This window comes from Pandoraea sp. NPDC087047, assembly GCF_044745225.1.
GTDB lineage: Bacteria > Pseudomonadota > Gammaproteobacteria > Burkholderiales > Burkholderiaceae > Pandoraea.
Genome location: NZ_JBIUZU010000012.1, coordinates 1 through 115,343 on the forward strand (window position 1 = coordinate 1; position 115,343 = coordinate 115,343).

Here is a 115,343-nt window from a genome sequence, read left to right on the forward strand (position 1 = left end):
GGAGCTTATTCCCACAACGACGCCGGATAGATTTAGGCAAGCCAAACACTGCACCAAACATCAGTCTTGCAAAAATGGGGGTGACCATAGATTTTCATGGGGGACGCATTCCGCTACACGCAATTGTCGGGACTGTCGACTCGCGAATCGCGCATGCCGGGCATATGTCGCGCATTTGCAACTCGAAATGCGTTGCCGCCCTCGCGATCCCTCTGCGCTCGGGGTCGGCAAAACCCTTGCCCCACGGGACTGGTCACGGGGCGCGGCTCGTCATATCCTAGCGGAGCATGTCATGTAATACGTCCGGCGATCGGGAACTGCCCGGACTGGCGAGGGAACCGGCGCCCAGTTAGAATAGCGCCCATTTTGTGCAGCGCAATAAAGCGATTACCCAAACCTTATGACGCAAAACATACGACACGGGCAGCGCCCTCAGGCCATGCCCGCGCTCATGGTGGCGGCCATCGGCGTGGTCTTCGGCGATATCGGCACCAGCCCGCTCTATGCGCTCAAGGAATGTTTCGATCCGCAGCACGGCATTCCGTTTAACCAGCAAGCCGTGTTCGGCATCATCTCGCTGCTGTTCTGGGCGCTGGTGATCGTCGTCTCTCTCAAGTACGTGTTGTTCGTGATGCGTGCCGACAACCGCGGCGAAGGCGGCGTGCTGGCGCTCATGGCGCTCAGCCTGCGTAGCGTGCGTGCGGGCAGCAAATGGGCCTCCGTGCTCATGATGCTCGGCATGTTCGGTGCCTGTATGTTCTACGGAGACGCGGTCATCACACCTGCCATCTCCGTGATGTCGGCAGTGGAGGGGCTGGAGATCGCAGCGCCGTCGCTCTCGCGGTTCGTGCTGCCGATTACCATCGTTATTCTCATCATCCTGTTCTCGATGCAGAAGTCGGGCACGGCCAAGGTCGGACGCCTGTTCGGCCCGGTGATGGTCGTCTGGTTCGTGATCCTCGGTGTGCTCGGTGTGTACAACATCGTGGTCGCGCCCGAGATCATCAAGGCGATCAACCCTTACTACGGCATTCACTTCATCCATACGCACGCGTTGCAAGCGTATATCGTGCTCGGCTCCGTATTCCTGGTGCTGACCGGTGCCGAAGCGCTGTATGCCGACATGGGGCACTTCGGGATTCGTCCGATTCGCTTCGCGTGGTCGTTCCTCGTCTTCCCGGCACTGACGCTGAACTACTTCGGTCAGGGTGCGCTGCTGCTGTCGAACCCGAAGGCCATCGAGAACCCGTTCTTCCTGCTGGCACCCGACTGGGCGCTGTTGCCGCTCGTGATCGTGGCGACGGCGGCGACGGTGATTGCGTCGCAGGCCGTGATCTCGGGGGCGTTCTCGCTCACCAGTCAGGCCATTCAGCTCGGCTACGTGCCGCGCATGAAGATCCTGCATACGTCGGATCGTGAGATCGGCCAGATTTACATGCCGGTGATCAACTGGTCGCTGCTGCTGGTCATCATCTGGATCGTGCTGGCGTTCAAGTCGTCGAGCAATCTGGCGGCGGCATACGGGATTGCCGTGACGACGACGATGGTCATCACGACGATTCTCGCCTGCGTGGTCATGGTCAAGGTCTGGAACTGGAACAAGTTCCTCGTCGCGCTGATCATCACGGGCTTCCTTGTGGTGGACTTCGCGTTCTTCGGCGCGAACCTGATCAAGGTCGAAGAGGGCGGCTGGCTGCCGCTGGCGCTCGGGGCATTCCTGTTCTTCATGCTGATGACCTGGCACAAGGGACGTCAGTTGCTGCGCGAGCGCACGGCGGCCGACGGTATCCCGCTCGGGCCGTTCCTGCAGGGCTTGCTGGCCCATCCGCCGCATCGTGTGGCGGGCACCGCGATCTATCTGACCGGTGGCAACACGCTGGTGCCCGTGAGCTTGTTGCACAACCTCAAGCACAACCGCATCCTGCATGAGCGTACGATTTTCCTGACCTTCCGTACGCTGGACGTGCCCTATGGGGAAGACGCCAGCCGTATCGAGGTCAAGGATCACACCGGCGGGCTGTACAGCGTGGTGGCGACGTTCGGCTTCAACGAGACGCCCGACGTGAAGGAAGTCCTGCATCTGCTCGAAGAGAAGACGGACATGCACTTCGAGCTGATGGATACGTCGTTCTTCCTGGCGCGCGAGACGGTCGTGCCGACCAAGCTGCCGGGGATGTCGATCTGGCGCGAACGTCTGTTCGCCTGGATGCATCAGAACGCTGCCAAACCGACCGACTTCTTCAGCATTCCCGCGAACCGCGTGGTTGAGCTGGGAACGAAGATCGAGATTTGAGGGGCGTCGTCCGATTTGTCCGATTCTTCCGATATGCGGTCGATGCACGCCGCGCGTCGGGAGGAAAAAAGCCGGTGGAGTGAAAAGCGCCACCGGCTTTTTTGCGTCTGGCGTCCGGTGCCGGCTGACGGATGCCGCTGGCCGGACAAAAGAAAAGGCCCGCGATCCGAAGATGGCGGGCCTGTCGCGGTGTGTGGCAGAGACTGCCGCAGCACCGCGCTCAAGACATGACGCTCAGCGCTTGAGCTTGGCGAATGCCGCGGCCATGGCGTTGACCGTTTCCGGCTCGCGCTGACGTCCGCCGCCACCGCTCCGCTGACCGCCGCCGTTGCCGCTACGGCCACCGCCGGCACCGCCGCCGCTGCTCGGACGGTCGCTGGCACCCGCCACCGGCAGGTCGTCGTTCAGACGCATGGTGAGCGAAATGCGCTGACGGCGCGGGTCGACTTCCAGCACCTTGACCTTGACGATATCGCCAGCCTTCACGACTTCGTGCGGGTCCTTGATGAACTTCGTCGACATGGCCGAGACGTGCACCAGACCGTCCTGATGGACGCCGATGTCGATGAACGCGCCGAACGCCGCCACGTTCGTTACCACGCCTTCGAGTTGCATGCCCGGCTTCAGGTCGGTCAGCTTCTCGACACCGTCCTGGAACGTGGCCGTCTTGAATTCGGGGCGCGGATCGCGGCCCGGCTTCTCGAGTTCGGTCAGGATGTCCTTGACCGTGGGCAGACCGAAGCGCTCGTCGACGAACTCCGTTGCCGAGACGCTGCGCACGACCGAGCCGTTGCCCATCACGTCGCTGATCGTCTTCTTGATCTTCGCGAGAATGCGCTCGACCACGGGGTACGCTTCTGGGTGGACCGACGAGCGATCCAGCGGGTTGTCGCCGCCGTTCACGCGAAGGAAGCCTGCGGCCTGTTCGAACGTCTTGTCGCCCAGACGCGGCACCTTCTTGAGCGCTTCGCGGTTGGTGAACGGGCCGTTGCTGTCGCGGAAGTCCACGATGTTTTTCGCGAGCGTGCTGTTCAGACCCGACACGCGGGCGAGCAGCGGTGCCGAAGCGGTGTTGACGTCAACCCCCACGGCGTTCACACAATCCTCGACAACGGCGTCGAGCATGCGCGCCAGTTCCCGCTGGTTCACGTCGTGCTGATACTGGCCGACGCCGATGGCCTTCGGCTCGATCTTGACGAGTTCGGCCAGCGGGTCTTGCAGACGGCGAGCGATCGAGACGGCGCCGCGCAGCGAGACGTCGAGCTCCGGGAATTCCTTGGCGGCGAACTCGGAGGCCGAGTACACCGACGCGCCGGCTTCCGACACCACGATCTTCTGGAGCTTCAGTTCGGGATGGCGCTTGATGAGCTCCAGCGCGAGTTTGTCCGTCTCACGCGAAGCCGTACCGTTGCCGATGCTCACGAGCTGTGCGCCGGTTGCCGCGGCGATCTTCGACAGGCGCGAGAGCGAGCCGTCCCAGTCGCGACGCGGCTCGTGCGGGTAGATGGTGTCGGTGCCGAGCAGCTTGCCGGTGGGATCGACCACGGCAACCTTCACGCCGGTGCGCAGGCCCGGGTCCAGACCGATCACGCCCTTCGGGCCGGCCGGCGCGGCGAGCAGCAGCGCCTTGAGGTTGCGCGCGAACACGCGAATGGCTTCGCTCTCGGCGCTTTCGCGCATTTGCGTGAGCAGTTCCGATTCGAGGTGCGGCTGCACCTTCACGCGCCAGCTCCAGCGGCACACGTCGCCCAGCCACTTATCGGCGGCGCGGTTCTGCTGACGGATGCCGAAGTGCCCGGCGATCACGCCTTCGCACGGATGCGGGATCTGCGCGTCGAGCTCTTCGCCAAGGCCCAGCTTGACCATCAGAATGCCGAGGTTACGGCCACGGAACAGGGCGAGCGCACGATGCGACGGCACCGCAGCGATCGGCTCGGCGTAGTCGTAGTAATCGCGGAATTTCTCGCCTTCCTCGCTTTCCTTGCCTTCGACGACCTTCGACGACACGACGCCCTGATTCCACAGGTAGTCGCGCAGCTTGCCGAGCAGTTCGGCCGTCTCGCCGAATTGTTCCGACAGGATGTCGCGGGCGCCGTCGAGCGCGGCCTTGATGTCGGCCACGCCTTTTTCGGCGTCGACGAACTTGGCAGCTTCGGTTTGCGGGTCGAGCGTCGGATCGGCGAGCAGTGCCTGCGCGAGCGGCTCGAGGCCGGCTTCGCGGGCGATTTGCGCGCGGGTGCGGCGCTTTTGCTTGTACGGGAGGTACAGATCTTCAAGCGTCTGCTTCGTTTCGGCCGCCTCGATGGCGGTGCGCAACTCGTCGGTCAGCTTGCCTTGCTCGTCGATGCTCGTGAGAATCGCCGCGCGGCGATCTTCGAGCTCGCGCAGATACAGCAGGCGCTCTTCCAGGTTACGCAGTTGCGTGTCGTCGAGGTTATCGGTCACTTCCTTGCGGTAGCGAGCGATGAAGGGCACGGTGGCGCCTTCGTCCAGCAGTTGCACGGCGGCGGCCACCTGACGCGGCTGCACGTTGAGTTCGTCGGCGATGCGTTGAACGATCTTAAGGGCTACGTTTTGCGTCATGAGTGTTGCGAATTACCCAAGTGCCAGAAGCGGGGCATTTTGCCATAAACCGCGGGCGCGTCCGGGCAGGCAATGCTAAAATTTGGCATCACTCTGCTCAACCTCATGATTTCCTTCGAAAAATTGTTTTCTCGTCTGAATCTGCGCCGGCTTTCGCGTCGGGTTTCACGACGCCACGAACGCGCATCGATCTCCGCCATGGGAATGTTCGCCGTCGTGGCTGCGGCGGCTGTCGTGCCGGGCGCGTCGTTCGCGCAGGGGCTCTCGGCGGTCGAGGCCGCCGGGCGCACGACCGAAGAACTGCGCGTGCCGCATGTGCCGTTCGACGCCACCGCCGATCGCACGCCCTCATCGGCGAGCAAGGCCAGCGCAGCGGCGGCTGCCGCCGAGGACGACAAGCCCGTTCCCTACGACGATCACCTCGATCTGCACCCGGCCGCCGACGATTTCTCGGGCCGCCGTGCCGTGCTAGACCGTCAGCGCGCATGGATCGATTACCGTTTCGAAGAGGCGAAGTACGAGTGCGCGTCGAAGTTCTTCGTGAACTATTGCATCGACAAGGCGCGCGACGAACAGCGTGAAGCGCTCAAAGCCGTTCGCAGCCAGCGTCTCGTGCTCGAAGATCAGGAACGCAAGGCCCGTGCACAGGAGCGCGACGATCGTCTGGCCGAGAAGCGTGCGCAAACGGCCGCCGAAGCGCCGCAACGCGCTGCCGAACGTGCCCAGAACGTCTCCGATTACGAAGCCAAGCAGGCCGAGTATCAGCAACGGGTGACGGAGCGTACCGGGCAGGCGCCGGAGCGTGCGGCCAATGTCGGCACGTACAATGCCAAGCAGGCCGCTCAGCAGCAAAAGCTCGACGAAGCGAAGGCAACGGCGGCGCAGAAGGCTGCCGAGCGCGAAGAGAACGTGCGCAAGTACAACCAGAAGCAGCAGGAAGCCATCGAGCGCCAGCAGAAGTCGGACGCGCGTCGTAACGAATCGCAGTCCGGCCAGTCGGGCAGCTCGCCGGCGCAGAAGGCGTTGCAGGGGCAGTAGGCGACACCCTGGGCCGACGGCGCGGCGGCGATGCCTGCGGCCCGCTGGCTGCCTCGGTCCGTCACCAAGCCGTTGTTCGCCCGTTGCGCTGGCCCGCCCTCGGGGCGTGGCTGCCGCGAAGGTCGGCGCCGGAACCGGAATCACTTGAGAGTCGCAGGAGCGTTGCCACGATGCAGCAAGATCTTCACTCCGTTGGACGTCGCATCATCGAGTTGCAGATCGAACACCGCGATCTCGACTACCTGATCGATAAATTGCTGACGGAGCCCGCGTACGACGAACTTCAGGTCACCCGGCTCAAGAAGCGCCGTCTGAAAATCAAGGACACGATCACCTTGCTGCAAGTGCAGCAAACGCCGGACCAACCCGCTTGAGCGGGAAACTTGCGCGACATCGGCGACCTACGCTCGAACGTTCGCGCCGTGATTTTTTCCATTGCGGCGTCGCGAATCCCCATGACGAGATTCGCGGCGCCTTCGAATTTCCAAGCCGTTTTGACTGATTCCGCCGCATCCAGCGACCCCACCGATATCTCCCCAAGCACCGAAAGTTCGGACGCGTTGACGTTCCATGGGCTCAAGCCGCTCGCTGCCAAGCGCGAGCGCGAGTTGCAGGAGATCTTCGGCGACAGCGGCCTGCTCGCACGCGCGATCGACGGCTACCGCTCACGTGAGCCCCAGACCGAGATGGCCCGCGCCGTGGCTGCCGCCATGGACACGCACGACACGCTGATCGCGGAGGCGGGCACGGGCACGGGCAAGACCTACGCGTATCTCGTACCCGCCATGTTGTGGGGTGGCAAGACGATCATCTCGACTGGCACCAAGCATTTGCAGGATCAGATCTTCGCGCGCGACATTCCCACGGTGCGCCGGGCGCTCGCCGTACCGGTGACGGTGGCGATGCTCAAGGGCCGCTCGAACTATCTATGTCACTACTATCTGGAGCGTGCGCAGCAGGAAGGGCGCTTCGCTTCGCGTCATGAGGCCGCGCAACTGCGCGAGATCACGACGTTCGCGCAAATCACGCATAGCGGCGACAAGGCTGAACTGGCGTCGGTGCCCGAGAACGCGCCGATCTGGGCGCAGGTGACGTCGACCCGCGACAACTGTCTCGGTCAGGAATGTCCGCGCTACAAAGACTGCTTTGTGATGCTCGCGCGCAAGGAAGCACAGCAGGCCGATCTCGTGGTCGTCAATCACCATCTGTTCTTTGCCGACGTGATGCTGCGCGACACGGGCATGGCGGAACTGCTGCCCAGTGCGAACACGGTCATCTTCGACGAAGCCCATCAGTTGCCGGAGACGGCCACGCTCTTCTTTGGCGAGACCGTTTCCACCAGCCAGCTCCTGGAGCTGGCGCGCGATTGCGTTGCGGAAGGGCTGATCCACGCGCGCGACGCTGCCGATTGGGTCAAACTCGGCGCGAATCTCGAACGAGCGGCACGCGACGTGCGTCTCACGTTCGGGCAGGAAAACACGCGAATGTCGGTCACGCAATTGCCCGACGATCACGAACTATTCGGTGCGCTCGATAGCGTGGACCTCGCGCTGCAAGACTTGATCGAAACCCTCCAGCACCAGTCCGAACGTGCCGAGGCGCTCGGTGCCTGTCTGCGCCGCGCGCTGGAGCTGCATCAGCAACTGGAGCGCTGGCAGACGGGCGCGACACCGCCCACGCCGGGCGAGCCGCCGCTGCCGTTGCTGGACCCGGATGCGCCGCGCGTGACCGATGGCAAACGCGAAAAGGCGGCCAAGGCGCGCGAGGCGGAAGCCGCCCGGCTGGCGGCGGAAGCGAAGTCGGCAAATGCGGCGGAGGATGCGTCGGGCGGCAACGGTAAATCGGAAAAGACTTATACGCCTGCCGAGACGGTTCGCTGGATCGAAGTGTTCTCGCAGACGGTGCAGTTGCATCAGACGCCGCTGTCGATTGCGCCGATTTTCGCGAAGCAGCGCGCCGGTGCGCCGCGTGCCTGGATCTTCACGTCGGCGACGTTGTCGGTGAAGGGCAACTTCATGCACTACGCGGCGCAGCTTGGGTTGGATGCTGGCAAGTCGCTCACGTTGGCCAGTCCGTTCGATTATCCGAATCAGAGTTTGTTGTATGTGCCGCGCGGGCTGCCACAGCCCTCGGCGCCGAATTTTACCGACGCCGTACTCGACGCCGCGTTGCCCGTGCTGGAAGTGAGCGGCGGCCGGGCCTTCGTGTTGTGTACGACGTTGCGTGCGGTCAATCGCGCGGCCGAGCGATTGCGCGAAGAGTTCGAGCGGCGCGGCTGGCCCTATCCGCTGCTCGTGCAGGGCGAGGCGAGCCGGACCGAATTGCTCGACCGTTTCCGTGCGCTGGGCAACGCCGTGCTGATCGGCAGTCAGAGTTTTTGGGAAGGGGTGGACGTGCGTGGTGAAGCGCTCTCGCTCGTCATCATCGACAAACTGCCTTTTGCGCCGCCGGACGACCCGGTGCTCGCGGCGCGCCTCGATGCGCTCACGAAGAAGGGGCTCAGTCCGTTTGCCGTACATCAACTGCCGCAGGCGGTGATTACGCTCAAGCAGGGCGCGGGGCGCCTGATTCGCTCCGAGGCGGATCGCGGGGTGCTGATGATTTGCGATCCGCGTCTCGTCGACAAGCCATACGGTCGTCGGATCTGGCAAAGCCTGCCGCCGTTCAAGCGCACTCGCGAATTGCCCATTGTGCGCGGCTTCTTCGACGAGATGGCCGCCGACGCGCAGGGGTGAGGCATGATTGGCGCGCTCGTGGTGCGCCGCTCGCTTAAGTCGTAAAAAAGCCAGACGCTTTTGCGTCTGGCTTTTTTCATGGCGTGTCGCTCGTGGCTTGTGACGTTGCGCGCCGGCATGGCACCTCGCCGCCCGCCGGTCGCCGACGCGACCTCAGTCAGGCATCGCGGGTGCTCATGACCCCCACTCCTTGTGAGGGACCGTCATGCCGACATTGCGGTCATGCCGGCTTCGATGTGAACGTCAGGGAGACGGAAACAAAAAACCCTCGCATGGAGCGAGGGCTTTTCGATCGAATCAACCGCGCTGGTTTAACGCCAGATCTGCCACCACGACTTCTTGTCGCCGCTGGTGTCGGTGCGATGACCGACGGTCAGGTAGCCGCTGTTCGGGTAGGTCTTTTCCATCACGCGGCGCGCATCGTCACGCAGTTCGGTCATGCCGAGTTTGTCGTACGACTTGATCATGATGCCGAGTGCGTCTTCCAGCGCCGGTGCCTGATCGTAGTCTTGCAGCGCGGTCTGGGCACGGTTCACGGCGGCGAGGTACGCGCCGCGGCGGTAGTAGTACTCGGCGGCATGGACTTCGTGCGCGGCCATGGCGTTCACGGCGTAGCGCATGCGCAAAGCCCCGTCGTTCGCGTACTTGCTGTTCGGATAGTGCTCGACCAGGTACTTGAAGCTGTCGTATGCCGCGCGCAATGCCTTCGGATCACGCTCGCTCAGATCCTGACCCGAGAACCGGCCGAACAGGCCCAGGTCGTCGTTGAAATTGATCAGGCCCTTGAGGTAATAGGCGTAATCGATCGACGGGCTGTCCGGATGCAGCCGGATAAAGCGATCGACGGCGGTGAGCGCCTGAGCCGGCTCGTTATCCTTGTAATACGCGTAAGCCGTGTTGATCTGGGCTTGTTGTGCGTGCGGGCCGAACGGATCGCGCCCTTCGAGCAACTCATAGTACTTGGCGGCCTTTGTATAGTCGCCGCTGTCGAAGCTGTCCTTGGCTTCCGAGTATAATTTGTTCGTCGACCAACCGGCCGTTTCGTCGACCTTCTCCGGCAAAATGCCACAGGCGGCCAGGCTGCCGACCACGACGGCGGCCAGCGTCAGATGTTTTACAAGTTTCAGGGCTTGCATGCTCGTTGGCTTCACTTCTCGATGACCCGTTCAATAGTGCCGGATTATAGCGTAACCGCCTCATTTGCCACGGAAAATGCAGAGGAATCGTCCGATGACGACCTCGACTCGCTTCCGGAGGCTTTCTCAAGCACCGCCAATAGCGCCCTCACAGGGGCTTTTTCCGCTGATGCAGTCGCGAGCAGCGGCGCATTCGCCAGTGCGCCGCTCAGCGCCACGCTGCCCGATGCTCTCGCGGGTGAGCGTCTCGACAAGGCGCTTGCCCAATGTTTTCCCGAATATTCCCGTAGCCGTTTGCAAGCGTGGGTCGAAGACGGCCGCGTGACGCTCGACGCTCACGTCGCCAAAGTCCGCCAGAAAGTCGCGGGCGGCGAAGCTGTCCTCATTACGCCTGCGGCACTGCCCGAACAACTCGCTTTTGCACCGGAGCCGGTGCCGCTCGACGTCGTCTACGAAGACGCGACGCTCGCCGTCTTCAACAAGCCTGCGGGCCTCGTCGTTCATCCGGCTGCGGGCAACTGGTCGGGCACGCTGCTCAACGGTCTGCTGCATCGCTACGGACAAGCGGGCGCCGATCTGCCGCGCGCGGGCATCGTCCACCGGCTCGACAAGGAGACGTCCGGCCTGATGGTGGTGGCGCGCACGCTGGTCGCGCAAACGGATCTGGTGCGCCAGTTGCAGGCACGCACCGTCAAACGTTATTACGCTGCGCTGGTGTGGGGACGTCCGCCGCAGCGCACGGTCGTCGACGCGCCGATCGGCCGCGATCCGCGTGAGCGCACGCGCATGGCAGTCGTACAGGGGCAGGGTGGCAAACCGGCGCGCACCCGTGTGGTGACGGTCGCCAGCGCAGAATGGGAAGGTTCCCCGATTTCGCTGGTGCTTTGCTCGCTGGATACGGGGCGTACGCACCAGATTCGCGTCCATCTCTCGCATCTCGGCCATTCGCTGCTGGGGGATCCGCTATATAAACCCCGTCACAAACGTCCGGCATTGCCGGGCGATTTCTCTCGGCAGGCCTTGCATGCCTGGCGCCTGGGGCTGATTCATCCCGAGGACGACAGCGCCATGCACTGGCAGGCGCCGTTGCCCGACGACATGCGCGAACTCATGGCCGCACTTGGCCTCGAATTCGACTTCTCAACGCTCCCCGATTCGCTCGATGACTTCTTCCCTGCCTGAGCAAGACACGATTCCCGCGGACTGGATCGTCCCCGACTGGCCCGCCCCGGCGAATGTGCGTGCCGTGTTTACGACCCGTGCGGGGGGTGTCAGCGAAGGGCCGCAAGCCACCTTCAACCTGGGTTACCAGGCAGACGACGATCCCGCCGCCGTGCGCACCAATCGGGCGAGGTTGCTGGCGCGAACGGGGGTGCCGTCGGCGTGGGTGGCGCAGGTGCATGGCCCTCGCGTGGTCGACGCGCAGGCGGCTCTCGATGCGTCGAATGCGGGCGATCCGTTGCAGGCCGACGCCAGTGCCACGAACGTGGCGGGGCTGGCGAGCATCGTGATGGTGGCGGACTGCCTGCCGGTGCTGCTATGCGACGTGCAAGGACGCGCCGTCGCCGCCGCGCATGCGGGCTGGCGCGGACTTTGCGCCGGTATTATCGAGCAGACGGTACGGGCGTTGCGCTCACGTTTGCCGCCGGGAGATGCTGGCGCGCAAGTCGTCGCGTGGCTGGGTCCGTGCATTGGCCCGACGGCGTTCGAAGTGGGACCGGAGGTGCGCGAGGCGTTTCTCGACGCTGCGACGCCGCACGAGCGTGAAGCGACGCAAGCCGCTTTCGTCTCCCATGGCGATCCGGACGCGGGAAAATCGCTGGCGGATCTGTGTGCTCTTGCCCGTTTGCGACTCGCGCGCGAGGGCGTGACGAGCGTCTCCGGTGGGCAGTGGTGTACGGTCAGCGACCCGGCGCGCTTCTATTCCTATCGCCGCGAGCGCACGACGGGCCGCATGGCGGCGCTGGTCTGGCGTCTCTGATTTTTCCGACGTCGGGTAACCCGCGCGCAAGACGGCCGTAATACGGCGGTCTTCTCACGCGGCGTTCAACGGGAGTGGGGACGCAGAGCGCTCATTGTGCGTCATGACGTTGCGGCGTGCGCGTACGCCGCGCGCGGCTTCCCGCGATGTACAGGATGAGCAGCGCGGGCCCGAGGCCACCGAAGAGAAAGATCGCGATGCCCAGCCAGACGGACGGTGCGGTGATGGCAACCATGCCAATGACGTAAAGCCAGCCGAGAATGACGATGAGCATCGGGACAAACGCGCATTCAAAAATAGGTGGGTCGACGGGACAATGCAGTCGGGACGTTCGCGGCAAGCATTGACACGCCTGCGCGCGCACGCAAGAATGCTTCACAGGCGGGGCGCATCGCGCATCAGCGAAGCACGCCGCCGCGTTTCGGGCGCCGGCCCGTGAACGCAACGGACGTGACACTCAGGCTACCATGAATCGCGCCAGTGCCAACTTCGATCCGGCCTCGTTTGCCGCCTCGTTTGCCCAGCAGTTTCCCTCCGCTTCGCTCTCCGCTCAGGACATGTCGCAGTGGTTCAAGGCCGCCCAACAAATGTTCGGCGCTTTGGAGGGAGCTGCCGGCCCGTCATCCTTCGCTGCGAATGGTGCAGCGGCCGCGGCGAATCCGTTCGCGGGGCTTTTCGATGTTTTCAGCAAGGCGGGCACGCTGCCGCAACCGACGTCGTTGCACGTCGATCCGGTGCGACTGAACGAACTTCAGTCGGAATACGCTCGTGAATTTTCCGAACTTGTCGCCAGTTTCAATCAACCCGGCCTGGACACGGCGCCCGCCCTGGGCGACCGTCGCTTCGCGGGCGACGGCTGGCGCAATCCGTTCTACGCACTGCCCGCCGCCCTGTATCTGCTCAACGGCCGCCTTCTGATGCGCATGGCCGAACTGGTCGATGCCGACGTCAAGACGCGCGAGCGCATTCGTTTCGCCGTCGAGCAATGGGTGGCGGCGAGTTCGCCCGCGAACTTCATTGCGACCAATCCCGACGCGCAACAGCGCCTCGTGCAGACGCATGGCGACAGCCTGCTCGCGGGCATTCAGCATCTGCTCGTCGATATGGGCAAGGGCAAGGTGTCTCAGACCGATGAGGCGGCTTTCGAAGTCGGGCGCAATGTCGCGACGACCGAAGGCGCAGTAGTCTTCGAGAACGACCTGATCCAGCTTATTCAGTACAAAGCGCTCACGCCGACCGTGCACCAGCGCCCGCTGCTGGTCGTGCCACCGTGCATCAACAAGTACTACATCCTCGATCTCCAGCCCGAAAACTCGCTGGTGCGCTATGCCGTGGAGCAGGGGCACACCGTGTTCGTCGTGTCCTGGCGCAATCCCGATGCCTCGCTGGCGCACAAAACGTGGGACGACTACGTGGGCGAAGGCCCGATTGCGGCCATCGACGTGGTGCGCGAGATCAGCGCTCAGCCGCAGATCAATGCGCTCGGCTTCTGCGTGGGCGGCACCTTGCTCGCGGCCGCGCTGGCCGTGCTCGCTGCGAAGGGGCAAAAGGGCCGCAAGTCGCCGGTCGCAAGTGTGACATTGCTCACCACGCTGCTGGATTTTTCCGATACCGGCGTGCTTGACGTCTTCGTCGACGAGCCGCACGTGCAGTTCCGCGAGCAGACGATTGGCGGCGGACTCGGTCAGCCGCCGGGCCTGATGCGCGGTGTGGAGTTGGCCAATACCTTCTCCTTCTTGCGTCCGAACGATCTGGTCTGGAACTATGTGGTCGACAGTTATCTGAAGGGCAATGCGCCGCAGCCGTTCGATCTGTTGTATTGGAACGGCGACGGCACCAATCTGCCGGGCCCGATGTTCTGCTGGTATCTGCGTCATCTTTATTTGCAGAACGAACTGAAGCAGCCCGGTGTCGTGCAGACGTGCGGCGTGCCCGTGGATCTGGGGACGATCGACGCGCCAGCGTACGTGTTCGGATCGCGCGAGGATCACATCGTGCCGTGGACGTCGGCATTTCGCTCGCTGCCGCTGCTTGGCGGAGAGCGCCGCTTCGTGCTGGGCGCGTCGGGGCATATTGCGGGGGTGGTCAACCCGCCGGCGAAGAAAAAGCGCAGCTACTGGCGCAACGACGATGTGGGTGTCGATGCGAACGACTGGTTTGCCGGGGCGACGGAGCACCCGGGGAGCTGGTGGAGCGACTGGAGCGAGTGGCTCGCGGGCTACGCCGGAAAACGCGTCAAGGCGCAAAATGCGTATGGTAATGTTGCTTATGCACCGATCGAACCGGCGCCCGGCCGTTACGTGAAGGCCAAGGCCTGAATGTAACGCGCGATGTTGAGCGTATGACGGGGCATCCCCCCGGTTCGACCTTATTGAAAAAAGAGGAATGAGACATGACGGATATCGTGATTGTGTCGGCTGCCCGTACGGCAGTCGGTAAGTTTGGCGGCTCGCTGGCCAAGGTGGCGGCCCCGGATCTGGGGGCGATCGTGATCGACGAAGTCCTCAAACGTGCGAAGCTCAAGGGCGAAGACATCAGCGAAGTCATCATGGGTCAGGTGCTCACCGCCGGCTCGGGTCAGAACGTGGCGCGTCAGGCATCGATCAAGGCGGGGCTGCCTGCGATGGTGCCGGCCATGACCATCAACAAAGTCTGCGGCTCGGGCCTGAAGGCCGTGATGCTTGCCGCCAACGCGATCACCGCGGGCGATGCCGACATCGTCGTGGCCGGCGGTCAGGAGAACATGAGTGCATCGCCGCACGTGCTGCCGGGTTCGCGTGACGGTTTCCGCATGGGCGACGCCAAGCTCATCGACACGATGATCGTCGACGGCCTGTGGGACGTATACAACCAGTACCACATGGGAATTACGGCCGAGAACGTCGCCAAGGAATACGGCATCACGCGCGAAATGCAGGACGCGTTCGCCGCTGCGTCGCAGAACAAGGCCGAAGCCGCGCAAAAGGCGGGCCGTTTCGACGCCGAAATCGTGCCGGTCTCGATTCCGCAGCGCAAGGGCGATCCGCTCGTGTTCAACACCGACGAATTCGTGCGCCATGGCGTGACGGCCGAGTCGCTCGCGAGTCTGAAGCCCGCGTTCTCGAAGGACGGCACCGTGACTGCGGCGAACGCGTCGGGCATCAACGACGGCGCGGCTGCCGTGGTGGTGATGTCGGCCAAGCGCGCGGAGCAACTGGGTCTCACGCCGCTCGCACGCATTGTGGCGTACGCGAACGCGGGCGTTGATCCGTCGGTGATGGGGATTGGCCCGGTGCCGGCGTCGCAACGCTGTCTCGCGCGCGCTGGCTGGAAGGCGAGCGATCTGGATCTGATGGAAATCAACGAAGCGTTCGCCGCGCAGGCGCTGGCGGTGAACAAGCAGATGGGCTGGGACACCTCGAAGATCAACGTGAACGGCGGCGCTATCGCCATCGGTCACCCGATCGGGGCGTCGGGCTGCCGTATTCTCGTCACGCTGTTGCATGAAATGGCGCGTCGCGATGCCCGTCGCGGTCTGGCTTCGCTGTGTATCGGCGGTGGCATGGGCGTGGCGCTGGCGGTCGAGCGCGTCTGACGCTTTCGCGCGTTAGTCACAAGAACCGCATAAGAATGGGTGCCGCCCGTGTTTGCAACGCGCACGGGCTCGCACTGAAGTAGTCAGGAGACGAAAGGGTTGCGCGGGAACGCGCGGCCTGCGCGTCGGTCAATTGGCAGTCGCAACAGGCGGCAGATAGCCGTTATTTTGGGGGAAGCGTTCCATGACTCAACGCATTGCATATGTGACAGGCGGGATGGGCGGTATCGGTACGTCCATTTGCCAGCGGCTGTACAAAGACGGCTTCCGGGTCGTGGCAGGGTGCGGGCCGAATTCGCCGCGCCGCGTAAAGTGGCTGGAAGATCAGAAGGCGTTGGGTTTCGATTTCATTGCGTCCGAGGGTAACGTCGGCGATTGGGAATCGACCAAGGCGGCCTTCGACAAGGTCAAGGCCGAAGTCGGCGAAATCGACGTGCTGGTGAACAACGCGGGTATCACCCGCGATGTGGTCTTCCGCAAGATGACCCGCGAAGACTGGGATGCCGTGATCGACACCAACCTCACGAGCCTGTTCAACGTCACGAAGCAAGTGATCGAGGGGATGTGCGAGCGTGGCTTCGGCCGCATCATCAACATCTCGTCGGTCAACGGGCAGAAGGGGCAGTTCGGTCAGACGAACTACTCGACGGCCAAGGCCGGGATTCACGGCTTCACGATGTCGCTGGCGCAGGAAGTCGCGACCAAGGGCGTGACGGTCAATACCGTGTCGCCGGGCTATATCGGAACGGACATGGTGCGCTCGATCCGTCAGGACGTGCTCGACAAGATCGTTGCGACGATTCCGGTCAAGCGTTTGGGCGAGCCGGGCGAGATCGGTTCCATCGTGGCATGGCTGGCGTCGGAAGACTCGGGTTTCTCGACGGGGGCGGACTTCTCGCTCAACGGCGGCCTGCATATGGGCTAAGCGGCGACGGAGCGGGTGCTGGCGCGGGCCGAAGTAAGCACAACGCTTCGTCGAGGGTTAGGGCTTTGCCGCATAGCAGCAAACGCCCTAGAATCGATAATATGTGACTAACCCCGACCGCCGGTCGGGGTAGTCCTTCAAAAAACGCAGGAAACCCACCGCATGACCGCGAGCAAGAAGACTGACGAACGCCTGATCAAAAAGTATCCGAACCGGCGTCTGTACGATACTCAGACCAGTACGTACATCACCCTTGCCGATGTGAAGCAATTGGTGCTCGAGACCGAGGAGTTCAAGGTTGTCGACGCCAAGACGGGCGAGGACCTGACTCGCAGCATTTTGCTGCAGATCATTCTGGAAGAGGAAACCGGCGGTGTGCCGATGTTCTCGAGCGCGATGCTCTCCCAGATCATCCGTTTCTACGGCCATGCGCTGCAAGGGATGATGGGCACGTATCTCGAGAAGAACATTCAGACTTTCATCGAAATTCAGAACAAGCTGGCCGATCAGTCGAAGGGCATCTACGAAGGTGCGGCCTTCAACCCGGACGTCTGGGCGCAATTCATGAACATGCAGGCGCCGATGATGCAGGGCATGATGACCAACTACATCGAGCAGTCGAAGAACCTGTTCGTGCAGATGCAGGAGCAAATGCAGAGCCAGGCGAAGAACATGTTCAGCACGTTCCCGTTCCCGGGTGGTCCGGGCGCACCGGGGGCGCCGGGTACGCCCGGAGCACCGGGCAAGGATCCGAACAAGAAGCCCTGAGCCGACGCTTCTGCAGCTTTTGCGGCATCTCCGACGATGGGATGCGGTGTGGCGTGGGGCGCACACCGCAGACGATTTGCCGCGATCTGTCCCGCCTGGCAACGCATTGGCGCGATAGTTGGAACGCGCCGCAGACGATCAGGGTAAAATACGCGGCTCTTCGCCGCAGGCTAGGTCTTGCGGCGGTTTCGGCGGCAGGCGGTGTCTGCGTTTCCGGACGATGCGATGGCATTGCCGGTCGCGCGCACGATGAGGCTCAGGCTTCGGCACTGCCGGTCGATCGTTACACGTATCTACTAGATCAGGATTTCGCCCCATGTCCCGCCCATTGCCCGCCGGCACCCCCAAGGTCGGCTTCGTTTCGCTCGGCTGCCCCAAGGCTTTGGTCGACTCCGAGCAGATCCTGACGCAGCTTCGCGCTGAAGGCTATGCCATCTCCGGTACCTATGACGGTGCCGACCTCGTCGTGGTCAATACCTGCGGTTTCATCGACGACGCCGTGCAGGAAAGCCTCGATGCCATTGGCGAAGCGCTCGCCGAGAACGGCAAGGTGATCGTCACCGGCTGCCTGGGTGCGAAGAAAGATGCCGCCGGTCAGGACATCGTGAGCGCCGTGCACCCCAAGGTGCTGGCCGTCACCGGCCCCCACGCCGTGGGCGAAGTGATGAGCGCGGTGCACACGCATCTGCCCAAGCCGCACGACCCGTTCATGGATCTCGTGCCGCCGGCCGGTATCAAGCTCACGCCGCGTCATTATGCGTATCTGAAAATCTCCGAAGGCTGCAACCACCGTTGCACGTTTTGCATCATCCCGTCGATGCGCGGCGATCTCGACTCGCGCCCGGTGGCCGAAGTGATGCTCGAAGCCGAGAACCTGTTCAAGGCCGGCGTGAAGGAGTTGCTGGTGATCTCGCAGGACACCAGCGCCTATGGCGTCGACGTGAAATACCGCACCGGTTTCTGGGCTGGACGTCCGCTCAAGACCCGCATGACGGAACTGGTTACGGCGCTGGGCGAGTTGGCCAAGCAGTACGGCGCATGGGTGCGTCTGCACTACGTCTACCCGTATCCGCATGTCGACGAGATCATTCCGCTGATGGCCGAGGGCCACATCCTGCCGTATCTCGACGTGCCGCTGCAGCACGCCCACCCCGACGTGCTCAAGCGCATGAAGCGCCCGGCCTCGGGCGAAAAGAATCTCGAGCGCATTCAGGCATGGCGCAGGATGTGCCCGGATCTGACGATCCGCAGCACGTTCATCGCCGGTTTCCCTGGCGAGACTGAAGCCGAATTCGAATACATGCTGGACTTCCTGCGCGAAGCCGAACTGGACCGCGTGGGCTGTTTCGCCTACTCGCCCGTCGAAGGCGCACGCGCCAACGAACTGCCGGGCGCGCTGCCTGACGAAGTTCGCGAAGAGCGTCGTGCGCGCTTCATGGAAGTGGCAGAAGAGATCTCGGCCGAGCGCCAGCAGCGCAAGATCGGCAAGACGATTCAGGTCATCGTCGATGAAATCAATCAGGACGGCGGCATTGCCCGCTCGGCCGCCGACGCACCGGAAATCGACGGCCTCGTGTACATCGAACCGACGGCGAAGGCCGCCAAGCATCTGAAGATCGGCGAGTTCGTGAACGTTGAAATCACCGGCGCCGACGGCCACGATCTGTGGGGCGAGGTGGTCTGATGACGCAAGCGCAGCAAGCACAACCCACGTCGCAGATCCTGGCCATGGGCGAGGCCATGGTCGAATTCAATCAGTCGCCCGACGACGCGCGCCGCTATCTGCAAGGTTTCGGCGGCGATACGTCCAATTTCGCCATTGCCGCGCGCCGTCAGGGCGCGAGCACGGGCTTCGTGAGCGCGGTGGGCGACGATCTGTTTGGCCGCATGCTGCTCGATCTGTGGCGCGATGAGAACGTCGATACGCGCTGCGTTCGCGTCGACACGCAGGCGCCAACCGGGGTCTACTTCGTGTCGCATGACGAGAACGGCCACCATTTCGACTATCTGCGTGCGGGCTCTGCTGCGAGCCGTTATCAACCGCAGGATCTGCCGCGCGAGGCGCTGGCCGGTGCGCAGTTCCTGCATCTGTCGGGCATTAGCCTGGCGATTAGCGTGAGCGCCTGCGACGCCGCTTTCGACGCCATGTCGACCGTCCGCGCGGCGGGCGGCAAAGTGTCGTTCGACACCAACCTGCGTTTGAAGCTGTGGCCGCTGGCGCGTGCGCGCGCCACGATGCGCGAGGCGTTCAGCCTGACCGACGTATGCCTGCCGAGCTGGGACGACGTGACGGCCGTCACCGGTCTGGAAGATCGCGACGCCATTCTCGACGAGCTGCTCTCCCACGGTGTGAAAGTCGTGGCCCTGAAGTTGGGCCGCGAGGGCTGCTACGTGGCCACGCCGCAGGAACGTCGCATCGTCGCGCCGTATCCGGTGCAGGCAATCGACGCCACGGGGGCAGGCGACTGCTTCGGCGGGGCGTTCGTGGCACGTCTGGCGCTGGGGGACGACCCCTTCACGGCGGCGCGCTACGCCAATGTATGCGCGGCGTTGTCGACGACCGGTTACGGTGCCGTTGCGCCGGTGCCGTTCGCGGCACAGGTGCTCGAGCAACTGGCGAACTGATCGAAGTTTCCCTCCACTGAGCCCGCCATCGCGGTAACCCCTACGGCGCTATACTCGTTGCAAACCTATATCCACCCGGAGAAGAGACATGCAACGAGAGGTCGTGATCGTCAGCGGTGTGCGCACCGCGATTGGTGATTTTGGCGGCAGCCTGAAGGATTTCGCGCCAACGCAGCTCGGCGCCATCGTCGCCCGCGAAGCCATGGCTCGCGCGAAGGTCGGCGGTGAAGACGTCGGACACGTCGTGTTCGGCAACGTCATCCATACCGAACCTAAGGACATGTATCTCGCACGCGTGGCGTCCATCGACGCCGGCGTGAGCCAGCACTCGCCCGCGATGACCGTGAACCGTCTGTGCGGCTCGGGCCTTCAGGCGGTGATCTCCGCCGCGCAGGCGATCCTGCTGGGCGATGCCGACGTGGCGATGGCCGGCGGCGCGGAGAGCATGAGCCGCGCGCCGTACGTGATGCCGGGTGCTCGCTGGGGCACGCGCATGGGCGAATCGCGGCTGGTCGACATGATGCTCGGCGCGCTGCACGACCCGTTCGCGAACATCCACATGGGCGTGACGGCGGAGAACATCGCGAAGCAGTGGGGGATCACGCGCGAAGATCAGGATCGTCTCGCTGTCGAATCGCATCAGCGCGCTGCGCGCGCGATGGCGGCCGGTTACTTCACCGATCAGATCGTGCCGATCACGCTGAAGACGAAAAAGGGCGACGTAGCCTTCACGACCGACGAGCATGTGCGCGAGGGTGTGACGATGGAGGACATGGCGAAGCTGCGTCCGGTCTTCGAGAAGGACGGCACCGTCACCGCCGGGAACGCGTCCGGTCTGAACGACGCCGCTGCGGCGCTCATTCTGATGGAGCGTGCCGAGGCCGAGCGTCGCGGGGCCAAGCCGCTGGCACGGCTGGTGAGCTATGCGCACGCCGGCGTCGATCCGAACTACATGGGCATCGGGCCGGTCCCGGCGTCGCGCAAGGCGTTGGAGCGTGCCGGCCTGAAGGTCGACGATATCGATGTGGTCGAAGCCAACGAGGCGTTTGCCGCGCAGGCGTGCGCCGTCACGCGCGATCTCGGTTTCGACCCGGCCAAGGTGAATCCGAACGGTTCGGGCATTTCGCTGGGGCACCCGATCGGCGCGACGGGCGCGCTCATTACGGTCAAGGCGTTGCACGAGTTGCAGCGCGTTGGCGGGCGTTACGCGCTCGTGACCATGTGCATCGGCGGCGGTCAGGGCATTGCCGCCGTGTTCGAGCGCGTGTAAGTTTCTCCCGGGGGCCGGCGTTCTTGCCGGCCCGAGCCTTTCCGGAGCTGTAATGACGCAAGACAACCGCAAGCCCCTCGATACGCCGGAAGCCAATGGCTGGCACTGGCAAACCAATATTCTGCACACCGACACACAGTTGCCCGCCGGTTTCGCTGCCATGCCGGTGCCGGTGGCACGTGCGTCGACGGTTGTCTTCCCCGATCTGGCCGCCATGCGCGCGCTGGACTGGAAGAACGACAGTCAGTGGCGCTACGGCCTGCACGCCACGCCCACGTCGATGGAATTGATGCGACGTCTGGCGGCGCTCGAAGGCGGCAAACATTGCCTGCTGTTTCCGTCGGGTCTTGCGGCCATCTCCAACGTGTACTTCGGCCTGATCCGTAGCGGCGACGACGTGCTGATTCCGGACAACGCCTACGGCCCGAATCGCGAGCATGGCGACTGGCTTGCCGAGTCGTGGGGCGTTACGGTGCGTTACTACGATCCGATGATCGGCGAGGGCATCGCCGAGCTGATTCGACCCAATACGAAGGTGATCTGGCTCGAAGCGCCGGGCTCGGTGACGATGGAAGTGCCGGACATTCCGGCCATTGCCCGCGTGGCCCGCGAGCGCGGTGTGCTCACCGCCATCGACAACACGTATTCCGCAGGCCTCGCATTCCGTCCGTTCGATCACGGCGTGGACATCTCCGTGCAGGCGCTCACCAAGTACCAGTCGGGCGGCAGCGACATCCTGATGGGGGCGGTCGTGACCATCGACGATCACGTGCACCATCGTCTCAAGCAGGCTCGTATGCGCATGGGCGTGGGGGTGTCTGCCGACGATTGCAGTCTCGTGCTGCGCAGTTTGCCGAATATGCAGTTGCGTTTCGAGGCGCACGACCGCGCGGCGATGACGCTCGCGACCTGGCTGGGCACACGTCATGAAATTGCCGCGGTGTTGCATCCGGCATTCGAGGATTGCCCGGGGTACCAGCATTTCCGTCGTGACTTCACGGGCGCAGGCGGATTGTTTTCGGTGGTGTTCGACGAGCGCTACTCGCAGGCGCAGGTCGATGCCTTCATCGAAGCGCTGCGACTGTTCAAGATCGGTTTCAGCTGGGGCGGCGCGCACAGTCTGGTCGTGCCGTACCGCGTGCCGTCGATGCGCACGGCAACGCCGTGGCCGCACAAGGGCGCGCTCGTGCGCTTCTACGTGGGGCTGGAAGACGTACGTGACTTGCAGGCCGATATCGAGGCGAGCCTGAAGGCGCACCTGGGCGGTTGAGCCAGTGTGGCGGGGCGGCAAGCGTCGAACGCATGCCGCACCGCCCTCAATCGGCACTCTGGAGGCGCTCAGTCCTTGCGGAACAACGACAACAGGCCGTCGAGCCCGACGTAATTGAACGCGACGGACGCCTTCTCGCGCACCACCGGCTTGGCGCGGAACGCCACCGACAATCCGGCGATGGCCATCATCTGCAAGTCGTTCGATCCGTCGCCCATGACGATCGCCTGATCGGGCCGGGCGCCGAACTGTGCGGCGACCTCAGTCACCGTGCGCGCCTTGACTTCGGCATTGACGATTTCGCCCAGCACGCGGCCGGTCAGTTTGCCGTCGACGATTTCCAGCGTGTTCGCCCGCGTGACGTCCAGATTCAGACGCGACTTCAGTCGTTCGGTAAAGAACGTGAAACCACCGGACACCAAGAGCGTGCGAATGCCCAGCGCCTGCACACCGCGCAGCATGCTTTGCGCCCCCGGCGACAATTGCAGACGTTCGTCGAACACCTTCTCCAGCGCACTGGCGTCGAGCCCTTTGAGCAGGGCTACGCGACGCGTCAGGCTCTCGTTGAAGTCCTTGATCTCGCCCCGCATGGCGGCTTCCGTAATGGCCGAGACTTCCGCCTTCAGTCCGCAGTAATCGGCAATTTCGTCGATGCACTCGATGGTGATGAGCGTCGAGTCCATATCCATGGCCACGAGCTTGAAATCCGTGAGATGGCGCGCGCTGTCCACGAGAACGGCATCGACCTGATGCTGCTGCGAGAACGCGTCCATGGCGGCGCGCAGGGCAGGGGTGTCGACGACATCTCGCACCCGGGCCACACCCGGCGCAAATTCCGGCTCAGCGCCGCGAATCAGCGCACGAATTGCGGACTGACGTGCAGGCGGAAAAAGCGCAGGCGGGGTGTGTTGCTGCGTGGATGCCGAATCGGACGAGGCGGGAGCGACGGCTCCCAGAATGACGAGATCGTGTGCCATCTGAAGAATGAGTGTTAGCCACTGCGCGCGGGGACGGAGGTCGCGCGAAACCGGCATTTTACAGGGTTGCGGACCCGGCCGCGGGGATTCCCGGCAGATCGTGGTCCAAGTGCGGGTAGCGGCGCCCGGGTGGTTTGGAGGTTGGCGCGACGTGGCGCCCGCATGTGCTATCGATGTACGTATCGCGTGCGCTATCGGGTGGTGCGTGGCGAAGCGCCACGCCGCTGTGCGATTGGACGTGCCTATCGGCTGGCATGGCGCGCTATCGGTGCACGTATCGTGCTGCGCCATGGTAGCTGCGCTGGCGGGCGGAGGCTGCGACGTCCCACGCCGCTATGCGGCCGGGCGTACCTATCCTGATGTGTCGAGTCCTGCTATCGGAGATGCGATTCGCGGCGTGCGCGGCTGGGCGGGAGGGCGTCGAATTTTTGCCAGACGCGTCTCAGATGACGGCTCGACCCAAACCCCGTGCGCTCGGCGATGTGCTCCAGATCGAGTTGACTGTTGCCAAGCATTTCACGGGCGAGCGCGATGCGCAGGCGATGCAGATAGTCGATGGGCGCGACCCCGGCATGCTCGCGAAAGAGCCGGGTGACGTGGCGCTCGCTCGCGCAGGCGATGTCCGCCATGGCGGCGAGCGTCCAGTCATGTGTTGGGTCGGCGGCGATGGCGTCCTGCACGCGATGCAGTGCCGGATGCAGATGGTTGCGGCCTTCGAGCCACGGCGACAATTGCGGGTCTGCGCCTGCGCGCCGCGCATAGACGACCATCTGACGCGCCACGGCCGCCGCGCACAGCGGATCGGTGGCGTTGGCGATGAGCGTGAGCATGAGGTCGAGCCCGGTCGTCACGCCGGCGCTCGTCCAGATATTGCCGTCGTGCACATACAGCCGGTTGTCGGCCACGCGGGCGCTCGGGGCGAGGGCGCGCAAGGCGTCGCAACTGCCGTGGTGCGTGGTGCATGCGCGGGCGTCGAGCAAGCCGGCCCGGGCCGCGAGCAATGCGCCGGTGCAGATGCAGGCGAGTTGGTGCGTCGGACGTACTACGCGTTTGAGCCACGCGACGGCGCGGGATTCGGTGGTCTCGTCGGATTCGGCGGATTCGGCGGATTCAAGCGCCCCCGCGGATCTGGTGGACTCGGCCGGCTTAGCTGATTTACCAGACTTCGCGGACCCGGCAGACCTAGCGAACTCGGCGAACTCGGCAACTTGCGATGTCATCCCGCCCGACGAGTCGTCAACCGGCATGTGCAGCGGCAGCGGCTTCTCGACGGTTCCCGTCACGACCAGCCAGGCATCGTTGGGGATGTCGTCCGGCAGCACCTCAAGCGGTGAGAGACGCAGGCCAATCGAGGTGACTACAGAGGGTTGCGTGCCGACGTAACGCAACACGAAGCGGACGTCGTTCTGCTGATGATTGGCCATGCGCAAAGCTTCCGCTGGCGCTGCCACGTCGAGCAGCAGCGTGTTGGGCATGACCAGCAGGTAGACGGGTTGCAGTCGTGGCATCGCAAGGGGCCGGAAATGGCTTAGGACAGATTCGGACAGCGCTGGGATGACCCCCGGCACTGCGCCGACACAACAGCGACATTACACCGCCGCGAGCGCCTCCTCAACGGTGACGATGCGTGCGAACCGGTCGACGAGCACGGTTTCCGTGCGTTCTTTGAGCTCGGCGACGGACAGCTCACGCTTGGTGCGCGGATGCGTCATCGGGAAGGTGAGCGTGGCTTGCGTGACGAAGTCGACGGCATAACCCGCGTCCGACGCGGCGCGGGCCGTCGTCTCGCAGCACTGCTCCGTGCGAATACCGGAAACGATCAGGCGCGTAGTGCCATGCTGCACCAGCCATGCCCCGAGCGTGGAGCCAGCCAGTGCGCTGTGCTTCGTCTTATCCAACGTAAACGTGGGGTCGATGCGCAGTTCTTCGAGCGTGCGCACGAAGCCGGACTCGCGAGCGAACGCGCCCGCCGAAACATGGAACACTTGCACAACTGGCACGCCGCGTGCCACGGCACCGTCGATGAGGGCTTGCTGACGCTCGAAATACACGGCGAGATCGTCGTCACGCCAGAACGGACGCTGACGAAACGATTCCTGCGCATCGATGACGAGCAGGGCGGTGCGGGACGTTGGGGAAGCGGGGCTTTGCGGCATATGCGACTCCATGAGGTCGGGTGACGATGATGTCATCTTACGAGCCGACGACGCTCACCAACAGACCTCCCGCAGACCGGAACCGGACGGATCCGGACATTGATTGATGGTATTTGAACCCGCATATGCGCAGACGATGTGCTACTTATTCGTCGTAGCGGAAATTCCGACAAGTACGTTGGGCGCGATAAAAGCAACGTAGTCTTGTCCGCGGTTCAGGACAATCTGTTGAAGATATCCCTTGAACTGAGACGACTTATCGCTGCTTTTCTTTCCCAGCTCCGAATCGACTTCAAAGCCGAAGTATGCGGGGATGACCTCCTTGTCCTTGACGACCCACCGGATGACTTCAGTGACGGATTTAACCCCGTCATACTTCCTGTGGAGATTTGATATGTCATTTGCATACCGCTCCTGATAGCTTTGCATCGACCCTTTCAGCGATGCCGCGCTCTCGCCAGAATTTGCCTTGTCAAATTCCGCCTGATAGCGTGCAACTTCAGATGCAACATATGCCCTGGACGCGTCCGACACCAGCTTGGCTTTCAAGGCCGACGGGCCGTCCATGTTCGCCATTTGTGCCTGGCTCTTCTCGTCGATTTGCTGAAGTTCCGCTTTCTTCTCTTCGAGGAGCTTCGCATAACGAGCCGCATCGCCGGCTACCCCGTCAATGGCTTTCCCGAGGTTTTCATTGCTCGCTTTAAGATAGCCGTTGATTTCCTCAATCTGTGTGTCGCGGACCTTGTTCAACTGGGGAACTGCATCGCTTAGTTCGCAGCGATACTCGACCGCCGATCGATTGCTGTCATCCGTGAACGTCTTCCAGGTGATACTTTTACAGGCGGCCCGCTTGGACAGGGCGGAACCATAGGTGTGCGTCTGATCGGCCGGGTAAGTGGCAGCTTTCACCAGACCAATTTCCGAATCCTCGCACCCCGTCAGCATGGTGCAGAGCAGTGCAGATGCGATGCAATATCGTAATTTCAAATCCATTTTTTCTTTCTCATAATAATAACGGCCCATGTCCCTCTCATGGGAAGCTCACCCCATTTCCGACCGGTCTTGACGTGGGCATTGCTACGGCCTGACCTTCGACGAGAGACTGCTGGAAAGATAACGGCAGTCATCCATAAATGTTTAATTGCATCCGAGTCGAAAAGGCCCGCCTCACCCACCCGATGCAATCGGCGCAGTAACCGCTAGAATTGCGGTTTTAGCCCGGAATACATCCATGTCCTTTGCCTCGCTTGGCCTGATCGATCCCTTGCTGCGCAATGTGCAGGATCTCGAATACCAGACACCTACGCCGGTGCAGGCTAAGGCGATTCCTGTTGTGCTCAGTGGCAAGGACGTCATGGCGGCGGCCCAGACCGGCACTGGCAAAACGGCGGGTTTTGCGCTGCCGCTGTTGCAACGGCTGGTGCAACACGGCCCGGCAGTGTCCAGCAACCGCGCGCGCGTTCTGGTGCTGGTGCCCACGCGTGAGTTGGCCGAACAAGTGCTGCAAAGCTTTATCGATTACGGTAAGGGCCTCGACTTGCGATTTCTCGCGGCCTACGGCGGTGTGAGTATCAATCCGCAGATGATGAAGTTGCGCAAAGGCGTGGATGTGCTCGTCGCCACGCCCGGCCGTTTGCTCGATCTCAACCGTCAGAATGCAGTGCAGTTTGACCAGGTCCAGACGCTGGTGCTGGATGAAGCCGACCGCATGCTGGATCTGGGCTTCGCCCGCGAACTCAACGCCGTCTTTGCTGCCTTGCCCGCTCAGCGTCAGACGCTGCTGTTCTCTGCCACGTTTACCGACGATATCCGCGCCATGGCACAGAGCATTCTGCGCAACCCGGTCGATATCAGCGTCAGCCCGCCCAATGCCACGGCCAGCAAGATCAAGCAGTGGGTGGTAACGGTGGATAAAAAGAACAAGCCCGACCTTTTCATGCACCTCGTGGCCGAAAACCATTGGGAGCATGCGCTGGTGTTCGTCAAAACCCGCAATGGTGTGGATTACCTGGCGGCCATGCTGGATGAGGCGGGCTATTCGGTCGACACCATCCACGGCGACAAACCGCAACCCGCGCGTCTGCGAGCGCTGGAGCGCTTCAAGGCGGGCGAAGTCCATATGCTGGTCGCCACCGATGTGGCCTCGCGCGGGCTGGATATCGACGACCTGCCGCTGGTGATCAACGTGGATCTGCCGATCGTGGCGCAAGACTATGTGCACCGTATTGGCCGCACCGGCCGTGCGGGCGCAAGCGGCGTAGCGGTCTCCCTCGTGTGTGCCGACGAAGCGCCCCAACTGGCCGCGATTGAAGCACTGATCCGGCAAACGCTGCCTCGTGAAGAAACGCCGGGTTTCGAAGCCGAACACCGCGTGCCGCAAACCAGCGCGACGGGGCAGATCATCAAGAAACCCAAAAAGCCGAAGAAGCCCAAAGTGCCGCAATCTGTGCCGGGCGCCATCCCGATGCCCAGCAAAAAAGCACGCTCGCAAAGTGGCGAAAACAAACCCAGGCCGGCGGCGCGGCGTACTGTGGCTGCGGGGAAAGGCACAAGCGTGTCCAGCGGTAACCCATTCGGCGCGCAAAAGCCACGCACGAAACCCGCGGGTGGCCGCGGCAAACGCTAACCGTGATCTGTGGGGATGAGTAACACGAGCCTCGGAACCCGCTGGAGATTTTTTAGCGCATCAACCGTACGGCTACCACCCACGCTTCGCCGTAGGAGCAAGCGCTTCGACGCGCAAGCAGGCAACCGCATCTGCCCGCTAGAAAGAATCGGAGGCGGGCCTATGAACCGGTCGCCTTGGCGGTGGCGACCGGCATTCACGACATGTGGCAGTGACATCGGTCGCGCGTTGATTGATGTGACGCCACAGTCGCCTGGACGATGGCGTCCCACGCCCGTCAGATCGCAACGCGCGTCCCCGCTCCCACGCCCTGCGCGCGTTCATACAATGCAGTGGCAAGCGCAACATCCTGCGCCCCCATTCCGAGCGATTTGAACAGCGTGACGGACTCGGCGTCGGTGCGCCCCGGATGTCGGCCAATCACCAACTCGCCGAGTTCCGCGAGCAGATCGTCCGGGCCGATTCGGCCTTCGGCGGCCGCAGCCAGATAGTCGCCGGACTCGTGGATCGTCGATTCGCGACGGTCGACGAACACCTGCGCGCGCGCCATGAGCAGCGTGTCGGCCTCACGGTGACGCGGCGTGCTGCTGCCGACCAGATTGACGTGGGTGCCCGGCGCGAGCCAGTCCCCATGCAGCACCGGGTCCGTCGTGTTGGTGACGGTGACGGCGATGTCCGCGTCGCGCACGGCCGCCTCGACACTCTCTGCCGCTTCGAGCCGGAAGCCGTAGTTCGGCTGCTCCTTGTCGACGAACGCCTGTGCTGTGGCCAGCGAGCGGCTGGCTACCCGTACGTGTTTTAGCGCGCGCACCGCCGCGAGCGCTGCGAGATGCCAGTGCGCCTGATGGCCCGCACCGATCAGGGCGAGCCGGGTGGCGTCGTGACGCGCCAGCAACTGCGTCGCGAGTCCGGTGACGGCGGCGGTGCGAATGCCGGTGATCTCCGCGGCGTTCATGACGGCGAGCAGCTCGCCCGTCTCGCCGCTCATCAACAGAACGCAGCCCTGATGCGGATCCTTGCCGAGCACGCTGTTACCCGGAAAGAAGGTGCCGACCTTCGCGCCATAGACCGGCATGCCGCCTGCCGCACCACTCAGGAATGCAGGCATCATCCCCAGCAGACCTTTCGCGCCGAGCGCCTCGGGCGGGCGAATGATCTGGCGCAACGGCAGATGGATCTGTTCGCGGGCAAGTGCGCCGAACATCTCGGACATCACGGGAATGGCGTCGGCGACAGGCATGAGGGCGGCGATTTGCGCGGCGTCGAGCAGCAGGACGGGAGGGGCGGCGGTGGTAGCGGACATGCCAATTCCTTGCGAGCCTTACCGGGGATGGAGCACCGGATACCGGGTACGGGTACGAGATACCGATTGCCGGAGGGTGGGCCAAGCGAAGACGCGACCCTCGTCGGGCCGCGTCGGTGAGTTACGTCATGAGGATACGCCCGCGCTGGCTTCAGGCCGCGCTGGCTTCGGCCGCGAGCGCCGCTTCGATATGACGATTGAAAGTGGCCGTGTCGGTGTTCGTTCCGCAAAGCAGCACGCCCACGCGCTTGCCCGCGAGCTTTTCGCGCAGCGGGCCCATGAGCGCTGCGGTCGCGGCGGCGCATGCGGGCTCCACGGCCAACTTCAGTTGGCGGAACAGCGTGAGCATGCCGGCGCGCATCTGGTCGTCGGTCACGGTGACCAGTTCGTCGACATGACGGCGGCACAGCGTGTAGCTGTACAGCTCCGTATGCGGCGCCATCAGGCTGTCGGCGATCCCCGTCATCGGTCCCATCTTGACGGGGCCGTTCGTGGCGAAGCTCTGCGCCATGGCGTCCGCGCCAGCGGGCTCCACCCCGTAGACCTTCACGTGCGGGGCGAACAGTTTGAACGCCGTGGCAACCCCGGCGATCAGTCCGCCGCCGCCGACGGGCACGATCACGGCGTCGAGATCCGGGGCCTGTTGCGCCCACTCGTAACCGAGCGTGGCCGTGCCCAGCACCGTGCGATAGCCGTTGAACGGATGCACGAAGTAGCGGCCTTCCTCCTGCTCCACGCGCTTCACGACGTCGAACGCTTCATGAACGTTTTCCGCCAGAATCAGGTCCGCGCCATATTCGCGGCACAGCGCGGAGCGCGCTGGGCTGGCGGTCTTGAGCATCACCGTCTTGGCGCCGACGCCCATCGCTTGCGCAGCGTACGCCACGGCCACGGCATGATTGCCTGCCGACACGCAAGTTACACCCGCATTGCGCTGCGCCTCGTCGAGCGAGAGCAGGTTCGAGAACGCGCCGCGCGCCTTGAACGTGCCGGATGCCTGCAACAGTTCGTACTTGAACGTGACCTGAGTGTTGCCGAGCGTCGGAAAATCGTTGCGCGTAAACACCGGCGTCTCGCGCACGTACGGCAAGAGTGTCTTATGCAGCGCGGCGATGGCTTCGCGGGTCGGAACGGGCTGGCCGTCGATGGTCTCGGCGTGCTGGGCGGGGGTTGATTGCGTCACTTTTATAGTGTCTCCGTATGGGTCAGCGCAGGCCGAGCTTGCGGCTGCGCAGCAGCGCGGTAATGCTGATGAGCGCGGCGAAAATCAGGTAGAAACTCGGGGCGAGCTTGTTGCCTGTCGCGCCGATGAGCCACGTAATGATAAACGGTGCGAAGCCGCCGAACACGGTGGCCGCGATGTTATAGCCGAGCGAGAGGCCGGTGGTACGCACCTGCACCGGGAACAGTTCCGTGAGCAGGGCGGGCAGGGCGCCGAAGTACGTCGTCATCAGCAGGCCGAGCACGATCTGGAACACCATCAGGGAGCCGAACGTCGGGTTCGCGTCGAGGAAGCGGAACATCGGGTAGACGAGCACCAGCAGCGCCACGGCGGCGGCCAGCATCGGTTTGATACGGCCGTGGGTGTCCGACCAGTGACCCACGATCGGTGCAACGATCAGTTGCACCACCCCCGTGAGCAGCACCGCCGAGAAGGCGGCAGAGGACGGCAGGCCCAGTTGCTTGACGGCGTACGTCGGCATGTAGAGCACCAGATAGGTCGCCACGGTCGCCATCACGACGACGCCGATAGCGAGCAACAGCCGCTCCTTCTGGCTCGCGAACGTGTCGCGCAGCGGGCTTTGCGTCGGCTCGATGTCGAGGAACTCGGGCGTCTCGTCCAGACGGCGGCGAATGTAATACGCCACCGGCCCAATCAGCAACCCGAAGAAGAACGGCACGCGCCAGCCCCACGACGCCATGGCTTCCGGCGACAGATTGCCGGTGAGCAGCGCGCCGAAGCCCGCCGCGAGCAGCGTGGTGAGGCCTTGCGAGGCCACCTGCCAGCTCGAGAAGAAACCACGGCGCTGCGGCGCATGCTCGGCGAGAAACGCCGTCGCACTGCCGAATTCGCCGCCTGCCGAGAAGCCCTGCACCATGCGGGCGATGACGATGCCCACCGGGGCGAGCACGCCGATGGTGGCGTACGTCGGCATGATCGCGATGAGCAGCGTGCCGACCATCATCAGCAGAATCGAGAGCGTGAGGGCCGATTTGCGTCCGGCGCGGTCGGCGTAGGCGCCGATCACGATGGCGCCCAGCGGACGCATGAAGAACGACACGCCGAAGGTGCCGAGCGTGAGCAGTAGCGAGACCGTATCGTTGCCGGTCGGGAAGAATAGTTTCGCGATGGTCACGGCGAAAAAGCCGTACACCACGAGATCGAACCATTCGAGTGCGTTACCGATCGAGGCCGATACGATCACACGCCACGCGTGCGGGGACGTGGGGGTGGTCGGTGCCGTCGTGTTGGGGGCTGCGCTTGCGCTCATGAGCGAGATCTCCAAAACCTGTCTGGTGTGCGTACTTGTTATAGAAATCAACGGGCCGCATCCGGCAAGCGGAATACGGCCCGGTAGGACGTCGGTCAGATCGGATGTTCACCCGGCCTGAAGCGATTCAGGCCGCGATCCATCGTCAGGCGCCGACGGTGTTGCTGCGAATCAGCTTGCGCAGGAACGACTCGCATTGCGCGATCTGTTCGAGCGACACGAACTCGTTGGGCTTGTGTGCCTGTTCGATATTGCCCGGACCGCACACGATCGACGGCACGCCCGCCAGTTGGAACTGACCGGCCTCGGTGCCGTAGGCGACCTTGCGCTTGTCGGTGTCCTTGGTCAGCGCACGCACGAGCTGGGTGATGGCGTCCTGCTCGGAGGCGTCCAGCGCCGGCGCGGCGGCGATCTTCTTGAACTCGATGCCGGCATTCGGATGTTCTTTCTGCATCTTCGGCACCAGTTCGTTCGCTGCATATTGCTCAATGCGCGCGAAGATCGCCTCGGCATCCACGCCCGGCAGGTTGCGATATTCGAAGACGAATTCGCACAGCGCCGGGATCGTGTTCAGGGCGATGCCCCCCGAGATCGTGCCCGTCTGCGCCGTGGTGAACGGCACATCGAAGAGCTCGTCGAACGGACCGTTCTGCTTGAAGTGATCGGCCAGATCGCGGATGTAGCAGATCAGGCGCGCAGCGTATTCGATGGCGTTCGAACCCTTCGGCGTGAGCGACGAGTGCGCTGCATGACCGCGCACGCAGCACTGGTAGGCGTTGATGCCCTTGTGCGCCACGATCACCCGCATGCTCGTGGGCTCGCCGACGATGCAGCCGTCCGGGCGAATGCCGCGATCGCGCAACTCGGCGAGCATCACCGGCGCGCCCACGCAGCCGATTTCTTCGTCGTACGAGAACGCGAAGTGGAACGGCGTCTTGAGCTTGGCGTCGCGCATTTCCGGCAGCATCGTCATGACCGAGCCGATAAAGCCCTTCATGTCGCACGTGCCACGGCCGTACAGGTTGCCGTCGCGCACGACCGGCTTGAACGGATCGGTGTCCCACGCCTGGCCGTCGACCGGTACGACATCGGTGTGGCCCGAGAGGACGATACCGCCCTGCGTGTTGCCGTCGGCGGCAGGCAGCGTCACGAACAGGTTGGCCTTGCGCTTGGTGGCGTCGTACGAGAGCCACGGCTCCACGCCGGCGTGCTTGAGGCTGTCGCGAACCGTCTCGATCAGGCCGAGATTCGATTCACGGCTGGTGGTGTCGATGCTGACCAGCTTCGTGATCCAGTCGAGCGATGCCGGCTGGGCCTCTTGAGCGGCCTGCGGGGCGATAGCTTGGGGGGAAGCGTTTGTCATTCGAATCTCCGGGAATCTTCCAGTCATACGTGTAATACGTCTCTTACGTATTGTTACTGGGAAATGTTACTCAAAAATAATTTAGAGGTAAAAGGTTGTGTGAACAACCATTCTTGCCTCGCGGGAAAAGGCACGCCGGGCGGGGGGTTGCCCGGACGTGCCTGAAAGGAGCGCGACGGAAATTGCTGCGGTGCACACGGTTTCGGGCGTCATTTGGCAGGTCCGACAGGCTCGGCGTGTGGCCAATGTTTCGGCGCGCCCGGGTGCACATCGTCGACATGATCAGGCGGCCTTCGCACCGGGCGAGCCGAGTGCACGCAGCGTTTCCTTGATGGCTCGCACGCGGTCGGTCAGTTCCGCGTGTTTGACTTCGACGCGCAATTTGTCCTGTCCGGCGAGCTTGATATGGCGATGCTTCTGCACCAGTTCGATGACGCGCATCGGGTCGACCGACGGCGTCGGCTCGAATTGCAGCGCGATGGCGTCTTCGCTCGCATCGATCTTGATGATGCCCAGCGGCTTGGCCAGCAGACGCAGACGGTGTGTCTCGATGAGCGCTTGCGCCTGCTGTGGCAGCTTGCCGAAGCGGTCGACGAGTTCTTCCTGAATCGTGTCGATGGCGTCCGGGTGCATGCCGTTGGCCAGACGCTTGTACAGCGAGAGACGCTCCTGCACGTCGCCGCAGAAGTCGCTCGGCAGGATGGCCGGGACGTGCAGGTTGATCTCGGTGGTCGCGGCCAGCGGCGCGGTAAGATCCGGCTCGCGTCCGGCTTTCAGCGCGCTCACGGCATCGGCGAGCATGTCGGTGTAGAGCTGGAAGCCGATCTCGTGGATCTCGCCCGACTGCTTGTCGCCGAGCACTTCGCCCGCACCGCGAATCTCCAGATCGTGCATCGCGAGATAGAAACCGGCGCCCAGTTCTTCCATCTGTTGAATCGCTTCCAGACGCCGCTGTGCCTGTTTGGTGAGCGCCTTCGGATCGTGCACGAGCAGATACGCGTAGGCCTGATGGTGCGAGCGGCCCACGCGGCCGCGCAACTGGTGCAACTGCGCCAGTCCAAACTTGTCGGCGCGATGCATCAGAATGGTGTTGGCGGTCGGCACGTCGATGCCGGTCTCGATAATGGTCGTACACAGCAGTACGTTGGCGCGCTGCGTCACGAAGTCCCGCATCACGCGCTCCAGATCGCGCTCGTGCATCTGACCGTGGGCGACGACGATGCGCGCTTCCGGCACGAGCGCTTCGAGTTGCGCCTTGCGATTCTCGATCGTCTCCACTTCGTTGTGCAGGTAGTACACCTGTCCGCCGCGCTTGAGTTCGCGCAGCATGGCTTCGCGCACGACACCGTCTTCCTCGCGCCGCACGAAGGTCTTGATTGCCAGACGCTTTTGCGGCGCAGTGGCGATCACCGAGAAGTCGCGCAAGCCTTCGAGCGCCATGCCCAAGGTGCGCGGAATCGGTGTGGCGGTCAGCGTGAGCATGTCCACTTCGGCGCGCAGCGCCTTGAGCGCCTCCTTCTGACGTACACCGAAGCGATGTTCTTCATCGATGATCACCAGGCCCAGCCGGTCGAACCGGATGTCGTTCGAGAGCAGCTTGTGCGTGCCGATCACGATGTCGACCTGACCTTCGTTGATCGCCTTGACGCTGGCGTTCACTTCCTTGGTGGTCTTGAAGCGCGAGAGTTCGGCAATGCGCACCGGCCAGTCGGCAAAGCGATCGGAGAAGGTCTGCGCGTGCTGTTCGGCGAGCAGCGTAGTGGGGGCGAGGATGGCGACCTGCTTGCCGTCGAGCACGGCGATGAACGCTGCGCGCAGCGCTACTTCGGTCTTGCCGAAGCCGACGTCGCCGCACACCAGACGGTCCATCGGGCGGCCGCTCGTCATGTCGCTCATCACGGCCGCGATGGCAGCCGCCTGATCCGGCGTTTCCTCGAAACCGAAGCTGTCGGCAAACTTTTCGTAGTCGCGCGGCGAGAGCTCGAAGGCATAGCCCGAGCGCGCGGCGCGGCGTGCATAGAGATTGAGCAGTTCGGCGGCCGTGTCGCGAATCTGCTGCGCGGCCTTGCGTTTGGCCTTCTCCCACTGGCCGGAGCCCAGCGAGTGCAACGGTGCGGTATCGGGATCGGCGCCGCTGTAGCGCGAGATCAGGTGCAACTGCGAGACCGGCACGTAAAGCTTGCTGTCGCCCGAGTATTCGAGATGCAGGAACTCGGTCTCGCCTTCGCCCAGATCCATGCTGACAAGGCCCTGGTAACGACCGATGCCGTGCTGGCTGTGCACGACGGGGTCGCCCACTTTCAACTCGGCCAGATCGCGCACCATCGAGTCGACCGACGTCGCCTGCTCCTGACGGCGCTTGCCCGCGCGACGCGCCAGGCCTTCGTACAACTCGTTCTCGGTGACGAATGCGAGGTCTTCCGTCGGCAACAGGAAGCCGGCGGCGAGCGGCGCGACACTGATGCAGAAGCGGTGATCGGAGGTCAGGAAATCTTCAAGCGACTCGACGCTCGTCGGGCGCAGATCGTTGTCGTGCAGCAGTTGCAGCAGCGTCTCGCGGCGGCCGGCGGAGTCGGCGCACAGCAGCAGACGGGCAGGCGTGCGGGCGAGGTAGGCACGCAGGGCGGCGAGCGGGTCGTCGGCGCGGCGGTTGATCGCCAGCGACGGCAGCGGGATCGCCCAACTGCCGTCGCCTGGCGTGGGCAGCGTCAGGCGCGCGAAGGGCTTCGCGAACGTGAAGAAGTCCTGATCGAGCAGGAACAGTTGCTCGGGCGGCAGCACCGGGCGCTCGCGATCGTGCGAGAGGAAGTTGTAGCGCTGACGCGTGTCGTTCCAGAAGCGGCTGATGGCCGCGTCCAGATCGCCGACGAACACAAGTTGCGCGTCGGCCGGCAGATAGTGAAAGAGCGTGGCTGTTTCGTCGAAGAACAGCGGCAGGTAGTACTCGATGCCCGCCGACGGCACGCCGCTGCCAATGTCCTTGTAGATCGGGCTGCGGCTCGGGTCGCCTTCGAACACCTCGCGCCAGCGGCCACGAAACGCCGTGCGTGCGGGCTCGTCGAACGGGAATTCGCGGCCGGGCAGCAGGCGGACTTCCTTCACCGGATACAGGCTGCGTTGCGTGTCGGGGTCGAACGCGCGAATGCTGTCGATGGTGTCGTCGAACAGATCCAGACGATAGGGCAGCACCGAGCCCATCGGATAAAGATCGATCAGGCCGCCGCGCACGCAATACTCGCCGGGACGCATCACCTGACTCACGTGCTCATAGCCCGCGAGCGTGAGTTGCGACTTCAGACGCGCCTCGTCGAGCCGTTCACCCTGCGTGAAGAAGAACGTGTAGGCCGCCATGAAGCTCGCGGGGGCCATGCGGTACAGCGCCGTGGTCGCGGGCACGAGCACGATGTCGCAGCGTTTTTCGCCGAGATCGTGAAGCGTGGCGAGACGCTCGGAGACCAGATCCTGGTGCGGCGAGAACGTGTCGTACGGCAGCGTTTCCCAGTCGGGGAGCAGCCGCACGCGGGCTTCGGGCGCGAACCACTTCAGTTCCTGCTGAAGACGCAGGGCATCGGTGGCCTGCGCGCACACCACGGCAAGCAGTGGCAGGCGAGCGCGATTCTCTTCGAAATAGCGAGCGATGAGCAGGGCGTCGCTTGAGGCATGCGAGCCGGCGAAAGCGTAACGCTGTCCCGCTTTCACGAGCGGCACAGGCACGGTACTACGGGATAGGGCGTTGGCGGAGGACATAAGAAAACGTTGCAGAAATGGGAAAGCACGGGGCTCCGTTCGCATGGGGCCCCGTGACAGTCAGCGTCTATTATAAAATCCCTGCTTTCTCCTTACCTGCGTTTTATCGTGAGCGACCGACTTTTTGCCGTGATCCCGTGTGCCGGGGCGGGTGTACGCGCCGGGGCCGACGTGCCCAAGCAATACCGAAGCGTCGGCGGACGTCCCATGCTGCACTACGCGCTCGCCGCGTTCGACGCGTGTTCCGAATTCGCGCAAACCGTGCTGGTGCTGGCGCCGGACGACAATCATTTCGACGGGCGGCGCTTCGGCACGCTGCGCTTTGCGGTACGCCGCTGCGGCGGCGCGTCGCGGCATGCGTCGGTGCTCGGCGGCCTCCAGGCGCTCACCGAGTTCGGGGCGCAGGACAGCGATTGGGTGCTCGTGCACGACGCTGCGCGTCCCGGCATTACCCCCGAATTGATCCGCACGCTGGTCAGCGCACTGCGCGACGACCCCGTGGGCGGCATTCTGGCGTTGCCCGTCGCCGATACGCTCAAGCGCGAGCAGGCGCCGGTGCACAAGGGGGAGCTGGCGGCCGTCCGGGCGACCGAGTCGCGTGACGGCCTGTGGCAGGCGCAGACACCGCAGATGTTCCGCCTCGGCATGCTGCGCCACGCCCTCGAAGACGCGCTCGCCGCCGGTGCCGAAGTGACCGACGAAGCCAGCGCCATCGAGCGGATCGGCCACGCGCCCAAGCTCGTGCGCGGCAGCCTGCGCAACTTCAAAGTGACGTATCCCGAGGATTTCGCACTCGCCGAGGCGTTTCTCGGTACGGGCAAGCCGGCCTGAGCCCACCCGAGCCTTGCCGGATGGAACCGGCGCATCGTATTCCCGCATTTGGCGACACTTTATGACTGAACAAGCTATGACTCCTGCTTCCCCCGTTTCCCTCGCAGCGTTGTCCCGCCTGCGCATCGGACAGGGCTATGACGTCCATGCCCTCGTACCGGGACGCCCGCTCGTGATGGGCGGCGTGACGATCCCGTTCGAGCGAGGCCTTCTCGGCCACTCGGACGCCGACGTGCTGCTGCACGCGATCACCGACGCCGTGCTCGGCGCGGCAGCGCTTGGCGACATCGGCCGTCATTTCCCGGATACGGACCCGACGTTCAAAGGGGCGAACAGCGTTGTTCTGCTCCAGGAAGCCATGCGACGCGTGCGCGAGCACGGCTACGAGATCGTAAACGTCGATTGCACGGTGATCGCGCAAGCGCCGAAGCTCGCGCCGCATATCGCCGCGATGACGCAGTCGATTGCCGACGCGTTGGGCGTCACCGTCGGTCAGGTGAACGTGAAGGCGAAGACGAACGAAAAGCTGGGCTACCTCGGCCGTCAGGAAGGCATCGAGGCGCAGGCGGCGGCGTTGCTTATCGGACGCTGAGCGTCTGGAGCATGTTGCATGCCTTGAGCGCGTTGATGGCCTGAGCCTGATCCGACGCGTTCGACGTTTGACGTCGGGCTTGTCAAAGCAAAAACGGCGCTACCGGTTGCATCCGGTAGCGCCGTTTTGTTTTGTGACGGCTTGCGCCGCCGGCCGCTTGCGGGAACTCGCGAGGGCTGGTGAACCTTACGCGGCTTCGGCGGCGATCACCTGGGCGGCAGCGTTGATGACAGCGGCGATACGGCCGACGTCACGCAACTGCGCGGTGCTCATGCCGTGTTCGGCGGCAAGCAGGTGCGCGTGCGACTTCACGCAGAAGTGGCACTTGCCGACAATGGACGCGGCCAGCGCGTACATCTCGAAGCGACGCTGGTCGACACCGCCACGCGTGGCGTAGCCGTTCATGCGAAGCTGGGCCTTTTCGTTCTTGAGATCGGTGTTGTCGGCCATCTCCAGATACGGGTACCACGTATTGTTCATGCCCATGAGCGCGGCGGCGGTCAACGCGCCTTCAAGCTCTTCCGGGGCCAGAACGCCGGCTTCGCGAATCGCCTTGACGAGCGGCTGGCTCTTGGCCGCGAAGGCGGCGGCGAGGGCTACACCCACGGCATCGTTGCCCTCCAGCGAGGAGCGGGCGATCGTGCCGTCGAGGTTCAGGCGGATGTCCTTGGCGTAGTCAGGGATCTGCGCCTTAATCGCGGTGATGAATTCCATAAATTTCTCCTATTGCTTTGGGCTGAAAAAGCCCGCTTGCGCGGGCTTCGAGACGACGCTTACAGCGTTGCACCGCCAACTGCGCGGTTGCACGGGCAGAGTTCGTCCGTTTGCAGACCGTCCAGAATACGCAGAACTTCTTCCGGGTTACGGCCGACGTTCAGGTTGTTCACTGAAACGTGCTGGATGACGTTGTCCGGGTCAACGATGAACGTTGCACGCAGGGCCACGCCAGCCGCCTTGTCACGCACGCCCAGTTGGTCGATCAGAGCACCGGTCGTGTCGCCGAACGAGTAGTGGTTCAGCTTGTTCAGATCCTTGTGCTCACGGCGCCATGCGAGCTTCACGAACTCGTTGTCGCCCGAGCCGCCCAGCAGCACGGCGTCGCGATCTGCGAAGTCGTTGGCCAGCTTGCCGAACTCAACGATTTCGGTCGGGCACACGAAGGTGAAGTCCTTCGGGTAGAAGTAAATGATCTTCCACTTGCCCGGGAACGAGGCTTCGGTGATCGTTTCGAAAGCCGACACGCCGTTTTCTTCGTGGTTATTGAAACCAGGCTTGGCAGCTTCGACCGAGAACGCTTCGAGTTTGTCGCCGACAGTCTTCATCGATTGACTCCTAAATTAGTGCGGTTTATGTCGTGACGTCACAGGGACATCGCGACTAGCAACTGACCGGGATCACGCGATCCCGGTCAACCAAAGCATTATACGCTATCGATGCAATGATAGCAATAGCTTATTTAAATGTCGGGGATAGTTAAAACAAATCCCGTCGATAGGATTTTGCGCGGCAGCGCGAGGACAAGCCTTGAGCATAGCCAAATTTCCGTGCCTTTACATCAAACATCTATTTGGCAAGCGGAAATGACACGATGATTTCAAGGCCGCTGCCCGGACGCACATTCCGCAACGACACGTGCCCTTTGTATCGCGTGGTGATGCGCTGAACGATCGCCATGCCCAGACCCGTGCCATCCGCCTTCGTGCGCGCGGTGTCCACACGATAGAAGGGACGGAAGACGAGGTGTAATTGTTCCTCGGGAATGCCTGGACCGGTGTCGCGCAGGCGCATCTCCACGCGCTCACCGAGCACACGCGTGACAATGTGGACGTTCGCGAGGTCGGTCGTGGCGTCGCGGCCGTACTTGCGCGCGTTCTCGATGAGGTTCGTGAGCAGACGTTTGAGATCCGTGCGCTCGGCGAGCACTGGCGTGTTCTCGGCGAGTTCGACGCTCAGGTTCAGGTCTTCGCGCCCATCGAACGACGCCACCGTATCGCGCACGACGTCCGACATATCGATCGACTGCGTTGTCCGCGAGGCCGGGCGGGCGTAATCGAGGAAGCGGCCAATGATCTCGTCCATCTGTTCGATGTCGCTGATCATGTCGCGCTTGACCGATTCGTCCGACGGGCTCATTTCCGTCTCCAGTCGCAGCCGGGCGAGCGGTGTGCGCAGATCGTGCGAGATGCCTGCGAGCATCAGCGCCCGGTCGGCTTCGAGGCGATCGAGTTCATCGACCATCTGATTGAAACTGCGGTTGGCTTCGGCGGCCTCGCCCATGCCGCGTTCGGGCAACGGCTCGGGACGTTGTCCTTCCCCGATGGCGCGCGCAGCATGCGCGAGCCGCGCGAACGGTCGGTTCACGAGGGCGGTGATGAAGGCGGCGCCAATGAGCGAGAGGGCGAGCGCGAACGTTCCCCAACTGAAGAGTTGAAGGCCGGTGGCCGTGTCGATGCGGTCTTGTTCGATGGCGACCCAGTAGTCGTCTTCGTCGATCTTGAAGCTGATCCACATGGCCGGAATCTCGTTGACCGAGGCGGAGATGACCGTGTCGGTGCCCAGACGCCGCTGCACGTCGCGCACGATCAGATCTTGCACGACACCGCCGGGCTGCTTCTCGATCTTGTCGGCAGGCTCGCGCGGATACACGCGAATGCCTTCGTTGCTCTCCAGATCCTGAAGCAGCGCGCGGCGCAGGTCGGGCTCCGAGTAGAGCAGGGCCGTGCGGGTGAGCTTGACGATCGACACGAGCTGCTGGGCGACGCGTTGCGCGCGTGGCTCGCGCTCGATCACGCGAAAGCTCTGATACCAGGCGGCGAGACTGACACCGATGAGCAGGGCGATGAGAAAGAAGGTACGCCAGAACAGGCCGCCGAACAGCCCGCGTACCATCCGTATCGGATGCATGGGGTGCTCCGTCTAAAGCGTGATTTGTGCGTGCCGGAGGGTCCGAAGCGCGCAATGACGGGGGCTCATGCGAGCCATGGCGAACGGCATGGGAAACGACTTGAAACGATACGGCGTGAAACAAGGCACAACGCCGGTGCGCGAGCGCGTCGCGACCGGCGTCGTCTTATGGCTTGCGACGTGATGGCGGGCAATCACGCGCCGCCGTCCGGGATGAACACGTAGCCGAGGCCCCACACTGTCTGAATGAAGCGTGGGCTGCCCGGGTCCGGTTCGATGAGCTTGCGCAGACGCGAGATCTGCACGTCGAGGCTCCGGTCGAAGACTTCATATTCGCGACCGCGAGCGAGCTCCATGAGCTTTTCGCGCGAGAGCGGCTGGCGCGGGTGGCGGGCGAAGACCTTGAGCACGGAGAACTCGCCCGTCGTGAGGGCGATTTCCTGACCGTTCTTGGTGAGCGTGCGCGTGGCGAGGTTCAGGGAGAAGTCGCCGAACTCGAACGTCTCCATGGTTTCGCTGGGCGCACCGGGGAGTTCGGGCGGCGCCTGACGGCGCAGCACGGCGTGAATGCGGGCGACGAGTTCGCGCGGATTGAAGGGCTTGGGCAGATAGTCGTCTGCGCCCATCTCGAGGCCGACGATTCGGTCGACATCCTCGCCTTTGGCCGTTAACATGATGATCGGCGTGCGATCATTGACGCCGCGCAGACGGAGACAAATAGAAAGACCGTCTTCACCGGGGATCATCAGGTCTAGCACGAGCAGATCGAAGCGCTCGCGCACCCAGAGCTTGTTCATGGCTGTGGAATTTTCGGCCACAAAGACATTGAAACCCTGTTCCCCGAGGTAACGACGCAGCAGGTCGCGCAGGCGCGGATCGTCGTCGACAACCAGAATTTTGGGAGAGTTTTTGTTTTCCATGCCACGTATCTTAGCCCGAAATGTTGCGAACTGAGGAGGCCGCCAAAGCGGGTTACAAAGGGTTACACAATTTACCCTACGGCTTGTGCGCTGACCATAGGCAGTGGGTACACTTGCACCCCTGCCAGGGCAAAAACAGCCGCATGGCATGAAGGACAAACGCACAAGATGAGATGGGCTGCTGAGTTTACGCTTCTGTTCGGGGGAATCATGCTCTGGGGTCACCTGGGTGTGACCTATGCCCGTCCCGTAGCGCATTTCAGTACGCAATACCATGGCGCGAGCGCCCCCAGAGTTCAGCGTGCCGCACCCGCGCCGTCGCCGCGCAATCCGCCGAAGAACGCGCCGCCCGCGAACGATCCCAACGCCGATCGCCGCAACGACGACCTCCCGCATACGCCGCCCGGGCGACGTCCCAACGGCCATATGTCGCCGGAAGACCGGCGCCTGCTACGTCAACATATTCAAGACGCCGTGCGTGAGCTATATAGTCACTGACACGACACACGCTTCCTTACCGTTCGATCTGTCACGGAAACGTCGCCAAACGCTTCTCCCCAAAACGCCAGTGATGTCACTTTGACGCGAGCGTCTCATGAAGCCGAACCGAACCCCGCCAGCCTCTGCCGACGCTGGCTTTTTTTGCGCCCGCGGAAGGCGTCAGGCGTCGAGTCTTTCGACGTTGACGAGCTTGGCAGGGCTGGCATCGCCCGCGTCGTTGCATAGCGCCGGGTGTCCGAGGCGTTTGCCCCGGCTACTCGCGGCGGTCTGGCTTGCCTTGCCGCTTGCTGCCCCCGCGGCATATGCTACAAGTTCGCACCACGCGCCCGCACAGCATGCCGCACGCCCGAAGGCGGCGCGCTCGTCCTCGTCGGCCGTCGACCAGACCACGCGCGAGCTGACGGCCGACGACGCGCGCTATCTCCTCACCCGCACCGGTTACGCGCCCGACGCGCGCGAGCTTGCGCCGTTTGTCGGGCTGACGCGCGCGCAGGCCGTCGACCGGTTGCTGGCGCAAACCCGTCGCACGGCCGTGACGCCGCCGCCCGCCTGGGCCGCCGACCCGCCGCTCTACGGTGCGCCCGTCAAGAACATGACCGACGACCAGCGGCGCGAGCTCAACGCGCGACGCAATCGTATGGCGGCGTCGCTCGGCGCGTGGTGGGCGCAGGAGATGGCGAGCACGCCGTCGCCGCTCACCGAGCGCATGACGATGTTCTGGCATAACCACTTCGTGTCGAGCGACGACAAGGTGCGCGAGCCGGGCGTGCTTTACCGGCAGAACGTGCTGTTGAGGGCGAATGCGCTGGGCAACTTCGGGGTGATGCTCCATGAGGTGTCGAAGGACCCGGCGATGCTCATCTATCTCGATGGGGCGGGCAGCCGCAAGGGGCGTCCGAACGAGAACTTCGCGCGCGAGGTGATGGAGTTGTTCACGTTGGGCGAAGGGCATTACACCGAGCAGGACGTGCGTGAAGCGGCGCGCGCCTATACAGGCTGGAGCATCGATCGTCCGACGATGACTTACGTCTGGCGTCCCAACGTGCACGACACCGGCATGAAAACCGTGTTGCACCAGACAGGCGACTTCGACGGCGACCAGATGCTCGACATTTTGCTGGCGCGTCCCGAGACGGCAACCTTCGTCACCAGCAAGTTGTGGCGCGAATTCGTTTCCCCGACGCCTGACCCGGTGCAGGTCGAGCGCATTGCGGGGGCGTTCCGCGCGAGCGGCTACGACATCCGCGTGGCGCTGCGCGCCATGTTGCTCACGCCGGCGTTCTGGGATTCCCGCACGCGCGGCACGCTGGTCAAGTCGCCGTCTGAATTCGTGACGGACACCGTGCGCGAGTTCGACATTGGCTACGACGATCCGCAGATGCTGGCGCAGCAGATGCGTGTGTTGGGGCAGGACCTGTTCCGTCCGCCCAATGTGAAGGGCTGGCCGGGCGGCGATGCGTGGATCGACAGCACCACGCTGCTCGCGCGCAAGCAGTTCGTCGAGCGCATGTTCCGGGCGACGGAGAATGCGAACGCGGGCGGACCGTCGACGATGGCGCCTTCGATGTCGGCGCGGGCGGGCGTGCAGCGCACGGCGCTGCGCCCCGCCCAGCCGATGCCGCGAACGGTGGCCGGGGTGCGCTTCGATCTGTCTCGCTGGCTGCAACCTTACGCCTTGGGGCCGGTCGACATTCCTGACGTGGCGTCGCGCGAGGCGTTGCAGCGGGCGGTATTGCCATTCGCGCCTGCGGCGGCGCAAACGGCTGGCGTGAACAGTGCCGCTTTCTTGCAGGCGTTGCTGATGGACCCCGCGTATCAACTGAAGTGAGTGCGTGGTCGGGCGATGGTGAGCGGATGGTGAGCGGTACGGGATGTAGGGTCTTTGTCTTTGGCGATGCCCGCGCGTGAGCGCGAGGCGGCCTTGAGAGGTGTGAGATGCGTCGGCGCGATTTTCTGACATTCGCTGGTGGTCTTGGGGCGGCATGGCTGACCCCGGCGCCGGTATGGGCGGCTGCACGAGATTTGTCCGGGATATTGCCGGGCGCGGGCGGCAATTACGGCAATCTGCTGATTCTCATCGAACTCAAAGGGGGCAATGACGGGCTGAACACCGTCATTCCCTATGCGGATCCGATGTATGCCGGGTTGCGTCCGAATATTGGCGTGAAGCGCGAGCAGGTCGTGCAACTGGACGAGCACAGCGGTCTGCATTCGGAGATGCGGGCATTGCTGCCGATGTGGCAGGCGAAGGAGCTGGCGATCGTGCAGGGGGTGGGGTATCCGCAGCCGAATCTGTCGCACTTCCGGTCGATCGAGATATGGAATACGGCGTCGCGCTCGGACGAGTATCTGCGCGACGGTTGGTTATCGCGCGCGTTTGCGCAGCAGTCGGTGCCGGCTGGTTTCGATGCCGATGGCGTGATCGTCGGCAGTGCGGAGTTGGGGCCGTTGGGCGGCGGTGCGCGTGCGGTGACGCTGACCAATCCGGCGCAATTCCTGCGCGATGCCAATCTGGCATCGGCCAATGCGGTGCAGGTGAGCAATCCTGCGTTGGCGCATGTGCTGCGCGTGGAGAACGACATCGTGAAGGCGGCGGACGGACTGCGTCCGCGTCAGGGACAGTATGTTTTGCGCACGCCGATGCCGCAGGGCGCATTCGGCAACGTGGTGAAGACGGCATTGCAGGTGGTTGCAGCGGCTGATTCACCGACGGGTGTGCCACAGCCGGGACGCGGTGTGGCGGTGCTGCGTCTGACACTGAACGGATTCGACACGCACCAGAATCAGCCGGGGCAGCAGGCGAATCTGCTGCGTCAGTTGTCGCAGGGGATGATGGCGTTGCGCGCGGGGCTGACCGAGCTGAACCGTTGGCAGTCGACGATGATCGTGACGTATGCGGAGTTCGGGCGGCGTCCGCGCGAGAATCAGAGCAACGGGACGGATCACGGCACGGTAGCGCCGCACTTCATTGCTGGCGGACGCGTGCGCGGGGGGCTTTACGGCGAAGTGCCGAGACTGGATCGACTCGACGGCAACGGCAACTTACCGTTCGCCGTCGATTTCCGGGATGTCTACGCCACGGTGTTGCAGCGCTGGTGGGGCCTGAATCCGCAGCCGGTCCTGGGCGGCGGGTTCAAGCCGTTGGATGTGCTGCGGGTGTGAGGGGGATGCGTTGGCACATCCCCCGGTGAGCGCAGCGCGATCTAGCGCGCGCGCCAGGCTCGCCAGAATTTTCGCAGTGGCGTGAGATCGATGCGTTGATGCAGCACCTGATAGTCGCTGGCGGCGACTTCGTCCATCAGTGCCAATTGCAGGGCCGCGAGGGCGAGCAGCGGACGTTGCTTGCGACGGTCTTTTTTCGGGAGGGCGGCCGCCGCGTCGGCAATGGCCTGACGCGCCCGCGCATGCTGGAACTTCATCAATTCGACGTAGGCGGGCGAGTACTTGCCGTTTTGCATATCGGCGGCGGTGACGCCGAAGTGCTGGAGTTCGTCGATGGGGAAATAGACGTACCCGGCGCGCGCGTCGACACCGGCGTCGGTGACACGTCGGCCGAGCGTGATGGCGTGACCGAGGGCGCGGGCGAGGGCGGGCGTTTGCGGGTCGTCGAAACCGTAGACGTGTGATGCGAGTTCGGCGGGCGCGCCACCTGCGGCGTCGCAATAATGTGTGAGGCCGGCGAAGTCGAGATAGCGCATCTGGGAGAGATCCATCTCGGCGCCGTGAAGAACGGCTTCAAATGCGGCGCGCGACAACCCACTGTTTTGGACGACGGGCGCGAGCGCGCGCGTGACGGGGTGCGCTGGGTTGCCGGAGAAGAGTCGCGCGAGTTCCTGACGCCACCAGTCGAGCTTTGCATGCGCGACGCCGGGGTCATGAACGGCCGCATGAATATCGGCGATTTCCTGACAGAAGGCGTGGACGGCATAGGCGGCGTGGCGTTTGGACGGCGGTAACTGGAGCAGGGCGTAGTAGAGCGCGGAGCCGGGCGGGCCTGCCTTCTGGCGGCAATATTCGTTGGCCTGCGTGGGGCTGGTGAAGCCGGAGGTATCGTCGGCGGTCTCGTGGGGTTGCATGCGAATGGGGTATCGGTTTGGTCAGGTGCCCGGGGTTCGGTGCGCGTGCGCGCAGCGGGGCAGATGCCATGAATTGGTGCGAATTCTAGCATTGGGAGGTGAGAGGACGGGCGTGACGGGGCGGCTTCGGCGTGAGATTGCCGGCGGGAATCGGTTCGTGTAGAATGCTCGCCTGCTTTGACGCATGCAGCGGGGCGGCGACAAGTCGCCCCTTTTCATGTCCGACCGGACGCATGCCGTCGACCCGATGCCGGGATGTCGCACCTTACAAGGTACCGACACCCACGGGCTGCGAGGATGGCGAAATTGGTAGACGCACCAGGTTTAGGTCCTGACGCCCGCAAGGGTGTAGGGGTTCGAGTCCCCTTCCTCGCACCAACTCCCCGTTTTGGCATCGGTTTCGTAGGTCTCACTTCTTCCCGCAATATCTCGCAAACGCTCGCCGAATAAGGCGGGGCGGGGTTTTTGCGTCAATTCCGATTGTTCGTCGTCGGCGAAAAATCTCACCTCGTCGCGCCTAAAATCTCGGCGGCTTCCCCGATTTTTCCCCGCGATTTCCCCGCGTAATGGCATCGATTCAGACGCTGAAAGCTTCTACTTCTGATCGTCACTAACGTTCTCGTTAGCCCATGCATCCGATCCCGCACACCATCCGTATTAGAGAGTGCTTCCACATTGAGAAGCGTCCTAAATTGGGTGTGAACATGAACATGAAGATGAGACGATCGGGCGGGATTCTCGCGGTGGTGGCGTGCATTGCAATTCTGCCGGGCATTGCTGTGACATCGGTGTTTGCTGCGATGGATGGGGGCGAGAAAACGGTGATGGTGGGCGGGGCGGCGATGTATCCATCCAAAACCATCGTTCAGAACGCTGTGAATTCGAAGGATCACACGACGCTTGTTGCGGCGGTCAAAGCGGGTGGTTTGGTTGACACCCTTAACAGTGCGGGGCCGTTCACCGTATTCGCACCGACGAACGAAGCGTTTGCCGCGTTGCCGTCGGGGACGGTGGATACGTTGCTCCAGCCGGAGAACAAGGGGACGCTGGTTAAAGTGCTTACCTATCACGTTGTTCCGGGGCGGCTAACGGCGCAGGATCTCATGAAGGCCGTGAGCGATGGCGGCGGAAAAGCGGTCATAAAGACGGTGGAAGGTGATTCGCTCACCGTCATGCAGCAAGGGAATCAGCTTGTCGTCCGGGACGATAAGGGCGGTGTGGCCCGCGTGACCATTGGCGACGTGATGCAATCCAACGGCGTCATTCATGTCGTGGACAAGGTTCTGATGCCTTAACGAACATGGGGGCTCGGATCACCCGACGCCCCCATGTTGCTCCAACCTTCTTCGTAGCTACCGCCGCGACTGCTCCCGCCACTCGTCTGCATCCAGGCACGTTCCAGCAGCGCGAGGCATCCGCCGCCGCGACGCGATGTCTGCGATCGCGCGCAGATAGATAGCTCGTCGGATGGGGCAAATCGCTATCCATCGCCGATCGTGCCCCTCAGCGCCACCGCGGCACGAGTAAGACACCCCCCGCCAAACATCCCCCTTAGGGAAGTCCAACCCCGCCAGTCTGCGCGGAAAAATCCACGCATCAAAGTCAAATAAAACCATTTAGGTAAATTACCAACCAAAATGGTTCTTCATCCGCAACATGCGACGCGCAGCGCACACCCGTCGGCCTCAATCATCATTGGAGAATCAATATTGTGAGAGCAATCATTCCGCTTTCCGCGCTGTTGCTGTTGTCGGCTTGTGTCAGTGACCAACTGAACAGTGGCTTCGATCGTATGCGGAATCAGCCGCTTTCTGTGGCGATGGACAGGCTTGGCGTGCCGAGCAGCGAGCGCATCATTGCCGGTCGTCATATCTACACCTGGACGCATACCGAACTTATCTCCACCTTTCAGCCGTCGACCAGTTTCACGACAGCGAAAGCGTTCGCCAAATCCAGCGATTCCAAGTACACCGCCAACACGTTCGGCGGAACGACTGTGCAGACGAGCGCGACCTGCAAGATCGAGGCCGAGGTTGATGGTCAAGGAAGCGTTCGAAATCTTTCGTACGACGGCCCCGTCGCCGCGTGCGGCAAGTATGCGCAGGCTATGAACCGTTGACCGTTACATCGGTCCGGCGCATAGCTTCCCGCGTCTACGTTTGGTCATCTTCCGAGTTTTCTGATTCGTCGAAACCGACATGGCGACAATTCGGAAAGCTGCTGAAGTCCCGTTTGCCGGGCGATCCCGGCGACCAGACTACGTCACATCCGTTTTACGGATCCCACACTTCGATAAGCTACGCACTTCGGCAGAACCGATGAGCCCTAGACTCGGTTCCTGCATGGCGAAGTCACTGTCATGTGTGTCGTTGAGAGGAAGTGTTGGCCCCGGTGCTGCGTGGTACCGGGGCTTTTTTTGCGTTACGTTGCGGCGCGACGCTTAGGGTCGGGCCGACGAGCACCGAGAGATGTCATGAGCCGCCAGCACGCGGACGCCGCACTTTGACGTATCGACCCAAACGTAATGTGCGCACCTTCTTTGGGGCATCGTCCGAGTTTTTCGTCCTGCCACGTTCGCCGGTGTTAGCGGTTTGGTGTGAGGTCGAACGGTGGAACGGCCTGTGCTCCGGTCAATTCGGCCAATCGCCCCTCCAACTTCACCACTCCCCCCGCGTGCATCCCTTGATCGCGTACGTCAGCCGTGAGTGAAGCCGCTTATTAAACTCGTTTCCTGCATGGCTCCTCCTTCCATGGCCATGCAAGTAGGTCTTAGCCCCGGTGACTGCGCCGCCGGGGCATTTTTTATACGCTCACGGCAAGTCCATCCCCCTTCGAGCGGCCATTTGCGCGGGCGAATGCGCCGGATAGGCATTCACTGAACGTCTTCAAGACTGAAGTGAAGCGCCCCGGCTACTCCCACTCGAACGCCTTCTTCTTCCACTCGTACGCGAACCCTAGTACCAGCACGGCGAGAAACGCGATCATGGCGATGAGACTCGCCATGCCGGTCTCCCGAAGGGAAACCGCCCACGGGATGGTGAACGCCAGTTCGATATCGAAAATAATGAAGAAAATCGCCACGCGGTAAAAGCGCACGTCGAACTTGCGTCTCGCGTCGCCGAACGCGTTGAAGCCACATTCGTACGGGGATCCTTTGGCGTCGTCCGGTCGATCAGGACGTATGGGTTTTGCAACGACGAGCAAGCCACCGCCGATAAACACGGCGACAATGAGAAAAAGGAGTGCCGGATAGTATTCGGAAACGTCCATCATGCGACCAGATTCGGAGGAAAGGTAGGTCGGCGGCGCTTGCGTGAACGCGCAATCGCCCCGCCGGTTCGGAAGCAATAGAAAGGACTCCTGATTACGATGAGAGTTTCATCAGAATCAGCCCACTGACGATCAGCGCAGCGGCAGACAGGCGGGCAATGCTGACGATTTCGCCGAGCACGACGATACCGACGACAAATGCGCCGACCGCGCCGATGCCGGTCCAGATGGTGTAGGCGGTGCCAAGCGGGAGGGATTTCATGGAAACCGATAGCAAACCAAAGCTAACGGCCATCGTCACGATCGTGACTACAGACGGGATCAGTTTCGTGAAGCCTGCAGATTGCTTCATCGTAAACGCCCAAAGCACTTCCAGAACACCTGCGAGCATCAGATAGATCCAAGCCATACGGCTCTCCATAAAAAAGAGCCGGGCCGTCCCGGAACGTATCGTCAACAGGTGAGGTCGTCCTCACGCCGACACTATAACGAAGTGTGCGCCGATGCGAAAGGGCCGCGCTGAAACCTCCCTGTCGCGCCATGTGCCCAACACGCCAAAACACGCCTTTGCGCGTCCCGACGAGTTCACCGGATTCTGCGCAATATCTCCACGATTTATCCTCGATTCATGCGTAGGATCGTGCGAGATAGGGGTTCAGGATGGCCATCGGCATGTTGCCGATGCGCCGTGAGTTGTCGGAGCAGGCATGGAGCATCCCGGTAGTCAGGATATGCGCGAGGCCGTTGAACGGCTGGCCGCAGCAATGGATAAATCCCGTAAAGAGCTCGAAGGACTGGCAAGACGAGATGTGGCGTTGCGTGCGAGATATCGCACCTCGGTGGTGCGTGCAGCAGAACACGCGATACCGGATCTGCGCCGCCGAACGCTGGACCAGCTCCGCGTCGACCACGGCCGCTTCGTCGATGCCGCCGTGCTCGATATCTTCGCGAGGAACAGCGCCCTGGGGCGCGTGCTCAAGACCCGCTGGTACACCGACTCGCTGATGGCACTGCGCGAGAGCTTTGGCGACTACATTGGCCGCTCCGGCACGGCGCCGTTTGCATCGGCACGCACGGAAATCTCCGCCATCGAAACATTGATGGTGCGCGCGAGGGAACAGGAGGTCGATGCCGCTGGCGTCCTCGCAGGATTGCGATGCGCACTCGTGAACGAGATCCCCGTGCCGGACGAGATCGTGACAGACATCCGGCTCGTCTGTCGTCCACGTGCCAGAAAGGTCGGCACGATTTCCCTAAAAGATCGTCATCCTAATGAAAATGATGCCGTGTCGCCTGACGAGCGCGGCGTTTCGGCTGAACTTTCCAGCATTCCACAGAGCGTGCGGCAGTTTGCCTGGTCGATGGCCGTCGCCTGACGGCAGGCTCACATCCGGTCGCAAACGGCGGCAATACAAACCAATACAAATCTCCCGGCACTCGACAAACTCCCAATGCAATTGGGCGATATCTTCGCTGTCGCGGGTGTGACCGAGCCGCGCATTTTGGCGACATGAGCGCACCCGTTAGCAGGTTCGCCTTTATGACTTCGCATTGTTTGGAGAGATCGTGTTGTCGCCTAAATTTCCGTTGCCTGGCGCGCGCAAGCGTGCGCTCAATCTCGCATTCGTCGCTTGTGCCGGTGCCCCCGTCATGGCTTTCGCTCAAGGGGCAGATCACGCCGGCATGATGTCGATGGGCCCCGCGGTTAATGCGGTCGCGAAAACTGTCGGCGATGCTTGCCAGATCGACGTGCAGGGCCGACCCGGCAAGCAGTTCTCGCCCAAGCACATCAGGGTGCCGTCGGGCTGCAAGACGCTGACCGTCCAGTTGATTCACACCGGCAAGAAGCCCAAGGCCGCTGCCGGACACAACTGGGTGCTGGTTCACTCAAGCGACATCGACGCGACCATTACCGACGGCCTCGCCGCCGGGCCGGATAACGACTGGGTCAGGCCGGGCGACACCCGTGTGATAGCGAAGACGGCCATGATCGGCGGTGGCGAGCACACGTCGGTCACGTTTGACGTGTCCCGGCTCCCGCGCGGCACCGACTACACCTATTACTGCTCGTTCCCATCGCATGCCAGCATGATGCGCGGCACGCTGACATTGGACTGACGTCGGCCACGGTCGAATAGCCTCGATTGATTGCATTCGAGCGCGATGCGCCTGCGCGCGGACCTCAACCGCCGCGCGTCAGGCTCTGCAGCGCTTCCCCCAAACGCGTCAGCGCCTTGTGACGCGCATGGGCCACTTCCAGGTGCATCTGTCCCCAATGCGTTTGCTGGACGCTCGACATCGTCGCCACGTCCTGTGCATGCGGCGTCGCTTGCGACGCCTCGTGTGGCGGCACACCCGCACCGGCACGGGCGGCCGGTGTGTCTTCGGCGAGCGCGCTCTGTGGTGCGTCGCGAACCGCTTCGAAATGTCCGCCGTGATCGATGATGAGGACGGTCTTCGCCGAGGGTGAACCGGCGTCGATACGGTCACGAACCAGATGCCCGCCGACCATCGACAAGACCTCGACGTTGAGCTTCTGCTCGATGGACGGATCGCTGTTGATCAGTTCGACGAATTGCCTCGCCGCGGCACCGCCCGCGCTCAAACGCTCGCCGTGCTTCAGGCGCAATTCGGGCGTCGACACGAGGATGTCCCGGAAATGATCGGCGAGCGCGCCAAGCTGCGAGCGATCCAATCCGTCGATATGCTCAAGCACCGACAACAGGAAACAGTTGTTGACGCCCTGGGGCGTGCGCCCGTCGTTGGGCACGACCTGCATGCCATACTCGGCCATCGCTTCCTGAAGCGCTCCGGTATGCGAGAGCGTCGTCATGACCTCTTCCAGAAACTGAAGCCTGCCCGCGTCACCCATCGCCAGATAGGGGGCCTTGAACTCGTGCGCCAGCGCGTCGAAATCGAATTCGGCCTGCATGCGTGCGGTGTTCGTCAATTGCGACGGCAGACCTGAGAGCATCGCTTCGATACGGCTCTCGCGCAACGCATGCGCTAACTGCTCGGTTTCCTCTTGTGCGTTGCGTGGAGCCGGTACATTGGCACTTCCGCCACCGGCAGCCGGCTCTCTCGACAGCGTGGGGGGATGAGACGCCGACGACTGCACCCGGGCCGGTGTCGATGGGGACGGCGGTGACTCGCGTCGTTGGGGCGTTACCCCAACGCTCGCGTGGCCCGCGTGGCTCTTGTGCTGCTGCGGTCCCGAGGCGGTTTTAGGCGATTGAGGTGGTCGAGACGGCGAAGGTGCCTGAGGCAATGCCCTGCGTCGAAACGACGTGTCTCCCGAAGCGCCGGACGTCGCGAGATTCGCCGGCCGAGCATGCAGCCCTTCTAATGGTGCGGCGCGCGTCGGGGAGGGTGGCCGTGCGGACGGTGCGCGCGGTCCGGCGGGCGCCGACGGCGACGGTTGTCCGTTTGCGCCAACCGGTTGCGATTGCGACGTGGGGATAGGCGGCAGGGGGCGCGGCATTCTGGTCGGCATAGCGATCTCACTGTGCGTCGGGACGTGCGGAACCCGCGTGGTTCATGACCCCGCATATGTCGTCTGAACAGCGACGACTGGCCCCGGCATGCGAAAAGCGTAACGCCGTCGCACGCCCTGTGCGTGCGAGCGCTTCGCGCACGCAGTCAGTTTTTCGGATGAGCCAGGGCCAAGCCTTGCGCGGCGCGCTTCGTGGGTTGTTCGACACGCTGGCCGTGCCGCTCCAGCGTGTAGCCGCCGCCGTAGACCGTGCGCAGCACCAGCCCATGATCGCCGCGCAGGCCAAGCCGATTGCGCAGTTTGTAGACATGCTGTTCGATGCTGCGCGCCACAACGCCTTCGTCATTGGCCCAAATGGCGCCAGCAATCTCCTGGCGGCTGATACGGACTTCCGGCTGGCTGAAGAAGAGCCACGCGACAGCGAACTCGCGCGCCGTGAGCAGCACCTCAACGCCTTGGACGACCACAGTATCGCGCCCCCGGTCGACCACATAGGCGCCCACTTCCAGAATCTCGTTGCTGCGCGCGGCAGTGGCCTCGGCCCGGCGCTGCATCGCCAGTCCGAGGCGAACGTGCAGTTCATTCACATCGAGGGGGTACATGACGACATCGTCGCACCCCGAACGAAAGGCGAAATCGAGCATCCATGTCGGCGTGGCGATACTGATGACGGGCACGCCGTCCCCACGACCGCCGCGTCGCCTCGCCAGCACCCGTTGCATATCTCCGGGGCCCAGTGCGGCGTCGATGAGTATCGCTGCATAGCCCGCGCTCATCGTGGAGGCCGCGTATTGCTCGGCATCGCTGAAGTGATAACACGCCCCGTCGGCGTGAAGGCTGTCGCGAACGGCTTCGCACAGCGCAAAGTCTCTCGTCAGGATTGCAAACTTCACCGGATTTTCCAATTGCCGACCTTTTAAATGCCTGACGTCTCTGTCAAGGCGTTAGTCCCCACTCGATAAACACTTGAAGCCACATATCGAAAAGTGAAGATTTCGCATCAGATTGTTGAGAATTTCCGGAGGCGGGCCGCCTTATTTTTTGAATCACCCCCCCAACCCCACGGAAGGCGAAAGCCATGAATGTTCGGATCTACTTCGCTTTGATCGCGAGTGCACGTATGCGTGAGACGTTGCCGCGCAGCGCCGACGCACTGCTTGCCGGTGACTGGCCGCGCGCCTATGCCGCCGTATGCGGCGTGGCCGATTGCGACGAGAAGCAATTGCAGGACATGAGCGGTGCCAGCCTGTGCGCGCTGGCCGATATTCAGGCGCTGCGCGAGCTCGACGAAGAGGCGGAGCAGAGTTATGCCCGCGCTCAGCGCGGCTGCCGGGCCGGTGGCGACGCGCTGCGTCTGATGTCCGCGCGCAATGCGGGCTGGCAGGCCCTGCTGCGCGACCGTTTCGCGGTGGCGCGCAACTGCTTCGTGAGCATGGTGCGCGATCGTGCGACGGAGGCCGAGCAGGAGGTCGAAGCGCGTGTCGGGCTCGCCATCGTTGAGCACCGGCTGGGCCGCCCGCACGCCGCCATGCAGGTGCTTTTGCGAGCCGACCGGTCGGTCGGCGATTTAAATCCGATTTGGCGAGAAATTGTCTCGCTATTAATGTCAGACATAACGCTTCACACGCGTATTCGCCGCTCGTCGGCTTTATTGGATCACGTATTCTGGCAATCGGCGTGGTTAAGCGCCGAGCCGTTGTCGGCGTCAATGCAGTCGAATGATTCGAATGATGGAAATGAATTGTCGGCGGTCAATTCGACAACATCCGAGACGGAGGGAGTATTACTTCGTAGGTATCGTTCCTACATGCGTTACCTGCGCGAATTGTCCGATGGCGCACGCGGTAACGTCGAAGCCCTCAACGATCTGCTCCAGACGCTGCGCGCATGCGGTAGTCCGCAGATGGTGATGCACCTGAATCTCAACGTCGTGCTGGCAGCCTTCGCCGGCGGTCAGGGCGAGCTTGCGCTGCGTCTGTATGACATCAACTGCGCGCGTAACGTCCAGGTCGCTGCGCGTCATTCGGATCTCGAATGGTTGTACGTCAGCGCGAAGCTGGCGTTTCAGCGCGGGCAGGTGCACCAGAGCATGTCGCTCTATACAACTTACACGCTGCAGGCGCTGCACTGCCTGCGCACGCAGATCGTGCCCGCGCGCAGCCTCGATCCGCAGGCCGATGCCGCCCAACTCGCGCGTGGCGACGATATCGCAGCGCGGCTGCCGGCCAAGTACCGGAAGGCGTATCGCTACATCGTGGAGCACATCGCCCACAGCGAACTGACCACGCGCGAAGTCGCGGCGCAAGTCAACGTCACCGAGCGTGCGCTGCAAATGGTGTTCAAGCGCTCACTCGGCATGTCGCCCGGCGCGCTCATCCGGAAGCTGCGTCTCGAGGGCATTCGCAGCGATCTGATGGACGACGCGAGCGTGACGGGCTCGGTGCTCGGCACGGCAAACCGGTGGGGGGTGACCAGTCGCTCGGCGCTGGTCAAGAGCTACCGCAAGCAGTTCGACGAATCGCCCTCGGAGACGATCAATGCATAAGCGCGCACGCCGCCTGGTGCAATGCTGTGCGGCAGGTGTGTTGATGGCGGTGTCCGTGGGCGCGGGCGCAGCGATCATTCCGTGGCGCGCCACGGTGATCGACTATGCGGCCGAGCACAAGGATATTCGGGACGCCATCCGGGACATCGGTGCCAGCAGCGGGGTTGCCGTCTGGGTGTCGCCGAAGGTGCAGGGCAGTGTGACGGGGCGTTTTCACGCGAGTCCGCAGCAATTGCTGGAGCGCCTGGCGAGCACGTTCGGTTTCGTGTGGTACTTCGACGGCTCGGTGCTCCGCCTGTACGCGCCGGATGAAATCGTCAGCACCACCATCGGCACCGGGGCGGCGCAGCCCGGCGAATTGCGGCGCACGCTGGACCGGCTCGGCATTACGGACGCACGCTTCCCCGTGCGATACGACGACGATGTGCACGCCGCGCTCGTCTCGGGTCCGCCGAGCTTCGTCGAACTCGTGGTGAACGCTGCGAAACTCGTCGATCAGAGCCATTCGCAAACGCAGGACCGTCAGGTCGTGCGCGTTTTCCCGCTGCGCTACGCGTGGGCGGCCGATCACGTCATCAACCTCGATGGCGAGTCGATTTCGGTGCTGGGCGTGGCGTCGATCCTGCGCAGTCTTTACGATGCGCAGACGCCAGTGGCGCGAACCGTGCCGGGCAATCGCTCGGACGCACGCCGGATGGCCAGCGCCTCGGCGGGAGCCGATGGCCCGAGCGCACCGCGCCGCGACACGCCTGCCCCGGGCGGTTGGACCACGGGCCTGCCGGGTTTGCTGGGGACGCCGGGCGCCGCACCGGCGGCACCCGCTACGCCGCTGCCACCCGGCATGCCCGGTGCATTGGCGTCGCCGGGAAATGGAGCCGGCGTCGCGAACACGCCGCCACCGCCCGGTGCGCACAGCGATATTGCCGGGTTCGACAGCCCGGTCGTGCGCCCCGATCCGCGCACCAATGCGGTTCTGGTGCGTGCGCGTGCCGACGCCATGCCGGCTTTCGAAGCGCTGATCGCGTCGCTCGATACCCGTCCGGCGGTCATCGAGATCGACGCAAGCATCATCCAGATCTCGGACACCGCGCTGGAATCGCTCGGCATCGACTGGCGGTTTCATAACAGCCATGTCGACTTCGAAACGGGCAACGGCCTGAATCAGCAAGCGGGCTTTCCGGACTCGATCAACCCGCAGGGCTTCGGCAATCCCAATATCTCCTCGCAGGCGGGCGTGCTGGCCACCCCGGCGGGCGGCGTCTTCACGGCGGTGCTCGGCAATGCGGGCCGGTATCTGCTCTCGCGAATCAACGCGCTTGCGCAAACCGATCAGGCGACGATCAACGCGAGCCCGAAGGTCGCCACGCTCGATAACGTCGAAGCGTTGATGGACAGCAAGAAGACCTTCTACGTGCCGGTGTCCGGCTATCAGTCGTCGGATTTGTACAGCGTTTCCGCGGGCGTGACGCTGCGCGTGCTGCCGACGGTGGTCAGGGAGGGCGACGCTTCGCACCTTCGCCTGAGCGTGCATATCGAAGACGGCCGGGTGTCGACCACCGAACAAGTGGGCCAGCTCCCCGTCGTGTCGAACAGCACGATCGACACGCAAGCCTTGATCAACGAGGGTCAGAGCCTGTTGATCGCGGGGTACGCCGTCGATTCGAGCGAGAAGCAGGGCTCGGGCGTGCCGTTCCTCTCCAAACTGCCTTGGGTGGGCGGCCTGTTCCGCTACAGCAACGACTCGGCAAACAAGATGCAGCGTCTCTTTCTCGTGACGCCGCGCATCATCACGCCGCAGGGCTCGGCACAGGATGCGGCCCGGTCGGCCGTGGCGGACGAGGCGCGCGCAGTGGCGTTGCAACGCGCAGTGCAGGGCGGTCTGGAAGACGGGCGGCGCGGTCTCGACGCAACGGCAAGCGCTGCTGTGGCCGCGGCGGCGAACGTGCCACCGGTTGTGATGGCGCCATCCGCTGAATCTACCGAGACGGTGGAGCCCGCCAGGCCTATCGAGCCGGTGGACCCGTCAGGTGCCGTGCCGTTGCCGGTTCGCTGACGTCTACGTGTGAGCGGCGCGTCGGTGCGCGAGGGCTTGTCTCGCGCACCGACGCCCGCGATCTCAACTGTCGTCGTCGTCCGCTTTGAGTTGTGCGGCCCACTTCTTGCCGCTGCTCAGAATGTTCTGCCCGAGCTGAAGGATCATCTGGTCGAGCGCCTGCTTGACGTCGCTGCCACCGGCCCCCGATGCGCCACTGGCCCCGGACGCCCCGCCGACCGGTGGAAGATCCAGTCCCGAGTCGCTGTGTTTCCCCTCGTGCGCGCCATTGGCGCCGGACGACCCGCCGTGGTGACTGCCCGATGGGCCATGGGATGGCTCCGGCACGCCGGAGTGATGCGATGAGGAATGACTTCCCGAAATTCTCACGGAGACTCCTTGAGGGGACGTAGAGGAGTTTGCAGCGTAGCGCGGGCGTGACTGGCCGGCGTGAGCGAGGCGAAGCTGCGGGGCGCGCAGCGAACCTTCGTGGCACCGCTTCCTGTTTCGACGCGCCGGTAGGCTGCTACTAATCAGTCATCCTATCGAGTTGGTATCGTCGACTTTCCTCGCCTTTCGTCAATGCGTCGCTAAGTTCGCATTCCTGCCGCAAGTGGCTTATGCGCTTCCGATAATCGCGTCAGGCCGCCAAGTCCGCAGTGAGTGCATTGCGGGTCCGGCGAGATCGGTATGACGTCACGATACGGTGAAAAAACGATGAACATGCGTGTAGGAACAAGTTCCCCGGCGCTGACCGGACTGGAAACGGCGCTCGAAGGCGTGCAGGACGCTGTCAAGGACCTCGAGACCGAAATCTCCGGCATGCTCGGCGGTGCAGCGGGCAGAATCGGTTCGCCGCAGACCCGTCTGGCCGATGCCGAGACGCCGGAGCACTCGCCGGTGCCCGGACAACCCGCGCACTTCGGCGTAGGGCTGGCGGTGCCCAACGGGGCCAAGGGAAATGCGGCCCCTGCCGCGCGTACCTTGTCCGCCGAGACCCGCGGTGCCCAAGGCAACTCGGGGGCTTCAGGTGCATCGGGCGCATCAGGCGCATCAGGCGCTTCTGGCGCGAAGGGCACGTCGAGTGACGACGGCGAGGATACCGTCAAGGACGAAAACGGCAAGCCGATCCCCATGTTCACGGCGGGCGGCTTCTACAACCCCGATTACGCGAAGGCCAAGCTGGCGTCGATGATGGTCGTGCCGAGCAACGCCAATGGTGATGCCGGCGACGACGATGACGATGACGACGGCAACAAGGGCTCGCCGTCGTTCGGCAAGGCTGCCGTGACGCTCGACGCCTGGATGAGCACGAACCCGGCGATGCAGGGCAAGGGCATCAATGTGTCGGACCTGCAAGACATTGCGAACGGCACTGGCGTCGGCGCAGGCGCGTCGCACGATCTGAAGGCAGCCGCCAGGACGATGCTGGCCGATGGAGGCGAGCAATTCAAGCATGAGATCGCCGGCAAGGACGGCGTGGCGCACCAGAACAACCTGGCCGACTATGTGGTCGCCGATCACAACACGCCGCTCTCGGACGACGAAATCCAGACGCTGTCGGTGCTCGCGCGTCACCAGGACACGTTCAAGGGCAACACCGCCGGGATCATCGACAAGATCAATGACCCCAACACGCCGCCGGATCTGAAAGCCGCGCTGCAACAGTTCGCGTCCGACCCGATTCTTCAGCAGAAGCTCGACGCAGGAAAGACCGGCAAGCGCGACGGCGCTTACGCGCCGCAAGACATCACCGCCCTGATCTCGCAGCACCCGGAAGTGCAGGCGTACATGCAGCAGGAAGCCGAGTCGTTCACGCACAACTATGTGCCGTCGGACGCATCGCCCGGCGAAACGCAGCCGCGCGACATGACCGCCGACGATGCGCAGCGCGAACTGTTCAAGTACTCCGACTACCTGCCGAAGAACGTCTCTCAGCAGACGTTGCAGGACATCGTCCACGGCACCGGCGGCGAAGGAAAGATGCCGGCGCAGGTGATCGCCGCGGCCCAGTTCTATCTCGACAATCCGGACAAGTGGCAGGCGATTGCCGGCACGGGCGGCTCGATCAAGCGAGGAACGCTGCTCGACAATATTTCGCATGGCGTCAATCTGACGTCGGACGAGACGCAGACGATCAAGACGATTCAGGACAACAGCAACGCGTTCTTCGGCAAGGGCGATCTGACGCGCGACAAGCTCAAGTCGATCGCAGGCGATTCGAGTCAGAGCGATGCCGTGCGCAAGGCGGCGCAAAAGATGCTCGGCGACCCGGCGCTCTTCGGCATGCTCGATAACGCTACGCACGGCAACAGCGGCTCGGCGCGTCACGCGGCCGACGATGGCGACATTTCGCGCGGCGATCTGAACAACTTCATCAAGCACTCGACGACCTGGGGCAAGACGCCGCCGCCCACGCCAGCGTCGCATAAACCCGTGTCGCAAGCCGATCAGGCCGCGTTCGCCGCGATGCAGGCTGGCCAGGTGGATCAGCCCGCAGTGAAGAAAGAGAAGGGCGGCGAGCTTCAGAACATCGGCGCAAAGATTCTGCATGCCTTCGCCAAGATCTTCGACGTCATCTCCACGGTGCTGAGTTTCCTGGGCAAGATCCCGGGCATCGGCCCGCTCTTCTCGGCGGCGTCGATGGCCACCGAAGCCGTCTCCGGTCAGTTGGATGTCGCCGCCGTCGCCGTGGGCGGTGGCAGCAAACAGGACATCCTCAAGGCCGAACGCGATGCCGGCATCAGCCTGGGGGCGGCGGCCGTCGGTCTGGTCGCGCCGGGCGCGGGCAAAGCGGTGATGAGCGGTTTGGTGAAGGGCGCGGAAGCGGGTGTCGGCGCAGCGGTCGATGCCGCCACGAAGGGGGCGGAGAGCGCCATTGGCAAGACCGTGACGATCGGTGGCCATACGGTCGAGCGCAGCGCCATTACCGACAGCGTGAAAGATGGCGTGAAAGACACCGTGAAGGACAACGTCAGGGATCAGGTGGAGAACCAGGTCTATGGCGCAGTGACCGGTAATCAAAACCAGAACAGCTAAGCCTGCACGCGCGCAACCCTTGGGGCAACGTGCCCCAAGGGCGTGCGTAATGGTAGGTAATATGACACCCCGTTGAGATTTCGTGTTTGGCAGGAGTGCTAGGGCAGACTGCAATGGTCTGCCTCGACAGGCGAGTCCGATCCAACCGGTCGGACTCGCTTTTTTTTGGAACCGAGATCCGTCTTCCCAAGGCTTCGCCCGAGGTCGGCACGCTGCGACGAATGCGCGGCGTTCCGCGCTGACTGCCGCATAAGCGCCGAAAGAGCGCGCCATAGACCCGGCAGCCCCAGCAAATTTACCTACGGGGATGTCTGACTTGAGGATTGAGTGTGGTCATCGTGTTACTGACACGGAGCAAGACGCTACGCACCGTTGTCTCGGCGCTTGAGCAGAGTTCCAACGATTGCCGGGTCGTCGATTTCGACAACCGTATTGAGCTGATTCGTCATCTTTCCTTGCGCGCCAACGCCGATCTGGTCGTCATCGATGCCGACACCGACGCGCAAGCCATCGCCTTTCTTGCCACATGGCGCGATTGCCACGCGCGTCACGACCTGCCGATTCTGGTGACGGGGCAATACCTTTGCGCCACGGTCATGCGTGACGCGTTGTCCTGCGGCGTCGACGATATCGTGGTCGGCGCGCTGTCGCTCGACGAATTGCAGGCGCGCGCGCAGCGTTGCGTGGCGCGCCGACGAACACACGAACTCGAAGCGACCGTCATCGAGTACGGTGGTTACCGCTTCGACCGGGCCAATTGCCGATGTACGCGCGAGGGCAGCATCATCCATCTGACCGCGTACGAGTTCGCCATGGCGTGGCTGTTCTTCTCGCACCCCGGGGCGGTGCTGAGCCGTCCTCGAATCTCCGAAAAGATATGGGGAGACGAGGCAAGCGCGCGCGAGCCGAGCGCACTCACGCGCCACATCAATCAGCTTCGTCGCAAGCTCGGACTTTCGGGCGGCGGACCGGTGGCGCTGCGAGCGGTCTATGCGTCCGGCTACCGGCTCGACGGTCCGCGAGACGTGAAGCACTGAGGCAGTGCGTCGCGCAATCAGGCCCGAATCCACTGATATTCGCCGCTGGCGATCTGGTCGAACATGTCGTCCGACGATTGGAGGATGTTGTCCTGCCAGTAGCGGCCGTGCTCGACATAGTGATCGAGCAATTCGCAGAGATAGCTGCCGTCCACATCGCTGCCGAGTGGCACGCGCACGACCAGAATGATGCCGCCGGTCGACGGGTTCACGCCGAGCTGTGCCTGATCCTGGGCGTAGACGGTGAGGTTCGCCTCCAGCATGAGGCGGTAGATGCGCAACGTCCGGCCGCCGCTCACAATCCCGTACTCGAAGTCGAGATAGATCGCGTCGGGGTCCTGTTCGAAGAAGTCGACGGCGACCTCGAACTCGTTGACGTTAAGCCGCCCGGCCTGAACGATGCCGTTCACGTCGGGAATTTCGAGCAGTCCGCATAGCTCTGCGAGTAGTTCGTTGCGGCGTTCCAGGCTCATCGGCTAAGGGGGATCGCTTGGCCGCAGGGCGGAGGGCGCGAGTGACGAATGGGGCGAAGTGGCCGACGCGAGCGTCGCGCCGTATAACGAACGTGCGGACGCCCGAGGCGTCCGCACGGCATTGCAGCGGGCAAGCGTCGCGCGATTACCCCTGCGTCAGGCTCTTCATGTTCTTGGGACCCGCTTCACGCAGCTGCGCGTAGGTGGTTGCCAGGTTGATCTCGTTTTCGGCTTCGGCGGCTGCGTTGATCTGTGCGATCGCGCCCGCCGTGTCCATGCCGGTGTTGCCTGCTGCACCGGCGGCGCCTGCCAACGATGCGCCTACGTTTGCGCCACTGCTGAATTTGCTCATGAGAGAACTCCTGTTTCGACTCGAACCGAACAATAGTGAGATTGCCGGCTTACCCGCCGGTAGGGTGCTACCCGGTTGACGAACGTCGCATGCGAGCGCCGTCGTCGAAATCCTGGATGCCGCGCTATATGCGGCCTTACCTGCGGCCTTACATGCCACGCAGCTTGTTGCAGATGATGGCGGCGGCGATCAGGCCGTCTGCGACCTTATGCCCCTCATTGCGTGCAAGCGGCTCGGCGCACTGGACTGCGGCCTGCGTGACCGACTGCGCGACTTCGTGCAACGTGGCCACACTGGCCTCGATGCGTGCATCGAGCGGATTCGTCGCCACGATGTCGTTGATCTTGTCCAGTGCCGCGCCGACTTCCGGCGTAATCGATTCAAACATATTCGTATTCCTAAATCGTGATGACCGTTTCTCGATTCTCTGCGTAATACCGGATGCGTCATGCGTCCACGCAGTGGATCCGGCTTGTCGCGCTACTGTGGGTCAAGCAAAAAACGTTTCGTCCCGTCGGTCTGTTCGACGTAACGCACCTCGGGCGAATCGAGCATCGCACTCACGTTGCGCAGCGGTGCTGCACTCGCGCTCAGCGACACGTCGATACCGGCGATGGCGCCTGCGTAATCTCGCTGCACCTGCGCCAGACGCGCCTTCGTGCGGTCCATGTCGACCACCGCCCCCGACACGCCGAATCGTCCGCTGCCGAGGTATTGCACGGTCACGGCGCTTTCGCCGAGTAGCGCGCGTATATCCTCTGCGACCTGCGCGGCCACCAACACCCGCATGTCGACGCCCTCGGCATCGAGCGTCGAGAGCCGGTGGCTGAGCGTGGCGGCCTGTTCCGCTGTGGCGACCACGCCCTTGACCTCAAGCCGGCGGCCCTGCCGTTGCACGTTCAGATCGTGCAGCCCGAGACTGCCGATCACGGCCCGTACGGCATCGAGCGGGGCATCGACGGACATCGCCCGTCCGCGCATTTCCGGCGCAGCGACGGCACGGCCGTCGCGCACACCGAACCAGGCCCATCCGCCTGCGCTCAGCACGGCGACCACCACGGCGAGCGACACGCCTCGCCATCCCCGCCGCGACACACGCCGCACGCTCACCCGCTCGCTTGCCACCGGCGCATGGCTCGTTGCCTCGGCACGCTGCGCGCTGGCGAAATGCCGTTGAAGCAGCGTTGCGTCGGTCGGCCAGAGATCGCTGTCGACCCCGAGACAGAACACGATGTCGCCCACCCGCACCGGCACCTTCTCAAGCAGCGCCACCGTTTGCGGCGACCCATCGTCGCGCATCAGCGTGAGCCACATCGAGCCGTCGCCCGGCAACGTCAGAATGCCATCGGCGCCGGGCCAGTCGCTGAGCTGCACGGCGGCTTGCTCGCTGCGTCCTATTGCGGTACTGCTTGCAAACAAATTTATCTGAGCGCCTGCGTGCGTTCCGGTAAGAATCCGAATTCGTTGGGTCATTTGCGAAGTCCTTCGGCAACGGGAAGACGCTCACGCGTCATTGCCTGCTGACGTGCCTGACGCACGCCCAGTTGCGACGAGCGAACGGGGGCGGCGAGACCGAGCATCATGAGCGGAAGGAGCAACAAAAAGGCATCCTGACGATCAATGGCGCGCGAAGCGTGCGTTTGACGACCGCTTTGCGCAATGCTCCCGGGCGGCGCCCGACGGATGGCTTCCACCAACGCATGCCTCACGGCGCGCAGCGTCGCATAGCGGCGCGAGGCCGGGCCACCGGCCACCGGCATGGCGAGGGCGCGCCCGATAATGCGGGTCGCTTCCATCAGCGCCTCACCCGGCATCGAGGTGTTTCGCGACGACCGATAACGATTACCCAGCGCGAACAATTCACGCGCCGCCATGGCGCTGATTTCCTCCTGCGAAGCGGGTCTGGCGCCGGCGTCGATGGCGGTACGCGAGGTCGTTCGAGCGAATTCGCTCGGGGCGAGATGCAGCGTGCGGGCGGGTATCGCGGTGGGCCGTGCGTCGTCGCTGGTATGGCCGGTGTCGCTATTGGGGGAGGATAACGGGGCAGACAACTGAGCCGATGCATGACTCATCGCGCGTAACGAGGCCTCGCGACGGCCTTCGCGTTCGCGATCCTTCTGATCGCGCTCGTTGCCGCCGTCCCGCGCGCTCACTTGCACGACGAGGCGCTCGAGCGCCTGCTCCTGCGCGGCGATGGCTTCCCAGATCAGCGCTTCGTCTTCGTCGGACGCGTCCATTTCATCTTGCGAGCCAGGGTCCGCACTGGCGGTTGCGCCGCGACGATGCGATTTCCGGCGACGGGCAGACGGATGATGCTGGGCGAGCTCGTGAAGCGTTTCGAGCCACTCGTGGGCATCCGGCGCGTGGGCGGGATCATGCGCGCCGCGTCCGCGACGCCGGGCCGTGTTGCTCGTCGATGCCGCATGCCGGTGATGCGCGTGATGAGGGCCGTTCGTCGCAGGCGAAGGGGGGCCGGACGTCGCCGTATCGTCGGACGGGGTAACGCTGACGGGCGGCATGCCCGGCAGGTTCGAGATCGCCTTCATGCGAACACCACGTTAAGAATGGATTTGGCGAACGCGAGCACCGTCGAGGCTCCCCACGACGCCGTCGCGAGAATCACCACAGTGACGACGATCAGTTTGACGACCTGCGAGATGCTGGCGTCCTGCAACGAAGTCACGGCCTGAACGAACGAGATGAACAGCCCGGCGAAGGCCGCCGTCAGCACGGGGGGCAGGGAGACGAGCAGGCAGACGGTCAGTGCGCCGGTCGTCAACTGGACAATGTTCTCGTAATCCATCGCGTTACTTGTAGGTGGAGATCAGGCCGTGCAGCAGCACGGACCAGCCGTCGAGCACGACGAAGAGCAGCAGCTTGAACGGGATCGACACGTTCGTCGGTGTGACCTGCGACAGGCCGAGCGCGATGAGCACGTTCGCGATGATGAGATCGACGACGATGAACATCAGGTAGATCAGAAAGCCGATCTTGAACGCCGCGCTCAGCTCGCTCGTCATGAAGGCCGGCCCGAGCACGATGAGATCGTCGGGGCCGAGTTTGTCCGCGAGGTCCGCAGGCCAGATTTCGTGGGCGGAGCGCAGGAAGAACGCCTTGTCGCGCTCGCTCGCGTGCTTTGACAGGAACTGACGCATCGGCTCGCGTGCGGCGTCGAACACTTGCACGGCATTGGCACTGCCATCGGTCGAAAGTTCGCTCGTCCCCTTGAAGGCCGTCATGCCGATGGGGGCCATGATGAAGCACGACAGAATCAGCGCAATGCCGTTGGTGACGGTCGAGGGCGGGACTTGCTGCGCGCCGAGGGCGTTGCGCAGCAGCCCGAGCACGATCACGATCTTCGTGTATGAGGTCACGACCATGGCGACGAAGGGCAGCAGGCCCAGCGCCAGCAGCGTGACGAGCAGCGATGCGAAGTTAAGGCTGGTGTTCATGCACCGCTTCCCTGTGCATGATCTGCACGCCGAGATGCTCGCCAATCGCGATCAACTCGCCGTGCCCCACGGTTTGCCCGTGAACGCTCAGGCGCACTTGAGCGCTCACGGCCGCGCGGGGGAGTTCCAGCAGGTAGCCGGGCTGCATCCGGGCGATGTCGGCGAGCGGCAGATCGAGCGTGCCGATGTCGAGAAGCAGCGGAACGACAAGCCCGTCGAACGGACTTTCGGGCAGGTCAGCGTTGAAATCAGTCGTCATGGCAAAAGGGGACGTAAGCGTGAGGGTAGAGCCCAGACGGGTGGCGCGCGCCGTCCATCCGCTCGCGCGGGTAGCGTAGGCGTCGGGTAGCCAGACGGTCACGGCCGTGCCGCCTGACGGGGCTGCCGTCAGCGGCTCGTGCCAGCCGAACAGCACATCGCCGGGGCGCAGCGACGCGAGCAGAGACACCGCGATCTTTTGGCGCGAGAGACAAAGCCGGCATGGCAGGCGCAGTGCGGCAATGGCCTGCGAGATGTTGCGCGACGGCGGCTTTTCGCCAAGGGCGATGCACGTGAGTGCCGTGGCGAACCGCTCGTCGAGCGACTCGATCACGCCCGGGATCTCGCCGTCTCGCGTTGCAATGGGCAGGGCGCCGTCTGCGAGCGGGGTGTCGTCCCATGCGCAGTCTCGTACGACAAGGCCGGGCATGCCCGCCCGGCGCAGCGCAGCGAGATGGACGTCGAGATAGAGATTGAAGAGCAGGCGGGCGCGCAACGGGTCCGGATCGCGCACGATGGCCGCCAACGCGGGCGCCGCAGACAAATCGACGCGCAAGCGTGCTTCCCCCAATGAACTCCCGAGCACGATACGGGCCAGCGCGCCGGTGGTCAGCACGGCATGGCCCGTCAACACCTGCAAACCGAATGTCGTGTCGCGCAGCAGCCAACGCGCCACGTTGGCGAGCGTGGCGCTGTAGTGCCGTAGCGGGAGGGGTGAGGGCACCGGGGGCGTGGGGCAATGCGGCGTCGGGTTCATGAAACGGTTCGGTGGCTGCCAGCGAGTGCGTCGCCGTTCAGGCTGACGGTGACGGCACGACCGGTGCGGCGGAAAATGCGCTGCGCGAGATCCGCCGCCCGATTCGAGAGTAGGGTGGCCGATTGACGGTGATCCGTCTCGAAGCGAAGCGATAGCGCGCCCGCCGAAAGTTGAAGGTGCAGGCGCGTCTCGGGCAGCACCGACGGTGCCAGCGTCAACGTGATCTCACGCGGCATTTCGGCATGACGATCTGCGACGCCCGGCAGGCGCGATGCGTCGAGCGATACCAGCGCGTGCGTCACGGTGTCGACGACGGCGGGCAGCGCCGACGCATCCACGGCATCGGTATTTCGTGTCGCTTCGACGGCAGGGGCGACATCGTCGACCCGCGCCGGTACGGTGTCGTCGTGGAAGCATTGCTGGCTGCTCGGCAACATCGAACGACCCACCGGTGATTCGACGGCACTGTGGTCGGCATCGTCGCTGTGCTCATCGGCGACCTGCGACGTTGTCGCTCGGGCGCTGGATATTCCCGATGGGCCCGCACGTCGTGCCTGCGAACGGCGATGGCGATGAGGCATGCCTTTCGCGGCAAGCGGGCTGTCCGCCGACGCCATCATGCGTTCCCGAAGCTCGTTTTGTCCCCACGGAAGGGTCTCGCTGGCGCTATCGGCCGGCGCGTCCAGATTTTCCTGCGGTGTACTCTGCGGAACGTCTTGCGCCGCCCCGTGGCGCGCCAGCAATTGCCGGAATCGCCCGGCGGTATCGGCGTCGGCAACCGTGCTGGCGGCGGGTGGCTCGCTCGCGCGGGCTTCATCCTGCGCCGGTGCGTGGAGTATCGCGCCGTGAAGCCGTGTCCGATGGTTCATGATGATTTCCGTTCCTGAGCGCGTCAGATCGACAACTGGCCGACCATGCGCAGATCGACTTCACCGTTGAGTTCCTGAAACGAATACACATTGATCCAGTGAAATCGCTTCTCGATCAGGCGACGGAAGTATCGGCGGATGTCGGCAGCGGTGACCACGGCGAGATTTTCGGGCGGCGTGTCGGTGGCCAGCTCGGCGAGACGTCGCACGATGGCTTCGATGAGATGCGGCTCCAGCGTGAGGAAGTTGCCCGCGGGCGTGGGCTTGATCGCCTGACGGATCGTCTGCTCCAGTGTCTGATCGAGCACGATGGCGGGCAGGCGACCTTGCCCCTGTGCCGCCCGGTGCGCAATCATCCGGCCCAGATCGCTGCGCACATACTCGGTGAGCATGATGAGATCCTTCTCCTTCGGTCCCCAGGCCACCAGACTTTCCATGATGGCGCGGATATCGCGGATCGGCACCTGCTCTTCGAGCAAGCGACGCAGCACTTCTGCAATACGCTGAACCGGCGCCGCCTTCTGTACTTCCGTCACGAGATTGGGGTAATCGGGCGTGGCGCGCTCCATGATCCACTGCGTTTCCTGAACGCCGATGAACAGGCGCGCTTCACGCCGGAGCATCGCTACGACGCACTGGCTGATCTGCACTTCGCGCGATTCCCCCGGCCCGCCTGACTCTCCCGATGCGCCCGAGGTGGGCTTGCAAACGTCGCGCGCGACCGGCACATCGTGGATCAGCACTTCGAATTCGTCGGGAGAGAAGCTGTCGTCGACCCAGAAGACAATGCCGGGGAAGGGTAGGCCAAGTTCGTCGGTGACGGCGCGCCGTCCCTTCTCGAAGGCGTCGTTGAGCACGGTGCTATCGATTTGCGCGCCGAGATTCTCCGAGAGTTTGACGGCCAGCGGCGCGGCGAACGACGGGGCGTGCCGCAGCATGTTGCCCGCGAGCTTCTTCGCGCCTTCGCGCTGCAACGAGGCGAGCGCCTCGCCGTCGGAGCGCGCATTGCGTTGCAGATGGGCGCGTACGGCCCGTCCGCCGACGAAGATGGCCGAAGCAAGCACGATGAAGATCGTCGACGGAAAGCCGGGCACGAGCGCGAAGCCGCACAGCAGGATCGAGGCTGTCCACAGCGCGCGCGGGCTGGTGGAGAGTTGCGCGGCGATCTCCATGCCCAGCGAGCGCGGCTTGTCGTGATCGTTGGCCACCCGCGTGATCATCACGCCGGCGGCCACCGAGATCAGCAGCGACGGGATCTGCGACACCATGGCGTCGCCAATGGACAGCACGGCAAAGCGCGAGGCGGCTTCGCCTGCCGTCATGCCGTGGTACGTCACGCCGATCACGATGCCGGCGACGATGTTGACCATGGTGATGACCAGTCCTGCAATGGCGTCGCCCTTGACGAACTTCATCGCCCCATCCATGCCGCCGTGCAACTGACTCTCGACGGCGAGTAGCGCGCGATGCTTGCGCGCTTCCTCACCGGTCAGGTTGCCCGCGCGCACGTCGGCATCGATACTCATCTGCTTGCCGGGCATGGCATCGAGCGTGAATCGCGCACCGACTTCGGCCACGCGCTCGGAACCCTTGGCGATCACGATGAACTGCACGGTCGTGATGATGAGGAACACGACCATGCCCACCACGAGGTTGCCGCCGACGACCAACTCGCCGAAGCTCTCGATGATGTGTCCCGCGTCGGCGTGCAACAGAATCGATTTGGTCGACGCAATGTTCAGCGACAGCCGCAAAAGAGTGGTGAAGAGCAGCAAGGACGGGAAGGAGGACAGCGATGTCGCGCTGGGCACGTACATGGTGGCCGTGAGCAGCACCACGCTCAGCGTGATGTTCACGGAGAGCAGCATGTCGATGAGCAGTGTGGGTAGCGGCAGGATCATGAGCGCGACGACGGCCACGATCAGGGCGGCGATGGCGACTTCGCCCGAATAGCGATGAACGTTGGCTTTCATATCGGCATGAACCTTATGCGGGCAGTCCCGCGCCTTGCGACGGGCAGAGCTGGCTGACCCAGATCAGCACTTCGGCGACCGCGTCGAAGAGCGGGTCCGGAACGGCGTCCCCGAGGGGGACTTCATAGAGAGCACGCGCCAGCGGCGGGGCGGGCACGATCGGCACGCCGATGGCTTCGGCGTGGGCGCGCATGCGCAGCGCGTCGTCGTCGAGGCCCTTGGCAATGACACGCGGCAGGCCGTGTTCTTCCGGGGCGTAACGAATGGCCACGGCGTAGTGCGTCGGATTCACGACAAGCGCGTTCGCTTGCGAGAGCGACGCCTTCGGCGGTTCGTTGAGCAGCTCCTTCGCGAACGCTTTGCGTTTGTGCTTGATTTCCGGATCGCCCTCGGAATCCTTGCTTTCGCGCTTGATCTCGTCTTTCGTCATGCGGTGATCCCGAATGAACAGCCAGCGCTGAACGCCGTAGTCGGCCACGCCGAGCAGCAGCGTGATGAAGCCACCCACCGCCATGAAACGGCACAGCAGGGTCCAGGCGATGCTCGCGGCGGCAAAGGTCGTCTGATAGACCAGACCCGCCGCGGCCGGCATAAGCAGCCACGTGACCTTGTAGAGCACCGCCGCCAGCACCACCGCCTTGATCGTCATCTTGATCAGGTCGATGAACGAGCGCAGCGAAAACATGCGCTTGAGACCCGCGCCGGGGTTGATCGCATCGAACTTCGGCGTGAGCGGTTTGAACGTGATGTTGACGCCGACCTGCGCGAGCAGCCCGATGACGGGCACCAGAAACGCGAGCGCGAGCATCGGCAGCAGTACCCAGCCGGCCTGAATCGCGATGACGCGCATGGCGTCGAAGACGTCGTATCCCTGCGTGCTGGTGTGTCCGACGTCGAACGCGATCACGAACATCTGACGCAGGTGTTCGCCCTGAAAACCGGGGGCGAAGTCAAGCACAGCGGCGCCCGCGAGAAAGAGCAGTGCGGCGGGAAGGTCGGTGCTCTTGGGCGACTCCCCGTCCTCTTTCGCTTTCTCGAGCTTCTTCTCTGTGGGCTGTTCGGTCTTTTCATCGGACATGGGCAGGATGGTGGTCGATGCCGACACGCCGTTTCGCAGGCAATGCGAAGTCGCGACGCGCATGGCGAAGCCGCCAACGGGCCGAAGATGAGGATCGCCACCTTGAGGCGAGGGGGTTCGCACGGGGCGACGATTGTTCGCATTGCGCTACGTCGCCTCACCCGCGAGAGGGCTATCGTGGATGGCATATGGCTGGCGTGCGAGGCTCGCTGGCGCGGTATCTACCCATGGAGGCGAGCGTGCTCGAACTGACGTCCTGTCCGGACAATCTGGTGTCCGGTCTTATCGAACTGCTCGTGACGAGCGTCAACAAGGAATATCTCAGCGAGGCCGAACGTCTGCTTGCCGCTTTGCACGTCATGCGTCCGCGCTTTCGCGAGTTGCATGTGTACGACGTGTGGCTGCTGATGGGCCGCAAGAAATACACCGAAGCGACGCAACTGCTGCGCGAGCTGGAAAACCAGCCGCTTCGCTCGCCGTACGGTGCCTATGTGAGCGCGTTGACGGCCATCTGCCTGTTCTCGCTGCGTGATCCGTCGTGGCGCATTTACGCCAATGAGGTGCTGGCGCGCAACGAAGATCAGGAGTCGGTGAATCTGGTCAGCCTGCTCATGGGCAAGCGTAAAGAGGCCGAGCCGGTAGCCACGGCGGGCGATATCTCGCCGTTCGCGACCATGCATTTCATGCGCGCCTGAGCGAGTTTTCTGCGCCCGGACATCACCGGGCCTTTCTCTCCACCGTTCTTCCACATCCCGTTCGCCATGGTCCTCATGTCCGTGAAGCCTGTTCCTCCCGTCGCCGCGCTGGCCGCTCAGGGTGCTGCAACGGCCATCGGGCCGGGCACGGGCGCGAATGCCTTGCCGGCCCCAACGCACGCGCCGGATGCCCGTGCGACGGCGTTGCCCCCGCCCGCATCGCTCGACGCCCAGGCTCGTTTTCAACAGTCGATGGCGAAGGCGGCGCTGGAGCGCCCCAGTGGCGTGAGTGGTGTGCACACCTCCGTTGCAGCGCAGTTGGTGGCGACTCAGGACGATGCCGTGAACCGTGTGTCTGCTGACGTGGCGCACTTTCAGGCCGAAGCGGGCGAGATGGATACGCGCGAACTCACGGCCAATATGGTGCGCTTGCAGTTCGAGATGGCAGAGACGATGGCGCGCATCGAGTTGGGTGTGGGCTTCGCACAGGGCGGTAAAGGCGCTGTGCAGAACCTGATGAAGAACCAGTGACATGACCGCAGCCGTTGCGCCTCGCGGGCGCATGAAGTCGGGTCTTTTGGCGCTGGCACTGGTGTTGCTGCTCGCCGGATGCAACAAGCAGCTCTATTCGCAACTGAGCGAGAGCGACGCCGACGATATGCTCACCGTGTTGTACGAGCAGGGCATCCGCTCAGACAAGCAGTCGCCGGATAACGGCAAGTCCTGGACCGTGAGCGTGGCAGACGATGACTTTGCCGCTGCGGTGCAGGTGCTGCACGCGCATGGTCTGCCCCACGACAAGTACGTGAATCTTGGCGACATGTTCAAGAAGGACGGGCTGATCTCGACGCCTACCGAGGAGCGCGTGCGCTTCATCTATGGGGTCTCGCAGCAGCTCTCGGCCATGCTCTCGCGCATCGACGGCGTGTCGTACGCAAGCGTGCAGATCGTCTTGCCGAACAACGACCCGCTCTCGACCGTGGTCAAGCCGTCGTCGGCCGCGGTCTTCATTACCTATCGGTCGAATACGGATGTCGCCTCGCTCACGCCCAACATCAAGAATCTCGTGATGCACAGCGTCGAGGGACTGACGTACGAGAACGTCAGCGTGACCTTCGTGCCCGCCGCCACAGCGAACACCGATTTCGTGCGCCGACGCGACGTAGGCGGCATTCCGCCATGGGCGCTGGCGGCGCTGGCAGGCGTGCTGCTGGCCGGGCTCGGCGTCGCGGGCTTTGTCTTGCGCACGCGTATCGCAGCCGTGCTGGGCAGGAAGTTCGGCGCGCGGCGGGGAGGCGATAGCGATGCGTCGGCATCTGAGGGCGCAGACGCCGCGTCCGGTGCGCCGGCCCAGCCATGAGCGGGCGACGCGCATTCGCCGACACGCAGGCCACGGCAGCGATGGCCGACGTTCCCATTGAGGTGCTGCTGGGCGCGTTGAGAAACGTCGAGCAGCGTTTGCGGGAAGTGGCCGAACGTTTATCGACGGTCTGCGCAGTGCAGTCGACACCGGGCCTGGGCGCGTGGCGTGGCATGGCCGGGCACATGACGGTGTCGTCCGCCACGTTCCTGTCGCCTGCTGCGCGGTTGGCTGTCTGTGAGGCGTCGTTGTGTTCACGGGGGCTGGCCCTGCGTGCCTTGTATGCGCGCGGCTCGCAGGTGCGCCGTTGTGTGGATCGCGAGCGTCTCGCGGCGCTGCGCAGCGCCGTGGGCGCCGATGGCTTGTCTCGTCTGCTTGCGCTTGCCCCGGTTCGGGGGGCGGTAGAGCCTGATTGGCCTGCGGAACTGACGGCCCACGCACTGGCGGCCGACGGGCTTGCCCGGTTGCGTCACCCCGGCGGGATCGACGATCCCTCGTTGGTCTATCTCTTGTCCTTGCGCCACGATTGGCCGCAGGTGCCGGCCTTGGATGAGAGCGCCGACATCATCGCCATAACGCGCGAGTCGGCACGCTTTTTTGCCGATTTGCCTTCACTTCTGCCCGAATTCTTATGATCGTCTGGCTGAATCTGCCGTCTCACGATGCTCCGCGCGTAGGGTGGGACCACCCGGTGCTGCGTCGTGAGGAAGTCGCGAGCGCGATGGACATCGACGCCGCGCTCAGGCAAGCGCAAGCGCTGCTCGATAGCGCTCGTGAAGAAGCGGCATCGCTTGTCGCGCACGCTCGGGCGAGCGCCGCGCAGATCGACGAGCAAGCGCGCGCTTGCCACGCGCAAGCCGAGCAGGCGGGACGTGAGGCGGGTTTCGCACAGGGTATCGAAGACGCGCACGCCGCGATGCAAGCGCGCGTGATGGAAAAGCACGAAGCGATGCAGCGCATGGGCGAGCGCCTGGCGGGCGTTGTCTGCCGCGCCGTGGAGCAGATGGTCGGCGAGGCGGGCCGAGACGCGCGGTTGCGCGCAGTCGTGACGACCTTGCACCGCATGATCGACGAGCAGACGCATCTGGTTCTGCGCGTGCATCCTGAAGACCTCGAACTCACGCGCGCCGCACTCATCGAGATGGCCGCCGCCACGGATTGGCGGGGTGGTTTCGATGTGCTGCCCGATGCTGGCGCGCAGCCCGGCGATTGCCAGTGCGAATGGGACGACGGCATTCTCGACGCCAGCCTGTCGGTCCAGCTAGACGCGTTGCGGCTCGCATTGGCGGGCGCCGTCGAGCGGATGGCGGAATCATCGATAGATACGGATGACGCCGGCGGCGTGGACGCCGTCAACGAGGGCGAAGCCTACGCCGACTCCGCCGAGGAAGACACGCAAACATGAACGACCCGCTGCCGCCCCTCGCTACCCCTGCTGCACCGCCAATCGAGCGCTGGTTCGGCGACGCTGTCGACGCGCTGCCGTTCGGCCGTCGTTTCGGCAAGATCGCGGAGGTCACGGGCACGTTGATTCAGGTGACGGGCCTCGACGCCTGCCTCGGCGAGCTATGCACGCTCCTGGACAAAGATGGCACGGTCCGGCAGCGCGCCGAAGTCGTGGGCTTCAGCCGCGACCGTCTGCTGCTCGCGCCGTTCGGCAACATGATCGGCCTGTCGCGCGAGACGCGCGTGGCAGGCACGGGAAAGCCGCTCTCGATCGGTGTGGGCGACGCGTTGCTCGGGCGCGTGATCGACGGACTAGGCGAGCCGATCGACGGCCTCGGTCCGTTGCGCACGAGCGAGTCCATCTCCATTCACGCCAATGCGCCGGACCCCATGCACCGGCGCATGATCGATACGCCCATCGCAACGGGGGTGCGCGCCATCGACGGCCTGACCACATTCGGAGAAGGGCAGCGCGTGGGTATCTTCGCTGCGGCGGGTGTCGGCAAAAGTACATTGCTCGGCATGCTCGCACGCGGCACCGAAGCCGACATCAGTGTGATCGTGCTGATCGGCGAGCGCGGACGCGAAGTGCGCGAATTCATCGAGCTGACGCTCGGCCCCGAGGGCATGCGTCGCTCGGTGGTGGTCTGTGCGACGTCGGATCGCTCGTCCGTCGAGCGGGCCAAGGCCGCCTATGTGGGCACGGCCGTGGCCGAATACTTTCGCGACCGCGGGCTGCGTGTGCTGATGATGATGGACTCGCTGACCCGCTTCGCGCGTGCGCAACGCGAAATCGGCCTGGCCGCAGGCGAGCCGCCGACGCGGCGCGGTTATCCGCCGTCGATCTTCGCGGAATTGCCGAGACTGCTCGAACGCGCGGGCATGGGCAGCACCGGATCGATCACGGCGCTCTACACCGTGCTGGCCGAAGACGAATCCGGCAGCGACCCTGTGACTGAAGAAGTGCGAGGGATTCTCGACGGTCACCTGATTCTGTCGCGGGACATCGCGGCACGAAATCGCTACCCGGCCATCGATATCCTCAACAGCCTGAGCCGCGTGATGTCGCTGGTGGCGCATCCGGATCATCAGGCCGGTGCCGGGCATATGCGCAAGCTGCTCGCGCGCTACAACGAGATCGAGACGCTGTTGCAGGTGGGCGAGTACTCGGGCGGCGCGGATCCGTTGAGCGATGAAGCGCTCGCGCATCACGACGCGCTCGAAGCGTTCCTCGGTCAGCGTGTGGACGACCTCACGCCCTTCGACGAGACACTCTCCACCGTCGTGCAATACGCCTACGGAGGCTAAGCGATGGCCGCCAGTTTGCGCGCATGGTCGAGCGTCGTTCGTGTGAAGACGCGCCATTGCGAGCGTGCCGAGTCGGCGCTCGCGCAGGCGCGCGCGGTGTTGGCGAGCGCGCAGGAGATGGCTCAGACGGCCGACGCACAGCGCGCCGCCGCCGCGTCGACCCTCGACGACACCCGAGCCGCGTGGGCCAGCGCCATTCACGACAATCCGGTGTTCTTGCCGGAAGACTGGCTGCGCCACGATATTCGTCTGCGAGAACAGGCCGATAGGCTTGCGCAAGCCACGCAGCAGTGCGCGCGGGCGCAGGCGCGTGTCGTCTGCGCGCAAACCGGCGTTTCCACTGCGCAACAAGACGTGCACCGGGCGCAGGCCTCGCGCGACGCCTGCGTCGAGGCGCGCGATGCGTTGCTGCGCGACGCTGCGTTGGCGGCCGAGATGGCGCTCGACGACGAGAGCGGGGAGGTCGCCGCGGCGCGCATCTATCGTCAGCGTCGGCGCGCACAACGTTCATCACGCGCCTGATGCTCGCAACGCCCTGGCGTTCAGCCAATCGTTCCCTATCGCTCGCCATGCTCGATCTCACTTCGTTCTTCAACGCCATGCAGGGGCTGCATGCGAATGTGGAAGGCTTGCTCTACATGATTGCGCTGTCCAGCATTCGTGTCCTCGTGCTCTTCCTCGTGTTGCCGCCGACCGGCTCGCAGGCTATTCCCGGTCTGGCTCGCGCGGGCATCGTCTATTTGCTAACGGGGTTTATCGCAGCGGGGCAGTCGCCTGCCGATTTCGACGGACTGTCAGCCGGCATGTTGTTCATGCTCACGCTCAAGGAAAGCCTGATCGGGTTACTGATCGGCTACGCCAGCGCGTCGATTTTCTGGATAGCGCAGAGCGCAGGCGTGATCATCGACGATCTGACCGGTTTCAACAGTGTGCAGATGACCAACCCCCAGCAGGGCGATCAGAGCACCCCCGTGTCGAATCTGTTGCTGCAACTCGCCACCACGCTCTTCTATGTCGCGGGCGGCATGCCGGTGGTGCTCGGCGTGGTGTTCTCGTCGTTCCACTGGTGGCCGCTCGCGTCTACGCTGCCGGATTTTCAGACGCGCGCGATCGAGCTGACGATTGCGACCGGCGGCGGGGTGACAGATACGGCCGTGCGGTTGGCCACCCCGATCATGCTGGCGCTGGTGCTGGTGGATGTCGGGCTGGGCATCGTCGCGCGTGCCGCCGGTAAACTGGAGCCTTCGTCTCTCAGTCAGCCGGTGCGCGGGTTTATCGGGGTGCTGATGCTCGCCACCATGACGCTTGCCGTCGCCGATCAGGTTCGTGACGCACTCCACTTGCATGGGTTCTCGGCGCTGATGCAAAGCCTGTCGACGCCGGGCGGCGCGAGCGCAGGTTCTGCTGCAGCACCGGCGGCGCGTTAGCGCACCGCCAGTGCCGCCAGTGCCGCCAAGTGCTCAGGGCGGCGGGAACTGCGCCAGCGTCTGCTGACCTTCAGCGCCGCGTGTCGCCTGCAGGCGAACGAAACTGCGCAAGCCGAACGCCTGCTGTTCCTTGACACGTTTGCGCACCGCCAGTCGGGTGGCGTGCCAGGCGCCGGGCATCTGGAGAACGGCATCGATATCGTTGCGCGCCTTGTTGGCGGTCTCGTGATCGCCGCGCGCCTGCGCCTGCTGGGCCAGCGCCCGCAGGTTATCGATCCACGGGCCGATATGGGGCGACAGGCTGTAGTTGATCTGGAAGTGGCAGAGCTTGTTGTTCCTGTCGATGTCGCGCACCGCCGATTCGAAGGCTTCCAATTGCGTCGCGGCCCGCATGCGGTTCATCAGAGTATTCTTCTCGCCGTTCTCGTCGGCGGGCATCTTCGAGATGGCTTGCCGCAGCCAGTTCTCCCGGTTCGCGCCGATCTCGGCGAGCATGTCCTTTGCGTTTGCATGGTAACGATCAAGGTCGGCGTCGAACTTGCCGTCGACCTGAAACGCGCTGATGTCCTTGCGGTCCATGTGCCAGTAAACGTCGCGGGTGATCGAGACGCCCAGCGGCAGCGATTGCGTTTGCGCAGACGCCCCTTTCTCATGGAGTTTCACGCTCTGATTGGCGATAGGGGAGAGCGCCACGGACGCGCCTGCCGTCACCCGCTGCTGAGCGTTGATGCCCATCGCGTTGATCTGGATGCCGCCGCCCGCCTCGGTGCGTCGCGTGCGCGTTTTGTCGTGCTCGCCGGCGACCGAGAATTCGACGCCCAGTGTCTGCGTTTCCTTGTCGTGCGATTTGCGCTTCACGCCCGGCAGCGTGGCCGCCGCGCGCACAGTGGTCGTGTCGGAGCGGCCTTGTTCGAGCAGTTCCACCACCGAGAGGGTGGGGTGGCGCGCGAAGATCGCTTCGAGCGGATCGGCGTACGACGGCCCCTTCTTCGGCGCCAGCTTGTCCCATTGCAGGGTGCTGTGAATCACGTCCAGCATTTCGTTTCGCGTTTTCGCGTCGTCCTTGGGCGTTCGCGGCTGCCGCAACACGGTCGCCTGCGTTTGCGTGCGCGAGGTGGCGAACTTGGCGGTGACCGTGCCTTGCGCGGAGACCGGCCCGGCAATGCTGCCGCCGATCGCCGCGCCGACCGTGGTTTCGGCGGCTTTCGTTTGCACCTGACCGATGGAGAGCTCCAGGCTCAGCGTGTTCATGGCGATCTGCAACGACGCCTCCCGCGAGAGCGATGCCTCGGCGCTGAACACCGGTGTGACGACCGAGGGTGCGGGCACGACCGGCAACTTCGGTACGCCGCCGCCCACCGTGCCGCCACCGGACACGCGGATGCGATGCCCGGTGCGGAAGTCCTCGACGTAACTGCTGAGCAGCATCTCCACGCCGGTCTTGTCGGACAGCTTGCCGGTGCGAACGTAATCGAGCGCGGCTTTTGCCGTGGCGGCGCTATCGCGTCGCCCGGACGCGTCGCCGTCGCTTTTCTCCCCGTCGCTGCTTGCCTTCGGCGGGGTGAGCGAAGTCAGGGTCGTGTTGATCACTTCCATCGCTTCGTATGCGGACTTGCGTTCGTCGAACAGCGCAAAGAACGCTTCGGGCAGGGCAATCGCGGCTGGCTTGCCCGAGGCGCGCGGGGTGGCTTTCGGGGTGGCGGCGTTCCCGGTGGATGCCGTGCCGGCGTCGTGGGCCTTGCGCACCCGCCGTTTGACGGCGGCGAGATCGTGCGGGCCGAGCGCGACTTCCGACAGGTGTGCACCGTGCTTCTCCAACTGCCTGAGATGCGACACGATGGCATTGGCGACGAGCACCGTCTCCTGCGCCTGGGGCGACAGGCGTTGTTCGCGCGCTTCTTTGACATTGGCCTTGGCGATGTCGATCTTGCTGCTCACTACGCGGTCGAGCGACAGTCGGGGGTGGCTCAATCCGATGCGCTCGCCGAGCCGGTTGGCGTTCTTGAGGGTGCCGGCGCGAAACGGCGTCTTTTCGCTGAGCGGCGACACTTTGTGCCAGGCCTTGACCCAGACGGGCACTTGCGGACGTTTTTGCGGCGACGCCTGAGCGTTCGCGTACATCACCCAGTTTTCCGAGGCCTTGTGCAGGCGCGCGTTATGCAGCGCGTAGGGCGAACCTGGCGCATTGCTGGTGTAACCGTTGCGCACGGCGTGGAAGGCGGCGAGTGCCACGTCGTCATGCTCGACGGCGTGCTCGCCGGCGCCCGGATCGAGCTTGGCGGCGGCCACGTCACAGGCCTTGCCGAGCCACGCGTTGACGTCGCTGCCGGTGCTTTCCGTGATCTTTGCCCGGGCGTCGTCGGCGGTCCAGAAGACTTTCAGCGCGAGTCGTACCTGCGCGTCCGGCGCTTTGCCGCCGTCGGCACTCAGATAGTGGATGAGGTCGGCGCCTCGCGGCAGTTTGGCCAATTCGCGGCACAGCGCGCGTACGTCGTTCGCCGGTTCGTTTGCGGCACCGCCGGGGCGCGTCCAGTCGGCCGCCGGGTGCTCCGCCATCAGGTTCAGGGCTCGCGCGGCCCGTTCACCATCGCCACTGCCGGTGACGGTAGCAATCGCATGCGAGACGATTTCGGCCACGCCGTGGTCCGGCAGCGGAGCGCTTGTCTGGGCGCGCATGCGCTCGGCCATCGTTCGCAGTGCCGGTGCCAGGTGCGCCTGCGCTTGCGGGGAGAACTGCGAGGTGTTGGCGGCGCCGACTTGGGCGATATAGTCGTTGAGCGTTTTGATCGCATCGCCGCCGCTTTGCTGCTTGTCCGCGGCATTGGCCTGCGCCGGGGCGTCGCGGCGCAGCGCCTCGATCTGGCCGGACAGCAGATCGGCGTGATGGGCGTCGCGAACCACCTCGCTACGGGACGAAAGATGGCGATTCAGTTCGTCCATCTTTTTGGCGATGGCGGCATCGAGATCGCCGTGATCGGTCTCGATTCGCGTGAGCACCGATGTCGCGCGCTCATAGCTCGCCTGCGCGGTTTGCAGTTTGTGCAGCAAGGTCCGGGCTTGCGGCGCAGGGTCGTCGCCTGCTTGCGTCTGACCGGTCTCGCCTGCGGCGAGCTTTGCGATTTTCTCGCTCAGACGCGTGATCTCGGATTGCGCAATGGCTGCGTGCTCGCGCGCCGCATCGGCCTGCATGCTCAGGTTCATGAGGGTGCGCACGGCGTCGTTGCCGGCGTGCAGCGCGGTCTTGATGCGCTCAAGCTTATCCGGCGTTTCGCGCTTGCATTCGTCCACTTGACGAGCGAAATCGTCGATGCGATCCAGTGTGAATTTCGTATGCGCCTGGGCTTCCTGTTCGTGAAAGTTGACCGACGCGATCATCAGGGCTTCCGGACTATGCACGGCGCGACTCAGCGACGTGGCAGCGGCGTCGCGATGCGTGACGGTGCGCTCCAACGCGCCGCGTGCGCGGCTCACGGCTTCCTCGGCTTCCCGTAAAGCCGGGGCGGGGGCGTCGGGGGCCACGCCGAGGCGCATTTGTTTGTCGCGATCCTGTGTCGCCGCGTGAAGCGCCCGCTCGGCTGCCTTCACCTGGGTCATTGCCGCGCCGAGGTCGGCCTGCAAGCGATCGATGCGCTCGATGAGCGTTTTCACCGCATCCGGCACCGTACCTGAGTGCGGCTGCGTTGGCGTAGGGCGCGACGCGCCGGACGGGGCACGACCGATGTCGTCGACGCGGTGGACATTGAGCCGCGCGATATTGCGCGTGGGACCGGCCGACAGGAACGGAAACATGCGCTCGAGCCGTTGACGTGCCGGTGACGGCGCCGGGCGCGACCAGACCTCGATCTCCGATTGGGAAAGACTCTCGTGCATCTGCTGCGCGAGGGTGAGCAGCGCGCCGGGGCTGAGATCCGGATCGCCCGGCAATTGGGCGGGCGTTGCGGCGGGGCCGCCCGGGCGATGCCGCGTGAGCGATGTGCCGCTCACGCCGGCCTGTATCACGACAGCCCGTGCGAACAGCTTCGATTGCACGCGCGAGGCCAGTGATTTTTCGCCGGACGCGGCGTTGGCTGCCGTCTGCCCGCCGCGCGACGCTTGCGACCTGGCGGGCAGCGCCGCGCCCGGGGCGTCGAACTGCCGCGAGGCGGGCGTGGCGGTTGATGCGCCGCTTGACGCGGAGGATGCGGCAGGCCTGGCGGTGTGGGGGGCGGGTGTGGACGTGAGGCGTTTTACCATCTGGTACTCCCTGCGAGACGGGACAAGGGTCTCGCGTTTTGCCGGTGGTTCCTGATCCGGTCTGGTTATGTTCTGTAGGGCCTTGTGCATTGCTGGAAACGATTCTGTAGACGATGGTTTACGATTAGGATTCCTATGCGAAGAGATGTCGCGATTTGCGAAAAAAGTTGAGCATTGCGCCTCCGCTTTCGCTTTTTTCGCCATGGGTGCCGATTTGCCGAGGCAGATCAATACGTCTGGCGCACCATCGCCGCACAGGATCCGGATGTCTCGCCTGTGTCCTTATGCCGGATTTCCTGTGCCGCAATGGCTCACGCGTTCCTACTTCGCCTCGCAAGGCCCACGATCATGACTACAGTGAATTCGTTGGCAGCCCACGCTGCCGTCTCCCCGGTCTCGAACGACGACCTGTCGGGTGCGCTCGACGACATTTCTCATCTCGAGCAGGAAATCAAGCAAATGATGCAGGAGATGATGGTGCTGTTGCAGCGCGCACTCTCCCATTCGCCGGACGACAGTGGCACGTCGCCCGTGGGCGGGGCGGGTGCTCCGCAAACACGTCTGGCGATGCCGGGCGGCAGTGGCGATGTCGACGATGGCAGTGGCGTCGACGACGACAGCGATGTCGCCGACGGCGATGGTGAGGTCGATGACTCGACCGGCACCGAAGGAAACAGCGGGGCGGCCGAGAGCGGCAATGTAACGCCGTCCGACAGCGGCAATTCGGGCAGCCCCCGTGGCGCCTCGGACCTGAGCGGGAAGGCGCTCGCGCGGGCGTTGAGCCCGTCCGAGAGTCACCAGATGGCCGAATCGTTTGTCACGCACTTGATGAGCGCCCTCAACATCCCGCGTTTCCAGGCGGAGGGAATTGTGGCCAACCTGTATCACGAGAGCGGCGGCATGAACGCCGATATCTCACAAGGCGGCGGCTTTGGCGGCGCGGGCGGCTACCACGCCGACGACAACTCGCATGGCTTTGGCATGGGTCAGTGGAGCGGCGACCGTCTCGAAGGGTTGAAGGCGATGGCGGCGAAGACTGGCGACGACGTCGGCAGCCCGCGCAACGCGTTCAATTTCATTGTGCAGGAGCTGAAGGGGCCGTACAGCGGCGCGCTCGACGCGTTGCGCAATACGAAGTCGGCCGAAGAGGCCGTGGCCGTGTTCAGCGCCAAGTACGAGCAGCCGAGCGATCCGGAGATGGCGTCGCGCCTTGCCGATTTGAAGCTGGTGTAATCGCTTCTGCGTGGCGGGTGGCCTTCCGGCTCACGGCGTCAGTCGAGATTGAGCTTCGGGATTTCGGCGGAGAGTGCGTCGATCGCGCAGCGCGTTTTCGACGGCAGATAGGGGGTCTTGGGCCACACCGCATGGATTGCCTGCGCGCGCACGCCACAACGCTTGCGCACGGCAACGAGCTTGCCCGTCGCCACATGCCGCTCCAGTAACCAGCATGGCAGGTACACCAGTCCCAATCCGGCAATGCCCGCGTCGGCAATGGCCTGAACGTCGTCGAGACTGAGCTGGCGCACAACCCGCAGTTCCCGCTCGACGCCCTGGGCGTCGAGCATCCGCCATTGCGATACGGTCCCGTCGCGCGAGTACGAGATGGCGGTGTGCCCATCGAAGTCCTCCACGTCCACCGGCGTGCCGTGCTGCGCCAGATACGCCTGCGAGGCCCCGATGCTCTGATATTGCGTGCCGAGGCGGCGTGCTGCGAGCGTGGTGCTGTCGCGTAATTCCCCGATGCGCACCGCGAGATCGACATTGTCGTCGACGAGATCGACGGCCCGGTCGGTAAACGAAATATCGATCTGCAGCCTCGGATATTGACGCGCCAGCCCGAACAGCACCGGCGCCACGCATTGATGGCCAAACGCGATCGGCACGCTGACCCGCAGGCGGCCGCGCGGCTCGTTCAGCCCGCTCTCAAGCTCCGCGGCGCCCGCATCGAGTTCGGCCAGCGCTCTCACGCAGCGTTCGTAATAGAGCCGCCCGGCCTCGGTCAGCGTCTGACTTCGCGTCGTGCGATTGAGCAGCCGCACGCCGAGACGCGCTTCGAGCCGTGTGATCACCTTGCCGATGGCTGAGCGCGTGAGATGCATGCGCTCGGCCGCCAACGTAAAGCTACCGGCTTCGATGACTTGCACGAAGACGGCCACACCATCGAGCTTGTTCGTCATATTGGGTCCAATAAGGCGCGTATTGCGGGAAGAAATGTCAGTAATCGGGAATTGAATTCCCGGTATAGTACCTCGGCGTGCTTCTCTTTCCACGATTCTCATGACACTCTCCCGCACTCCCCAAAACGCTCTGGCGCTCGCGGCCGTCTGCCTGACGTCACTGATGTTCGGCCTCGAAATCTCCAGTGTGCCCACGGTGCTCTCGACGCTTGAGCGCGTACTGCACGCCGACTTCCGGGAGATTCAATGGATCATGAACGCCTACACGCTGGCCTGCACGACCGTGTTGATGGCCACGGGCTCGCTCGCTGACCGTTACGGGCGCAAGCGCGTGTACGTGATCAGCATCGGGGTGTTTGCGTTGACCTCGCTCGCCTGTGGGCTCGCCCAGAGCGCGCCGGTGCTAATCGTCAGCCGCTTTTTGCAGGGCATGGGCGGCGGGGCGATGCTGATCTGTCAGGTGGCGGTGCTCTCACACCAGTTTCGGGAAGGACGCGAGCGCAGCAAGGCGTTCGCCGCGTGGGGAATCATCTTCGGCATCGGCCTGGGCTTCGGTCCGATCATCGGGGGGATGATTGTCGCGCTCGCCGATTGGCAATGGGTTTTCCTGGTGCATGTCGTGCTGTCGTTCGTGGCGCTGGCGCTGGTGTTTAGTGGCGTGCAGGAGTCTCGCGATCCGCATGCGCATTACCTCGATGTTCCTGGCATTCTCACGCTGTCGCTTGCCACGTTCGGTCTCGTGTATTTCATCACGCAGGGGCCGGATATCGGCATGAGCAGTCCTGCCGCGTTGGGCATTGCCGGTGCGACGCTGGCGAGCTTCGTCGCCTTTGTCTGGATCGAGAAGCGCAGCCCGCGGCCGATGTTCGATTTCTCCGTGTTCCGGATTCGCCGGTTCTCCGGCGCGATGTTCGGCTCGATGGGCATGAACTTCAGCTACTGGTCGTTCATGATCTATCTGCCCATCTATTTTCAGGGGGCGCTGGGGTACTCGAGCGTCGACGCGGGGCTGTCGCTGCTGGCCTACACGCTGCCGACGCTGGTCGTGCCGCCATTCGCGGAACGTTTGTCGCTGCGATTCGATGCCCGTCGCGTCATTCCGTTCGGCATGTTCACCATCGGGCTTGGCTTTCTGCTGATGAAAATCGGTGCGGGCATGACGCACGCCAGTTGGCTCACGATGCTGCCGGGAAGTGTGCTCTGCGGTGTGGGATTGGGGTTCACCAACACGCCCGTCACCAATGCGGCGACCGGGGCCGTCTCGGCCAACCGGGCGGGAATGGCCTCGGGTATCGACATGAGTGCGCGACTCATCAGCCTTGCCATCAACATCGCGGTGATGGGTTTCCTCCTGCTCAAGGGCGTGAGCGCGTATCTCGCGAGTGCGCTTCCCGGTGCCTTCGATGCCGCGTCCGGCTCGGCCGCACTGTCGCTACGCTCGCTGGCGGAGAAAGTCGCTGCAGGCAATTTCGAACATCTCGCGCAGAATAGTCCGCAACTGGCCGCGGCCGATCCGCAGGGGCTGATCGTGCACGCCGCGCTGGTTCACGGCTTCGGCTGGGTGATGGTGTACGGCATGCTCGGGGCGTGGGTGCTGGCGGTAATGAGCTTCGCCGCCTTCGGACCGGGGGAGCGGGTTTGCGGCGAGGCGTCGGGCGCCACGCCAACGCCGTAAGCCGCCACGCCAAATGGCTTAACCCTGCGTACGATAGGTCTTGAGCTGGGGGAAGGTCTCGTCGTCCAGCTCGCCGAATTCGCCGCGACGGAACGCCGAAATGCGGTCGTTGAGTTGTTCGACGGAATTCATGACAAACGGGCCGTGTTTCGCCATCGGTTCATCAAGCGCCGGGCCGCTGAGCATCACGAAATGGCTCTCGGGATCGGCGCGCAAGGCGATGACGAGCGCGTTGTGCGGGGCCTCCGCGCGCAGGCCGATGCCAATGGCGTTGCCCGCGGACAACTGTCGGGCTTCACCGGCAACGTCGACGTGCAGATGGCCCGAGATCACGCAGACTGTGGCGTTCCAGCCGCGCGGCAGGTCGTGGCGGAACACGCACGCCGCCGTCAGAAAGCCGTCCAGCAGCGTGAACGGCTGCGGCAGTTCGGCGTTTTTCGGCGCCGTTACGCCATTGCTCGACCCGGAGACGACGCGCACCCGCACGCCAGCGCCCAACACCTCCGGAATCTCCGTCGGCGCGACGTCGAAAGCATAGGGCGCGTCGTATTTCTGCGAAGCGGGCAAATTGACGAAGATCTGCAACGCGTGGATGTGGTGCCCGTCGCCTTCCGGCTGTTCCGTATGCACGGCACCGCGGCCGGCGGCAAACCAATGCAACGCGCCGGGACGAATCGGGCCGTAGTTGCCGAGCGAGTCGTAATTGACGTGAGCGCCGACGGCGTCCTCGAACATATAGGTCACGGCGGAAATGCCCGCGTGCGGATGCGGCGCGAACGTCGGTGCCGTCATGTGGAAATGATCCAGCATGACGACAGGATCCATCAGCCCGCCAAATGACTGCTCGCCAAAATGCCTGGCGCGAAAGCCATCGCGAATGGTCAAGTCTTGGCCTGCGACCACCTCGGATACGCGGGAAAGCCCCTCGCACGGCGGGCTTACCACTCGTAACGGGCGCTCAGGAGCACGTTACGACGCTGGCCGTACTGGCAGCGGGTCGAACTGCCGCAACGCGACACGTACACGCGGTCGAACACGTTGTTCGCCGACAGTACGAAGCGCCAGTGCGGGATCGTGTAGTGCACGGCCATATCGGCGATGGTGAACGACCCCACTTCGTACGAGTTGATGGTGTCGCCGTAGCTGGGGCCGACGTACTGCACCCCGGCGCTGGCGCCCAATCCGCGAAGCACACCGGCGTTGAACGTGTAATCGAGCCAGAGCGAGGCGAGATTGCGCGGTGTCGCCGCCGGGGTCTTGCCCACGGTCGGGTCGACGGCGCTGCCTGCGATGACCTTCACGTCCTGCAATGTGTATGCGGCGAGCAGCTTCAGGTTCGACGTCAGCTCGGCAGTGCCTTCGAGTTCGATGCCGCGACTGCGCGTCTCGCCGACCTGAATGCTGCCGTTAAGCATGGGATCGGGCACTGCCGAGAGCGCGTTGGTCTCGCGCAGGTCGAACAACGCGGCCGAGAACGTGGCGTTCATGAACGTCGGCTTGTATTTCAGCCCGAGCTCGGTCTGACGCGATTTGAGCGGCTTGTACGGCGCGTTGTAGGCCGTGACGCCCACCACCGGCTGGAACGACGTTGCATAGCTGACGTATGGCGAGACGCCACTGTCGAACAGATACATCAGGCCCGCACGGCCACTGAATGCGCTGTCGTTCTGGCCCGTGCGCGTGTTCGCCAGATTGTCGGTCGAGGTGGAATTCACCCAGTCCTGACGGCCGGAGAGCGCCAGCACCCAGTGCTTGTCGTACTTCATCTGGTCCTGCACGTACAGCCCGAACTGACGCTGTACCTGACGCATCTGCGTGTCGTTGAACGACGGCGTGACCACCGGCGTGTAGACCGGTGAATACAGGTTCAGCGTGTAACCGTAGCCATACCCCTCGTTGTCGACGTAATTCTGGTTGGCGAAATCGAAGCCGGCCAGCAGCGTGTGTTCCACCGGCCCGGTCTGCACTTTGCCGTGCAACTGGTTGTCGATGACGACGTTGTTGTAGTTCGAGCGCAGATTCATTGCGGCGAGCGACATCGTTTGCTGATCGCGCGACAGGGCGTAGCCGAACAGCGCCTGATTGTTCAGGTCGAGATGCTCATAGCGGAAGTTCTGACGAAACGACCAGTTCTCCGAGAGCCGCTGGTCGAACAGGTAGCCGAAGGAATACTGCGTCTTGTCGTAGTTCTCGTAGCCGGGGAACGACGTCATCAGGCTGGTCGGGATTCGCTGCCCGTAGATCGTCGGCGAGACCGAGCCGAAGCGGGGCAGGAAGTTGTTCGAGTCCATCGTGTTGTCGCGCAGATAGGTGGCCATCAGCGTGAGCGATGTGTCGGCGTTGGGGCGAATCGTCAGCGACGGCGCCAGCAGCGTACGCGTGCCATGCACGTAATCGACCTGGTTCTGCGCGTAGTTTTCCTTTGCGATGAAGCGATAGAGCAGCGTGCCGTTCTCATCGACCGGCCCGGAGGTGTCGATGCCGATCCCCAACTGCTTGTTGTTGCCGGCAAAGAGATCGACCTGCCCGCGTGCGGTGTCGGTCGGCAGCTTCGACACCATGTTGACGATGCCGCCGGGCTCGCCTTGTCCGTAGGTCACCGACGCCGGACCTTTCACGACTTCGATGCGTTCGAGCTGGTAGGGATCGACGCGCCACTGGTCGAGCCCACGACCGGCCACGGCCGTGAGGCGGGTGCCGTCGAGATACAAGTAGTCGGCGCTGAAGCCGCGGATGGTAAAGGCGTCGTTGCGCGTGTCGTTGCTGTAGTAGGTGCCGACGCCTGCCGTGTAATGCAACGCTTCGTTGAGGGTCTGCACATTGCGCGCGTCCAACTGGTCGCGGCCGATGACGGAGATCGCCTGCGGCGTTTCCATCAACGAGGTGTCGGTCTTGGTGCCTGCCGTGCTGCGCGAGGCCACGAAGCCATTCACGGGGCCGCGCGCACTTTCCTGCACGCTGGCGGCGTGCACGTTGGTGGCGGGCAGCGCGACGTCGGCGTCGCCCGCGACGGCCTCGGGCACCCGGCGCACGGTGTAAGTGCCGTCGGAGCGCGGCACGATTTCCAGGCCGCTGCCGTCAAGCAGATGGCTGGCCGCTACGCGGGCGTTGTAGTCGCCGGAGAGCGCCAGACTCTGGCGGCCGTCCGCCAGCGCGGGATCGAACGACAGCGCGATGCCGGAAACCACCGCGAAACGTGCCAGCGAGCGGCCGAGCGCACCGGCGGGGATGTCGTAGTGACGCACGGCGGCGGCGTCGAGCGCCTGCGTTGTCGCGGCGTGTGCCGAAGGTGCCGGTGCGAACGCGGTGCCGATCGCCAGGGCAATCAGCGTGAGGCGCAGCAGGGGCAGGGAGCGGGGCGGCACGGGTTTGCGATGCGGGGCACCGCCGGTGATCGAGAGCTGTAAGACGACGCGCATTTCGGGTGATCCTGTCGAGAGCAGAGTGTTGATTCATCCTCATTGCCAATCGACGGCGGAAAAAGTATCACCCCTGACGAAAATTTCTTGCCGGCTGCACGGTGGCTCGCTATTTCGGTAGTTGTCCGCGTGAGCGTGCGAGCGTGTGGGGCGTTGCCCTCAGACGTCCTGACGCGCCCCCAGCGAGATCCACCACCCGGCCAGCCGGCGGTGCACGGTGACGGGATACGTCGACACGAGCATCACCAGCGTGCGGTCGATGTCGGGAATCGGAAACGCGCCCGAGACGCGCAGGTCGGCCACCGCCGGATCGCAATACACCGGGCCGTGACGATAGCGCTCGAGTTCTTTGGCGAATTGGGCGAGCGGCATGCGATCGGCCAGCAGCAGTCCGCGCATCCACGCGGTGGCGGATTCGTCGGCAGGGGACGGTGGGTCGACATTGCGCGTGTCCAGCCACGTCTCCTGTCCGGCCGCTACGACCCGAGATTCGTTGGCGCCGCCGTTCGCGGGCGTCGCGCGCACGGCCCCTTGTATCACGGCCACGTAGGTGCGTGCGCTGGACTGCCGGACAACGAATCGCGTGCCGAGCGCTTCGAGCATGCCCTGTGCCGTGCCGACACGTAGCGGCCGATGGAGCGCTGCGGTATCGGGCGCGGTTGCGACGAAAATCTCGCCTTCGCGCAGCCGTATCAGGCGCTCGTCGGTGTCGAAGTCGACGTCGAAGGCGGAGGCGGTGCCGAGCGTGACCTGTGTGCCGTCGGCAAGGCGGATGTCGCGCTGTTCGCCGGCCGCGGTGCGATGATCGGCCGTCCATTGATTCGCGTCGACGACTCGCCACGCGCCGTATCCGGCGGGCACGAGGCTTAGCCACGCCGCCACGCGGGCGACGAATGCGCGCCGCGATGTGCCGCGCGGGCGGTCCAGCACCGGCATGGCGAGCGATGGCGGCAGGCTGCCGAGTTTGTTCATCAGCCATTCGGCGCGTTGCCAGGCGAGCGCGTGCGCCGGACTGGTGGCGCGCCAGCGCGCGCACGCCTGACGCTCGGCGTCGGTGACGGCCTCGCCATGCAGGCGGACAAGCCAGTCGGCGGCTTCGTCGAGAATGGCGGGATCGATCGGTTCGGCGCCGGACGCAGCGCAAGGTGGGGGCATGGCGGCTTACTCGTGAGCAAGCGCGAACGCGAGGCAATGGCGGAACGCCTGCTTCATGTAGCGCTTGACGGTGATGAGCGACACGCCCAGCGTTTGTGCAATGGCGTCGTACTTGAGTCCTTCGATCTGCGAGAGCAGGAACGCACGCTTGACGGCGGCCGGCAGCGTGTCGAGCATCGCATCGATTTCCTGAAGCGTCTCGAGCACGATATAGCGCTGCTCAGGGGAGGGGACTTCTTGCTCCGGCACATGGGCCAGCGCTTCGAGCCACGCATGTTCAAGCGCCTGACGCCGGTACCAGTTGACGAGAAGCCCTTTGGCAATGGTCGTCAGATAGGCGCGGGGTTCGGCAATGGAGATGGCCGCGCGGCCTGCGAGAATGCGCACGAACGTGTCTTGCGCCAGATCGGCGGCCTGATTCGCGTCGCCCAGCTTGCGGCGCAACCAACCGTACAGCCACGGGTGATGCTCGCTATAGAGCACCCCGATGTCGCGTTGCATCTCAGGTTCGTACGCGGCCACAGACTTCCCTCGGCGAAACGCCGATCCCCGATTTAAATGATAATAATTCTCATTCTATTGCAAGTCGGGGAGAGACGGCAATCGCGGTGGCCGCAATGTCGTATGCGGGCGACAGTCCCGGCTGCGTTGTCGGTCGCAACCGGGCTGTCGCTTGGGACGTTACGACGGTGGACATCCCCATCGAAGGCGCTCGCCGCTCAGAACCGATAGCTCATGACGACTTCGGCACGCCGGTCATTGCCCAGCAGCCACTGTGTGCTGTTGTAGTAGGCCGTTTGCACGTAATGGCGGTTGAAGACGTTGTAGATGCGCGCGGTCACGGTGAGATCGCGGCGCGGTTTCCAGGCCATGGCGAGATCGACCGTCGTGTAGGACGGCAACGTCAGCGAGTTGGCCGTGTCGGCGTAGCGATGGCCGACGTACTTCAGCCCACCGCTGGCCGTCCACGCTTGCGCGAAGCGCCAGCTCAGCCACAGATTCGCCATTTGTTGCGGCACGTTCACCGGGACGTTGCCCGCGCGCGAGATGGACATGCCACCGACGCTCTCGTCGAACTGATCGTATCTGGCGCGCAGCAGCGTGCCGTTGGCGTCGACGCGCACGCCCGAATACGGCGAGTTGTTGGTGTGCTGGAACGTGGTGTGGTTGAACTCGACCCCCCCCCCGACACGGCATGCTCCATGCCGAACAGATGTCCCTTCAGCGTTGCCGTCGTGACGTTACCGATCTGCTCCTGATCGTGCAGGATCTCGGTGTAACTGCTGCGCTGAACCAGACCGGACGATGGCACGTAGTTGTAGTACTCGGCGTCTTTCCAGTGCCGCTTGCTCTTCATGCGATAGAGCGTGCTGGTGATCGTGAGATCGTCCGTGGGACGCCACACTGCCGCGAGCGTCGCCCAGCTATCGCGATAGGTGATGAGCGAGTCGCCCACGTTGTAGTTTTTCTGATACGTCGACGGGTCGAGACGGCCGTTCACCAGCGGCACACCGAAGTATTGCATCGGGTGCTGATTGCCTTCGGCCAGCGACGCCGTTACCGAGAGGCGCGGTGTGAAGTCGTACTTGATCGCCGCGGAGAAGGACGCGTTGCGCGAGTTGCCCCGGTCGACCCAGTTATTGGAACTGTTGGCGCTCGCATCGAACCGGTAGGCGAGTTTGTCCGTGATCGCGCCGCCGCTGCCGAACGCCGCGCGGCCGGTCTTCTCGGTGCCGATGCCGAGTTGAATTTCGTTTTCGATGGGCATCTGCTCGGGCTTCCTGGGCACGATGTTGACCACCCCGCCAATCGCGCCTTCGCCATAAATGACCGAGGCCGGTCCGCGCAGCACTTCGATGCGCTCGACAGACCATGTGTCGAACGGGAATGTGACGCCGATCGCGCCGTATGGGCGTACGCCGTCATAAAGCTGTGTGACTGAGGCGCTGCCGACGAAGCCGCGCGCCCCGAGTTCCGAGCCGCCGCCACGGCGTTGCGCACAGGGAATGACGTTTTCATGACGCTGTCTGGTTTTCGTTATCGAGCACGCGCGAATGCGCGACGCCGGTCGCGGTGATGCGCAGGCGCGTGCAGGCCGTCGCCCTTCAGGGGCGATAGCGGGTTGTCGGTTCAATGCAGATAGGCTGGGACGCTCAGGTGCGAGGCGGTGCGCGAGACGGCGGCGTGAGGCGCAGCGGTGCGCCGGTGTGACTCAACGCCGGTGTGACTCAACGCCGGTGATGGCGCGAGACGCGTGCTGCCGAGGCGAATGTCGGCCAGCGTCAGCGAGAAGGGCGGGAGCGGCGGGCTGTGGGCGAGCAGCGAGCAATAGCCGCAGGCGGCGCTTGCCGCGTGCGAGATCGGCGTGTGCCGGCCCTGAGCCGCTGTCTCGTCGAGGCTCGTGCAGAACGCGCTGGACAACGCATCGTCGATGGACGACGGATGGGCGCGCAGATACTGGCTGATCAGGGGCGCACAAAGCAGCATCCACATGGCGGCGAAGCCGATCCATGCGATGCGTTTGCTACGAGACCATACCGGCATGTTCAAGGCGTGCGGCGACGGGCCGCGTTCGAAAAGGGTCGTACAGCGTTGTAAAGCGTGGTAAGGGTTCGCAAAGGCGAGCCCGGATGCTATCACGCGGTCACGTGCATCATTTCGTCGTCAAAAATAAATTCATGAGGGATCCGACGCCTTGCGGAAATTTGTCGCGTTTGCCAGTGAAGGGGCTGCGGAAGCGACCGTGACGGCGAACAGCGCGGGCAGCACGAAGACGCCCGGTTGCCATACCGACGGAAAGAATGTCGGCAGTAGCGAGAGCAGGGGAAGGCACCACGCAAGCGTGATGATGGTGCGCTCGATGCCGGACTTTTCGCGCGGCGGCGTTTGCGCCGTACAGAGATAGAGGATCGGCAGCAGAAGCCAAGCGAGGTCGTAGTAGAGGACATAGGGCTGCACGAGCAGCGTGGCGATGACCGCCGCCGCCGCCCGTATCTCGAAGCGGGCGCGGCGCGCCCACAGCACGAGCGTGGCCAGAACGACGGGCAGCGCGACGCCCGCGTGCAGCAGGTACGCCAGCGGCAGACTGCCCCCGAGACGTCGCACCAGCGCGAACACGGAGGGCATCGTTCTCAAGACCTCGCTTGAGGCGTCGTTGACGACGTTCGCGTTGAACCACGCCGCGACTTCGAAGAACCGCACCCAGAGCGGGATGCCGAAAACCAGTGTGCTTAGCGCGATGAACAAAAGGGCCGTGACGGCCATCGCGCCCAGCGCCCGGAAATGACGGCCGAAAATGAACAGCAGCGGGAAAAGCACGGCGAGTTGCGGTTTGATCGCCAACATTCCGGCGCACACCCCCGCCAGCCATGGACGTCGCTCAAGCAGCCCCAGCGCGCCTGCCGCCAGTGCGGCGGTAAGCAGCGCATTCTGACCGTGCGCCGTGGCGACCCAGAGGCCGGGAAATGCCACGGCGACGATCCACGGCAGGGTGCTGCGCTTGAGCGCTGGCGCGCAAGCCCAAAGCAGGCAGGCGATGCCGATGGCGCAAAAGCACGCGTACGACAAGGCGTAGGGCAGCAGCGCCAGGGGATAGACCACAAGTTGAAAGGTGGGTGGGTAGATCCACGGTGCGTAGTACCCGGCGAACAGCGTGTCTTCTATCGCACCGAGCCCGATCGGATCGAAAGCGGCGAGGGCGCTGTCATGCAAGGCAAGATACGACGCGCTCCAGAACACCCGGAAGTCCACCCCCATCGGTGGCATGCCTGGCTCATGCCACATCCATCGCACGGCCCAGCCGCCCAGCACGAGGAGCTGGCACGCGAGAAGCACGCCACTGTAGAGCACGATGCGCTTTGGGCCGGACCGGCGGGGCATGTCTCCTGCGTCCTCTCTGCGTGGGGTTGGCATGGGCGTTTTGGGCGAGACAGAGTGAAGATACAACTTCGGAAACCGAATGGACAATGCAAAGGGGCAACGGCGGGTCAATCGGCGTCTGCGACCCACCGGACGAGACAATTCGGTGAAGGGCTGGTAATATACGTTTCGTAGCCACTTCGTATATACAAGGTCCGCAACATGGGTATCGTCAAGATATCGGAGCAAATGCATGAGGCGCTGCGCAATACGAGCGGCGCGCTCAGCCGCTCGATCAACGCGCAGGCCGAGCACTGGCTGCGCGTTGGCATGCTCGCCGAATTGAACCCTACACTGAGTTACGGCGAAATCTGTCGTCGTCTCATCGAATCCGATGGTGTCCCGGTCAGCGAGACCGGGGCTACCGCATCTCCAGCAACCGGTGCACCTGTCACCGAATTGAATAAGGTGGCGTAATGGTGCGCGAACGCGTTGTCATCCGATCGAAAGAAGAAATTGCCCTGTCGCGCCGCGCCGGGGAGTTGGCCGCACAGGTGCTCGCAATGATCGGCGAGCACGTGAAGCCGGGCGTCACGACCGATGAGCTCGACCGTATCTGTCATGACTTCATCGTCAACGAACTGAAGGCGATCCCGGCCAACATCGGTTATCACGGGTATCCGAAGACGGTGTGTGCGTCGGTCAACCATGTTGTGTGCCACGGCATTCCGGGCGACAAGAAGCTGCACGACGGCGATATCGTGAACATCGACGTCGCTCTCATCAAGGACGGCTGGTTCGGCGACACGAGCCGCATGTATTACGCAGGCAAGCCGAGCATTCTGGCCAAGCGTCTGGTCGATACGACCTACGAGGCGATGCTCGCGGGCATTCGCGCCGTGCGTCCGGGGGCGACGCTCGGCGACGTAGGCTACGCGATCCAGACCGTGGCGCATCGCGAAGGCTTCAGCATCGTGCGCGACTATTGCGGGCACGGCATCGGCACGACCTATCACGACGACCCGCAGGTGCTGCATTACGGGCGTCAGGGCGCAGGCCTTGCGCTGCGTCCGGGCATGATCTTCACCATCGAGCCGATGGTCAACGTCGGCAAGCCGGACACGAAGCAACTGGCGGACGGCTGGACGGTCGTCACGCGCGACCGTTCGCTGTCGGCTCAGTGGGAGCATATGGTCGCCGTGACGGAAACGGGCTTCGAAGTGCTCACGCAATGGCCGGACGGCCTCGGCGAATATGCCCGCTACGGCACGCTGGACGGCAGTGGGGAAACCGCCAACGCGGCTTGATCGCAAAGAGGCAAGAGGCGGGAATCGCTGGGGCGCAACGTTTGCGCCCCAGTTCGTTTGGGGACGCTCAATCGTCGGCCGGCGGGGCGTCGAGCGTGAGCAGATGGTTGGCGTAGCGGTGATAAAGCCATCCGCCAACGCCGCACGTGACCGCCATCCAGACGACAGACAAGGCGGCCTGCACCGTCAGAATGCCGAGCACGGCCACCAGGGCGCTCGGCATGATCCGCAGCGTCGTCTCCAGCACGGTCGTCACGAGTATCGCCACGACGACCAGCGGCAGGATGGTGGCGACCCCGGTGCCGAGCATCGACCAGAAGTGCCCCCGCGTGTCCTGCCACGCGGCGCGCCATTGCTTGCCTCGCCCGGCGGCGATCTGGCCATAGATGAGCGAGACGCGCACCGCAATGAACATCATGGCGCACATCAGGAGGACGATGATCGTGGAGATCAGCGCGCTGGAGTTGGCATGCCCCGTCGCGCGCAGGGCTATCACTGCGATGACGATGAGCGCAGTGCCGCTCAGTCCGAATCCGAGGCCAAGCTGCACCGACGTCCACATATAGCGTTTCACGTCGCGGCTCATCCATGGCGCTTGCCGCGCGGCCTCCGGGCCGAGAATGACGTAACGCAGGACGTGCACGGCAAGCACCGAAAACGCGAAGAAGTTGGAGAGCCCGACGGTGAGCGACAAGGTGGACATGCCGAACCGGAAGCCCGCCGACGTGCCCGCCTGGGCTGCGTTGGCAGCGAGTTGTCTGAACGTGACGCCAAGTGCCGAGGTGACAAGAATCACCACCGCAACCGACAGGCATAACAGGGGGCGATTGCGTAACGCGTTAAAACCGTCGACCCATGCGCCTTTGAAACACTGTTTGAACGTGATCGGTTCCATGTTTCTCCCTGAGCGAATATCGCTTCGTTGATCGAAGCGGTATGGCGTCGGTGCGCCATGACGCGGCCATTCTTGCAGATCGGCTCAGGACTGACAATTCCGTATTGAGCGGGACGACGAGCGTCGTGAGAAACCTCAACCGGGAGGGTGCGAGACGGGGGAGGGAAGACAGCGCAAAGAAGACGGGATGCCAGCCTGCGACACGGATGACGCGTCGCAGGCCGTGGGTAGCGCGAAGCGCTTCAGGTTGACATGACCTTGCGCAGCACTTCGGCGTGCGTGACAACGCCGACGAGCCGGGCGGCTTCGTCGAGCACGGGCAGGGTGCCATGGCGTTGCGTCACAAGCAGGGGCACCAGTTCCGAGAGCGGCATGCCGGCTGTGGCCGACTTGAGGTCGCCTTGCATGAGATCACGGATCGACAGGCGCTGCCCCGTGCCGATCGGCATGCCGAAGCGCGGCCAGCGCGCACGGCGTGCACGTCGCGTGTGCAGGTCGTGACGCGTTACCAGCCCGATCACCCGAGCGTCGCCGTCGACGACAGGCAACGCATCGAGTCCGTGACGCTGCAACAGACGCCACGCGGCCGGGGCTTCGTCGTGCGCCTGCACCTTCGCCAGGGGGGGCGTCATGACGTCGGCTGCGGTCAACTCGCGGGCTCGGCGTGCGTAGGCCTCGCGCTGCGTGTCGCGCAGCAGGCTGGCCAGATCGTCGGCCGAAATGTCGAGCAGTTCGCTGCGGCGCGCGAGCGCCTTCTCGGCATCGGCCGTGGTGACGGGAATCGCCTGAGCGTTGACCGGACGGGCCGTTGTCTGGGCGCGCACCGCATGCGGATAACGATGGCCGGTGAGCGCGTGATATGCGATGGCGGCGCCGAGCAGGACCACCGACTGCAAGGCGATCGGTTTGAGCACGAAGCCGTAACCGAGCGCGTGGACGGCCGGTCCGCCGAGCACTGCCGTCAGTGCGACGGCCCCCGAGGGCGGATGCACGCAGCGCAGCGTGAACATCAACGCAATGGACACGCCCACCGCCGTGGCGGCCGCGATCACTGGCGTCGGGATGAACATGGCACACGTCACGCCGACGACGGCCGCGACAAGATTGCCGCCGAGAATCGACCAGGGTTGCGCGAGAGGACTGGCAGGAACACCGAACAACAGAACGGCCGACGCGCCCATGGGGGCCACCAGCCAGGGGATGTACGTCGCCGGGCCGAGCATCCAGAGCATCAGGCCGCCGGTCAGTGCAATTCCACAGAGGGCGCCAATGCCCGCACGAAGTCGCTCGCGCCAGTGCACAGCCACCACGGCGGGCAGAAACCCCGCCATCCAATCCCTCACGTCACGTTGTGTCATTGCCATGTCGCCCCGCTCCCTCGTCCGCACCCGTTTGGGGCGGCGTCTTGATATTTTGTGCATGATATATCGTATATCGATAAATTGGGAGGGCAGTAGCGGCTGATTTTAGTGCTGCAGCGCAGCGAAATCATCGACGTAAACCATCGGACGTCAAAGCGGTGCACCAAAGTGAGGAAAACGAGACGTATGAGGCGGGAAGGTTGCTAGCGGGGGAGAGCGAAGGGGGCGGGACTGCATCCGGCGGTGATCTGGCAAGCAGGTATCAAACCGGCATCAAAAGGGCGTGGCAGCGGGAATGAGGGACGTAATGCCGAGGGGCAAGGGGGAGGGGTAAAGGGGTAAGGGGGTAAGGGGGGAGGCGGTGATGGGTGAAGGCATGCGGCAGGGCGTTGCACCCCGCCGCATGGTTGGCGCGTCAGCGCAAATTCGTGACGCTGATCCATGTCACGGTCGCCGACAACGAATCAGCGTGTTCCGCCCGGCACGATCTGCAGGATCACGCCGGAACCGTTGACCAGCAGGAAGTCGCCGCTCACACCCACCCAGTGATAGCCGCGCTTGGGTGGATCGAGATGGTATTGGCGGTAGTCGTCGACCACGTACTGCCGGTCTCGAAATTGCTGCGGCACATGGTCGCCCTTGCGCCAGTCGGGATGTTGCCAGGAATCCTCTCCAGGGCCGGGACCGCCTTGGGCGCGAGGCGGCGGGCCGCCATGATGTCCCTTCTGAGGACCATGCCCTGGAGGCGCGCCGTGTGGACCACCCGGACCACCCTGCGGTGGCGGGCCACCCTGTGCGAGGGCGAGAGAGGAAGAAACCGCCAGACCGGCGGCGAGGCACAGCGAGAGCGTCTTGCTCATCTTCATTGTTTGCACTCCTTATCGTAGGGTCTGAGGACCGAACGCGGGGGAAGCATTCGAGATGACTTGCCAGCGACGGTCGTCGCATTCGTGCCGTTCGCATTGCACCGGAAGGCCGGCGAAGTGCTGTCGAGCGCGGTCCGAAGGCGAAAACCGTGCGTCCATCCTACCATCGCGGCAAAAAAAAGCCCGGACATGTCCAATGTCGTTCGACCTGGGACATGCGCCGGGCAAGCAGGGACGCAGGGAAGAAACCTTCTGATGACTGGCCCGAAGCGGGGTGCATCGAGACCGGCGGCACGCCTGGCGCGCCTGGCTCGGTTGGGCAGGGCGGGTCGGCGCGCCACTCGTCTTGGGGGCACGAGCGCGGCCGCCGGTTCGATGCATCCATCGCGGCGTGGCTCCCGGAGATAGCGCAGATAGTGCGCGTACCGGAGAGCCACGCCTGTTTCAGGCGCGGTCGTTGCGGCTCCGATCAGCGAGCGGCAACGGTGGCGCTGGCAGCGCCGGGGGCGTTGGCGGCCGGGGTGCCGGAAGCGGCTGGCGTGCCAGGTGCGGCAGGTGCGGCAGGCAAATCCCCCCAGCCACCGCCCAGCGCACGGATCAGGTTGACGGTCGACACGGCTTGCGCGCCGGCCAACTGCACGGCGCTGCGTTGCGACTGCAACACCGTACGCTCAGCATCGATCACATCCAGATACGCAATCGAGCCTTCCTGATACTGCGTGCGCGAGAGCTGCGCCGCGCGGCTCGATGCCTTGACGGCGTCGTCCTGCGCACGTGTTTGCTGGGCCAGCAGACGCAGGTTCGACAGGTTGTCTTCGACTTCCTGGAACGCCACGAGCACTTGCTGACGGTAGTTCGCGACGTCTTCCTCGTACTGCGCACGGGCGCGCGACAGATTGCCGCTACGTGCGCCGCCGTCGAAGATCGGCATCGAGAGCAGGCCGCCCACCACCGGGCCGAGCAGGAACGTGCGGCTCGACCAGTTGAACAGGTCGCCCAGCGTGGCGGCTTCGAAACCGCCCGAACCGGTCAACGACAGCGAGGGGAAGAATGCCGCCTTCGCCACACCGATGCGGGCGTTCGCCGCCGCCATTGCACGTTCGGCCGCCGCGATATCCGGACGACGCTCAAGGAGTGCCGACGGCAGGCCCGCCGGGACACGTACCGTGACCGGCACCAGCGGCGAGGGCGTGAACGAGAATTCCGCAGGCGTCTTGCCGAGCAGAATCGCGAGACTGTGCTCGGACGCGGCGCGCAGGCGAGCGACGGCCAGCGCGTCGGACTGCGCCGTGGCCAGTTCGGCCTTGGCGCGTGCCACGTCCAGTTCGTCGATATCGCCTTCGGCAAAGCGTCGTTGCACCAGCTTGAGCGCGGCTTCGCGCAGCGTCACCGTTTGCGTGTACAGCGCCTGTTCGGCGTCGAGCTCGCGCAAATTGAAGTAGTTCTGCGCAACATCGGCTTGCAGCGCGAGCTGCACCGAGCGGTACAACGCTTCGCTTTGCTCGGCGTCGGCACGGGCGGCGGCCACGTTATCGGACACACGTCCGAACAGATCGACTTCATAGCCGACGCTCGCTTGCGCACGCCACAGCGTGTACGGCGCGATATTCGTGCCGTCCGGCTGCAACTGCGACGCGGGCGAGATCTTCTGGCGCGTCGGGCCGAACCCGGCGTCGAGCGTCGGGAATAGCGCCGCACGGGCCTGACGCTGCACACCGCGTGCTTCCTGCACGCGGGCGGCGGCGGCCTTCAGGTTCTGGTTGGCGGCCAGCGCGTCCTGCTCGAGCTTGTCGAGCGTGGCGTCGCCGAACACCTTCCACCATTCACCGCGCGCGAGCGCCTCGGAGGGCTCGGCGGTCTTCCACGTCCCGGCCTCACCGGCCGGGAGCGCAGCTTCCTTGAATGCCGTCGGCGTACCCTTGTCGGTCATCTTCGGCACTTCGTACGTGGGGGCCATCGAGCAGCCCGCCACCACCAGCAGAGCGCCGAGCAGGCTCGAGACACCCAGGCTGCGTTTGATCCATTGCGATTGCATGATTGGCATCCTTCAGACTTCGGACTTGACGTTGGCGGGCATGGTCGACGCGTGCGCACTATGCAGCGGCTTCTTGCCTGCCAGCGTACGCAGCAGCACGTAGAACACCGGCGTCAGGATCAGACCGAAACCGGTCACACCGATCATGCCGAAGAACACGGCCACGCCCATGGCATGACGCATTTCCGAACCTGCGCCGGTCGACGTCACCAGCGGCACCACACCCATGATGAACGCGATGGACGTCATCAGAATCGGGCGCAGACGCAAACGGCTGGCTTCGATAGCGGCAGCGATTGCCGTGCGGCCCTGCATTTCCAGTTCCCGGGCGAATTCCACGATCAGAATCGCGTTCTTTGCCGACAACCCCACCAGCACCATTAAGCCGATCTGCGTGAAGATGTTGTTATCCCCTCGCGTGAGCCACACACCGAACAGCGCCGACATGATGCTCATCGGCACGATCATGATGACGGCCAGCGGCAGCGTCAGGCTTTCGTACTGCGCAGCGAGCACCAGGAACACCAGCAGCACGGAGATCGGGAACACCCACAGCGCCGAGTCGCCCGCCAGAATCTGCTGATACGTCAGGTCGGTCCATTCGAACTTCACACCGCGCGGCAGCGTTTCGGCTGCAATGCGTTCTACAGCGGCTTGCGCCTGACCCGACGAGTAACCCGGCGCCGGGCCGCCGTTGATGTCGGCAGCGGTGTAGCCGTTGTAGCGCACCACCATTTCCGGACCGTACGTCGGCGTGACCTTCACCAGCGACGAGAGCGGCACCATGTCGCCATTGGCGTTACGCGTCTTGAGCAGGCCGATGTCGTCGGCGTGCGCACGATACGGCGCGTCGGCTTGCACACGAACCTGATATACGCGACCGAACTTGTTGAAGTCGTTCACGTACAGCGAGCCGAGGTAAATCTGCATGGTGTCGAACACGTCGGTGATCGGCACGCCGAGCTGCTTGGCCTTCACGCGGTCGAGATCCACGTTCAGTTGCGGCACGTTGATCTGGTACGACGAGAACGTCGGGCCCAGTTCCTTCGTCTGCGACGCCTTCTTGATGAACGCCTGCGTGGCGTCGTTCAGGGCTTCGTAGCCGAGCGCACCGCGGTCTTCCACTTGCAGCTTGAAGCCGCCGAGCGTGCCCAGACCCAGCACCGGCGGGGGCGGGAACACGGCAATGAACGAGTCCTTGTTCTTCGCGTACTCGGCGTTGAGTTTGGCGGCGATGGCGGCGGCCGACAGCGACTTGTCCTTGCGCTGGTCGAACGGCTTGAGCGTGACGAACACAATGCCCGCCGACGACGAATTGGTGAAACCGTTGACCGACAGACCCGGGAAGGCCACGGAGCTCTTCACGCCAGGGGTCTTCAGAGCGATGGCGGACATGTCGCGAATCACTTTCTCGGTACGATCGAGCGACGCACCGTTAGGCAACTGGGCAAACGCGATCAGATACTCCTTGTCCTGCGCCGGCACGAAGCCGCCCGGCACCACTTTGCCAAGCAGAACCGTGACGCCAAGCAGCACCGCGAAGATCGCCATCATGACGGCCTTGCGACCGATCACGCGGGTCACGCCCTGACCGTACTGTTCCGAACCGCGATGGAACACACGGTTGAACGCCGCAAAGAAGCGCCCCAGATAACGGTTCATCTGACGCGTGAGCCAGTCCGGCTTGGCGTGATGGTCCTTGAGCAGCAGGGCGGCCATGGCCGGCGAGAGCGTGAGCGAGTTGAAGGCCGAGATCACCGTCGAGATGGCGATGGTCATGGCGAACTGCTTGTAGAACTGACCCGTCAGCCCCGACATGAAGGCGAGCGGCACGAACACGGCCACCAGCGTGAGCGCGATCGCGATGATCGGACCGCTCACTTCACGCATTGCCTGATAGGTTGCCTCCTTCGGCGAGAGGCCGGCCGCGATGTTCCGTTCCACGTTTTCAACGACCACGATCGCATCGTCGACCACGATACCGATGGCCAGCACCATCCCGAACAGCGACAACGCGTTGATCGAGTAGCCGAAGCCGAGCAGCAGGGCAAACGTCCCCACGATCGACACCGGCACGGCGAGCAGCGGAATGATCGACGCACGCCACGTTTGCAGGAACACGATCACCACCAGCACCACGAGGGCGATGGCTTCGAGCAGCGTGTGCACCACGGCGTTGATCGACGAGCGCACGAACTGCGTGGGGTCATACTCGATGCGGTATTCCACGCCCGGCGGCATATCCTTTTGCAGATCGGCCATTGCGGCACGCACGTCGTCCGAGATTTGCAGCGAGTTCGCGCCCGGCGACTGGTTGATACCGAGACCGACGGCCGGCTTGTTGTCGAGCAACGAGCGCAGGCTGTAGGACGAGGCGTCAAGCTGCACGCGGGCCACGTCGCCCAGATGCGTGACGGCGCCGTCCGGCGAGGTCTTCAGGATGATGTCGCGGAATTCTTCTTCCGTGTTCAGACGGCCGCGCGCGTTCACGTTCAGTTGCAGCGGCGTGTTCGGGCCAGCCGGCGTCGCACCGATCACACCGGCGGCGACCTGCACGTTCTGCTCGCGAATGGCCTTCACCACGTCCGACGCCGTCAGGCCGCGCTGGGCGACCTTGGCCGGATCGAGCCAGACACGCATCGAGTAGTCACCGGCACCCCACAACTGCACTTCACCCACGCCCTGGATACGCGAGAGGCGATCCTTGACGTTGATGAGCGCGTAGTTGCGCAGGTAGGTCATGTCGTAGCGGTCGTTCGGCGAGATCAGGTGCACGACCATCGTGAGCGTGGGTGAGGACTTGATGGTCGTCACCCCCAGACGCTGCACGTCGTCCGGCAGGCGCGGGAGCGCTTGCGAGACGCGGTTTTGCACGAGCTGCTGCGCCTTGTCCGGGTCGGTGCCCAGACGGAACGTCACGGTCGTGGTGAGGTTGCCGTCGCTATTGGCCTGCGACTGCATGTACAGCATGTTTTCCACACCGTTGATCTGCTCTTCGAGCGGCGATGCAACGGTCTCGGCGATCACTTTCGGGTTCGCGCCGGGGTACTGAGCGTGCACGACGACCGACGGCGGAACCACTTCCGGGTATTCCGAAATCGGCAGCTGGAACACGGCGATCAGGCCGGCCAGCAGCGTGATGACCGAAAGCACGCCCGCAAAGATGGGCCGGTCAATAAAGAATTTTGATATGTTCATGACGAAACTCTGGGGTGTCGTTCAGCGTGCAATGTTGCTGTGTGCCTGCACGCGCATTTCGAGCATGGAACGCATTACGAGCGCGATGCGGTTTTCGCCGCAGCGACCGATTGCGTCTTGCTGCTGTCCTGCGAAGTTTTTTGCGTGGCGCCTGCGTCGTTGGCGGCCGGGGCCTTGGCCGACGCATCGGCCGCGTCCGTGGCGGCTACCGCCGTCGGTGCGATGTCATGAGCGTCGCCGGTGTCGCCGGCCATCTTCACGACCTTCGGCGAAACCGCATCGCCCGGACGCACGCGTTGCAGCCCGTTGACGACGATGCGCTCGCCGTCCTTCAGGCCGCCGGCGATTTCCACGAGACCGCCGTGGCGCTCGCCCAATTGCACTTCGCGGTACTGCACCTTGTTGGCCTGGTCGACCACCATCACGTACTTCTTGCTCTGGTCGGTGCCGACGGCGGCTTCGTCCACGAGCAGTGCCGGGTGCGGCTCGCCGCCCCCCACGCGAATACGTGCGTACAGACCCGGCAGGAGTGCGCCATCGGTGTTGTCGAAACGTGCGCGCACGCGGATCGTGCCCGACGTGGTGTCGAAGCGGTTATCCACCGAGTACACCGTGCCTTTGCGCGAGTAGCCTGACTCGTTGGCGAGACCCAGATCGACCGGCACGCCGCTCGGTTTGGCCGTATCGCGCGAGAGGTAGCGCAAGTAGGTTTGTTCGTCGACGTCGAACGCCGCGTAGATTGGCGAGACGGACACCACCGTGGTCAGCGCGGGCGACTGCGCGCCTGCCGAGACGGTGTTGCCGACGGTGATTTCCGCGCGCGAGACGCGACCGGCAACCGGCGCCACGATCTGCGTGTAGCCGAGGTTGATGCGGGCAGTTTCCAGTGCGGCCTGCGCGGCCTTCACGTTGGCGACGGCTTCCCGCGCGGCGTTTTCCTTCTGATCGAAGTCCTTCTTCGCGATGGCGTTATCCGCGATCAGGCGCTGCGCGCGTGCGAGGTCGGTGCTGGTGAAGACGTCACGCGCCTGCGCCGAGGCGAGCTGCGCGGCGGTGCGGTCGACTTCGGCGGCATACGGACGCGGATCGATCGTGAAAAGGGCGTCGCCTTTCTTCACGAGCTGACCGTCCTTGAAATGCACGGCGGTGATGGTGCCTGACACGAGCGGCTTGATATCGACGCGGTCGACGGCGTCGAGCCGGCCGGAATAGCTTTGCCAGTCAGTCACCGTGCGCGAAATGACGTTGGCGACGTCGACTTCCACAGTCGGCATGACCTGCGCGGCGGCGGGTGTGCTGGCGTCCACGCGCACGACGGTGAGCGTGCCGATGGCCAGGAGCGCGGCCGTAGCGGCGGCGGCGATAAGTACGGGTTTGCGAGCGAGGGTGGTCATTATTGAAATCTCCGGGATCGGATGGACTCACTGGGTAGAGCTGGTGGCATGAGGTGCCAGCCGGCGTGTCAGGAACGTGGCCACTTCCCGCAGCGCTGCGGGAAGGGCGGCCAGGCCGTAATGGGAAGCGCTGCGATGGCGCGTGACCTGCGTCGGCACGCCGGCCGCGATGAGTTCGGCAGCGTATTTTTCGGCTTCGACGTGTAGCAGGTCATGTTCGGCGGAGGCGATCAGCGTGGGCGGCAGGCCCGCGAGACGGCGCGACTCAAGCGGTGCGGCGTACGGATGCAGACGCTGCGTGGCGTGGGGCAGGTAGGCGCGATAGCAACGGGCGCATTCGCTGGCTTCGATATCGCTGGGCGTGCGGCCATCGGCCAGACGCGTCATGCTGGGATCGAGCAGCGGGGCAAGCAGCGCCTGCGCCGACACGGTGATTTCGCCGCGGTCGCGAGCGATCATCGTGAGCGCAGCGGCGATGTTGCCGCCGGCGTCGTGGCCGGCCACGGCCAGCCGGCGCGAGCTGGCGCCGTAGCGGCGGGCGTGGCGATGCAGCCACAGCGCGGCGCACCAGGCGTCTTCCGGCGCGGCCGGGAACGGGTGCTCGGGCGCGAGCGAGTAGCCGACCGAGACGACCAGCGCCGGGACGTTCGACGCCAGGTAGCGGGCGGCGGCGTCGCCATCGTCCAGTGAACCCTTGCAAAAGCCGCCGCCGTGGAAATACAGCACGGTCGGTAGATGCGCTTCGAGCGGCACCACGATGCCGGGCTGGCCAGCGTGCGCGGCGGCGGCGCCGGACGCACTCGGGCCGACCGGCCGGTACAGGCGCAGCGTGAGCGGGCCGACGTGACCCGCAATGCTCACCTCTTCGATGCGCACCCCGTCCTCGGTGCGGGAGTTTTGACCCGCTTGCCCCGATTTCGAATTCGAATTGGCGTTGACTGGCATATGGCTTCGGGCTCGCGCGAGCGATACCCCTCTGATGACTTTCGATGGAGCGAAGTCTAGAGGCCACGGACATTAGGATAAACGCCTATAATTTGGCAACACTGTTCGGCCAGCTCGACTAATCGGTCTTGGCCTTATGGATATTGGCTTATGCCATCGACCAATAAGCATATGCGTGGGCGATGGGGGCGAAATGTCGTCGCATCGGCCAGTGCAACAGCGTTTTCAATGGGGAAATATCATGGATCGCTTGCAAGCGATGCAGGTCTTCACGCGGGTGGTCGAGGCGAACAGCTTTTCGCGCGCGGCCGACAACCTCGGGTTGCCGCGCACCTCGGTGACCACCATCATTCAGAACCTTGAGTCGCATCTGGGCACGCGTTTGCTTCAGCGAACGACCCGGCGGCTCAACCTGACGCCCGACGGTGCGGCCTATTACGAACGATGCCTGCGCATTCTCGCGGACATCGAGGAGACGGAATCGTCGTTTCGCGAGAGCAGCCAGCGCGTGCGGGGCAAGTTGCGCATCGATATGCCGGGCTCGCTCGGCAAGCTGGTCGTGCTGCCGTCGCTGAGCGAATTTCACAACCGCTATCCGGAAATCGAGCTGATGGTCGGCATGGGCGACAAGCCCGTCGATCTGATTCAGGAGGGGGTCGACTGCGTGCTGCGCGTGGGCACGCTGCAGGATTCGAGCCTCGTCGCCCGGCGGGTGGGCATGTTCCAGAGTGTGACGTGTGCGTCGCCGGCCTATCTGGAGCGCATGGGCATGCCCCATACGCTCGACGATCTGCAGCGGCACACGGCGGTGCACTACTTCTCGAGCCGCACCGGCCGTGTGATCGAGGAGCAGTTCCTCGTCGACGGCAAGGAAGTCGAAATCCACATGCAGGGCTCGGTCGCGGTCAACGACGCGGAAGCGTATCTGCAACTGGGACTCTCCGGCTTCGGGACGGTGCAACTGGCGCGCTTCATGGCACTGCCGTACCTGCAATCGGGCCAGCTCGTCGAGATTCTGCATCAGTGGAAACCGCCGCCCATGCCGATATCGGCCGTGTACCCGCATAACCGTCATTTGTCGCCTAAAGTGCGCGTATTCGTCGACTTCATCGCCGAACTCTTCGAGCGTTGCCCGTTGCTTCAAGGCCTCGACGAGACGGCCTGGCAGTGCAAGCCGACGGTCGCGGCAGCCGACGCCGATGGCGAAGCGCGTTGGGCCTCGTATGGCACGGAGATGGCGCCGCAAGAGGTCGTGGTTTGACGACGATGGAGGCGGCGCACATTCGCATCGCCACGCCGGGCGATGCGCCCGCACTGCCGCCCGTCGACCGGAGTGCGGGCGAATTATTTCGTTCGCTGCCGGAACTGGCTTGGCTGGCGGACGGTGAGGGGATGCCGGTGGCGCGGCACCGCGAACTGATCGAGCGGGGCGTGGTGTGGGTGGCCGTCGATCACGATGACAGGCCGGTAGCGTTTCTCGAAGCCGAGGTCTTTGGCGACGAATTACATGTGTGGGAAGTGTCCGTGCATCGTGACTGGCAGTTGCGCGGATTGGGGCGTGCGCTGATGACGGCGGCAGCCGAGCACGCGATGCGCACGGGACTGGCGGCGCTCACGCTGACGACGTTTCGTGATGTGCCCTGGAATGGGCCGTTCTATACACGGCTGGGTTTCGCGCCGATTGCCGCCCCGGATCTGAGCGAACGGCTTAGGCAGGTGTTGGGGCACGAGGTGGCGGCCGGGCTGCCTGCGGGCCGGCGTTGCGCCATGCGCCAGACACTTGTCGCGCAATTGTCTACGCATGCCAATGCGGCGATCGCAGGTTCGACATTGGCGGATCGGTCAGCGCGGCAAACTCGCCCGCTAGCGCGCACTGTTTTAGAATAGCCGCTTTGTCGAAAGAACCGTCATGGCCGTAGCCATGGAAGGCTTTTATTCTTGCAATCAAGTGTGGTGAAGATGAGCAAGCCTTTCATTTCTCTGTGCCCGGAGATCACTCGGGCAAACGCGCTGAATTTGATGGACTGGCTGGAAGACGAGAGCGTCGTGCGCTATCTGAGCGATTCGCGTCATGTCTCCCGATTCATCGAACAAGTCATCGATCGAGTCCAGTTACCTATCCTCACCCATCTGTTCAACCAAGGCGGCCGGTTCTTCATGGCCTACGACCGGCATGACGCGCCAGTGGGCTTCGTGCGCCTGGTCAAGACGGGGCCGGACTGCGAGATCGTCCTGGTCATCGGAAACCGCGACAACTGGGGCCGCAATCTCGGTGCCAGCACCTTGCACGAAGGCATGAAGCTCGCCTTCTTCGACATGCGTGCCGAGAAGCTCATCGCCAAGATCCACGCAGACAACACACGCTCGCTGAAGGCCTTCCTGCGCTGCGGCTTCCTGCTTGACAGCGAAACGCCCGCGCTGAAGTCATATGCCATGACCTCGGAGCGCTATCTCCAGCGCTTGCGCGAAGGCGCTTTGGGCGACTCGTCCGAGATTTACATCACCGAAATCGACCAGGCCCGGCTCAGGAATCTGGTTGCGCTGGAGCAAGGCCCGGATGTGGTCGATCTGGAGCATGAGATCGAGCGAGCCGTCGTTGTCGATGCGCGGCAGGTGGCGCGAGATGTGGTTACGATGAACTCCAGGGCGTTGCTGCATCTGGACGACGAGGAAATGGAAGTGGACCTCGTCTACCCGCAGGACGCGGACGGCAGTGCCGGAAAGCTGTCAGTTTTCTCGGGCGTGGGCACCGCGATTCTGGGCTATAAGGAGGGCGATGCCATCGATTGGCGGATTCCGGACCGAACCCGCCGTATTCGGATTGAGAAAGTGCTTTACCAGCCGGAAGCCGCGGGCGATTTTCACCTGTAGATGCACCACGCTGCAGTGGCGGATTTTGCCTGGGCACTCGGGCCGAGTCCATCGTATGCCGTCTTATGCCGTCGGATTGCGTTCGGGCGATTCGACGACATCACTTTCACCACGTGTTCCGATAGACCCGCGACTCAACTTCCGCTGAGCGCCTTCGGCACCGGATACCGTTCGCCGTCATAGTCAATGGTGATGTTGGGCCGCTTGGACGTGCTTTCCTTGCTCGCGCAATCGTGGCGTGCCGGCTTGTTCGTCGTCGTGACCGTTTTCTCGCTGACGACGAGTTTTGCATAGCCGTTCTTGCCCGCCGGGCCGACGGAGATGCCACGCGAAGTGTCGGAGAAACTGCCCGCACAATTCCCATCCCATTCGCCGCCACTGGTTTGCGTGGCGAGTTTGTCGACGACCTTGCGTAGCGTTGTCCCGTCAATCACATACAGGCTCAACACCGTTTGCGAGAACGGATTGACGCGCGACGCCCCCTCATATCGCGCTCGTACGCCGAAGGCCTGCGTCTGCGATGCCAGCCGCCACGGCGCGGTGTCGAGCGTCACGCTGCGCAACATGACGGCGTCGGAAACAAACGCCGACGTTTCGAAACGGTGCGCCGCGATTTTCCCTGTCTGACTGTCTGCCACGAGGATCTCGGCGTCATAGACCTTGTCGTCGTCCGTGCTGCCTTTTTGCGGCAGGGGCAGCACGGCAAGCGTGAGTGCGGGGTTCGCCGGCCATGCCTTGCAACTGGCCACATCGGTATCGAGCGTGCGGCCCGGTTGCAGAGTGTTGGCCCAGCCGGCAAGGCGATCACGGCAATCGGCGTGAGCAAGGAGCGGCAGGCTGAGTGCAGCGAAGAGGGCGAGCGAGCGCAGAGCGATGGAGCGCGGCATAGGAAGTCAACGAAAGTTTGTCGGGGTGGTGATACGCGACGGACTGGGTGCGCGACGCGTATCGTCAGTCCTGCGCCTTGCGGCACAGGCAATAGATGAATTTCTGCGTCGCGCCCCACGGGGTCTGGTGTTCTTCTCGTGCCTTCTGCACGAGCGTGAAGGGGGCGCCGAATTCGGCATGCAGGGCGTCAGGGCTGTAGCGCATGACGGGCAGGCCGCTGCACTGCTCGGGGCCGTCTTCCGCGAAGGTGGCGACAATCACGAGACCGCCCGGTTTCACGGCGCGCAACACGGCGCTGACATACGCATGGCGGTCCGCTTCGCTGGTCAGGAAATGGAAGACGGCGCGGTCGTGCCATACGTCGTACTGTTTCACGGGCAGTGCGACGCGCGTGATGTCGCCTGCGATCCACGAGACGTCGCGTCCTTCAGCGCCTTTGGCTGCGAGCCGGTCTCGCGCCACGACGAGCGCCGCGTCCGACAGATCCAGTACCGTCAGGTGCCGGTAGCCACGCGCGAGGAGGTCGTCGACCAAGGTCGACGCACCGCCACCGACGTCGATGATTTCCGCATCCTTCGCGATATGCGCCTGCTCGATCAGGTCGACAGATTGGCTCGCATGCGCCTGAAACCAGCTCACGTTGGTCGAATCCTTGGTCGTGTAGACGTGATTCCAGTGGTCTTTGGATTGCATGGAACGGTTCCGTTGCATCGAAGGGGCTGGCGAAGGCCGAGCGTTGGCGCCAAGTATAAGCGCAGTCTGCCCTTCGTCAGGACTCCGGGGCCGACGCGCTCAGAACGGTGCCGACACCTGAAAACCCACCGTTACCTTGGCCATCTCGAAGGTCGGGGTTTGACAATGGGCGCCGGTATCGAAGGGGGAACAATGATTTCGCGATCGGTCATGTCAGTCGGTCTGAAGTTGCGGTGACCGACTATAAACCGTGCAGACGTCGAGTGCCCGATACCCTTTGCCGCACCTGCGGTGCGCAGGGAAAGGATGACAGGGACGTTGCGGTATGACACCGGGGGCAGGGAGGCCCCCGGTGGATGACTCAGCCAGTTTCAGCGCGTCTCGACAACACTCAGCGTGCGCCCACCTCGGTAACGCGTTGGGTGATGTGCGCCAGCGCTTCGTCGACCTGATCGATGAGGATCAGGCAGAGGTCGCCCGGTTGCAAACGCGCCAGCGCCGTATCGATAGCCACGAACTCACCGTTGATCTCGTCGATATGGCTGGCCCGGCGGGCGCCGGACAGACCGTCGCGCAGCAGCTTGATTACTTCGCCATCTTCACGCCCGCGCTGGCACTGGTCCTGATAGAGCAGCACGTCGTCGAAGGCGTCGCCCAGGATCTCCGTCTGACGGCGGATGTCTTCGTCGCGACGGTCGCCCGCGCCCGAGATCACCACCGAGCGGCGGCGTGCCGGCATGGTTTCGACTGCGTGCGTGAGCGCAGCAATCGCGTCCGGGTTGTGACCGTAGTCGGCAATCACCGTCGCACCGTTGTAATCGAACACGTTGAAACGGCCCGGGGCCGTGCCTGCGTCGTTCACGAACGTCACCAGCCCGGCGCGAATCGTCACCGGATCGATCTTCAGTGCCCAGGCCGCACCGATGGCGGCCATCGCGTTCTCGACCTGGAAGCCGATAGTGCCGTTGCGCGTGAGCGGAATCGCGGCCAGTGCATAGCGGGTTTCTTCGCTGCCTTGCGCCGTCACGATCTGATCGCCGTCGACATACACCACGCGCTTGCCCTGCGCGCGATGCGTGGCGAGGACCGGGTGTGAAGCATCCGCGGCGAAGTAGGTCACTTCGCCCGGGCAGGCGTCGGCCATGCGCGCGACCATCGGATCGGCGGCGTTGAGCACTGCCATGCCGCGCGGGGCGACATTGCGCACGATCACGCTCTTGAGCACGGCGAGATCTTCCACCGTATTGATGTACGACAGCCCCAGATGGTCGCCCATGCCGATGTTGGTTACCACGGCCACGTCGCAACGGTCGTAGGCAAGACCTTCACGCAGCAGGCCGCCGCGTGCGGTTTCAAATACGGCGGCGTCCACATCCGGGTGCATCAGCACGTTGCGCGCGCTGCGCGGGCCGCTGCAATCGCCAGTGTCGATGCGCTGACCGCTGATATAGATGCCATCCGTACCGGTCATGCCCACGCGCAGCCCTTGCTGAGCGATGAGGTGCGCAATCAGGCGCACGGTGGTCGTCTTGCCGTTCGTGCCCGAGACGGCCACGACCGGAATGCGGCCATCGTCACCCTCTTCGAACATGGTCGACACGATGGCTTCGCCCACTGCGCGGCCCTTGCCGTACGACGGCTGAAGGTGCATGCGCAGGCCCGGTGCGGCGTTGACTTCCACAATGCCGCCGGCCTGTTCTTCGAACGGCTTGATGACGGTTTCGCACACGGCGTCGACGCCAGCGATGTCCAGGCCCACTTGCTGCGCCGCCGCGACGGCGCGTGCGGCAATTTCCGGATGGACGTCGTCGGTCACATCGGTCGCGGTGCCGCCGGTCGACAGGTTGGCATTGTTGCGCAAGACGATGCGCGCGCCGGCGTCGGGCACGGAGTCGGCGTTCAGGCCCTGTTTGGCGAGCGTGGCGAGCGCGATGTCGTCGAAACGAATCTTGGTCAGCGACGTGGCATGACCTTCGCCACGGCGCGGGTCGGCATTCACGGCGTCGACCAGTTGACGTACGGTATGCACGCCGTCGCCGGTCACTTGCGGCGGATCGCGACGCGCCGCCGCGACCAGCTTGTTGCCGATCACGAGCAGACGGAAGTCGTGACCCGGGATGTAGCGCTCGATGATGACGTCGCGGCTGATGTCCTGCGCGGCTTCGAACGCTTTCTCGATCTCTTCGCGCGTGCGCAGACGTACGGCCACGCCCTTGCCCTGGTTGCCGTCGCGTGGCTTGACCACGACCGGGGCGTCGATTTCCTGCACCAGTTTCCAGGCGTCTTCGATGTCGCGCACCGTGCCGCCGAGCGGCACCGGCACGCCGGCCGCGTGCAGCAGCGTCTTGGTCAGATCCTTGTCCTGCGCAATCGACTCGGCGACCGCCGAGGTGCGGTCGGTCTCGGCCGCCTGAATGCGGCGCTGTTTGCTGCCCCAGCCGAATTGCACCATCGAGCCTTCCGTCAGACGGCGGTACGGCACGCCACGTGCGACAGCGGCGTACACGATCGAACCGGTCGACGGGCCGAGGCGCACGTCTTCGTCCAGATCGCGCAGGCGATACAGGGCGTCGGCCAGATCGAACGGCGCGTCTTCGAGTGCGGCGTTGATCAGTTGCTGCGCCAGATCGAAGGCGAGGCGACCGACGGGCTCTTCGCTGTACTGGACCACGACCTGGAACGTGCCCGGCTCGATAGTCTGTGTGGTGTGGCTGAAGGTCACCGGGCAACCGGCGGCGGCTTGCAGATGCAGCGCCGTGGTGGCGAGCGCGTCGGCGAGCGACACGGGGCGCTCTTCCGCGTCGGGCGTGAGCGCGGGCAGCTCGGGAAAGCGTGCTCGCAAACGCGCCTCGAAACCGGCCAGATTGCCGATCGAGTATTCCAGATCGGTGCACGTCACAATGGCCTCGATGGCAGTGTGACGGCTCCAGAGGTTCGGTCCACGCAATGCGCGGATACGAGAGACTTCCATAAATTGCAATCCCTGTCTGTCCACTTCGCGTCCCTGTATATCTTTGTATGGCGGATGGTTGGCGAGAAAAACGACTGTGGCTTAGGTATTCGGTGGCTATCTATATAGAGAGACGGCGGCGGCAGGAACGCCCACGATTTCCTTTGACTTCCTTTTGCCGCCGCTCATCGCTTGTCAGGCTCAGGCGGCCAGTGCGCGCATCGGCTGGCCCATCCACAGATGCACCAGATCGAGCATCGCGGCGGCGCCGCCTTCGTCGGCCTGCAACACGAGCAGATCGCCGCTCGTGAGCTGGGCCAGCGCGGCTTCGGCCGCGGCGCGGCGCTCACCGGCGTCGCTCACCTGCACCTTGCGCCCGGCCGCGTCGATACCTGCACGCAGTTGGGCACGCGACTCGGCCGACTCGCGCTTGCGCGCAATGCTCAGGTCGTCGCACAGCACCACGCGCTCGAACGTCTGCGCCAGGAGCTTGCCTTGGGCCTGAAGGTCGTCGTCCATGCGATCGGCCCCCGGGCCGTACACTACCGTGCGGCGCTCGGCGGGCAGGGTGGCGAGGGCGGCGGCCAGCGCGGTGAGGGCCGGTGCGTTGTGGGCGTCGTCGACGACCACGGTGGCGCCTTGCTTCTCGAAGACCGTGAAACGGCCCGGTGCATCGACCTGACCGACGTCGAACGTGGTTACGCCCGTGCGCAGAATGTCGAGCGCGACGCCCATCGACCACGCGGCAGCCACGGCGGCCAGCACGTTTTCGATCTGGAAGGCGACGCGTCCGGCATAGGTCAGCGGCATATTGGCCGTGGCGCCGATGCCGGTCTCTTCGGAACCCGTCGCCAGAATGACCTGGCCGTTACGTACGAAGACCGCGCGCTTGCCTTCGGCGCGATGCGCCACGATGGCCGGCAGTTGTTCGTCCAGCCCGAAGAAGATCACGTCGCCGTCGCACAGATCGGCCATTTCCACGACTATCGGATCGCGGGCGTTGAGCACGGCCACGCCATCGGGCAACACCACGTCGATCTGCGTGCGCAGCACGTTGAACATGCGGTCGACATCTTCGACGAAGTACTGGCCCAGATGGTCCGGTCGGTCGATGTTCGTCACGATGCCGACCTGGCAACGGTCGTAGGCGAGGCCTTCCGAGAGGATGGCGGTGCTGTCGTTTTCGAAGACGGCGGCCGTCACGCTGGCGTTCATCAGCACGCGGTTCGCGGCGTCCCAGTTGGCGCGGTCGCCGCTTTGCACCAGTCGCTTGTCGAGGAACAGGCCGTCGCTGCACGCGAGGCCGGTGTGTTCGCCCGCCAGTTGCAGCAGGTGGGCGAGCAGGCGGGCCGTCACGGTTTTGCCGTTCGTGCCGGTAATGCCGACGATCGGAATGCGTCCGGCGTCGCCATCGGGGAACAGATGGTCGACGATGGCGCGTCCGACCGGGCGCGGCGCGCCATCGGCCGGCTTCAGGTGCATGAGCAGGCCGGGGCCGGCGTTGACTTCCACGATCGCGCCGCGTTGTTCGGCGAGCGGACGGGAAATGTCTTCCGTGACCAGATCGACACCGGCAATGTCCAGGCCCACGATCCGGGCGGCCAGCGACGCATGGGCAGCCACGCTCGGGTGCACGCGGTCGGTGACGTCGAACGCGACGTTGCCGTTGCGCTGGATCAGCACGTTCTTGCCTTCGGGCGGCACGGAGTCGGCGTCGAAGCCCTGACGCTTGAGCTCAAGCCGGGCCGACGAATCGATGCGCACGCGATTCAGCGGCTGGTCTTCAGCGCTGCCACGACGCGGGTCGTTGTTGATTTGCCGCTCGATGAGCTCCGAGACGGTGTGCTGGCCGTCGCCGACCACCGAGGCCATT

General features: G+C 64.0%; 95 protein-coding genes, 1 tRNA gene and 1 pseudogene (1 of these 97 running past the window's edge). 44 read left to right on the forward strand and 53 right to left on the reverse strand.

The window, feature by feature from the left end; translation table 11 throughout:
• The first annotated feature begins 400 nt into the window (after nt 1-400).
• Entirely contained in the window at nt 401-2,293 is a 1,893-nt protein-coding gene (locus ACIPHM_RS21055; RefSeq protein ID WP_400332530.1) for a potassium transporter Kup, read from the forward strand.
• A 234-nt stretch (nt 2,294-2,527) separates the two neighbouring features.
• Here the strand turns inward: ACIPHM_RS21055 and ACIPHM_RS21060 are convergent, their stop codons facing one another.
• The gene (locus ACIPHM_RS21060; protein ID WP_400332533.1) at nt 2,528-4,876 is read right to left on the reverse strand and encodes a Tex family protein; all 2,349 of its coding nucleotides are present in this window, start codon (nt 4,874-4,876) and stop codon (nt 2,528-2,530) included.
• A gap of 198 nt (nt 4,877-5,074) precedes the next feature.
• Between ACIPHM_RS21060 and ACIPHM_RS21065 the strand changes: the two genes are divergently transcribed.
• The 3 genes from ACIPHM_RS21065 to ACIPHM_RS21075 all read left to right on the forward strand — a co-directional run bounded on the left by ACIPHM_RS21065 (nt 5,075) and on the right by ACIPHM_RS21075 (nt 8,649).
• On the forward strand, nt 5,075-5,914 hold the full coding sequence (locus ACIPHM_RS21065; protein WP_400332536.1) for a hypothetical protein: 840 nt from the start codon (nt 5,075-5,077) through the stop codon (nt 5,912-5,914).
• A gap of 170 nt (nt 5,915-6,084) precedes the next feature.
• Nucleotides 6,085-6,288: a YdcH family protein gene (locus ACIPHM_RS21070; protein ID WP_400332538.1), complete on the forward strand. Its 204-nt coding sequence runs from the start codon at nt 6,085-6,087 to the stop codon at nt 6,286-6,288.
• Nucleotides 6,289-6,369: 81 nt separating this feature from the next.
• Complete coding sequence (locus tag ACIPHM_RS21075) at nt 6,370-8,649, forward strand: ATP-dependent DNA helicase (RefSeq protein WP_400332541.1); 2,280 nt, start codon at nt 6,370-6,372, stop codon at nt 8,647-8,649.
• A gap of 311 nt (nt 8,650-8,960) precedes the next feature.
• On the opposite strand, the gene ACIPHM_RS21080 is transcribed toward ACIPHM_RS21075, so the two are convergent.
• Nucleotides 8,961-9,785: an outer membrane protein assembly factor BamD gene (locus ACIPHM_RS21080; RefSeq protein ID WP_400332543.1), complete on the reverse strand. Its 825-nt coding sequence runs from the start codon at nt 9,783-9,785 to the stop codon at nt 8,961-8,963.
• A 21-nt stretch (nt 9,786-9,806) separates the two neighbouring features.
• Here ACIPHM_RS21080 and ACIPHM_RS21085 point away from each other — a divergent pair, with 21 nt between their 5' ends.
• Together ACIPHM_RS21085 and pgeF are read left to right on the forward strand one after the other, a co-directional pair.
• Nucleotides 9,807-10,967, forward strand: coding sequence for an RluA family pseudouridine synthase (locus tag ACIPHM_RS21085; RefSeq protein WP_400332546.1), 1,161 nt, complete (start codon nt 9,807-9,809; stop codon nt 10,965-10,967).
• Nucleotides 10,948-11,766 (forward strand): peptidoglycan editing factor PgeF, encoded by an 819-nt coding sequence (pgeF, locus tag ACIPHM_RS21090; RefSeq protein ID WP_400332549.1) that lies wholly within the window; start codon nt 10,948-10,950, stop codon nt 11,764-11,766. Before ACIPHM_RS21085 ends, pgeF begins: the two co-directional genes overlap by 20 nt.
• A 91-nt stretch (nt 11,767-11,857) precedes the next feature.
• Here the strand turns inward: pgeF and ACIPHM_RS21095 are convergent, their stop codons facing one another.
• Nucleotides 11,858-12,040, reverse strand: a complete 183-nt coding sequence (locus tag ACIPHM_RS21095; RefSeq protein WP_400332551.1) for a hypothetical protein — start codon at nt 12,038-12,040, stop codon at nt 11,858-11,860.
• Nucleotides 12,041-12,323: 283 nt separating this feature from the next.
• On the opposite strand from ACIPHM_RS21095, the gene phaC reads away from it, so the two are divergent.
• From phaC to ACIPHM_RS21135, 8 genes are all read left to right on the forward strand, one after another.
• On the forward strand, nt 12,324-14,084 hold the full coding sequence (gene phaC, locus ACIPHM_RS21100; RefSeq protein WP_400332865.1) for a class I poly(R)-hydroxyalkanoic acid synthase: 1,761 nt from the start codon (nt 12,324-12,326) through the stop codon (nt 14,082-14,084).
• A gap of 74 nt (nt 14,085-14,158) precedes the next feature.
• Complete coding sequence (locus ACIPHM_RS21105; RefSeq protein WP_400332554.1) at nt 14,159-15,340, forward strand: acetyl-CoA C-acetyltransferase; 1,182 nt, start codon at nt 14,159-14,161, stop codon at nt 15,338-15,340.
• Between the two features lie 184 nt (nt 15,341-15,524).
• Nucleotides 15,525-16,265 carry a 3-ketoacyl-ACP reductase gene (locus ACIPHM_RS21110; RefSeq protein WP_400332557.1) on the forward strand — a complete coding sequence of 247 codons (741 nt, stop codon included), beginning with the start codon at nt 15,525-15,527 and terminating at the stop codon, nt 16,263-16,265.
• Between the two features lie 162 nt (nt 16,266-16,427).
• Nucleotides 16,428-17,033 (forward strand): polyhydroxyalkanoate synthesis repressor PhaR, encoded by a 606-nt coding sequence (gene phaR, locus ACIPHM_RS21115; RefSeq protein ID WP_400332560.1) that lies wholly within the window; start codon nt 16,428-16,430, stop codon nt 17,031-17,033.
• 316 nt (nt 17,034-17,349) lie between these two features.
• On the forward strand, nt 17,350-18,717 hold the full coding sequence (rimO, locus tag ACIPHM_RS21120; RefSeq protein ID WP_400332562.1) for a 30S ribosomal protein S12 methylthiotransferase RimO: 1,368 nt from the start codon (nt 17,350-17,352) through the stop codon (nt 18,715-18,717).
• A complete protein-coding gene (locus ACIPHM_RS21125) occupies nt 18,717-19,658 on the forward strand; it encodes a sugar kinase (RefSeq protein WP_400332565.1) in 942 nt (313 codons plus the stop codon). Before rimO ends, ACIPHM_RS21125 begins: the two co-directional genes overlap by 1 nt.
• Before the next feature lie 88 nt (nt 19,659-19,746).
• Nucleotides 19,747-20,928: a beta-ketothiolase BktB gene (gene bktB, locus ACIPHM_RS21130; RefSeq protein WP_400332568.1), complete on the forward strand. Its 1,182-nt coding sequence runs from the start codon at nt 19,747-19,749 to the stop codon at nt 20,926-20,928.
• A 52-nt stretch (nt 20,929-20,980) separates the two neighbouring features.
• On the forward strand, nt 20,981-22,198 hold the full coding sequence (locus ACIPHM_RS21135) for a cystathionine beta-lyase (protein WP_400332570.1): 1,218 nt from the start codon (nt 20,981-20,983) through the stop codon (nt 22,196-22,198).
• A gap of 68 nt (nt 22,199-22,266) precedes the next feature.
• Here ACIPHM_RS21135 and serB read toward each other — a convergent pair whose 3' ends face one another.
• From serB to ACIPHM_RS21155, 4 genes are all read right to left on the reverse strand, one after another.
• Nucleotides 22,267-23,175, reverse strand: a complete 909-nt coding sequence (serB, locus tag ACIPHM_RS21140; protein WP_400332572.1) for a phosphoserine phosphatase SerB — start codon at nt 23,173-23,175, stop codon at nt 22,267-22,269.
• A 374-nt stretch (nt 23,176-23,549) separates the two neighbouring features.
• A complete protein-coding gene (locus ACIPHM_RS21145) occupies nt 23,550-24,683 on the reverse strand; it encodes a GlxA family transcriptional regulator (protein WP_400332575.1) in 1,134 nt (377 codons plus the stop codon).
• A gap of 81 nt (nt 24,684-24,764) precedes the next feature.
• Nucleotides 24,765-25,331, reverse strand: coding sequence for a cysteine hydrolase family protein (locus ACIPHM_RS21150; protein ID WP_400332578.1), 567 nt, complete (start codon nt 25,329-25,331; stop codon nt 24,765-24,767).
• 141 nt (nt 25,332-25,472) lie between these two features.
• The gene (locus ACIPHM_RS21155) at nt 25,473-26,354 is read right to left on the reverse strand and encodes a hypothetical protein (RefSeq protein WP_400332581.1); all 882 of its coding nucleotides are present in this window, start codon (nt 26,352-26,354) and stop codon (nt 25,473-25,475) included.
• Between the two features lie 208 nt (nt 26,355-26,562).
• Here ACIPHM_RS21155 and ACIPHM_RS21160 point away from each other — a divergent pair, with 208 nt between their 5' ends.
• Nucleotides 26,563-27,957, forward strand: a complete 1,395-nt coding sequence (locus tag ACIPHM_RS21160; RefSeq protein WP_400332583.1) for a DEAD/DEAH box helicase — start codon at nt 26,563-26,565, stop codon at nt 27,955-27,957.
• Nucleotides 27,958-28,234: 277 nt separating this feature from the next.
• Here the strand turns inward: ACIPHM_RS21160 and ACIPHM_RS21165 are convergent, their stop codons facing one another.
• The 5 genes from ACIPHM_RS21165 to mfd all read right to left on the reverse strand — a co-directional run bounded on the left by ACIPHM_RS21165 (nt 28,235) and on the right by mfd (nt 36,862).
• Nucleotides 28,235-29,260 (reverse strand): ornithine cyclodeaminase family protein, encoded by a 1,026-nt coding sequence (locus tag ACIPHM_RS21165; RefSeq protein ID WP_400332586.1) that lies wholly within the window; start codon nt 29,258-29,260, stop codon nt 28,235-28,237.
• Between the two features lie 151 nt (nt 29,261-29,411).
• The gene (locus tag ACIPHM_RS21170) at nt 29,412-30,443 is read right to left on the reverse strand and encodes a threonine/serine dehydratase (RefSeq protein WP_400332588.1); all 1,032 of its coding nucleotides are present in this window, start codon (nt 30,441-30,443) and stop codon (nt 29,412-29,414) included.
• 22 nt (nt 30,444-30,465) lie between these two features.
• Nucleotides 30,466-31,752, reverse strand: coding sequence for an MFS transporter (locus ACIPHM_RS21175; protein ID WP_400332591.1), 1,287 nt, complete (start codon nt 31,750-31,752; stop codon nt 30,466-30,468).
• 145 nt (nt 31,753-31,897) lie between these two features.
• Complete coding sequence (gene argE / locus ACIPHM_RS21180) at nt 31,898-33,115, reverse strand: acetylornithine deacetylase (RefSeq protein WP_400332594.1); 1,218 nt, start codon at nt 33,113-33,115, stop codon at nt 31,898-31,900.
• A gap of 282 nt (nt 33,116-33,397) precedes the next feature.
• Nucleotides 33,398-36,862, reverse strand: coding sequence for a transcription-repair coupling factor (gene mfd, locus ACIPHM_RS21185; RefSeq protein WP_400332597.1), 3,465 nt, complete (start codon nt 36,860-36,862; stop codon nt 33,398-33,400).
• A gap of 108 nt (nt 36,863-36,970) precedes the next feature.
• Here mfd and ispD point away from each other — a divergent pair, with 108 nt between their 5' ends.
• A complete protein-coding gene (gene ispD, locus ACIPHM_RS21190; RefSeq protein ID WP_400332600.1) occupies nt 36,971-37,693 on the forward strand; it encodes a 2-C-methyl-D-erythritol 4-phosphate cytidylyltransferase in 723 nt (240 codons plus the stop codon).
• Nucleotides 37,694-37,769: 76 nt separating this feature from the next.
• A complete protein-coding gene (ispF, locus tag ACIPHM_RS21195; RefSeq protein WP_400332603.1) occupies nt 37,770-38,285 on the forward strand; it encodes a 2-C-methyl-D-erythritol 2,4-cyclodiphosphate synthase in 516 nt (171 codons plus the stop codon).
• A 186-nt stretch (nt 38,286-38,471) separates the two neighbouring features.
• Here ispF and ACIPHM_RS21200 read toward each other — a convergent pair whose 3' ends face one another.
• From ACIPHM_RS21200 to ompR, 4 genes are all read right to left on the reverse strand, one after another.
• Nucleotides 38,472-38,999 (reverse strand): carboxymuconolactone decarboxylase family protein, encoded by a 528-nt coding sequence (locus ACIPHM_RS21200; protein WP_400332606.1) that lies wholly within the window; start codon nt 38,997-38,999, stop codon nt 38,472-38,474.
• A gap of 59 nt (nt 39,000-39,058) precedes the next feature.
• A complete protein-coding gene (locus ACIPHM_RS21205; RefSeq protein WP_150558585.1) occupies nt 39,059-39,607 on the reverse strand; it encodes a peroxiredoxin in 549 nt (182 codons plus the stop codon).
• A gap of 241 nt (nt 39,608-39,848) precedes the next feature.
• Nucleotides 39,849-41,189 carry an ATP-binding protein gene (locus ACIPHM_RS21210; RefSeq protein WP_400332609.1) on the reverse strand — a complete coding sequence of 447 codons (1,341 nt, stop codon included), beginning with the start codon at nt 41,187-41,189 and terminating at the stop codon, nt 39,849-39,851.
• Nucleotides 41,190-41,383: 194 nt separating this feature from the next.
• On the reverse strand, nt 41,384-42,109 hold the full coding sequence (gene ompR, locus ACIPHM_RS21215) for a two-component system response regulator OmpR (RefSeq protein WP_400332612.1): 726 nt from the start codon (nt 42,107-42,109) through the stop codon (nt 41,384-41,386).
• Between the two features lie 210 nt (nt 42,110-42,319).
• Between ompR and ACIPHM_RS21220 the strand changes: the two genes are divergently transcribed.
• From ACIPHM_RS21220 to ACIPHM_RS21230, 3 genes are all read left to right on the forward strand, one after another.
• Nucleotides 42,320-42,607, forward strand: coding sequence for a hypothetical protein (locus tag ACIPHM_RS21220; protein WP_400332637.1), 288 nt, complete (start codon nt 42,320-42,322; stop codon nt 42,605-42,607).
• A 400-nt stretch (nt 42,608-43,007) separates the two neighbouring features.
• Complete coding sequence (locus ACIPHM_RS21225) at nt 43,008-44,438, forward strand: DUF1800 family protein (protein ID WP_400332868.1); 1,431 nt, start codon at nt 43,008-43,010, stop codon at nt 44,436-44,438.
• 107 nt (nt 44,439-44,545) lie between these two features.
• Nucleotides 44,546-45,772 (forward strand): DUF1501 domain-containing protein, encoded by a 1,227-nt coding sequence (locus tag ACIPHM_RS21230; RefSeq protein WP_400332640.1) that lies wholly within the window; start codon nt 44,546-44,548, stop codon nt 45,770-45,772.
• A 41-nt stretch (nt 45,773-45,813) separates the two neighbouring features.
• On the opposite strand, the gene ACIPHM_RS21235 is transcribed toward ACIPHM_RS21230, so the two are convergent.
• Entirely contained in the window at nt 45,814-46,686 is an 873-nt protein-coding gene (locus ACIPHM_RS21235) for a squalene/phytoene synthase family protein (protein WP_400332643.1), read from the reverse strand.
• A gap of 291 nt (nt 46,687-46,977) precedes the next feature.
• Between ACIPHM_RS21235 and ACIPHM_RS21240 the strand changes: the two genes are divergently transcribed.
• The 3 genes from ACIPHM_RS21240 to ACIPHM_RS21250 all read left to right on the forward strand — a co-directional run bounded on the left by ACIPHM_RS21240 (nt 46,978) and on the right by ACIPHM_RS21250 (nt 48,805).
• A tRNA-Leu gene (locus tag ACIPHM_RS21240) sits at nt 46,978-47,064 on the forward strand.
• Between the two features lie 332 nt (nt 47,065-47,396).
• Nucleotides 47,397-47,981, forward strand: coding sequence for a fasciclin domain-containing protein (locus tag ACIPHM_RS21245; protein WP_400332871.1), 585 nt, complete (start codon nt 47,397-47,399; stop codon nt 47,979-47,981).
• 416 nt (nt 47,982-48,397) lie between these two features.
• Nucleotides 48,398-48,805, forward strand: a complete 408-nt coding sequence (locus ACIPHM_RS21250; protein ID WP_400332646.1) for a hypothetical protein — start codon at nt 48,398-48,400, stop codon at nt 48,803-48,805.
• Nucleotides 48,806-49,596: 791 nt separating this feature from the next.
• Here ACIPHM_RS21250 and ndhC read toward each other — a convergent pair.
• Nucleotides 49,597-49,956, reverse strand: a complete 360-nt coding sequence (gene ndhC, locus ACIPHM_RS21255; protein WP_400332873.1) for an NADH-quinone oxidoreductase subunit A — start codon at nt 49,954-49,956, stop codon at nt 49,597-49,599.
• A 94-nt stretch (nt 49,957-50,050) separates the two neighbouring features.
• Nucleotides 50,051-50,365: a DMT family transporter gene (locus ACIPHM_RS21260; protein WP_400332649.1), complete on the reverse strand. Its 315-nt coding sequence runs from the start codon at nt 50,363-50,365 to the stop codon at nt 50,051-50,053.
• 298 nt (nt 50,366-50,663) lie between these two features.
• Between ACIPHM_RS21260 and ACIPHM_RS21265 the strand changes: the two genes are divergently transcribed.
• Nucleotides 50,664-51,332 (forward strand): hypothetical protein, encoded by a 669-nt coding sequence (locus ACIPHM_RS21265; protein ID WP_400332652.1) that lies wholly within the window; start codon nt 50,664-50,666, stop codon nt 51,330-51,332.
• A 190-nt stretch (nt 51,333-51,522) separates the two neighbouring features.
• Entirely contained in the window at nt 51,523-52,074 is a 552-nt protein-coding gene (azu, locus tag ACIPHM_RS21270) for an azurin (protein ID WP_400332655.1), read from the forward strand.
• Nucleotides 52,075-52,138: 64 nt separating this feature from the next.
• Here azu and ACIPHM_RS21275 read toward each other — a convergent pair whose 3' ends face one another.
• A complete protein-coding gene (locus ACIPHM_RS21275; protein ID WP_400332658.1) occupies nt 52,139-52,930 on the reverse strand; it encodes a hypothetical protein in 792 nt (263 codons plus the stop codon).
• Between the two features lie 665 nt (nt 52,931-53,595).
• Nucleotides 53,596-54,342 carry a winged helix-turn-helix domain-containing protein gene (locus tag ACIPHM_RS21280; protein WP_400332661.1) on the reverse strand — a complete coding sequence of 249 codons (747 nt, stop codon included), beginning with the start codon at nt 54,340-54,342 and terminating at the stop codon, nt 53,596-53,598.
• Between the two features lie 185 nt (nt 54,343-54,527).
• Between ACIPHM_RS21280 and ACIPHM_RS21285 the strand changes: the two genes are divergently transcribed.
• Together ACIPHM_RS21285 and sctC are read left to right on the forward strand one after the other, a co-directional pair.
• Nucleotides 54,528-55,994 carry a helix-turn-helix transcriptional regulator gene (locus tag ACIPHM_RS21285; protein WP_400332664.1) on the forward strand — a complete coding sequence of 489 codons (1,467 nt, stop codon included), beginning with the start codon at nt 54,528-54,530 and terminating at the stop codon, nt 55,992-55,994.
• Complete coding sequence (sctC, locus tag ACIPHM_RS21290; protein WP_400332667.1) at nt 55,987-58,047, forward strand: type III secretion system outer membrane ring subunit SctC; 2,061 nt, start codon at nt 55,987-55,989, stop codon at nt 58,045-58,047. The genes ACIPHM_RS21285 and sctC overlap by 8 nt, the downstream gene beginning before the upstream one ends.
• Nucleotides 58,048-58,110: 63 nt before the next feature.
• On the opposite strand, the gene ACIPHM_RS21295 is transcribed toward sctC, so the two are convergent.
• Nucleotides 58,111-58,416: a hypothetical protein gene (locus ACIPHM_RS21295; protein WP_400332670.1), complete on the reverse strand. Its 306-nt coding sequence runs from the start codon at nt 58,414-58,416 to the stop codon at nt 58,111-58,113.
• Nucleotides 58,417-58,743: 327 nt separating this feature from the next.
• Between ACIPHM_RS21295 and ACIPHM_RS21300 the strand changes: the two genes are divergently transcribed.
• Both ACIPHM_RS21300 and ACIPHM_RS21305 read left to right on the forward strand, forming a co-directional pair.
• Nucleotides 58,744-61,065, forward strand: coding sequence for an HrpF/NolX family T3SS translocon protein (locus ACIPHM_RS21300; RefSeq protein WP_400332672.1), 2,322 nt, complete (start codon nt 58,744-58,746; stop codon nt 61,063-61,065).
• Between the two features lie 329 nt (nt 61,066-61,394).
• Complete coding sequence (locus tag ACIPHM_RS21305) at nt 61,395-62,102, forward strand: response regulator transcription factor (RefSeq protein WP_400332675.1); 708 nt, start codon at nt 61,395-61,397, stop codon at nt 62,100-62,102.
• A 17-nt stretch (nt 62,103-62,119) separates the two neighbouring features.
• On the opposite strand, the gene ACIPHM_RS21310 is transcribed toward ACIPHM_RS21305, so the two are convergent.
• From ACIPHM_RS21310 to sctU, 11 genes are all read right to left on the reverse strand, one after another.
• Nucleotides 62,120-62,575, reverse strand: a complete 456-nt coding sequence (locus ACIPHM_RS21310) for a CesT family type III secretion system chaperone (protein WP_400332678.1) — start codon at nt 62,573-62,575, stop codon at nt 62,120-62,122.
• Between the two features lie 145 nt (nt 62,576-62,720).
• The gene (locus tag ACIPHM_RS21315) at nt 62,721-62,927 is read right to left on the reverse strand and encodes a hypothetical protein (RefSeq protein ID WP_400332681.1); all 207 of its coding nucleotides are present in this window, start codon (nt 62,925-62,927) and stop codon (nt 62,721-62,723) included.
• Between the two features lie 148 nt (nt 62,928-63,075).
• Nucleotides 63,076-63,315, reverse strand: a complete 240-nt coding sequence (locus ACIPHM_RS21320; RefSeq protein ID WP_400332684.1) for a hypothetical protein — start codon at nt 63,313-63,315, stop codon at nt 63,076-63,078.
• A gap of 92 nt (nt 63,316-63,407) precedes the next feature.
• Nucleotides 63,408-64,301 (reverse strand): hypothetical protein, encoded by an 894-nt coding sequence (locus tag ACIPHM_RS21325; RefSeq protein ID WP_400332687.1) that lies wholly within the window; start codon nt 64,299-64,301, stop codon nt 63,408-63,410.
• A 95-nt stretch (nt 64,302-64,396) separates the two neighbouring features.
• Nucleotides 64,397-65,473 (reverse strand): hypothetical protein, encoded by a 1,077-nt coding sequence (locus ACIPHM_RS21330; RefSeq protein WP_400332689.1) that lies wholly within the window; start codon nt 65,471-65,473, stop codon nt 64,397-64,399.
• Nucleotides 65,470-65,730, reverse strand: coding sequence for a type III secretion system export apparatus subunit SctS (sctS, locus tag ACIPHM_RS21335; RefSeq protein WP_400332692.1), 261 nt, complete (start codon nt 65,728-65,730; stop codon nt 65,470-65,472). Before sctS ends, ACIPHM_RS21330 begins: the two co-directional genes overlap by 4 nt.
• Nucleotides 65,731-65,734: 4 nt before the next feature.
• A complete protein-coding gene (gene sctR / locus ACIPHM_RS21340) occupies nt 65,735-66,379 on the reverse strand; it encodes a type III secretion system export apparatus subunit SctR (protein ID WP_400332694.1) in 645 nt (214 codons plus the stop codon).
• On the reverse strand, nt 66,363-67,394 hold the full coding sequence (sctQ, locus tag ACIPHM_RS21345) for a type III secretion system cytoplasmic ring protein SctQ (RefSeq protein WP_400332697.1): 1,032 nt from the start codon (nt 67,392-67,394) through the stop codon (nt 66,363-66,365). Before sctQ ends, sctR begins: the two co-directional genes overlap by 17 nt.
• Nucleotides 67,391-68,263: a type III secretion HpaP family protein gene (locus ACIPHM_RS21350; protein WP_400332700.1), complete on the reverse strand. Its 873-nt coding sequence runs from the start codon at nt 68,261-68,263 to the stop codon at nt 67,391-67,393. The genes sctQ and ACIPHM_RS21350 overlap by 4 nt, the downstream gene beginning before the upstream one ends.
• A gap of 23 nt (nt 68,264-68,286) precedes the next feature.
• The gene (locus ACIPHM_RS21355) at nt 68,287-70,236 is read right to left on the reverse strand and encodes an FHIPEP family type III secretion protein (RefSeq protein ID WP_400332702.1); all 1,950 of its coding nucleotides are present in this window, start codon (nt 70,234-70,236) and stop codon (nt 68,287-68,289) included.
• A 13-nt stretch (nt 70,237-70,249) separates the two neighbouring features.
• Nucleotides 70,250-71,377 (reverse strand): type III secretion system export apparatus subunit SctU, encoded by a 1,128-nt coding sequence (sctU, locus tag ACIPHM_RS21360; protein ID WP_400332704.1) that lies wholly within the window; start codon nt 71,375-71,377, stop codon nt 70,250-70,252.
• 125 nt (nt 71,378-71,502) lie between these two features.
• Between sctU and ACIPHM_RS21365 the strand changes: the two genes are divergently transcribed.
• The 8 genes from ACIPHM_RS21365 to sctT all read left to right on the forward strand — a co-directional run bounded on the left by ACIPHM_RS21365 (nt 71,503) and on the right by sctT (nt 77,550).
• Complete coding sequence (locus tag ACIPHM_RS21365) at nt 71,503-72,009, forward strand: HrpB1 family type III secretion system apparatus protein (protein WP_400332707.1); 507 nt, start codon at nt 71,503-71,505, stop codon at nt 72,007-72,009.
• A gap of 75 nt (nt 72,010-72,084) precedes the next feature.
• Nucleotides 72,085-72,540, forward strand: a complete 456-nt coding sequence (locus ACIPHM_RS21370) for a hypothetical protein (RefSeq protein ID WP_400332710.1) — start codon at nt 72,085-72,087, stop codon at nt 72,538-72,540.
• Between the two features lies 1 nt (nt 72,541).
• On the forward strand, nt 72,542-73,369 hold the full coding sequence (gene sctJ, locus ACIPHM_RS21375) for a type III secretion system inner membrane ring lipoprotein SctJ (RefSeq protein ID WP_400332713.1): 828 nt from the start codon (nt 72,542-72,544) through the stop codon (nt 73,367-73,369).
• A gap of 41 nt (nt 73,370-73,410) precedes the next feature.
• Nucleotides 73,411-74,004: a type III secretion protein HrpB4 gene (locus ACIPHM_RS21380; RefSeq protein WP_400332716.1), complete on the forward strand. Its 594-nt coding sequence runs from the start codon at nt 73,411-73,413 to the stop codon at nt 74,002-74,004.
• A complete protein-coding gene (sctL, locus tag ACIPHM_RS21385) occupies nt 74,001-74,774 on the forward strand; it encodes a type III secretion system stator protein SctL (RefSeq protein ID WP_400332718.1) in 774 nt (257 codons plus the stop codon). Before ACIPHM_RS21380 ends, sctL begins: the two co-directional genes overlap by 4 nt.
• A complete protein-coding gene (gene sctN / locus ACIPHM_RS21390) occupies nt 74,771-76,123 on the forward strand; it encodes a type III secretion system ATPase SctN (RefSeq protein WP_400332721.1) in 1,353 nt (450 codons plus the stop codon). The genes sctL and sctN overlap by 4 nt, the downstream gene beginning before the upstream one ends.
• A 3-nt stretch (nt 76,124-76,126) precedes the next feature.
• Entirely contained in the window at nt 76,127-76,645 is a 519-nt protein-coding gene (locus ACIPHM_RS21395; protein WP_400332724.1) for a hypothetical protein, read from the forward strand.
• A gap of 47 nt (nt 76,646-76,692) precedes the next feature.
• The gene (gene sctT / locus ACIPHM_RS21400) at nt 76,693-77,550 is read left to right on the forward strand and encodes a type III secretion system export apparatus subunit SctT (RefSeq protein WP_400332727.1); all 858 of its coding nucleotides are present in this window, start codon (nt 76,693-76,695) and stop codon (nt 77,548-77,550) included.
• Between the two features lie 33 nt (nt 77,551-77,583).
• Here the strand turns inward: sctT and ACIPHM_RS21405 are convergent, their stop codons facing one another.
• Entirely contained in the window at nt 77,584-81,783 is a 4,200-nt protein-coding gene (locus tag ACIPHM_RS21405) for a hypothetical protein (protein ID WP_400332729.1), read from the reverse strand.
• A 348-nt stretch (nt 81,784-82,131) separates the two neighbouring features.
• Between ACIPHM_RS21405 and ACIPHM_RS21410 the strand changes: the two genes are divergently transcribed.
• Complete coding sequence (locus ACIPHM_RS21410) at nt 82,132-83,016, forward strand: phage tail tip lysozyme (RefSeq protein WP_400332731.1); 885 nt, start codon at nt 82,132-82,134, stop codon at nt 83,014-83,016.
• 38 nt (nt 83,017-83,054) lie between these two features.
• Here ACIPHM_RS21410 and ACIPHM_RS21415 read toward each other — a convergent pair whose 3' ends face one another.
• Nucleotides 83,055-83,960, reverse strand: coding sequence for a LysR family transcriptional regulator (locus tag ACIPHM_RS21415; protein WP_400332734.1), 906 nt, complete (start codon nt 83,958-83,960; stop codon nt 83,055-83,057).
• 100 nt (nt 83,961-84,060) lie between these two features.
• On the opposite strand from ACIPHM_RS21415, the gene ACIPHM_RS21420 reads away from it, so the two are divergent.
• Complete coding sequence (locus ACIPHM_RS21420) at nt 84,061-85,635, forward strand: MFS transporter (RefSeq protein WP_400332737.1); 1,575 nt, start codon at nt 84,061-84,063, stop codon at nt 85,633-85,635.
• A gap of 18 nt (nt 85,636-85,653) precedes the next feature.
• Here the strand turns inward: ACIPHM_RS21420 and ACIPHM_RS21425 are convergent, their stop codons facing one another.
• The 7 genes and pseudogenes from ACIPHM_RS21425 to ACIPHM_RS21455 form a co-directional block, all read right to left on the reverse strand.
• Nucleotides 85,654-86,460 carry a pirin family protein gene (locus tag ACIPHM_RS21425; protein ID WP_400332739.1) on the reverse strand — a complete coding sequence of 269 codons (807 nt, stop codon included), beginning with the start codon at nt 86,458-86,460 and terminating at the stop codon, nt 85,654-85,656.
• 113 nt (nt 86,461-86,573) lie between these two features.
• Complete coding sequence (locus ACIPHM_RS21430; RefSeq protein WP_400332742.1) at nt 86,574-89,054, reverse strand: TonB-dependent siderophore receptor; 2,481 nt, start codon at nt 89,052-89,054, stop codon at nt 86,574-86,576.
• Nucleotides 89,055-89,213: 159 nt separating this feature from the next.
• Entirely contained in the window at nt 89,214-90,209 is a 996-nt protein-coding gene (locus ACIPHM_RS21435; RefSeq protein ID WP_400332745.1) for a FecR domain-containing protein, read from the reverse strand.
• A gap of 6 nt (nt 90,210-90,215) precedes the next feature.
• On the reverse strand, nt 90,216-90,710 hold the full coding sequence (locus tag ACIPHM_RS21440; protein WP_400332748.1) for a sigma-70 family RNA polymerase sigma factor: 495 nt from the start codon (nt 90,708-90,710) through the stop codon (nt 90,216-90,218).
• A gap of 218 nt (nt 90,711-90,928) precedes the next feature.
• Nucleotides 90,929-92,193: pseudogene (locus tag ACIPHM_RS21445) on the reverse strand (TonB-dependent receptor); the annotation flags it as partial.
• 146 nt (nt 92,194-92,339) lie between these two features.
• Nucleotides 92,340-92,753 (reverse strand): DUF2946 domain-containing protein, encoded by a 414-nt coding sequence (locus ACIPHM_RS21450; RefSeq protein WP_400332750.1) that lies wholly within the window; start codon nt 92,751-92,753, stop codon nt 92,340-92,342.
• A 132-nt stretch (nt 92,754-92,885) separates the two neighbouring features.
• Nucleotides 92,886-94,088 carry a glycosyltransferase family 87 protein gene (locus tag ACIPHM_RS21455; protein ID WP_400332753.1) on the reverse strand — a complete coding sequence of 401 codons (1,203 nt, stop codon included), beginning with the start codon at nt 94,086-94,088 and terminating at the stop codon, nt 92,886-92,888.
• Between the two features lie 201 nt (nt 94,089-94,289).
• Here ACIPHM_RS21455 and ACIPHM_RS21460 point away from each other — a divergent pair, with 201 nt between their 5' ends.
• On the forward strand, nt 94,290-94,544 hold the full coding sequence (locus ACIPHM_RS21460) for a ParD-like family protein (protein ID WP_400332755.1): 255 nt from the start codon (nt 94,290-94,292) through the stop codon (nt 94,542-94,544).
• Nucleotides 94,544-95,374: a type I methionyl aminopeptidase gene (map, locus tag ACIPHM_RS21465; RefSeq protein WP_400332757.1), complete on the forward strand. Its 831-nt coding sequence runs from the start codon at nt 94,544-94,546 to the stop codon at nt 95,372-95,374. Before ACIPHM_RS21460 ends, map begins: the two co-directional genes overlap by 1 nt.
• Before the next feature lie 67 nt (nt 95,375-95,441).
• Here the strand turns inward: map and ACIPHM_RS21470 are convergent, their stop codons facing one another.
• The 7 genes from ACIPHM_RS21470 to ACIPHM_RS21500 form a co-directional block, all read right to left on the reverse strand.
• Nucleotides 95,442-96,269: a hypothetical protein gene (locus tag ACIPHM_RS21470; protein WP_400332759.1), complete on the reverse strand. Its 828-nt coding sequence runs from the start codon at nt 96,267-96,269 to the stop codon at nt 95,442-95,444.
• Nucleotides 96,270-96,511: 242 nt separating this feature from the next.
• Nucleotides 96,512-97,633 (reverse strand): HPP family protein, encoded by a 1,122-nt coding sequence (locus ACIPHM_RS21475; RefSeq protein WP_400332761.1) that lies wholly within the window; start codon nt 97,631-97,633, stop codon nt 96,512-96,514.
• A 461-nt stretch (nt 97,634-98,094) separates the two neighbouring features.
• Nucleotides 98,095-98,496: an RcnB family protein gene (locus ACIPHM_RS21480; protein WP_400332876.1), complete on the reverse strand. Its 402-nt coding sequence runs from the start codon at nt 98,494-98,496 to the stop codon at nt 98,095-98,097.
• A gap of 469 nt (nt 98,497-98,965) precedes the next feature.
• Nucleotides 98,966-100,531, reverse strand: coding sequence for an efflux transporter outer membrane subunit (locus ACIPHM_RS21485; RefSeq protein WP_400332763.1), 1,566 nt, complete (start codon nt 100,529-100,531; stop codon nt 98,966-98,968).
• Between the two features lie 12 nt (nt 100,532-100,543).
• A complete protein-coding gene (locus tag ACIPHM_RS21490; protein WP_400332765.1) occupies nt 100,544-103,729 on the reverse strand; it encodes an efflux RND transporter permease subunit in 3,186 nt (1,061 codons plus the stop codon).
• 74 nt (nt 103,730-103,803) lie between these two features.
• Nucleotides 103,804-105,123 carry an efflux RND transporter periplasmic adaptor subunit gene (locus ACIPHM_RS21495; protein ID WP_400332767.1) on the reverse strand — a complete coding sequence of 440 codons (1,320 nt, stop codon included), beginning with the start codon at nt 105,121-105,123 and terminating at the stop codon, nt 103,804-103,806.
• A 27-nt stretch (nt 105,124-105,150) separates the two neighbouring features.
• Complete coding sequence (locus ACIPHM_RS21500; RefSeq protein WP_400332769.1) at nt 105,151-106,068, reverse strand: alpha/beta hydrolase; 918 nt, start codon at nt 106,066-106,068, stop codon at nt 105,151-105,153.
• Nucleotides 106,069-106,309: 241 nt separating this feature from the next.
• Between ACIPHM_RS21500 and ACIPHM_RS21505 the strand changes: the two genes are divergently transcribed.
• The 3 genes from ACIPHM_RS21505 (at nt 106,310) to ACIPHM_RS21515 (ending at nt 108,939) form a co-directional block, all read left to right on the forward strand.
• Complete coding sequence (locus ACIPHM_RS21505; RefSeq protein ID WP_400332772.1) at nt 106,310-107,329, forward strand: LysR family transcriptional regulator; 1,020 nt, start codon at nt 106,310-106,312, stop codon at nt 107,327-107,329.
• Between the two features lie 5 nt (nt 107,330-107,334).
• Nucleotides 107,335-107,955, forward strand: a complete 621-nt coding sequence (locus ACIPHM_RS21510; RefSeq protein WP_400332879.1) for a GNAT family N-acetyltransferase — start codon at nt 107,335-107,337, stop codon at nt 107,953-107,955.
• Between the two features lie 72 nt (nt 107,956-108,027).
• A complete protein-coding gene (locus tag ACIPHM_RS21515) occupies nt 108,028-108,939 on the forward strand; it encodes a GNAT family N-acetyltransferase (RefSeq protein ID WP_400332775.1) in 912 nt (303 codons plus the stop codon).
• Nucleotides 108,940-109,073: 134 nt separating this feature from the next.
• Here the strand turns inward: ACIPHM_RS21515 and ACIPHM_RS21520 are convergent, their stop codons facing one another.
• The 4 genes from ACIPHM_RS21520 to cphA (ACIPHM_RS21535) form a co-directional block, all read right to left on the reverse strand.
• Complete coding sequence (locus ACIPHM_RS21520) at nt 109,074-109,826, reverse strand: hypothetical protein (protein WP_400332777.1); 753 nt, start codon at nt 109,824-109,826, stop codon at nt 109,074-109,076.
• A 64-nt stretch (nt 109,827-109,890) separates the two neighbouring features.
• On the reverse strand, nt 109,891-110,520 hold the full coding sequence (locus tag ACIPHM_RS21525; protein ID WP_400332780.1) for a class I SAM-dependent methyltransferase: 630 nt from the start codon (nt 110,518-110,520) through the stop codon (nt 109,891-109,893).
• A 391-nt stretch (nt 110,521-110,911) separates the two neighbouring features.
• The gene (gene cphA, locus ACIPHM_RS21530) at nt 110,912-113,491 is read right to left on the reverse strand and encodes a cyanophycin synthetase (RefSeq protein ID WP_400332783.1); all 2,580 of its coding nucleotides are present in this window, start codon (nt 113,489-113,491) and stop codon (nt 110,912-110,914) included.
• A gap of 180 nt (nt 113,492-113,671) precedes the next feature.
• Nucleotides 113,672-115,343 carry the 3' portion of a cyanophycin synthetase gene (cphA, locus tag ACIPHM_RS21535; protein ID WP_400332786.1) on the reverse strand. 962 nt of this gene lie beyond the right edge of the window, so 1,672 of the gene's 2,634 nt are visible here — the last part of the coding sequence; its start codon lies off the right edge, out of view; the stop codon is at nt 113,672-113,674.

What these genes read in the sequence shown, in the direction of transcription:
- ACIPHM_RS21055 (WP_400332530.1), top strand. Translation starts at nt 401, where the DNA reads ATGACGCAAAACATACGACACGGGCAGCGCCCTCAGGCCATGCCCGCG.
- ACIPHM_RS21060 (WP_400332533.1), bottom strand. Translation starts at nt 4,876, where the DNA reads ATGACGCAAAACGTAGCCCTTAAGATCGTTCAACGCATCGCCGACGAA.
- ACIPHM_RS21065 (WP_400332536.1), top strand. Translation starts at nt 5,075, where the DNA reads ATGGGAATGTTCGCCGTCGTGGCTGCGGCGGCTGTCGTGCCGGGCGCG.
- ACIPHM_RS21070 (WP_400332538.1), top strand. Translation starts at nt 6,085, where the DNA reads ATGCAGCAAGATCTTCACTCCGTTGGACGTCGCATCATCGAGTTGCAG.
- ACIPHM_RS21075 (WP_400332541.1), top strand. Translation starts at nt 6,370, where the DNA reads ATGACGAGATTCGCGGCGCCTTCGAATTTCCAAGCCGTTTTGACTGAT.
- ACIPHM_RS21080 (WP_400332543.1), bottom strand. Translation starts at nt 9,785, where the DNA reads ATGCAAGCCCTGAAACTTGTAAAACATCTGACGCTGGCCGCCGTCGTG.
- ACIPHM_RS21085 (WP_400332546.1), top strand. Translation starts at nt 9,807, where the DNA reads ATGACCCGTTCAATAGTGCCGGATTATAGCGTAACCGCCTCATTTGCC.
- pgeF (WP_400332549.1), top strand. Translation starts at nt 10,948, where the DNA reads ATGACTTCTTCCCTGCCTGAGCAAGACACGATTCCCGCGGACTGGATC.
- ACIPHM_RS21095 (WP_400332551.1), bottom strand. Translation starts at nt 12,040, where the DNA reads ATGCTCATCGTCATTCTCGGCTGGCTTTACGTCATTGGCATGGTTGCC.
- phaC (WP_400332865.1), top strand. Translation starts at nt 12,324, where the DNA reads ATGTCGCAGTGGTTCAAGGCCGCCCAACAAATGTTCGGCGCTTTGGAG.
- ACIPHM_RS21105 (WP_400332554.1), top strand. Translation starts at nt 14,159, where the DNA reads ATGACGGATATCGTGATTGTGTCGGCTGCCCGTACGGCAGTCGGTAAG.
- ACIPHM_RS21110 (WP_400332557.1), top strand. Translation starts at nt 15,525, where the DNA reads ATGACTCAACGCATTGCATATGTGACAGGCGGGATGGGCGGTATCGGT.
- phaR (WP_400332560.1), top strand. Translation starts at nt 16,428, where the DNA reads ATGACCGCGAGCAAGAAGACTGACGAACGCCTGATCAAAAAGTATCCG.
- rimO (WP_400332562.1), top strand. Translation starts at nt 17,350, where the DNA reads ATGTCCCGCCCATTGCCCGCCGGCACCCCCAAGGTCGGCTTCGTTTCG.
- ACIPHM_RS21125 (WP_400332565.1), top strand. Translation starts at nt 18,717, where the DNA reads ATGACGCAAGCGCAGCAAGCACAACCCACGTCGCAGATCCTGGCCATG.
- bktB (WP_400332568.1), top strand. Translation starts at nt 19,747, where the DNA reads ATGCAACGAGAGGTCGTGATCGTCAGCGGTGTGCGCACCGCGATTGGT.
- ACIPHM_RS21135 (WP_400332570.1), top strand. Translation starts at nt 20,981, where the DNA reads ATGACGCAAGACAACCGCAAGCCCCTCGATACGCCGGAAGCCAATGGC.
- serB (WP_400332572.1), bottom strand. Translation starts at nt 23,175, where the DNA reads ATGGCACACGATCTCGTCATTCTGGGAGCCGTCGCTCCCGCCTCGTCC.
- ACIPHM_RS21145 (WP_400332575.1), bottom strand. Translation starts at nt 24,683, where the DNA reads ATGCCACGACTGCAACCCGTCTACCTGCTGGTCATGCCCAACACGCTG.
- ACIPHM_RS21150 (WP_400332578.1), bottom strand. Translation starts at nt 25,331, where the DNA reads ATGCCGCAAAGCCCCGCTTCCCCAACGTCCCGCACCGCCCTGCTCGTC.
- ACIPHM_RS21155 (WP_400332581.1), bottom strand. Translation starts at nt 26,354, where the DNA reads ATGGGCCGTTATTATTATGAGAAAGAAAAAATGGATTTGAAATTACGA.
- ACIPHM_RS21160 (WP_400332583.1), top strand. Translation starts at nt 26,563, where the DNA reads ATGTCCTTTGCCTCGCTTGGCCTGATCGATCCCTTGCTGCGCAATGTG.
- ACIPHM_RS21165 (WP_400332586.1), bottom strand. Translation starts at nt 29,260, where the DNA reads ATGTCCGCTACCACCGCCGCCCCTCCCGTCCTGCTGCTCGACGCCGCG.
- ACIPHM_RS21175 (WP_400332591.1), bottom strand. Translation starts at nt 31,752, where the DNA reads ATGAGCGCAAGCGCAGCCCCCAACACGACGGCACCGACCACCCCCACG.
- argE (WP_400332594.1), bottom strand. Translation starts at nt 33,115, where the DNA reads ATGACAAACGCTTCCCCCCAAGCTATCGCCCCGCAGGCCGCTCAAGAG.
- mfd (WP_400332597.1), bottom strand. Translation starts at nt 36,862, where the DNA reads ATGTCCTCCGCCAACGCCCTATCCCGTAGTACCGTGCCTGTGCCGCTC.
- ispF (WP_400332603.1), top strand. Translation starts at nt 37,770, where the DNA reads ATGACTCCTGCTTCCCCCGTTTCCCTCGCAGCGTTGTCCCGCCTGCGC.
- ACIPHM_RS21200 (WP_400332606.1), bottom strand. Translation starts at nt 38,999, where the DNA reads ATGGAATTCATCACCGCGATTAAGGCGCAGATCCCTGACTACGCCAAG.
- ACIPHM_RS21205 (WP_150558585.1), bottom strand. Translation starts at nt 39,607, where the DNA reads ATGAAGACTGTCGGCGACAAACTCGAAGCGTTCTCGGTCGAAGCTGCC.
- ACIPHM_RS21210 (WP_400332609.1), bottom strand. Translation starts at nt 41,189, where the DNA reads ATGCATCCGATACGGATGGTACGCGGGCTGTTCGGCGGCCTGTTCTGG.
- ompR (WP_400332612.1), bottom strand. Translation starts at nt 42,109, where the DNA reads ATGGAAAACAAAAACTCTCCCAAAATTCTGGTTGTCGACGACGATCCG.
- ACIPHM_RS21220 (WP_400332637.1), top strand. Translation starts at nt 42,320, where the DNA reads ATGCTCTGGGGTCACCTGGGTGTGACCTATGCCCGTCCCGTAGCGCAT.
- ACIPHM_RS21230 (WP_400332640.1), top strand. Translation starts at nt 44,546, where the DNA reads ATGCGTCGGCGCGATTTTCTGACATTCGCTGGTGGTCTTGGGGCGGCA.
- ACIPHM_RS21235 (WP_400332643.1), bottom strand. Translation starts at nt 46,686, where the DNA reads ATGCAACCCCACGAGACCGCCGACGATACCTCCGGCTTCACCAGCCCC.
- ACIPHM_RS21245 (WP_400332871.1), top strand. Translation starts at nt 47,397, where the DNA reads ATGAAGATGAGACGATCGGGCGGGATTCTCGCGGTGGTGGCGTGCATT.
- ndhC (WP_400332873.1), bottom strand. Translation starts at nt 49,956, where the DNA reads ATGGACGTTTCCGAATACTATCCGGCACTCCTTTTTCTCATTGTCGCC.
- ACIPHM_RS21260 (WP_400332649.1), bottom strand. Translation starts at nt 50,365, where the DNA reads ATGGCTTGGATCTATCTGATGCTCGCAGGTGTTCTGGAAGTGCTTTGG.
- ACIPHM_RS21265 (WP_400332652.1), top strand. Translation starts at nt 50,664, where the DNA reads ATGGAGCATCCCGGTAGTCAGGATATGCGCGAGGCCGTTGAACGGCTG.
- ACIPHM_RS21275 (WP_400332658.1), bottom strand. Translation starts at nt 52,930, where the DNA reads ATGCTCTCAGGTCTGCCGTCGCAATTGACGAACACCGCACGCATGCAG.
- ACIPHM_RS21285 (WP_400332664.1), top strand. Translation starts at nt 54,528, where the DNA reads ATGAATGTTCGGATCTACTTCGCTTTGATCGCGAGTGCACGTATGCGT.
- sctC (WP_400332667.1), top strand. Translation starts at nt 55,987, where the DNA reads ATGCATAAGCGCGCACGCCGCCTGGTGCAATGCTGTGCGGCAGGTGTG.
- ACIPHM_RS21300 (WP_400332672.1), top strand. Translation starts at nt 58,744, where the DNA reads ATGAACATGCGTGTAGGAACAAGTTCCCCGGCGCTGACCGGACTGGAA.
- ACIPHM_RS21310 (WP_400332678.1), bottom strand. Translation starts at nt 62,575, where the DNA reads ATGAGCCTGGAACGCCGCAACGAACTACTCGCAGAGCTATGCGGACTG.
- ACIPHM_RS21315 (WP_400332681.1), bottom strand. Translation starts at nt 62,927, where the DNA reads ATGAGCAAATTCAGCAGTGGCGCAAACGTAGGCGCATCGTTGGCAGGC.
- ACIPHM_RS21320 (WP_400332684.1), bottom strand. Translation starts at nt 63,315, where the DNA reads ATGTTTGAATCGATTACGCCGGAAGTCGGCGCGGCACTGGACAAGATC.
- ACIPHM_RS21330 (WP_400332689.1), bottom strand. Translation starts at nt 65,473, where the DNA reads ATGAAGGCGATCTCGAACCTGCCGGGCATGCCGCCCGTCAGCGTTACC.
- sctS (WP_400332692.1), bottom strand. Translation starts at nt 65,730, where the DNA reads ATGGATTACGAGAACATTGTCCAGTTGACGACCGGCGCACTGACCGTC.
- sctR (WP_400332694.1), bottom strand. Translation starts at nt 66,379, where the DNA reads ATGAACACCAGCCTTAACTTCGCATCGCTGCTCGTCACGCTGCTGGCG.
- sctQ (WP_400332697.1), bottom strand. Translation starts at nt 67,394, where the DNA reads ATGAACCCGACGCCGCATTGCCCCACGCCCCCGGTGCCCTCACCCCTC.
- ACIPHM_RS21350 (WP_400332700.1), bottom strand. Translation starts at nt 68,263, where the DNA reads ATGAACCATCGGACACGGCTTCACGGCGCGATACTCCACGCACCGGCG.
- ACIPHM_RS21355 (WP_400332702.1), bottom strand. Translation starts at nt 70,236, where the DNA reads ATGAAAGCCAACGTTCATCGCTATTCGGGCGAAGTCGCCATCGCCGCC.
- sctU (WP_400332704.1), bottom strand. Translation starts at nt 71,377, where the DNA reads ATGCGCGTCGCGACTTCGCATTGCCTGCGAAACGGCGTGTCGGCATCG.
- ACIPHM_RS21365 (WP_400332707.1), top strand. Translation starts at nt 71,503, where the DNA reads ATGGCTGGCGTGCGAGGCTCGCTGGCGCGGTATCTACCCATGGAGGCG.
- ACIPHM_RS21370 (WP_400332710.1), top strand. Translation starts at nt 72,085, where the DNA reads ATGTCCGTGAAGCCTGTTCCTCCCGTCGCCGCGCTGGCCGCTCAGGGT.
- sctJ (WP_400332713.1), top strand. Translation starts at nt 72,542, where the DNA reads ATGACCGCAGCCGTTGCGCCTCGCGGGCGCATGAAGTCGGGTCTTTTG.
- ACIPHM_RS21380 (WP_400332716.1), top strand. Translation starts at nt 73,411, where the DNA reads ATGGCCGACGTTCCCATTGAGGTGCTGCTGGGCGCGTTGAGAAACGTC.
- sctL (WP_400332718.1), top strand. Translation starts at nt 74,001, where the DNA reads ATGATCGTCTGGCTGAATCTGCCGTCTCACGATGCTCCGCGCGTAGGG.
- sctN (WP_400332721.1), top strand. Translation starts at nt 74,771, where the DNA reads ATGAACGACCCGCTGCCGCCCCTCGCTACCCCTGCTGCACCGCCAATC.
- ACIPHM_RS21395 (WP_400332724.1), top strand. Translation starts at nt 76,127, where the DNA reads ATGGCCGCCAGTTTGCGCGCATGGTCGAGCGTCGTTCGTGTGAAGACG.
- sctT (WP_400332727.1), top strand. Translation starts at nt 76,693, where the DNA reads ATGCTCGATCTCACTTCGTTCTTCAACGCCATGCAGGGGCTGCATGCG.
- ACIPHM_RS21405 (WP_400332729.1), bottom strand. Translation starts at nt 81,783, where the DNA reads ATGGTAAAACGCCTCACGTCCACACCCGCCCCCCACACCGCCAGGCCT.
- ACIPHM_RS21410 (WP_400332731.1), top strand. Translation starts at nt 82,132, where the DNA reads ATGACTACAGTGAATTCGTTGGCAGCCCACGCTGCCGTCTCCCCGGTC.
- ACIPHM_RS21415 (WP_400332734.1), bottom strand. Translation starts at nt 83,960, where the DNA reads ATGACGAACAAGCTCGATGGTGTGGCCGTCTTCGTGCAAGTCATCGAA.
- ACIPHM_RS21420 (WP_400332737.1), top strand. Translation starts at nt 84,061, where the DNA reads ATGACACTCTCCCGCACTCCCCAAAACGCTCTGGCGCTCGCGGCCGTC.
- ACIPHM_RS21425 (WP_400332739.1), bottom strand. Translation starts at nt 86,460, where the DNA reads ATGGATCCTGTCGTCATGCTGGATCATTTCCACATGACGGCACCGACG.
- ACIPHM_RS21430 (WP_400332742.1), bottom strand. Translation starts at nt 89,054, where the DNA reads ATGCGCGTCGTCTTACAGCTCTCGATCACCGGCGGTGCCCCGCATCGC.
- ACIPHM_RS21435 (WP_400332745.1), bottom strand. Translation starts at nt 90,209, where the DNA reads ATGCCCCCACCTTGCGCTGCGTCCGGCGCCGAACCGATCGATCCCGCC.
- ACIPHM_RS21440 (WP_400332748.1), bottom strand. Translation starts at nt 90,710, where the DNA reads ATGCAACGCGACATCGGGGTGCTCTATAGCGAGCATCACCCGTGGCTG.
- ACIPHM_RS21450 (WP_400332750.1), bottom strand. Translation starts at nt 92,753, where the DNA reads ATGCCGGTATGGTCTCGTAGCAAACGCATCGCATGGATCGGCTTCGCC.
- ACIPHM_RS21455 (WP_400332753.1), bottom strand. Translation starts at nt 94,088, where the DNA reads ATGCCCCGCCGGTCCGGCCCAAAGCGCATCGTGCTCTACAGTGGCGTG.
- ACIPHM_RS21460 (WP_400332755.1), top strand. Translation starts at nt 94,290, where the DNA reads ATGGGTATCGTCAAGATATCGGAGCAAATGCATGAGGCGCTGCGCAAT.
- map (WP_400332757.1), top strand. Translation starts at nt 94,544, where the DNA reads ATGGTGCGCGAACGCGTTGTCATCCGATCGAAAGAAGAAATTGCCCTG.
- ACIPHM_RS21470 (WP_400332759.1), bottom strand. Translation starts at nt 96,269, where the DNA reads ATGGAACCGATCACGTTCAAACAGTGTTTCAAAGGCGCATGGGTCGAC.
- ACIPHM_RS21475 (WP_400332761.1), bottom strand. Translation starts at nt 97,633, where the DNA reads ATGGCAATGACACAACGTGACGTGAGGGATTGGATGGCGGGGTTTCTG.
- ACIPHM_RS21480 (WP_400332876.1), bottom strand. Translation starts at nt 98,496, where the DNA reads ATGAAGATGAGCAAGACGCTCTCGCTGTGCCTCGCCGCCGGTCTGGCG.
- ACIPHM_RS21485 (WP_400332763.1), bottom strand. Translation starts at nt 100,531, where the DNA reads ATGCAATCGCAATGGATCAAACGCAGCCTGGGTGTCTCGAGCCTGCTC.
- ACIPHM_RS21490 (WP_400332765.1), bottom strand. Translation starts at nt 103,729, where the DNA reads ATGAACATATCAAAATTCTTTATTGACCGGCCCATCTTTGCGGGCGTG.
- ACIPHM_RS21495 (WP_400332767.1), bottom strand. Translation starts at nt 105,123, where the DNA reads ATGACCACCCTCGCTCGCAAACCCGTACTTATCGCCGCCGCCGCTACG.
- ACIPHM_RS21500 (WP_400332769.1), bottom strand. Translation starts at nt 106,068, where the DNA reads ATGCCAGTCAACGCCAATTCGAATTCGAAATCGGGGCAAGCGGGTCAA.
- ACIPHM_RS21505 (WP_400332772.1), top strand. Translation starts at nt 106,310, where the DNA reads ATGGATCGCTTGCAAGCGATGCAGGTCTTCACGCGGGTGGTCGAGGCG.
- ACIPHM_RS21510 (WP_400332879.1), top strand. Translation starts at nt 107,335, where the DNA reads ATGGAGGCGGCGCACATTCGCATCGCCACGCCGGGCGATGCGCCCGCA.
- ACIPHM_RS21515 (WP_400332775.1), top strand. Translation starts at nt 108,028, where the DNA reads ATGAGCAAGCCTTTCATTTCTCTGTGCCCGGAGATCACTCGGGCAAAC.
- ACIPHM_RS21520 (WP_400332777.1), bottom strand. Translation starts at nt 109,826, where the DNA reads ATGCCGCGCTCCATCGCTCTGCGCTCGCTCGCCCTCTTCGCTGCACTC.
- ACIPHM_RS21525 (WP_400332780.1), bottom strand. Translation starts at nt 110,520, where the DNA reads ATGCAATCCAAAGACCACTGGAATCACGTCTACACGACCAAGGATTCG.
- cphA (WP_400332783.1), bottom strand. Translation starts at nt 113,491, where the DNA reads ATGGAAGTCTCTCGTATCCGCGCATTGCGTGGACCGAACCTCTGGAGC.